The sequence below is a fragment of the Azospirillum cavernae genome, from assembly GCF_003590795.1.
GTDB classification, from domain to species: domain Bacteria; phylum Pseudomonadota; class Alphaproteobacteria; order Azospirillales; family Azospirillaceae; genus Azospirillum; species Azospirillum cavernae.
On the sequence record NZ_QYUL01000005.1, the window covers coordinates 283,015 to 398,357 of the forward strand.

Genomic DNA, 115,343 nt, shown 5'->3' on the forward strand with positions numbered 1-115,343 from the left:
CCAGGGTGCGGCGGATGTTGACCATCGCCTCCGACAAGGCGGGATAGCCGAGTTCGGCGGGGCCATGAACCACGGCCACCTCGTCATCATCCTCCAGCCGTCCGTCGCGGTAGGCCTCAAAAATCGCGCCGACGCCGATCATGCCAAACGAGTGCAGTTCGGCGGCGCGCAAGGCCCCCATGCTGGACGCGCCGAAAACCGGAATCCCCGCCTGGATGGCGAACAGGATTTCCTTGTGCCAGACCGAGGGGACGCATTCAAAAAAACCGTCGATGATGCCAATGGCCTTGGGCTTTTCCGCGCACAGGCGGATCACGTCGCCCTGGGTCACCGGCGGCAGGAAGCGGGCGTTCAGTTCCCGCTCGGCCTCATCGCGGGGCAGGGTCGGGCCAAGAAACACACAGACGTCGTTCATGCGGCCTTCTCCATGGTCTGGACCGACGCGCGTTGTCCGCGTTCACCCAGCAGATAGTCGGGGGATTCATCCAGCCCTTCCAGGCCCGGCGCGATGACGCGGACCACGGGGATGCCAAATTCCGGCTTGGTCAGATCAACGGCCACCACCTCTTTGATCCCAACCGCGCGCAGCCGGTCCAACTGGTGCTGGAGGTCGGCGTCGATGGTCGCCGCGCTGTGGGTTGGGCAATCGGTGAAGGGGCGCTGGCCGACGTCGGACAGGATGCGGGCCTTCCACCGCGCGTGCAGCGTCGGATCAAGATGGCGGTCATATTCAGCGCGCGGCATGTCGTCGCGCGCCCCGGCGATGAAGGTCAGGCGGCTTTGCGCAGCTTCGGTCAGAGCGCGGGACAGGGCGATTTCGCGGGCGGCGTGGCACCCCATGCCGCTGGCGGGACGAATGGAATACTGTGGGCAATCCTCGCGCTCGACGATCCGGCAAAGGAAGGCGGGAAGTCCGATGTCGCTGCTGATGTCCCACACGCCGATCTCGACGCCAGCGGCCTCAAAACGCTCGATCAACGACCGGCACACGGGGTCATCGACGCTGTCCAGATCAAGGCGGGTCGCCTGCTGGGTTGCTGCGTCGCGCTGGCGCCAGAGGGTGGTGGCGTCCCGCTCGATCAATTCGGTGATGGCGTGGCTGGTCGCCTCGGTCAGATGGTTGCCCGACGCCAGACCGTTGGAGCTGGCCAGGAAACAGCCATGCCCCGGCGCGACCGGCATGGTGAAGTTCAAATGGACCGCCTCGAACGGCGCCCATTTGCGTCCACCGTTCAACAGATCGGCGCCTTCGATCCACAGGATCGGGGTGTGCGGGGTGTAAGCGCTGGTGGACAGCCGGGGCAGCCGATCCACATCGACCACGGGGTGGGTCCAGCGCAACTCCTCAAAACTGGCGAATTTCAGGGGAAGGGTGATGCGTTCGGCGTGGTAGCTCTCAATCGACTCCATCACGCCCGACGCCTTGGCGGCGGCCAGCGTGACGCCTTTGCCTTGCGACACGGAGATGGAGCGTGAATTTGGCCGCGTGACCATCACCACGGGAATGCCCACCGTGTCCAGGCCGGTGACGTTCGCGACCCGCGTGATGCCCATCACGGGCAGGAACGGGGCGACACGGGCAAGAGTTTGCTCAGGAGCTACAATGCGATGCGTTCCGACGGTGTGAGCCTTTACGGCATCGGCGACGATTGCGCCAACATCGAGAAAATCAAACGGCATCTGTGAGCACCCTGACGGTGGGGACGGTGTGTGAACGGATCGAACGCTGCGGGCTCGCCAGATCCCGTGGCTACAAGGACAAACGTCCCTGGCGCGCAACAGGATCGGCGAGAATAAGACGTTGCTTACACGCCCGGGGTGATCGTGATCCGGCCAGCTTCGTAGTCGGCGGTGTCAAATCCATCGCGGTTGCCAGAGCGAACGCTGCGGCTGGTGTGGCTGCGGGTTTCCGAGACTTCGGAAACTCCTTGAGAGGCGATGGCATAGAGACGACCGTCAGCGCCACGGACCATGGAAGCGTTGGAAATGTTGTTCATGAGACAAAACTCCGAAATGAGAGGCGAATTTAGGAGGCGCTCCATACGTCAAGCGGCATGGACATTCCGATAGTTCGATATCGAAGAAGTTTTTGCTGTGAAATTTTTCACAGATCGAAACCTCCTGTTGGCGATAGCGTTCGGTCCTGTCCTGTAAATATCGCAAACGCTAATGTGGAGAGTCTTTCGCAATGCAAACCCTAGAAAAGGCGACAGCGGAATCCACAAAGGGCGCCAACATTGCCATGCTGATGTCTTGGCCGATGATGACGGCGCGCACACTGCCTTTGCCGGATCGACGCGCCCGCATTCGCTTGGAAACCGCTGTTTGGGATGGGTTGGACGCGATTTCCGCCATCGAGGGGCGATCCATCCGGGAATTGTGCGGTGATTTGGACGCCTCACGTTCGACAGGCGCCTCGCTTCCCAGCGCGATACGAAATTACGTTTTGGACTATTTTCGCAAGGCTGAACGGATGCAAGGTCTGTGATCGCGACGCGATGGCCCTGGCCTAAGCGGTCCGATTAGGCCTCAGCCGAAAGGCTTCTTTCCATGTGGGCGAGCACATGTTGACAGGTCTGGGCAAGACGGGACATGGACAGGCGATCCGCCAGCGCCTCGGCGCGTCGCGCCATGAGACGGCGTTGCGCTCCCGTGTATGGCGCCAAAGCCAAATGGCCTGCCTTGGCAAGGAACAGACGTGCGTGCGCTTCATACCCCAACTGGCCGGTGCTGAGCGCAACCCCAAGGGCCTCTTGGGCGGTCTGGATTGATTGCGCGGTCGCTCCGGCAGCCCATTGCGCCTTCGCCTGCCAGAGAAGAACCTGGGGCAGAAAAACACGCGGGTAGAATTGATTGCGTTCGCCGTTGCCGTCAACCCGCCCCCCGGCCTGTCGGCGGAACGATGCAAAGCTCTCGTCGAAAAGGGAAAAGCCTTCTGAATGTCTTTTCTTTAAGACATGAGCGTAGCCAAGGCCCGCAAGAATGAGTGGTCGCAGAATTGGCGTGCGGGCAACATCGGACAGGGACAAAGCCCGTTCCAGGGATGGGACGCTCTGGTCGATCTCATCAAGAATAAGGTGCGACCAACCCATATGCGTCATAGCGAAGATCTGCGAAAAGGCATGGCCTGATCGCTCTGCGCGCTCGACAGCGTGAACGCCAGCCGCGATGGCTTCGGCGCTACGCCCCAACTCCGCAAGGGTGCGAGCGGCAATGCTGGGGGGGTGCACAACCGCCAACGTCGAAAGTCCGCAGTTTCCCAAAGGCGGGCCGTCGTTGAGAAGCAGACTTCCGACGCGCAAGGTCTCCATCGACTGTTCAAAATAGCCTTTTTCAGTCAGGAGGCCACTCAGTTTGAACAGCAATTGGACCCGCGTCTCACGGGAATCCGATTGATCCAACGCCGCCAAACCCTGTTGGCACAGCTCCACACCCTCGTCGATCTCCCCATACGCCCATCGAAACGATGCGAGCATGGAACTGGCTTGCGCCAGATGTATCGTGTCACCGGCGATTTCCGACAAATCGCGGGCTTGGTTGAGACAGTCGTGAACGTCGGTTCCTCCACGGGGCAGAAGCGTTCGGGGCAATCCGATCAGCAATTCAATCTGGCGTGGCGTGTTTTCTCGGGATGGGCCAATTGTGCGCAGGGCTTCCAGCGCGTTGCGATAATGGCGGGTGGCGTCTTCCAGCTTTGACCGAACTTCGGCAATTTTTCCGGCTTTTCGTCCGCACACATACGCGGCGGCCCAATTTTCAGCGAGGAAGGCGTGATGAGCCAGAAGATCAATCCGATTGGGCAATTCATAAACGCGTCGGCTTCGCAAGGCGTTGAAAACGCGGGTGTGCAGAGCCTTCCTGTCGGATCTGGTCAGGGTGGCGTAAGCAACCTCCTGAATCAGAGCATGATTGAACGTGAATTCCAGATTCGGAAGCAGGCGCGTGCGAATGATGAATCCCGCACGCTCCAGATAGGCGAGAAGATCGGATAGGGCGGTGGTTGACGCTGTCGTCAGCGCGTGCAGGACTGCGACGTCGAATGTTGTTCCGATCACGGCGGCGTTCAGCAAGACCCGGCGTGGAGCCTGGTCCATCAGGTCCATGCGGGCGGCCAGAAGGCCGTGCAAAGAGCGCGGGAGATTCTGAGCGGCGGCCGGGTCGACCAACCGATACGCTCCCGGCCCTCCCGTAATCGCTCCGGTTGCTTCAAGCGTGCGCAGAATCTCCTCAAGGTAAAGGGGGACACCCTGGCTGCGCTTGGACACTTGGGTTTTTAGGTCGGCCAGCGACCAGTCCGGCCCCAACCAATGATTTAAGAATTGGTCAACCTGCGCCATATCAAGAGTTTTGAGATCGATTCGGCGCGCTGTCGGCGTGCCGGTCCAACCTTCAGGCGATGATTCCAGCCGCAGCGCCGGGGGGCGTCTGGTGGCGATCAACAACAGATGGGCTTGGCTGCCCAGCAGCGCGGTGGTCAACGCATCCAGGAATCGAACCATCACGGGGCTGGCCCAATGGGCGTCCTCCACCAGAACCAGCATCGGCGTCTGGTCGCGTGTGTCGCCAGACGACAACTCAAGAGCGGCGGCGACCAGCCCCTCGATGGACAAGGTCAGGCGTTGCGCCGGATCAAGGCCATGCCAGAGCGGATTGATTGTCTCCTGACCGAACAAATTGCGGACCGCGTCGGCGGCGAGAGAACCGGCTCGTCGGTCAACCATCGCAACAATTTGGTTCGGACCATCGCCTGTGGTTGACCCGATGATCTGAAGGGCGAAGCTGAGAGCGACCGCCTCCAGATCATCGGGATCCCCCAACCGCCGCATAGGCATTTGTGACCATTGCACGATTCTCCAATCACGGATTCGTGAAGCGCGGAGCACCTCTCCCACCAAGCGGGATTTTCCTATTCCGGCATCACCGGACAGCACCAGGATGGCCGACGCGCCAAGCCGCGCTCGATCCGCCAGCGAGAGGATGGTTTTCATCTCGCCGGTTCGCCCGACAAAGGGGGCGTTGGTCGAGCGCAGCATATCGGTGGCGGTGCGGCGAACCGCGCGGGCGCCCTCCAAAGTGAAGGCGGGCATCGGAATGGCGCCTTTGGCCAAAATCAGGCTGCCAACGGGGCGGGCTGCGACGCCAACCGGGATCAGATCCAGCGTGTCTCGGCTCAATTGGGCGCTGTTCGGCTCGGCGCGTTGCTGGAGTTTGGCCGCAAGGTGAACGCATTCCCCAACCGTCCGATAATCGGCCCACACCCCGTTGGCGACAACATGGGCCACCACATCGCCAGAGCTGATGCCGATGCGGACCTGGAAATCGGGAAGATCAGCGGCTTCCACCGTGGCGCGGACGATGTCCTGCGCGGCCAGGCAGGCGCGCAGGGCGTGATCCTCCTGGGCGTTCGGGGCGCCGAACACCGCCATGAAGCCGTCGCCCAAAAGCTGAGACACCATGCCGTCGTAGCGGGGGATCGCCTCGATCAGGCTGTTCAGAATTGACAGCAGAATTTGGTCGGCGTCTTCCGGGTCTCGGCCAGCGACCAGGGCGGAGGAGCTGACGATGTCGACGAACAGCGTGGTGAGGATTTTGCGCTCAGGCGTTTTGCCGCGCGCGGGACGTGCAACGTCGTGGGGAGCGGCGCCTCCCATACCTTCGATGATCCTCTCGGCCACCGCCATGTCCGCCCCCCTGCGGATTTCGCGTAGACATATTAGAGCATGTATTTTGCGTTTTGTGGATATCCCAGCGCGGCGAAGCCGATTCTTTTTCACGCCGCGAGAATTTTGCATACCCTGATATGCAATTGAGGAAAAGAAGAATGCGCCGGAAATACTCCCGACGCATTCTTTCTTGTTTGGTTTCCGTTGGTTGCGCGGCTGACTTCAACGGGGGATGGCGAGACCTTCCACCTGAGACACGTCGCGCACCGCGCCTCGGTCGGCGCTTGTGGTCAGTGCGGCGTAAGCGCGCAGGGCTGGGGAAACCACACGGTCACGCGCAACCGGCTTCCAGCCATTCACACCCTTTGCGTTCATCACGTCGCGGCGGGCCTGCAACGCCTCGTCGCTGATGGCCAGACGGATGGTCCGGTTGGGGATGTCGATTTCAACGCGGTCGCCCTCTTCCACCAGACCAATGGCGCCGCCGCTGGCCGCTTCCGGCGAGGCGTGGCCGATCGACAGGCCCGAAGTGCCGCCCGAGAAACGCCCGTCGGTGACAAGCGCGCAGGCCTTGCCCAGCCCCTTCGACTTCAGATAGCTGGTCGGGTACAGCATTTCCTGCATGCCAGGGCCGCCGCGCGGGCCTTCGTAGCGGATGATGACGACGTCGCCCGCCTTCACCACGTCACCCAAAATACCGGCGACCGCGTCGTCCTGGCTTTCAAACACGCGGGCCGGACCGGCGAAGACGAGGTTGGAGTCGTCAACGCCCGCCGTCTTCACGATGCAGCCCTTTTCCGCAATGTTGCCGTAGAGAACGGCCAAACCGCCGTCCTTGCTGAAGGCGGTCTCGACGTTGCGGATGACGCCGGTTTCACGGTTGAGGTCCAACTCCGGCCAGCGGCGCTCTTGGCTGAAGGGAACCACGGTCGGGATGCCGCCGGGGGCGGCCTTGTAGAGGGTGTGGACCGCCGGATCGTCGGTGCGGATGACGTCCCAACGGTCGATGGCGTCGCCCAGGGTGGGGGCGTGAACCGTCGGCGACTCGCGGTTCAGCAGACCGGCGCGGTCCAATTCGCCCAGAATGCCGAAGATGCCGCCCGCCCGGTGCACGTCCTCGATGTGGACGTCGGAGATGGCGGGGGCCACCTTGCAGACGTTGGGAACGCGACGCGACAGCCGATCAATGTCGGCCATGGTGAAATCAATCTCGCCTTCCTGCGCGGCGGCCAGGATGTGCAGAACGGTGTTGGTCGAGCCGCCCATGGCGATGTCCAGCGTCATCGCGTTTTCAAAGGCCGCCTTGCTGGCGATGCTGCGCGGCAGGGCGGAGGCGTCCTCATCCTGATACCAGCGGCGGCAGAGATCGACGGCGACGCGTCCGGCCTTGAGGAACAGTTCCTTGCGGTCGGCGTGGGTGGCCAGGATGGTGCCGTTGCCGGGCAGCGACAGGCCCAGCGCTTCGGTCAAACAGTTCATCGAGTTGGCGGTGAACATGCCGGAGCAGGAACCGCAGGTCGGGCAGGAGCCGCGCTCCATGTCAGCCGCTTCCTCGTCGGTCACGGTGGGATCGGCGGCGGCGACCATCGCGTCGATCAGATCGACCGACTTCATCTTGCCGCGCCACTTGACCTTGCCGGCCTCCATCGGGCCGCCCGAGACGAAGATCGCCGGGATGTTCAGCCGCATGGCGGCCATCAGCATGCCGGGTGTGATCTTGTCGCAGTTGGAGATGCAGACCAGCGCGTCGGCGCAATGGGCGTTGGCCATGTATTCGACGGCGTCGGCGATCAATTCGCGCGAGGGCAGGCTGTAGAGCATGCCGCCATGGCCCATGGCGATGCCGTCATCGACCGCGATGGTGTTGAATTCCTTGGCGACGCCGCCCGCCCTTTCGATTTCACGGGCGACGAGTTGGCCCAGATCCTTCAGATGGACATGGCCCGGAACGAATTGGGTGAAGGAGTTGGCGATGGCGATGATCGGCTTGCCGAAATCGCCGTCCTTCATGCCGGTCGCCCGCCACAGACCGCGTGCGCCCGCCATGTTGCGGCCATGGGTGGAGGTGCGTGAACGGTAATGCGGCATGGACTTGTCCTCGACTGATCGCGCGCGAGCGGTTTCGCGAAAGGAATGGGAAGAAACAGGTGGGCACCTTAGCAATCTCCTGTCGGCGTTTCCAGAGCCGCGACGGGGGGCGAAGCCCTGCCATGCGTGGGACGGGCGGCGGTGGGGCGCGGAGTCGCTCAGGGCCAATCTTCCAACCGGGGTGGACTCGTGGCACAACCCGCAGCGCCGCTTCCTTCGGAATGATCCTCGCCATGATCCAGACGCTTTCCCGCTCCTCCGCCCTTGACCGCCTGTCGCGGGCGCCCTGGTGGGCGCTGTGCCTGGGTCTTGCGGCTGTGATGGCGCTGTCGGTTCTGCTGGTGGGATTCCGCCTGCCCTATTGGGTTCACGCCGATCAGGATCTGGTGCTGGCCTATCATGGCCTTTTGTTCGCCGACGGCTTGCCGCAGGAGTATTTCGACCATCCCGGTTACGGGTATTTTTTGGTGATCGACGGCTGGTATCGGCTGCTGCACGCGCTGGGGCTGCTGCCGGTCGCCCGCTTGTCGGCGCTGCCGCTGGCCAGCGACGCGGCGGCCAACGCGGCGGCGTGGCAGGGGTTGGTCGAGGCTGGGCGGGCGCTGTCCATCCTTCTCACCGCGCTGTTCGCCGTGACCTACGCGACGCTGGTCCGCGAACTGGTCGGGGATCGCCGGGTGGCGCTGTTGGCGGGTGTGCTGTTGGCGTTTGGCGTCGGTTTGACGGCGCAGGGTCGGCAGATGCGCACGGATTTGCTGTCAGCGGGCTTCGTCGTCACCGCTTTGCTGATGGTTCTGGTCGCGGTGCGGCAGCCGCCGGGACGGACGGGCCGCTCCCTGCTGTTGCTGGGCGGGGCCGGGCTGCTGGTCGCCTTGGCGATGGCGACCAAGGTGCAGGCGGTGTTTTTGGCCTTGGGCATCCCCATTGCCGCCCTGCTGTTTGGTCAGCGTTTCGCTGGGGAGGCAGGGTCTTGGGGACGGACGGTGTTGCTGGCGGCGCTGGCGACGGCAGCGCTGGTTCCGGCGGTCGGCTTGATGGCCGAGGGGATCGCGTCGTGGGGGCAGGCGGTCTATCCCTACACCTCGGTCGGCGGTGGGCTGTCGGGGCGTTACCAGGGCGTGGTCGTCGGATGGGGCGTGTTGGGCGTGTTGGTGTATGGCTGGGTCTGGCGCGCGCCGTTGGTTCACAGTCTAGCGGCACTGGCGGCGGTGGCGTTGGGGGCCGCGCTTGGGCTGCTGGCGCTGGAGATCCGCTACAACGCGCAAAACGTCATCGCCGTGGCAAATTTCATTGAGCACATGTTCGTCTTCACCTCCTGGCGGCACGCCAGCGCCTTGCAGGGGCAAGGGCAGGTGGTGGGCGAGGGACTGTTGACCCTGCTGATGAACGGAATCGGGCGGACTCTGGCGATCCGCACCATCATCCTGCACCCCGACAACATCCCGCAGACCGTCATCGTCGAATGGTTCGCTCTGGGCGGCGCGCTGGTTCTGTGGCGGCGGGGAGAACGGTTGGCGGCGCTTCAGGCGTTGTTCCTGATTCTGGTCGCCTGGGGGCTGGAGTCGCTGTTTTCCCTGCGTGGCTTTCAACGGGCCTACGCCGCTTACACGGATCCCCTGGTGGTTTTGTCGGCGGCTTGGGTGCTTGCGCGGCTGCCGGAGCTGTTGGAGAGCGCCAGGTCCCGCCGTTGGATCGTCGGTGGAGTCGCTCTGGTGGTGGTTGCCGCCCACGCTTGGCCGATCATCGAAACGCGTCGTTTGCCGAATCCGGCCAGCCATTGCGACTGGATCCCGACCTACATGCCGCGCGTGGAACCCTTCCCGTTCTGCCGCTGAGGCGAAGAGGACACGGGTCTGGCGTCAAGCGCGGGCGCGCTCGATGGCCTCCAGCACCCCGGCGCTGTCCATGGCGTCGAATTCCGGGCGGTGATGCACGACCACGCGTGGGCCGGAGCTGTGGATCGGGTTCGACGCGTCGGAGAAAACGGCGACCGTCGGGCAACCGACGGCGGCGATCAGATGGGTGGGGCCGGTGTCGTTGCCAACCGCCGCCCAGGCCCGCCGCGCCAACCCGCCCAATTCCGGCACGCTGGTTTTGGCGGTCAGATCAATGGTTTGCGGGCAGAGTTCGGCGATGGAGCGGGCGATCTCCGCCTCTATCGCGGTGCCGATGACGACGGGCGTCACCCCACGCTGAACCAGCGCCACCGCCACTTCCGCGTAGCGCCGCATCGGCCAACGCTTGTCCGGGCGTCCGGGCGAGGAACCGGGGACCAACAGGGCGAAGGGGGCGGGGATGCCAAAACGGTCGATGTCGGCGTCCAGCCAGCTCAGATCCGGCACGGGATCCGGGGCGATGCCAAAGGGGGCCAGTTGTCGGGTGTAGCGTTGCAGAACCGGAACCTTGCGTCGCCCGTCATAGCGGTCCGGGTGGGACGCGCCCGAGGCCGTGCCTGACCATTCCGGCCAGGGGCCGGGGAAAAACAGGCGGAAATACAGATCGGTGCGGGTTTGCGCCTGCAAATCATAAACGCGGTCAAACCGTCCAGCGCGCAGAATCCGGCGCACGGCGAGATAAGCGGACAGGGAACGCTCACGCGGGTCTTCCAGCACCTCGTCGAACAGGCCGCTCATCCGGGCCAGCGGGGCCAGGGACGGGATGGTCAACAGGCTCAGCCGGTCGCCCGCATGATGGCGGCGGATGGCGGCGAAGCTGGTTTGGGCCAGGAAAAAATCACCGAAGGCGCCCAGCTTGACGATCAAAATCCGCTGTTGGCGGGCCGGATCGCGGAGGTGGTCGAGGCCGCTCATCGGTCATCCGCCGGAACGCGGGCGGCCAACCGCAGCATCAGCCCCGCCGCGAGGAAACCCGCCATCCACCAGGGTTGCCACACCCCATAAGCGGTGCTTATCATCGCCAGCCCCGTGGCGAACAGGGCGAGCGCGAAGGGTTGATCCCGCTGCTCCAGATGCTTGACGCCGTTCAGCAGCAGCAGCGTGGTCGCCAGCGCCAGGACCGCCCCCACCACCCCCAACTCCAGCCATATTTGCAGGAAGGCGTTGTGCGGGTGCAGCGGCAGCAGGCTGTCGGTGATCGGTGAGAATCGCGACACCTCGCCATGCGGGGCCAGCGCCCGCGACGCGTCGATTCCCTGCCCCAGAAGGGGCGTTTCAAGCGCCCGGTCGGCGGCCATGCCCCAAATTTCGACCCGGTGCTGGGCCGAGGTGAACAACCAAGGCGCGCGCGTCAAATCTAGGACACGGTCGAGCAGCAGGACCAGCGGCAGAACGGCGACAAAGGCCACCGACACCACCGCGCCCAGCAGGCGGCGGGCCGCCGCGCGTGACCAGAGTGCCAAAACATAAGCGACAAGACCAATGGCGATGCCCAGCATCGCCGACCGGCTGGTCAAAGGCAGGCAGAGCAGGGCATAGACCACCGGCAGGGCCAAGGCCAGCCCACGCCGCCCGATCCGGTCGATGGCGAGCGCGGCGGGCCACACCAACAGGCACAACAGCGCCGAACTGCGTTTGGGAACGTTGCTGTAGAGGATCTGGTCGATCTCTTCGGCGGGTATGGCGTTCCACCAGCGATGGACCGGGAAGTTCAACAGCGCTTCAACCCCGAACAGGGCGACCCCGGCCAGCAGACCGCCCAGGAACAGACCTGCCAGCCGCCGCGCTTCAACACCGGGCAGTTGCGACACCCAAGCGCCGCCGATCAGGGCGGCAAGAGCGATGTAGCCAATTTCGGCGACGGTGGCGACCGCCCGCCCGGACGGACTCCACAGACAGGACAGCAGGGCCAACAGCAGAAAAAGTCCGACCAAAATCGTGGGAACCAGCGCCCGCATCAACCGCCCCAGCGCCTGGCGGCGCAAAAGCCCGGCGAAAGCGATCAAAATGGTCAAAATCGCCCACAGCGGCAACCCGCGCGGCGCCAACGCCGCCAGAGGGCCGAGCGCGACCGCCGAAAACCCGGCGGCGGCGATCAGCAGACGCTCGGGCAAGCCATCGGAGGAAGCGTGACGCGACGAAAGAAGGGCCATGGATGCACGAACGGCGAGTTGCTGTGGAGTGGTCGCGACTTAACAGAACTCCCGCCGATAAAGCAACCGGCGCCGGGCGGGCGGCGGCGATCCGACGCCCGCCGCCCCGAAGCGAACGCGCGCTTCGATTGACATTAAATAAAATTATAGATAAATTGAAATTATCTCACTCCGTGAGGGTCATGTCATGACCGAAGCGATTCCCGCCGCCGCGTTTGCGGCGACGCACGCCCCGCCTGTGTTGATGGGCGTCCTGACGGCGCAGCCGTTGGCCTGCGCCATCATCGCGTTTTTCCTGCTCTGCGCGCTGCTGACGGCGGCGTTGCGGCTGGCGGATTGGGTCGAGCCGCCGGAACCCCGCAAGCGCCGCGCCCAACTCGACGGCGCGCGCCCGAAGCTCTGGCGCTTTCGTCGCCCGGCGTAGCTCCAGGCGACGTTACGCTTCGGCGCGCCAGCCGCAGTCGGCCAGCGCCTCGACCATGTGGGACGGTGGGGGAGCGACGGCGGACACGGGGGGGTATTGGTGAGCCAGTTGAAAGGCGACGGAGCGGGCGACCAGATGCAAATTTCCCGGCGCGATGCGTTCCGGCCCGTAAAAGGGTTCGCCGATCAATGGGCAGCCGATGGCGGCGCAATGAACGCGAATCTGGTGGGTGCGTCCGGTGCGCGGCGTCAGTTCCAACCAGGATCGCCGCCGTTCCAGGTCAACGCCCATCACCCGGTATTCGGTGATCGCCGGTTGGCCGGTGGGGTCGGGCAGGATGTTCCACGCCCCCGGCTCCGTGATCTTCAGCAGCGGCAGGTCGATCACCCCCTGCGGCGTGTCCGGGATGCCGTCGGCCACCGCCCAATAGGTCTTGGCGACGTGACCGGCGGCGAACATGGCGCCCAGCCGTTTCAGCGACCACAAGCTGCGGCCCAAAATCAGGCAACCAGCGGTGTCGCGGTCCAGACGATGGGCGAGCTTGGGCGGCGCGCCGTCGGCGTCGGCCAAGGCGGGCAGATAGAGTTCGAGATGATCGACGATGCGCCCGGATTTGTGAACGGCCAGCCCGGCGGGCTTGTCGATCACGAACAGCCAGGGATCTTCATGCAGCACGCGGGCGCGCAACGAGTCGGGTGTCAGGGTCGGCGTCATGGCCGCAACATGGACCAGCCCCCGCTGGGCGCGCAAGGGCGAAGCCATGGCGGGGCGGCACGGTGTCGCGGTTCTGCGGAAGGTTTGGAATAATCGCGCCTCAGCAGCGTTCATGATGACAAGGTGACGGCGCGGTTTGGTCTGGAAGGTGTGTTGCGCGGGATGCCAAGGCGTGGCAGAAAGCCGACGGAACGGCGGCCCTTGCACCAAGCTGGTCGGTTTCCGATCTGTGAACGACATGTTTCAACGATAAGAGAACCTCAATGCGAAAACCCGTGCGCAAGGTGGTGTTCCCCGTCGCCGGTCTCGGCACGCGCTTCCTGCCGGCCACCAAGGCGATCCCGAAGGAAATGTTGCCTTTGGTTGATCGCCCGCTGTTGCAGCACGCCGTGGAAGAGGCGCGGGCGGCTGGCATCGAGGATTTCGTGTTCGTCACGGGCCGCTCCAAGCGCGCCATCGAAGACCATTTTGACGCCGACACCGAACTGAACCGCACCCTTGAGGAGCGCGGCAAGTTCGACGCGTTGGAAGAGGTGCGGCACAGCGAGATCGCGCCCGGTCGCTGCTTCTACACCCGCCAGCAGGTTCCGCTTGGTCTGGGCCACGCGGTGTGGTGCGCCCGCGCGGTGATCGGCAACGACCCCTTCGCCATCGTGCTGCCCGACGATTTTGTGCAGGGAAACACGCCCTGCCTGAAGCAGATGGTCGAGGCCTATGACGAGGTGGGCGGCAACATCGTCGCCGTCGTCGATGTGCCGCGCGAACACACCAGCCGCTACGGCATTCTCGACGTCGAAAAGGACGATGGCCGTCTGGCCACCGTGCGCGGTCTGGTCGAAAAGCCCAAGCCGGAGGACGCGCCCTCGACCCTGTCGATCATCGGGCGCTACATCCTTCAGCCGGAAATCTTCGATCATCTGGAATTGCAGCAGCGCGGCGCGGGCAACGAGATCCAGTTGACCGACGCGATGGCCAAGCTGATCGGCAACCAACCCTTCCACGGCCTGCGCTTTGAAGGCACCCGTTTCGACTGCGGCGACAAGGTCGGCTTCATCGAGGCGACCGTCGCCTACGCGCTGAAGCGGCCCGACATGGCCGACAAGGTGCGTGAGATGCTGCGGAAATATTGCTGATCCACAGGAATTGTTGGAAACATACACCCGCCGCCGTTCGTTGACCCGGACGGCGGCGGGCGTCTGTGTTCCAACAGGCTGACCGACGAACGCCGCATGATGGAAGAGACAAGGGGCACACGATGCGCATCGCGATGATCGGCACGGGCTATGTCGGCTTGGTGTCCGGCGCCTGTTTTTCGGAATTTGGCGTTCACGTCACCTGCGTCGACAAGGACGCGGAGAAGATCGAGCGGCTGAAGCGCGGCGAAATTCCAATTTACGAGCCGGGTCTCGACGATCTGGTCGCCCGCAACGTCGCCGCCGGTCGCCTGTCCTTCACCTTGGATCTGAAAGAGGCGATGCAAGGCGTTGACGCCGTGTTCATCGCCGTCGGCACGCCGTCCCGCCGGGGCGACGGTCACGCCGACCTGTCCTATGTTTACGGCGCGGCGGAAGAGATCGCGCAAAATCTCGACCATTACACGGTGGTCGTCACCAAATCGACCGTGCCGGTCGGCACCGGGCGCGAGGTCGAAGCGATCATCCGCAAGGTCGCGCCAAACGCCGAGTTCGACATCGCGTCCAACCCGGAATTCCTGCGCGAAGGCTCGGCCATCAGCGATTTCATGCGGCCCGACCGCGTCGTCATCGGCGCGACGTCCGACCGGGCGGGCGAGGTGATGCGGCGGCTCTACCGTCCGCTCTATCTGATTGAGACGCCGATCGTCATCACCTCGCTGGAAACGGCGGAACTGACGAAATACGCCGCCAACACCTTCCTGGCCGCCAAGATCACCTTCATCAACGAGATCGCCGATCTCTGCGAAAAGGTTGGCGCCAACGTCCATGACGTGGCGCGCGGCATCGGCTTGGACGGGCGCATTGGCAAGAAATTCTTACACCCCGGCCCCGGTTACGGCGGCTCCTGCTTCCCCAAGGACACGCTGGCGCTGGTGCGCACCGCCCAACAGGTCGGCAGCCCGCTGCGCATCATCGAGACGGTCGTCGACATCAACGACAAGCGCAAGAAGCAGATGGCCCAGCGCATCATCGCCGCCTGCGGCGGGGATGTGACCGGCAAGACCGTCGCCGTTCTGGGCGTCGCCTTCAAGCCGAACACCGACGACATGCGCGACAGCCCGTCGCTCGACATCGTTCCGGCCCTTCAGGCGGCGGGGGCGACCGTACGCGCCTATGACCCGGCGGCGATGCATGAGGCGGAAAAGCTGTTGCCCGGCGTGGTCTGGGCCAAGGACGTCTACAGCGCCTTGGATGGGGCCGACTGCGTCACCATTTTGACGGAATGGAACGAGTTCCGGGCGCTGGATCTGCGGCGCGTCAAGGCGCTGCTGAAGGCCCCGGTCATGGTGGATTTGCGCAACATTTACAACCCCGACGACATGGCCCAGGCTGGTTTCGTCTACAGCTCGATTGGTCGGCCCGCCGCGCTGACCAAAAGCCCGACCGCTTGAACGACGGCGTCCACCGGAGGAAAAACAGCATGAGCGAAGCCCATATTTTCCATTCCACCGTGCTGCGTGAGTACGACATTCGCGGCATCGTCGGCACGACGCTGAATCCTGCCGACGCGCTGGCCGTCGGTCGTTCCTTTGGCACCGTGGTCGTGCGCAAGGGCGGCAAGACCGTCTGCGTCGGCTATGACGGCCGTCTCTCCTCGCCCGCGCTGGAAGAGGCGCTGGTCGAAGGGCTGATGTCCACCGGCCTGCATGTCCTGCGCATCGGCCTTGGCCCGACGCCGATGCTGTATTTCGCCACCCGCGACCGCGAGGCGGCGGCCGGCATCATGATCACCGGCTCGCACAACCCACCCGACTACAACGGCATCAAGATGATGCTGGGCAAGGGGCCGGTCTACGGCCAGCAGATCCTGGATCTCGGCACGCTCGCCGCCGCCGCCGATTGGGAACAGGGCGAAGGCTCCTCGGAAAAGATCGACGTTCAGGACGAGTATGTCGCCCGCCTGCTGAAGGATTACGACGGCGTCCGCGATCTGACCGTGGCTTGGGATTCGGGCAACGGCGCGTCGGGCGAGATCCTGCGCCGTCTGACCGCCAAGCTGCCGGGCAAGCACATCCTGCTGTTCGATGAGATCGACGGGACTTTCCCCAACCACCACCCCGATCCGACGGTGGAGAAGAACCTCGTCGATCTGAAGAAGGCGGTGGCCGATCATGGCTGCGACCTTGGCATCGGCTTTGACGGCGACGGCGACCGCATCGGCGCCATCGACCATCTGGGCCGCGTGGTCTGGGGCGACCAACTGGTCGCGATTTACGCCGCCGACGTGCTGAAGAGCCACCCCGGCGCCACGATCATCGCCGACGTCAAGGCCAGCCAGGCCCTGTTCGACGAGATCGCCAAGCATGGCGGCGTGCCGCTGATGTGGAAGACCGGCCATTCGCTGTTGAAGGCGAAGATGGCGGAAACCGGATCGCCGCTGGCCGGTGAAATGTCGGGCCACATCTTCTTCGCCGACAAATGGTATGGCTTTGACGACGCGCTTTATTGCGGCGTTCGTCTGGTCGGTCTGGTCAGCAAGCTGGGCACGACCTTGGCGGCGTTGCGCGACGGCCTGCCCGACATGATAAACACCCCGGAAACTCGCTTCCAGACCAGCGAGGAGCGCAAGTTCGCGGTGGTCAGCGAGGTCAAGGAGCGTTTGACGGCGGCGGGTGCCAACGTCAACGACATCGACGGCGTGCGGGTCAGCACCCCGGATGGCTGGTGGCTGCTGCGCGCGTCCAACACCCAGGACGTGCTGGTCGCCCGCGCCGAATCCTTCACCCATGAAGGGTTGGAGCGTCTGAAAGGCGCGTTGATCGAACAGTTGCTGGCGTCGGGTCTGGAAGCCCCCTCCTTCGAGGGCGGCGGCACGGCTCACTGATCGGCGTTCGCTGATTGTTGGAAAAGCGGCCCGCCTCTTCCAAGGGGCGGGCCGTTTCGTTACAGGCGGCGCAACCGCGCCATCAGTTGCGGGTTGTCCCAGTTGGGTTGGCGGTCTTCGATCACCACCCGATGGGGCAGCGGCGCGTCGCGCTCCACCGTCACCTCGACCCAGCGCGGCACCAGCTCGTTGTTCAGGTCGTCGAGCACGGCCATCGCCAGGGCTTCCGGGCTGGGCGCGTCGCCCGGCGGTTCGGCCAGATAGCGGGCGAATCCGTCACTGTCCAGAATCAGCCGGTCGGGAACGAGGCGGATGGTCAGCCGCGTGCCGGGAATCGGCTCGCCGCGCAGTTCCACCAGAAAATCATGACGGCTGTCGGGGGACGGCGCTGTGGTCAGTTCGTCTCGCCTCACGCCGAAACCCCCAGCCCGGCCCGCCCGGCGCGGGTCAGCTTGACCCAGCTTTTCGCCCCGGATTGGAAGGACAGCCCGCCGCTGTAGCCCACGGCGCGGACGCTGTCGGCGAAGACCTGAATCAGTTGAACGCGCAGATCGGGCGGCAACCCGGCGTGGCTGCGCAGAATCAGGTCGAAATGGTTCGGGCGGACCAGCCCGTCCAACTGCATCGGGCCAAGGCGGCTCATCTCCAGGTCGATCAGGAAACGGCTGCCGGGCTTGGCCTTTTCCTTGCCCTCGCCTCCCTCCTCGTCGCCCTTGAGGGGGTGGACGTAGACATGGATGGGTTTGACGCCGTTGGCGTCCATCATCGGCAGGGTGTAGGGGCGCCAATCGCCGGGCAGCGATTCGGCGGCCTGCTGTTTGACGCTCTCAAAATCCTTTTCAAGCTGGGCCAACAGATCGCGGCGACCGGATTTTTCCAGCGCGCTCGTCGCGTCCTCGCCCAACCAACTCCGCGCGTCGCCGCCCTGGATCGCCGCCATGAAAAAGCTGAGCGCCGCCGTCAGCTTGCGGTTTGGCTGCGGCATGGTCGCTTGCAGCGCGCGCGCCGCCGCCGGATCGCTGTTGACCAGGGCCGCCATCGCCTGCCGCAGCGCGGGCCAATCCCGCTCGCTCATCGGCGCCAAGGGATCGCCACCGGGCGGCGCGGCGGCTTGGGTGGCGCGGGCCAGATCGGTCAGCGCGGCGGTCACGGTGGAGCCTTGCGGCAGGCTGGCCGGGACGTTCAGCGCCAGCATGCCCTGTTTGGTCGCCAGGATCGGTTGGCCTTGCGGCGTGGTTCCGGCCACGGTCCCGCGCAGAATGGGCGTGTCGGGGGCCAGATCGGCGGTGTCGTCGCCGGGGGGGGGAAGCGGTTGACCGTCGCCGCCGCCTTGGCCGCCCTGCGGTTGAGGTTGCCCTTGTCCGGCGTCGCGCGGTTGGTTTTGCGGGTTGGCTGGGGGCAGGGTGACGGTCAGGATCTTCAAGGCGACCGTCGCCCCGCGCGGCAGGTCCGGGGCCTCTGGGCGGGTCTCCGGGTTGGTCGGTTTCAGCGTGGGCGTTTCCGCGCCGGGATGGGCGGCGTCCCCGCCCAACTCAACCGAGGCGTCGGGCATCGGGGCGGACGGCAAGGGCATGGCGGCGGACGGGCTGGCCCCAGCCCCAGTGGGCGGCGCTGGCGCCGCCGCTCCACCACCGGCGGCGGGGGCGCTTCCGCTGGGCGGCGCGGCGACCGTGGTGCCGGGGACAGTTGGCTGGTTGGGCGCGGCGGCGCCGCTGGCGGTTGGCGGTCGGGATGAGGTCGCCGCCGCCAAGACCAGCGCCGGAACCACGGTTCCCACCGTCAGCAGCGGCAGGGTTGGAACCATCGGCGTCGCCGTGGGCGTCGGCAAAATGACGCTGGGCGTCTGGGAACCGCCGATGGTCGGCGACGGCGTTCCGCCCGCCGATCCGGCGGCGGTTGGCGTCGCAAGGCTTTGCAGCAGGACGAGGGCGGTCGGCTTGGCCGTTTGGCCCTGGGCGGATCCGGTTGACCCCGGCGTGATTTGCAGCGTCACCGGCTTGTCCACCGGCAGCGGGGTGGGGCTGTCGAGCAGCACCTCGCCAGCGGCGGTGCGGATTCGGGTCAAACCCTCCGGCGTTTCACCGGCCACCGTGCCGGTCAGCACCACCGGGCGGCTGATGTCCTGGAGCCGGTCAGGCAGTTTGGCCACCGTCGCCTCGCCAACCGGCGCAGCCGGTGCGGCGGCGGGGCCGGTCGTCGCCGTGGGCGCAGCCGGAGCGACCGGCGGAGGGATGGCCCCGCCCATCGCGGCGTTAGATGGGGGCGTTGGCGAGCAGCCGCTGGACGATGGCCTCGACATCGCGGGCGGCGTCGCTGGCGGGCGAGCGGGTCAGCAGCGGCGTTTGGTTTCGGATGGCGTCGCGCACCTTCAGATCGCGGCGGATGATGCCGGCCAGCGACGGCTTGAATTTCAGGAAATTCTGGCAGGCCTTCAGGATGGTGGCGTAGGTCCGTTCGCCGTCCTTCACGCTCTGCGCCATGTTGACGACGATCCGCAGATCCGCCGCCGGGTTGGTGGCGTGGGTCAGCTTGATGAAGGCGTAGGCGTCGGTCAGCGAGGTCGGCTCGTCCGTCGTCACCACCAGCGTGACGCCCGCCGGGCCGGACAGGGTGCGCACCGTGCGGTCCACGCCGGCGCCCATGTCCATGACCACCCGGTCATAATCCTTGGCCAACTCCAACAAATCGTTGCGCAGGCTGGACAGGCGTTGGCTGGGCAACTGCGCCAGCGTGCCCGACCCCGAACGACCGGCGATGATGTCGAATCCGGTGTCGGGGAAGCGTTGGGCGGCCTTGGCGAGCGTGACCTCGCCGTTGATGACGGCGCCCAGATCGTTTTTCGGCGAGAAGCCAAGCTGAATGTCGACGTTGGCGAGGCCCAAATCGCCGTCGAACAGCAGCGTGTTCATTCCCGCTTTGGTCAGGGCGTGGCTGAGCGTGATGGAAAACCAGGTTTTGCCGACGCCGCCCTTTCCGCTGGCCACGGCGATCACGTTGACGCCGCGCAGCGGGCGAACGTTCTTAAGGGCGGCCGGGAACACCGGATCGGTCATGGCAGAGTCCTCGACGCAGGCGAACTGGCGGCTTTTGCCTTGGTTGCGGGCTTGGTGGGTCTTGCGGCGGGCTTGTTGCGGGGGCCGGGGTCGCATCCCGGTTCCGCTCCTCCGCCTCCGCCTTTTCGGCGGGGGGAATAATCATACGAGCGAGCGACATTGGATTCAGCGTGGTCAGCCCTTCGGCGACCTTGGACGACACGCTGGCGTCGCAGAAGGACAGGCGCGCCCGGTTGGCGATGGCCAGCAGGCTGCCCAACCGCCGAGTGATGTCCAGCCGCGTGACCAGCAGGCGGCGCACCCCGACGGCCTTGAAGGCCAGCGCGATGTCCGACGCCTCCAACGCGTCCAGCCCGGCGGGCAGGACCAGCACCGGCTCGACCTCGCCCGCCGACAGCAGGGCGCGCAGATCGTCCATGTCCTCTTCGCTGAAAGGGTTCCGTCCGGCGGTGTCAACCAGGACCAGATCGGTCTTGCGGTGGACCTCATAGGCCCCGGCCAGCGCGTCGGGATCCTCGACGGTCGCCAGCTTCAATTTCATCAGGCGGGTGAAGGCGGCGAGCTGGTCAACGCCGCCCGCGCGCACCGTGTCGGTGGTGATGACGCCGACCGACCGCTTCTTGAACACCGCGCGGGCGGCGAGTTTGGCGACGATCAGGGTCTTGCCGGTGCCCGGCGGGCCGACCAACACCAGCGGTTTGACCGCCGAGCGGCCATCGGGCAGCGGGTTGAAGCTGTACATCGAATCAAGCGCCGACCCCAGCGCCAAGCAAGGATCGTCGGTGTCCAGGCCGGACGCCGCGTCGATCAACTGTTCGGCCAGCGCGGCGGGAACGCCGTGGCGGTGCAGGGCGTCGGCCACCGCCTCGCCCACGTCGATTTCGGGTTCAACCGGCTTGGCCGCCGGTTTGCTGGGTTGACGGTTGCGCTCCTGCGCGACCGGCATGTCGTCTTCTTCGACGGCGGCGGTGACGCGCACGCCGCCGCCTTCCTCCTCACGCGTGGCCACAATGATGGCGTCGTCGCCCAGCGACTGGCGCACCATCCGCATGGCGTCGGACATGGTTTTCGCGTGGAAGGACTTCAGCCGCATCGGCGGAGCCTTCGATCAGTCGGAGGAAGAGCGAATGGCGCCATGTCAGATCTGCCCCAGGGTCTTGATCCGCGCCTTGGGGTGAATCTCGTTCTGCGACATGACCACGGTCGTCGGCCGGAACCGCTCGACGATCGAGCGGACGAAGGGCCGAATCAGCGGGCTGGTCAACAGGACGGGGCTTTCGCCCATCATGGCGTGTCGCTCGAAAGTTTGACGGACGGAAGTGATGAACTGTTGCAGCCGGGACGGGGCCATCGTCAATTGCCGGTCGTCGCCGTCGCCCACCAGCGACTCCGCGAACGCCTGCTCCCACTCGGGGGACAGGGTGACGAGCGGGATGAAGCCCATCTCGTTCGTGTTCGTGTCGCAAATCTGCCGGGCAAGGCGCGACCGCACATGCTCGGTGATCTGGGTGATGCTGCGCGTTTGACTGGCCGCTTCGGATACCCCTTCCAAGATGGTGGGAAGATCCCGGATCGAGACGCGTTCGGCAAGGAGATTCTGCAACACCCGTTGCAATCCGCCCACAGTGATCTGATTCGGCACCACGTCGGCGATCAGCTTCTGGTGGTCCTTGTCGGTTTCGTCCAGCAGCTTTTGCGTTTCGGTGAAGGACAACAGCTCCGGCATGTTGTCCTTGATAAGCTCGGTCAAATGGGTCGTCACCACGGTCGAGGGATCGACGACGGTGTAGCCCTTGAACAGCGCCTCTTCGCGATAGCCGGGTTCGATCCAGATGGCGGGCAGGCCAAAGGTCGGCTCAACCGTGGTTTCACCGGGCAGGCTCATGGCGTCGCCGCGCGGATCCATGACCAGCAGCATGGTCGGGCGGATGTCGCCGCGCCCCGCCTCGATCTCCTTGATGCGGATGATGTAGGTGTTGGGCGGCAGTTGCAGATTGTCCTGGATGCGGACGGCGGGCATGACGAAGCCGACCTCGCCCGCGATCTGCCGCCGCAACCCCTTGATCTGATCGGTCAGCCGGTGGCTGCCCGCCTGCGGCTGGTTGATGAGCGACAGCAGCCCATAGCCCAGCTCCAACCGGATGAGGTCGATGGCCAGCGCCGTGGCGATGGGTTCGTCGGCCATTTGCGCGCCACCCGGCCCCAAACCGCCGGGCGAACTGGCCGCCGCCGCTTCCTCCGCCGCCCTCTCGGCCTCCTGGGCCTCCTGCTTGGCGCGCATCTTCGGCAGGTAATAGGCGGCGCCGCCAACCAGGCCGATGATCGGCAGGAAGGTCAGCATCGGCATGCCGGGCAGCAACGCCAGCACCAGGATCGCGCCCGCCGACAGGGCGAGCGCGGAGCTGTGGCCGGTCAACTGACCAACCACAGCCTTGTCGGTCGACCCGCCGGCGCCAGCCTTCGACACCAGAAAGCCCGAGGAAATCGAAATGACCAGCGCCGGGATCTGCGAGACCAGACCGTCGCCGATGGTCAGCTTGGTGAAGGTGTCCAGCGCCTCCATCACCGGCATGCCGTGGCGGATGACCGCGATGGACACGCCGCCGATGATGTTGATGAACATAATCATCAAACCGGCGACCGCGTCGCCCTTCACGAATTTTGACGCGCCGTCCATGGAGCCGAAGAAGGCGCTTTCGTCCTCCAACTCCTTGCGACGCGCGCGCGCGGTCGATTCGTCGATCATGCCCGCCGACAGATCGGCGTCGATGGCCATCTGCTTGCCGGGCATGGCGTCCAAGGTGAAACGCGCCGCCACTTCGGCGATGCGGCCCGAACCGGCGGTGATGACCTTGAAGTTCACGATGGTCAAAATACCGTAGACGATCACGCCGATGATGAAATCGCCGCCCATCACGAAATTGGCGAACGCCTCGATGACGTGTCCGGCGGCGTTGGTGCCTTCATGACCGGAGGTCAGAATCAGGCGGGTTGAGGCCATGTTCAACGACAGCCGCAACAGCGTCGTGATGAGCAGAATGGTCGGGTAGGAGGACAGATCGAGCGGTTTGGCGATGAACAGCGTCACCATCAGGATGAGGATCGAGACGGTGACGCTGATGCCCAGCATCATGTCGAGCAGAAGCGACGGCAACGGCATGATGAGGCCGATGACGATCATCATGATCCCCATCGCCATGATGACGTCGCCGCGCTTCAGCGACGTCTTGGCGACCTGGAACATCTCGCTGAGCGCGGCCATGTTGCCGCTTCCGCCGCCACCACCGGGGCCGCCGGGGTTGTGTTCGGTCAAGGCCATGCTGTGCCGCTCCAACGCTCAATCACGGGTCAAGCCGTCGCCCGTTCTTCGTTGCCCGGCGCGGCGACGGGGCGACCCTCGTCGCCATACTGCTTCAGCTTGTTGCGCAGCGTGCGGATGGAAATGCCCAGGATGTTCGCGGCGTGGGTGCGGTTGCCCAGGCAATGGGTCAGGGTTTCCAGAATCAGGTCGCGCTCGACGTCGGCGACGGTGCGGCCGATCAACGCCTGGAGCGTCGTGTTGCCGGCGCCGCCATTGCCGTTTCCATAGCCCGGCCCCTTGGCGCCCTTCGGCCCATAGCTGGTCGGCAGGGCGGCGGGCGGGGCCATGACCAGCGGCGGCGTGGACGGTTGCAAGGCCGACGGGATGGCGGCGGGAACCGTTCCCCCCGGCCCGGCGAACGGATTGGCCACCGGCGAATTGGCCGGGATCGAGGCTTGCGCGCTGCCTTCCGGGGCCAGCATCTGGCTGGTCAGCATGATGGCTTCCGGCCCGACCTCTTCCCCGCGCGACAGCAGGACGGCGCGGTGCATGGTGTTTTCCAGCTCGCGCACGTTGCCGCGCCAATGATGGGCCTTCAGCATCAGCAGGGCGTCGTCGGTCAAACGCTTGTCGCCCAGCCCGTTCGCCTCGGCGTATTTCTTCAGGAAATGCTCGGCGATCATCGGAATGTCGGCCGGGCGTTCGCGCAAGGACGGGATGGCGACGGCGAAGACGTTGAGGCGGAAATACAAATCCTCACGGAAATTGCCCGACCGCACTTCCGCTTCCAGATTGCGGTTGGAGGTGGCGAGGATGCGGACGTTGATCTTGACCGGCTGGGCCGAACCGATGCGGTCTATTTCCTTTTCCTGGATCGCGCGCAGCAGCTTGGCCTGAAGACGCGGGTGCATCTCCGACAGCTCATCAAGCAGCAGGGTGCCGTTGTTGGCCTCCTCGAACTTGCCGAGCCGCCGGGCGACCGCGCCGGTGAAGGCGCCCTTCTCGTGGCCGAACAGTTCGGATTCCAGCAGGTTTTCCGGGATGGCGGCGCAGTTCACCGCGACGAACGGCTCGTTGGAGCGGCGGCTCTTACGGTGGATGTAGCGGGCCATCAGCTCCTTGCCGGTGCCGCTTTCGCCGGTGATCATCACCGAGGCGTCGCTGGGCGCCACCTGATCGGCCAGCCGCAGCGTCGCCAGCATCGCCGGATCGGAACAGACGATGGAGTGGCTTTCTTCCGCCACGGCTTCCAACACCGCCGCGATCAATTCGGCGTTGGGGGGCAGCGGCAGATACTCCTTGGCGCCCGCCCGGATGGCGCGCACGGCGGCGGCGGCGTCGGTGCCGATGCCGCAGGCGACGACCGGGATGGTGATCCGTTCGGCCTTCAGGCTGTCGATGAAGACGGCGACGTCGAGTTTGACGTCGATCATCACCAGATCGGCCCCGGCAGCGGCGCGCAAGGCGTTGAGCGCCCCCTCGATGCTGTCGGTGTGCGACACCTTGGCCCCCCGCTTCATGGCGATCTTGCCAGCGGCGGTGATGTAGCCTTCCAACGTTCCAACGATCAGCAGACGCATGGCGTTACGCTCCCACTCTCGGGGCTTCCCGGTCGAAATATTGGATCCGCTTTCCAGGCGGCAGAACGGCGTTCAGGAGCATCTCCAGACGCCGGGGATTTTCTTGGCGCGCGATGGAAACGGCGCCAATCGTGTACAGGGTCTTGACCAGCGCGTCATCCTCCGCCGCCCGCTCGACCTTCGCGGCGAGCGGGGCGAGAACGACGTTGCCGAGGACCGCCCCGTAAAAGGTGGTCAGCAGCGCCAGCGCCATGGCCGGGCCGATGGCCGAGGGATCGTTCAGGCTGCCCAGCATCTGGACCAGACCGACCAGCGTGCCGATCAGGCCCATCGCCGGGGCGACCTCCGAGGCGCGGCGCAGCACGCCCGCGCTTTTGCCGTGGCCGCCCGCCGAGGCTTCGACCTCGCCCGTCAGCATCCGTTCCATCACATCGGGCGGCAAACCCTCTGTGATGAGCGTCACACTGCGGTGAAGAAACGGTTCGGCGCGCAGTTCGGGCAGCACATTCTTCAAGGTTTCCGGACCGGCCCGCCGCGCGGCTTCCGCCAGCAGCAGGACCTGACGGGCCACGCCCTTGGGATCGAGCGTCTGGTGGACCAGCACGGCGGCGGCGTTCTTCCAGGCGACGGCGACGTCCCCCAGCGAGAAGGAGGCCGTCGTCACCGCCAGCGTGCCGCCCAGCACGATCATCAGCGAGGGCGGATCGACGAAGGCGCGCAAAGACCCGCCCGAGGTGATGGCGATCAGGATCACCGCCGCCGCCGCCGACAGGCCGACCAGGGTCGCCACATCGAAACCACCGCGCAACCGCACGCTCCGCGCCGGGGCGGCGGGAGCCGCCGCCTTGGCCGGGGCCGATTCCGCGCGCGAGTCGGCGGACCGGGCCTCGGCGCGGGCGTCCGGCTTCGGCGGCGGTTTGCCGCGCGGGGCGCCCGGCGTTGCGGTTGTGTCGGAGGCGTTGGCCATCAGCCCCGATCCGATTTGATGATTTCCGTCATGGTCACACCCAGACGATCCTCCACCACCACGACCTCGCCACGGGCGACAAGGCGGTTGTTGACGTAGATGTCGATGGCCTCGCCGACCTTGCGGTCCAATTCGACCACGGCGCCGCGCCCCAGCTTCAGCAATTGGGCGACCTGCATGGTCGATTTGCCCAGCACCGCCGAGATTTGAACCGGGATGTCGTAGACGGCTTCCAGATCCTTGGCGACGCCGGATCCGTAATCGTCGCCGTCACCGGCGTTCAGGTCGTTCAGCGAGAAATTGTCGCTTGCCATAACGGTCTCTGACCTCCTCGTTTCCAGCCCCCTTTAGACGGGGACCGGAGCCTCCAGCAAGCGCCCGGCGCAGCGTTCGATCTCCGCCATCAGTTGGGCGGTGTCGCGCTCCACGCCGCCGTCAGCCCATTCGATCCGACAGCCGCCGGGAGCGACCGTGGAATCGCCGACCACCATCAGCTTGGCCCCGAAACCACGCGACCCAACCGTCTGGTCGAGATGGTCGCGAATGAGGTCGATGGTGTCGTCGGCGACGCGGATCACCAGACGCGGTTCGTCGATCAAATCGGTCAGGCAGGCGCGCACCATCGCTTCGACCTCCACCATGCCGCCGCGCCGCGCCCATTCGGGCATCAGCTTGCGGACGATGGCCAGGGCCAGATAGACCGGCTGGTCGGATCGCATGGCGTTGGTCGCCTCGCGTTCGGCCAGCAGATGGGCGACGCCGTTGCTGATCTGGTCCAAAGCGTTGGCGATGCGGGCGTTGACCATCGCCTCGATTTCGGTCTTGCCGCGCTCATAGCCGGTGTTTTGCCCGGCGACCATGCCCTCGCCAAAGCCCTTGCCATAACCGGCGGCGGTGCCGTCCGACTTGCCAGCGGCGAAGCCCTCGGCGTGGCCTTGCGCGCGCGCGGCCTCCAACTCGGCCTCGCTGAAGGTGGGCGGCGGCGGTGGGGGAGGCGGTTCCGGCTCCGGCGGCAGCTCCGGTTCTGGCAAATACTCGTCATCGTCAGCGTGGGACATGCGGGGGACCGCGTCCACGTCGAAGGATTCGTCGAAGAGGAATTTACGGACGCTCATGGCCAGACCGTCCTGTCGTCAAGGAAAACGAACGTCATCGCTCAGCTCTCCTGATACAGCCAGTTGCGCAGGATCGAGACCGCTTCTTCCGGGTGCTTGTCGACGATCTCGCCAACCTTGCGCAGCGAGGAGGCGCGGACGCGGCCCTCGACGCGGTTGATGTCGATCATCTGCTCCAACTCCTCGTCGGCCTGGGCGGCTTCCAACGCCAGATCCTGGGCCAGGGCGCCGGTTGGCGCGGCCAGAGCGGCGGGCATGCCGGCCTGATCGGTCAACAGACGGTCCATGTCATCGTCCTCCTGCATGTCCGCCCGTTCGAAGGCGCGGGAAATCAGCGGACGAATGACCAAAAGGATGATGAGGACGGCGACGATGCCGAGAACCACCATTTCAGCGATGCGGAACACGTCATCCTTGCCCAGACCCATGAACAGGTCCTCAGGCTTCTGCATGTCGTCTTCCGGGGTCCAGAAGCGCATGTTGATGACTTCCAGCGTGTCGCCGCGCACCGGGTCGAGACCGACGGCGGAGCGGACCAGCGCCTTGATGCTCTCCACCTCCTGTTCGGTGCGGGGCTGATAGGCCGGGGGGTTTTCCTTGGACAATTGATAGGTGCCGTCCACCAGAACGGCGACCGACAGGCGGCGGACCTGACCGCTTTCCCGGACATGGGATTTCGAGGTCTTGGTGATCTCGTAATTGATGGTTTCTTCAGCGCGCTTGGACTTGTTCGACGACAGCGGCCCGTTGCTGTTGCCCGACTGGGCGGTGGGCAGATTTTGATCCACCGTCACCGGGGCCAGCGGGTCGCGGTCACTGCTTTCGTTCGATTCGTTGACCGTCTGGGTCGAGCGGACGACCTGGCTTTCCGGGTCGAAGATTTCCGAACTCGTCGTGATGCGGTCGAAATCCAGATCCGCCGACACCTCGGCGCGAACCTTGCCATAGCCCAGCGTGCGGCCCAGCAGATCCTCGACCACGCGGGCCAGACGGGTTTCGTAGGCCTGCTTCTTTTCGTCAGCGTTCGCCATCATGGCGTCGGGCGTGTCGCTGCCGGTGCCGCGCGCCAGCAGCTTGCCCTTGTCGTCGACGATGGAGATACGGCCCGGCTCCAGATTGGGAACCGAGGCGGCGATCAATTGTTGGATCGCCTGGATGTTTTCACGCGACAATTGCGCGCCGGGGCGCAGCTTCAGGAAGACGCTGGCGGTCGCCGGATTTTGTTGGCGGGCGAACAGCTCGCGCTTGGGCAGCACCAGATGGACGCGGGCCTGCTGAACGCCGTTCAACGTCTGCACCGTGCGCGCCATTTCGCCTTCCAGCGCGCGCAGATGGTTGATGTTCTGCATGAAGCTGGTCGCGCCGAAGCCTTCCGACTTGTCGAACAGCTCATAGCCGACCGATCCGCCCGACGGCAGGCCCTGGGCCGCCATTTTCATGCGCACCGGGCCGACTTGGTCGGCGGGAACCGTGATCTTCGTGCCGGTCTTGTCGACCGTGAAAGGGATCTTGGACGCTTCCAGATTTTTGGCGATGGCCGCCGCCTCGCTGGGCTGGAGTTCGGCGTACAGCAACTCCATTTCGGGCGTGGAGAGGCGCGTCGTCAGATAGACGAAAAAGCCGATCAGCAGAAGGCCGACGCCGCCGATCGCCGCAAGGCGGGCGGGGCCGAGATTGCGCAAGGTCTGCAACAGGTTGTTCACGCGCCATCCCCAATCGGAATCCGTCTCGGCATCCTCACCCCATCCACCCGTTTCGCAAGCGCGAACAGGATGTCTGCAAGTTCCGCGCCGATCCCATGCATCACGAGGTCATGCTGGGGCGTCTTGATGAACAGAGGGTTAATGGTCGGCATATTTTGCCCAGTGCCCGGCAAAATATGCCTAGCGAAGGGTGAATGTTGCCGGTTTGACACGCCGTCAACCGCCACCCTTGGTGGTTTTCCACGGAGGCGGAAAAACAATCATAGCGTATATGATGATTGGCTAAGTATTAAGGGAATTATCCTGGCCAGACGGAATAAATGCATCAGCTGAGGTTGACAATTGCCCCTCCCTGTCTTAGCTGAGTTGCAAATCATGCCCGTGTTCCGACGAATCAATCTCCGGTATCAAGCATCTTCATGTTTGATCCAGCGGTTTTGTTTTTTGTTGGATGGGCGCACGCTAAATCACCCGAGGGGACTGCCATGAAAAGACGTGGCCGTGAGAAAAAAGAAGGCCTGAACGATGTCGATGTTTTCGTCGGACAACGTCTGCGAGAGCTGAGGATGTTGGCAGGGTTGAGCCAAAGCGACGTCGCGGCGGCTTTGGGCCTTACTTTCCAGCAGTTGCAAAAATACGAACGCGGGTTCAACCGAGTGTCGTCCAGCCGTCTGTTCAAGCTGGGGCAATTCTTCCGCGTTCCGGTTTCGGTGTTTTTTGACGGGCTGGAAAGCCGCCCGGCCACGGCCGACGCCGAGGCCTGCGTCGTGCGCACCGCCGACTCCGACACCACGCTGGGATCTCGGGAAGCCCTGATGCTGGCTCGATATTTCCAAAGCATTCCCGACCCTCATGTCCGGGCGGCCATCTTGGAACTGGCGGAACGGTGCGCTGACCACACCGCCGTCGGGGTCGCACCAGCGCCCGACGAGTCGGTGCGGGTTGGCGGGGTCGCCTGAGGCCGCGCTCACTCACGGGGCGCTTTTTGGGGCGCTTTGCGCGATCCGGGCCGTCAGGCGTTTCAACTCCGCCAGAAAACGGTCCGTCGCCACGCCTGGGGGCCATGGCTCCCAGGGGGGCGCGCCATAGGCCTTCGCCAGCGGGTCGGCGTCGAGCGGTTTGAAGCGTATCTTCAAGGTCTTGCGCACCTCGTCGGGGGTCCAGCCGACGACGTGCACGGCCTCGGTCGCCGCAGCGACTCGGTCCGCACGTTTGTGCGCGCGCTTCTCCTCGTCGGTCCAAGCGGGCAGGCCATAACGCTGGAACACCGCCTCTTCGAGTCGGGCCGACAGCGCCCGGAACCGCTCGCCCAGGAAGGGTTTCAGCACGCTGATGCAATCGAAACCCAACAGCCCTTCTTCCGCGTCATGCAACAGCTCGCGCAGTTCGCTGAGCGGGTCGAGGCCGGTGGGCGCGGCGGCACGGCGCAGCAGCATCACCGTGATGGAGTGTTGGGCCACCGACAGCGGCAGCGGCCAGATGGAATGGCCGCCCCAGCGGTAGGTGCGGGCCAAGCCAAGGGCAAGATCGCCGTCGTCCCAGTCGAACGGAGTCGGGTGCAAAAGATCCAAACGTCGGCCCGACGGCATGCGGACCCAGGCGCGCGCATCGCTGGACATTGGCGTTTCTCCCAATCGGCAAGACAGCGCCGCCAACTACGGCATTCCGCCGCCTCTGCCAACTGTTCCAATCACGGCGCGCGCCGGTTGGTCTACGGTGAGCCGGTTCCGCTCCTGCGCTGAAACCAGGGCGCGCGGCGAAAATTAATTGTCAATTAACGAGACCCGCCTTACCGTGAAAAGGCGGGAACAGGATGGCGGGCCACTGTCAGGTCCGCTCGCCGAGCGACTTAGGGGAGACGGGATCATGTCGGACGGGGTATCAAGCGTCAGCCAAATGGTCTCGGACCTGAACAAGTCCCTCAAGGCCGCCATCGCCAATGTCCAGTCCCAGCAGCAGGCGCAGACCCCGGCGGCGGAGGTCAAGAGCTATGAAAAGCAGGTCCGCAAATCCTCATCGGACAGCCGCATGTTCGCGACCGACATCGGCGTTTTGTCGAAAAACGTCAGTCGCCTGAACGTGGTCGGCACGCTTGCGCCCAACGATCCGGTCGATTTCTACAAGCTCCGCGTCACCAGCAAGGGCGAGGCGACGATGGGGCAGATCGGCGACCAGGGCGTGCAGGTGCAGCTGATGAGCAAGACCGGCCAAGTCGTGGCTGACAGCAACAAGAACGCGGGCAAGGCTTATGATTCCTTCCGCAGCCTTCAACGGGGGCAATTGTCGCTGGACCAGGGCGATTACACGGTGCGAATCACCCGCGAAAAGGGGGAATCGGCCAAAGACCCCAAGAATTACGCCATTCAGTTCAGCATGGGCAGCTTTACCCAGGATTACGACACCGTCGCCAAGGCTCCACGCAAGGGCGACAGCCCGTTCCAGATGACGCAGGCCCAGCAGCAAATGATGGATGGCCTGAATTCGGCGATCAGTTCGATGAACTCGATTCCGACCGGCCAGACCGGCACGCAAAAGCTGATGGGAAGCTTCAGCCTGTTCGCCTGACGCGGGTGTTGACGGCGACCAATGTTCTGTCATTAAAGCGTTGTTAACAGCCTTCGTTCCAAATCGGAGAGGTTGGTCGCGGGTTCGTGTCGGACACCCCGAGTGATCTGTGGCAGCCAGTCAACAAACCGGGGTCGGGTGGATGTTCTACGAGTTGGCGGCGACCACATGGGGGTCGGAAGAGATCGCGGCGATTGATCGCGTCGTGGCGTCCGGTCGTTTCACCATGGGCGAGCAGGTCGCGGCGTTTGAGCGTGAGTTCGCCGATTATTTCGGCGTGAAGCACGGCATCATGGTCAATTCCGGTTCCTCGGCCAATCTGATCGCCGTCGCCGCCTTGGCGTACAAAAAGGAACGCCCGCTTCAGCGTGGCGACGAGGTGATCGTCCCGGCGATCTCCTGGGCCACCACCTATCACCCGTTGCAGCAATATGGCCTGAAACTGCGCTTCGTCGATGTTGAGTTGGACACGCTGAACATCGACGTCTCGAAGCTGGAACAGGCGTTGACGCCGCGCACGCGGGCGATTGTTCCGGTGTCGATTTTGGGCAACCCGGCGGCGCTGGACGTCATCCGCGCCTTCGCCGACGCCCACGGCCTGTATGTCCTGGAAGACAATTGCGAGTCGATGGACGCCGAACTGAACGGCAAAAAGGCGGGAACCTTCGGCGACCTCAACACCTTCAGCTTCTTTTTCTCGCACCACATCTCGACGATGGAAGGCGGGATGGTGCTGACCGACGATCTGGAGTTGGGGCATCTGTGCCGGTCCATGCGCGCCCATGGCTGGACCCGTGACCTGCCGCATAATACCCCGCTGTACGAGCGCACCGCGTCGGACCATTTCGAGGCCTACCGCTTCATCTTGCCCGGCTACAACGTCCGCCCGTTGGAGATGGAGGGCGCGATTGGTCGCGAGCAGTTGAAGAAGCTGCCGACGCTGACCGCCGCCCGCCGCAAGAATATGGCGCTGTTCCAGGAGTTGTTCGCCGGGGATGACCGCTTCATCATCCAGCGGGAAAACGGCGTGTCATCCTGCTTCAGCTTCACCATCATCCTCAACCCGGCCCACAAGCCGGATCGAGAAAAAGTGTTCGCCGCCTTGAAGGAGGCCGACATCGGCTTTCGCATCATCACCGGCGGCTGTTTCCTGCGGCACGACGTGCTGAAATATTATGATTACGACACGGTCGGCGCGATAGAAAACGCCTTTACGGCGCATGATCTGGGTTTCTTCGTTGGCAACCACCCCTTTGACCTGACCCCGCAGATTGAACGGCTGCGCGCCGTGCTTGATCGCGTGTGTTCCTGAGTCCCGACCGGAAGACGTCCATGGCCGACAGCAAGAGCATCCTCATCACCGGCGGCGCCGGGTATCTCGGCTCCATCATGGTTCCGGCTCTGCTGGACGCCGGACACAGGGTCACGGTGCTGGACAGCTTCCTGTTCCGGCAAGCGCCGCTGGCCCATGTCTGCGCGCATCCGAATTTCGACATTGTTCGTGGCGACGCCCGCAACGAAGAAACCTTGCGCCCCCTGGTCGCCAAGGCTGACGTGGTGATTCCACTGGCGGCGCTGGTCGGCGCGCCGATGTGCGACGCCGACATCTTGGCGGCGACCAGCACCAACCGCGACGCGGTGCTGACCCTGATCCGGCTGCTGTCGAAAGACCAACGCATCATGATGCCGGTGACGAATTCCGGTTATGGCATCGGCGAAAAGGGGAAATTCTGCACCGAAGACACGCCGCTGCGCCCGATCTCGCTTTATGGACGGACCAAGGTGGAGGCGGAAACGGCGGTGTTGGAGCGCGGCAACTCCATTTCCTTCCGTCTGGCGACGGTGTTCGGCATGGCCCCGCGCATGCGGGTCGATCTGCTGGTCAACGACTTCGTCTATCGCGCCATTCATGACCGCGCGGTCGTGCTGTTCGAGCCGCATTTCAAGCGCAATTACATCCACATCCGCGACGTCGCTCGCGCCTTCCTGCACGGGTTGGACAAGTTTGAGACGATGAAGGATCGGCCCTACAACGTCGGCCTGTCGGACGCCAACCTGTCGAAATGGGAATTGTGCGAGGTCATCGTCCGGCATCTGCCGAAATTCGTGTTTCTGGAGGCCCCCATCGGCGAGGATCCGGACAAGCGTGACTACATCGTGTCGAACGAGCGGATTGAGGCGACCGGCTACAAGCCCGCCTTTTCGCTGGACGACGGGATCCAGGAGTTGATGAAGGGATACCGCATGCTGCGCAACAGCCAGCATGGCAATGTCTGACCACCAACGCGCGGCGTCTGCATCGAACAAAGGCCCCTTCCGCCCATGACCAACCCCACCGATGGCCGCATCGACCTCGTGCTTGTTCATCCCGGTGGGCGCAAGCAGGTCTATCAGACCCTGGCCGATGACTTGACGGCGGTCGAGCCGCCGCTCTGGTGCCGGTTGATCGCTGATTATTGCCGGACGCGGGGCCACCGGGTCGCCATCATCGACAGCGAGGCGGACTCGCTCGACCCGGCGGCGGTGGCGCTGCGCATTGCGGAGTTGGATCCCCGGCTCGTGGCTCTGGTCGTCTATGGGCATCAACCGTCGGCGTCCACCCAGTCGCTTCCGGCGGCGGGCGCGGTGGCTCGCGCGGTGAAGGACGCCGCGCCGCATCGTCCGATCATCCTGATCGGCGGGCACGCCGCAGCCTTGCCGGAGCGCACCTTGCGTGAGGAGGCGGTGGATTTCGTCGCGACCGGCGAGGGGCCGGTGACGGTGGACGCCTTGCTGCGCGCCCTGCCGACCGATCTTGTGGACGTCATCGCCGACGTTCCTGGATTGGCGTTCTGGCAGGACACGGAAGGGGGCGAGCGTGTGGTCCGGCGCAGCGCTCCGGCTCCCTTGGTCGAGGATCTGGACGGCGCTTTGTCGGGCGACGCCTGGGACCTGTTGCCGATGGACAAGTATCGGGCGCACAATTGGCAGTGTTTTGGCGATATGGACCGGCGGATGCCCTACGCGTCGATCTACACGACGCTCGGCTGTCCCTACAAATGCAGTTTTTGCTGCATCAACGCGCCTTTCGGCAAGAACGGCTACCGTTTCCGCAGCCCGGCGTCGGTGATCTCCGAGATTGATATCCTGATCGAGCGCTATGGCGTGCGCACCTTCAAGATCGTTGATGAGATGTTCGTGCTGAACGAGCGCCACGTCACCGCGATCTGCGAAGCGTTGATTCCGCGCAACGAGGCGCTGGGCGGCGCGCTGAATTTCTGGGCCTACGCGCGGGTGGACACGGTCAAACCGGCGATGCTGGCGATGCTGCGCCGGGCTGGCGTTCGCTGGTTGGCGCTGGGCATCGAATCGGGCAGCAAGCATGTGCGCGACGGCGCCAAGAAAGCGCTGCGGTCTGAAGACATCGTCGGCATTGTCCGGGCGATCCAAGAGGCTGGCATCAACGTCATCGGCAACTACATCTTTGGGCTGCCCGACGATGATCTGGACTCGATGCGTGAAACTTTGGATCTCGCCAAGGAATTGAACTGCGAGTTCGCCAATTTTTACTCAGCCATGGCTTATCCAGGCTCGCCACTCTACAATCAGGCTCTGGAAAAAGAGTGGGATTTGCCGGAAAGCTGGAGCGGCTATTCGCAGCACAGCTATGATTGCAAACCGCTGGCGACGGAGAAGCTGTCGGCGGCGGATGTTTTGCGGTTCCGCGATGCGGCTTTTACCGAATATTTCACCAATCCGCGCTATCTGAAGATGGTCGATCAACGTTTCGGCGACGCCACCAGCCGTCACATTCGGTCGATGACCCGGCACACGCTTCGTCGTAAGCTGCTGGACGAGGATGATGCTTTGCAGGAAAGGGCGATCGGTTGAGGTCTGAAGACGCTCTTGCCAACATTGACGTGGCGGTGCTGGCCGGTGGGCTGGGCACCCGCATCCGGGGTGTGTTGGGTGACACGCCGAAGGTTCTGGCTCCGGTGGCCGGGCGGGCCTTTCTTGGCCATCTGCTGGATTATTTATCGACCTATGGCGCGCGCCGGGTGGTTTTGTGCCTGGGGCATTTGGCCGACCGGGTGACGGCGTGGCTGGCGCGCGGCGATTCCGCCGGCGCCATGGATGTGGTGTGCCAGATTGAACCGCGTCCCCTCGGCACCGCCGGGGCGCTGGGCTATGTCCGCAAGGAATTGCGGTCGAGCATGGTTCTGGTGGTCAACGGCGACACCTTTCTCGACGCCGATTTGCGTGCCTTCGTCGCCTCTCACCGTTTGTCGGGGGCTGAAGCGTCGGTGTTGTGCGTCAGCGTGGACGACGCCGCCCGTTATGGCCGGGTGGAGATCGGGCCGGACAGCCGCATCCGCCGCTTTGTCGAAAAGGCGCCGGGCAGCGGCACCATCAACGCCGGGGTCTATCTGTTTTCCGCCGCCTTCCTCGACCGGATCATCGCCGAGGGCGCCGTGTCGCTGGAGCGCGACGTGCTGGAAAAGGCCCCGCCGGGCAGCCTGCACGCCCATGTGGCGAAGGCTCGTTTCATCGACATCGGCACGCCGGAAAGTCTGGCGGCGGCGGGCGGCGTGATCGTCGGGAGAGACGCGTGATCATCAGCCGCACCCCGTTTCGCGTCTCGCTGTTCGGGGGCGGCACCGATCTGCCGCAATGGTACAACCGCCATGGCGGCGCGGTGATCGGCGGGGCCATCGACAAATATTGTTACATCAGTTTGCGCGCTCTGCCGCCCTTCTTCGCGCACAAGCACCGCATCGTCTATTCCAACATCGAGCAGGTGCGCGAGATCGAGGAGATCAAGCACCCGTCGGTGCGCGCCTGCCTGTCGGAAATGGGCATCGAAAGCGGGCTGGAGATCCATCATGACGGCGATCTTCCGGCGCGGTCGGGCTTGGGATCCTCCTCCTCCTTCACCGTTGGCCTGCTGAACGCGCTGCACGCCTATCGCGGCCATATGGCCAGCAAGCAGGAGTTGGCCGAGGAGGCCATCCGCATCGAGCAGGAGGTGATCGGCGAGAATGTCGGGTCGCAGGATCAGATTTGGGCGGCTTATGGCGGGCTGAACCGCATTGATTTCCAGCCCGACGGCGCCATCGACGTGACCCCGCTCATCATTGATCGGGACCGACGCGACGCGCTCCAAAGTCATTTCGTCCTCTATTTCACCGGCCTGTCCCGCTTCGCCTCGACCATCGAGGGGGAGAAGATCGCCAACCTTGACAAGCGCGAGGCGCAGTTGCACGCGCTGCGCGGCATGGTGGACGAGGCGGCGGCGATGCTGAACGACCCCCAGCGCGACCTGTGCGACTTGGGTCGGCTGCTGCACGACGGTTGGATGCTCAAGCGTGAGTTGTCGGCCAACGTGTCGAACGGCGCCATCGACGAGCTGTATCAGGCGGCGCTGTCGGCGGGGGCCTTGGGCGGCAAGCTGTTGGGGGCTGGCGGCGGCGGCTTCCTTCTGCTGTTCATCCCGCCCGAACGGCAAGCGGCGGTGCGGGAGCGCCTGAAGGATTTTATCGCCGTAGCCTTCCGTTTCGACAGCGGCGGCAGCAAGATCGTCGTCTATGAACCCACTGATTTCGAGCGCCGCCGCCGCGCCTGACGCTTGCGTTGGAACCGGCGGCGATGCTGTTGAGAGGGAATTCTCCGTGTCCATCGTCCAAGACGCTCAAGACCCCGCTGTGGCCCAAGACCTTGCCGTGATCGAACGCCTTTACCGCGCGCTGCGCCTGACACGATTGGTGGAAGACGAGGTGGCGCGCGTTTACCCGACCGACGTCATCAAAAGCCCGGTGCATCTGTCCATCGGGCAGGAGTTCATTTCGGTCGGCGTCTGCGACGCGCTGGAGCCGCGCGACCATGTGTCGATCACCTACCGGGGCCACGCCGCCTACATCGCCAAGGGCGGCGACCTCAACGCCATGATCGCTGAGATGTACGGCAAGAAGGCGGGCTGCGGCCAGGGGCGCGGCGGGTCGATGCATCTGGTGGACATGAAAGCGGGGGTGATCGGCGCCTCGGCGGTGGTCGGCACCTCGATCCCGGTGGCGACCGGCTTCGCGCTCGCCGCCAAACGCAAGACGACCGGCGGGGTGGTCGCCTGCTTCATTGGCGACGGCGCGACCGAAGAGGGCTGCTTCGCCGAAAGCCTGAATTTCGCGGCGCTGCACAAGCTGCCGATCCTGTTCGTCTGCGAAAACAACGGCTACGCCATTCACGAGCCGCTGGCCAAGCGCTGGGCGACCGAGCGGCTGTGCGAGCGGGTGGCGACCTACGGCATTCCGACGACGAAGATCACCGACGGCGACGTCTTCGCCGTGCGCGACGCGGCGCGGTCGGCGGTGGCGGCGATGCGCGCCGGGCATGGCCCGGTCTTTCTGGAAGTGACCTGCTACCGCTGGCGCGAGCATGTCGGGCCGAACGAGGATTTCAACCAAGGCTACCGCCCGGCGTCGGAGATGACGCCCTGGGCGGAGCGCGACGAGGTGGCGCGGCTCGCCGGTTTGCTGCCGTCGGAGCGCGTCGCCGCCCTGGAGACGGAGATCACAGCCACCGTCGCCGCCGCCTTTGCCTTCGCCGAAACCAGCCCCTTCCCGGTGTCCGAGGATCTCTATGACCACGTCTATGCCTGAAGGGCGCCTGCTGCGCTACGTTGACGCTCTGCGCGAAGCGGTCGCGCAGGAAATGCGGCGCGATGGGGACGTCTTCGTCTTCGGCCTCGACGTGGACGACCACAAGTCGATTCAGGGTTCGACCGCCGGTCTGCTGGAGGAGTTCGGGCCGGAGCGCGTCTTCACCACGCCCTTGTCGGAAGACGCGATGACCGGCGTGGCCATCGGCGCGGCGATGGCCGGGATGCGCCCGATCCATGTCCACATCCGCATGGATTTCCTGCTGCTCTGCATGAACCAACTGGTCAACATCGGCGCGAAGGCGCGCGCCATGTATGGCGGGTCGGTCAAGGTGCCGCTGGTCGTCCGCTCCATGGTCGGCAAATCGTGGGGGCAGGGCGCCCAGCATTCCCAGGGCCTGCATTCGATGTTCATGCATGTGCCGGGGCTGAAGGTGGTGGCGCCCAGCAACGCGCACGACGTCAAGGGCTGCATGATCGCGGCGATCCGCGACGACAACCCGGTGATCTTCATGGAACACCGGCTGCTGTATCCGACCGAGGCCTATGTCCCGGAAACCCCGTATGAGGTTTTGCCGGGCAAGGCGCGGGTGGTGGCGCCGGGCGACGACGTGACGTTGGTCGGCATCTCCAACATGGTTCTGGAATGCCTGCGCGCGCGTGAATTGCTAGCCGAAATCGGCATCGGCGCGGAGGTGATCGACCCGATTTGGCTGACCCCGCTCGACATCGACACCATTGTGGAATCGGCCCGGCGCACCCGGCGTCTGGTGGTGGCTGACAATGGCTGGACCGCCTGCGGAGCCGGGGCGGAGATCGTCGCGGCGGTGTTGGAGCGGGTCGGGCCGGAGGGTGGAATCGCCGTCAAGCGCATCGGCTTCGCCGCCACCGCCTGCCCGCCGTCGCCGGTGCTGGAGGCCGCCTTCTACCCGAATCCCGGCACCGTCGCTTCGACCGTTCATGCGTTGGTTCGTCCCACGGCCCCCGCCTGGACTCCCGACCCGGAACGGACCAAACTCGCTCATCAGGTGCAGTTTCGCGGCCCCTTCTGACAGGGGAGCGGCTGCGCATTCGGACAAACGCCGATGGCCATCATCCTTGCCCGCGCCGACGCATCCCCCGAGATTGGAACGGGGCATGTGATGCGCTGCCTCGCGGTGGCCGAGGCGCTGCGCGACGATGGGCATGAGGTGCTGTTCGCCAGCGCCGAATCCACCCCGGCCATCGACCGGCGACTGACGGCGGAGGGTTTTCGCCGGATCGCCATCGCCGGGCCGGTGGGGGAGGCGGCGGATCTGGCGGCCACCCGCTCGGCCATGCGGCTGGAGCATTGTTCGGCGGTGATGCTGGACGGCTACCGCTTTGGCGAAGCCTACCGCGCCGGGTTGCAGGCGGCGCGGATCCGTGTGATGGCGTGGGATGATCTGGGCGACGGCGGCGCGCTGCACGCCGATCTTGTGGTCAACGCCGCGCCGCAGGCGCATCGGCTGCCCTATGACCGCATGGCGCCGGGGGCGGTTCTGCTGCTCGGCCCCGGCTACGCGCCGTTGCGGCGGGAGTTGCGATTGGCGGCGCGGGAAGCCCATAACGCCATCGCGGATCGTCCGGTGTTGCTGCTGACCTTCGGCGGGTCCGACCCGCTCGGGCTGACCGGGCCGCTGCTGACGGCGTTGGCGGCGCGACGGCCCGACGATTGCCGCTTGGTCGCCGTGGTTGGCGGCAGCAACCCGCGCGCGGCGGAGGTCGCCGCTTTGGCGGATCGTCTCGGGCCGGGCGTCGCCGTCCATGTCGATTGCCCACGCATGGGGGCGGTGATGGCCGAATCCGGGCTGGCGGTGTCGGCGGGCGGCGGAACGATGGGGGAGTTGGCGGCTCTGGCCGTGCCCACGTTGCTGGTGGTGACGGCGGACAATCAGGCCTTGGCCAGCCAGGACGCGGCGACGCTGGGCTGGTGCGACGCGCTGGACGCGCGCGGCGGCGACATGGTGGCGACCATCGCCGACGCCGCGCTGACGCTGTGGGCCGACCGCGCCCGCCGCCAGCGCATGGCGACGGCGGCGGGCGCGTTGCCGCTGGACGGCGAGGGGGCGATTCGCATCGCCCGCGCTCTAACCGCGCCCCGCGCCCGCGCGCAACCGCGCGTTCGCGCCTGACCGCGTTTTTCCGTCAGCTCACAACCCGCCAACTGCCGTCCGGCTGTTGGCAGGCGGTGCCGACGCCCTGCTGGGTCCGTCCGCCGACGACGATGCTGGTTTGATACTCCCGGCAGAGTTCGCCGCTTTGGCTGCGGCCATCGCGCACCGGGGTGTAGGTTCCGTAATTGCCGGTTTGCGGGTTGTTCCAACGGATGGTCTGGCCGGTCGGCGCGCCATAGGCGTTTTGGGCGGCTTGTTCCGCGTAGGTCTGATCGGCGCGGTCGAGCGACGCGCCCGCCGCGTTGCCCAGCGCGGCGCCCAGCAAGGTGCCAATGCCCACGGCGACCAGCTTGCCGCTGCCGCCGCCAAAGCGTGATCCGGCGACGCCGCCGACCACGCCGCCCAGAATGGTCCCGGCGGTCTGTTTGTTGGCGCTGACGCCGCCGAAGCTGTCGCCGCCGTAACCGGGTTGGGCGCAACCGGCCAGCGGCGCGGCCAACAGGCTGGCGGACAGGAGGGCGGCGAGAAGGGAACGGGCGCTCATGGTTGGCTCTTTGGTTGCGTGATGTGGATCGCTGTCACTGGGATGAACATGGCAGACCCGCAAATTGTTCCATCCGCGTGACGCCATCGGTTGCTCGCCCTTATGATCCGCCCAACGACAGGATGACGCAACAGGCGTCGACAAGAAACAGGTGGGGGAAACGCGATGCTGCCGACCGGCGACCGCTATGAAACGGTGCGCGATCACTTCGTGTGGCGCGTGCCAGCGCGTTACAACATTGGCGTCGACGTCTGCGACCGCTGGGCTAACGCCGACCCGCAGCGGTTGGCGCTGATCCACAAGCGCCGCGACGGTGGGGTGGAGGAGTACCGCTTCGCCGACATCCGCGCCCTGTCCAACCGCTTCGCCAACGTGTTGGCCACGCATGGGGTGGAACGGGGCGACCGGGTGGGCGTGCTGCTGCCGCAAGCGCCGGAAACCGCCATTTCCCACATCGCCGTTTACAAGATGGGGGGCGTCGCCGTGCCGCTCTTCGCCCTGTTCGGGGTCGAGGCGTTGGAATACCGGCTGGCCAATTGCGGGGCGCGGGCGGTGGTGACGGACACGGTGGGCGCGGCCAAGATCGCGGAGATCCGCCATCGCCTGCCCGACCTGCGCGCGGTTTTCGTGATCGACGCCGAAGCCGACGCTGACGGCGGCGGAACAGCGGACGGCTGCCTGGATTGGCACGGCCTGACCGACGCGGCGGCGGACGATTTCACCCCGGTGGACACGGCGGCGGACGATCCGGCGATCATCATCTACACCTCCGGCACCACCGGCCAACCCAAGGGGGCGCTGCACGCCCATCGCGTGCTGTTGGGCCATTTGCCGGGGGTGGAGATGTCCCACGATCTGTTTCCGCAGCCGGGCGACCGCATTTGGACGCCCGCCGATTGGGCGTGGATCGGCGGCTTGCTCGACGTGCTGCTGCCCGCTTGGCACCATGGCGTCACCGTGGTGTCCCATCGCTTTGAGAAGTTCGACGGCGAGCAGGCCTTCCGTCTGCTGGCGGAGTTCCAGGTCCGCAACAGTTTCCTGCCGCCGACGGCGTTGAAGATGATGCGGTCGGTCGTCGATCCGGCGTCGCGCCACGCCTACCGCCTGCGCTCGGTCGCCAGCGGCGGCGAGACGCTGGGGTCGGAACTGCTGGATTGGGGCCGCCAGACCTTCAGCGTGACGATCAACGAGTTTTACGGCCAGACCGAATGCAACATGCTGGTCTCTTCCGCCGCGACGCTGATGCCGTCGAAGCCGGGAATCATGGGGCGCCCGGCGCCCGGCCATGATGTGGCGGTGATCAACGAACGGGGCGAGCGGCTGCCGCCCGGCGCGTTGGGGTTGATCGCCGTGCGGCGGCCCGATCCGGTGATGTTTCTGGGCTATTGGAACAACCCGACGGCGACGGCGGCGAAATTCATCGGCGACTGGCTCGTCACCGGCGACCAGGGGGAGTTGGACGCCGACGGCTACATCCGCTTCGTCGGGCGGGACGACGACGTCATCACCTCGGCGGGCTACCGCATCGGCCCCGGTGAGATCGAGGATTGCCTGATTGGTCATCCCGCCGTGCGCATGGCCGCCGTGGTCGGCGTGCCCGACCCCCTGCGCACCGAAATCGTCAAGGCCTTCGTCGTGCTTCAGGACGGGGTGACGGCGGACGACGCCCTCGTCGCCTCGATCAAGGAGCATGTGAAAACCCGGTTGGCGGCGCATGAATACCCGCGCGCCATCGCTTTCCTCGACAGCCTGCCCATGACCACCACCGGCAAGATCATTCGCCGGGAACTGCGCGACCGGACATGATGACCGAACTTTTGCTGTTGACCGCCGCCTTTCTGGCCGGGGCGATGAACGCCGTCGCTGGTGGGGGAAGCTTTCTCACCTTGCCCGCCTTGATCTACGCGGGGGTGCCGCCGGTCGCCGCCAACGCGACCGGCACGGTGGCGTTGCTGCCCGGCTACGCCAGCGGGCTGTATGGCTACCGCCAAGACTTGACGCCGGTGGGCGAGGTTGGCTTGCCGTTGCTGGCTCTGGTCAGTCTGGCGGGCGGGTTGGCCGGGGCGGGGCTGTTGCTGGTGACGCCGGACGCGGTGTTTCGCGGCATCGTGCCGTGGCTGCTGCTGGCCGCCACCGGGCTGTTCGCCTTTGGCGGAGCGTTGGCCGCCCGTCTGCGCGCGGTCGGGTTGCACGGGCGCGGCGCGCTGCTCGGCACGCTGCTCGTCGTGTCGGTTTATGGCGGCTATTTCAACGGTGGGTTGGGGATTTTGCTGCTGGCGCAGTTGAGCCTGTTCGGCATGACCAACCTCAACGCCATGAACGGGCTGAAAAATCTGTTCTCCACCGTGCTGACGGCGATCGCCGTGGTCGCCTACGCGCTGGGCGGGGCGGTGGATTGGCCCAAGGCCGCGTTGATGGTGCTGGCGGCGGTGGCCGGGGGCTATGTCGGCGCGCGGCTGGGCCGCCGGATCCCGCAGCGCGTTCTGCGCGGCGGCATCATCGCCGTTGGCCTGACCATGAGCGCGTTGTTTTTCGCCAAGTGAACAAGGCCCCGCGTGAGGAAAGATGAAAAGTCGCGGCGCGCGGGGTAGAGTGCGCTCCCCTTCGTTTCCGCCGGTGCGCCCGCCATGCTGACCGTTTCCGATCTCGACCTGTTTTACGGCGACGCCCAGGCGCTCGACGGCGTGACGTTGGAGGTGGCGGAGGGATCGACCACGGCGATTGTCGGGGCGAACGGCGCGGGCAAGACGTCGCTCATCCGCACGGTGGCGGGGATTCTGAAACCGGCGCGCGGCAGCATCCAGTTCCGGGGCCGGGACATCGCGGGGCTGCCCAGTCACGTCGTGTGCGATCTCGGCATCGGGCAGGTGGCGGAGGGGCGGCAAATCTTCCCCAGCCTGAGCATCCGCGAGAATCTGGAGATGGGCGCGGTCATCCCGCGCGCCCGCGCCTCGGCCAAGCAGACCATGGAACGGGTTCTGGCCCTGTTCCCCCGCCTGTTGGAGCGGATGGATCAGGCCGCCGGAACTTTGTCGGGCGGCGAACAACAGATGCTGGCGATTGGCCGCTGTTTGATGGGAAAGCCCGACCTCATCATGTTCGACGAGCCGTCGCTGGGCCTGTCCCCCGCGCTGGTGCAGGAGCTGTTTCGCATCATCCGCGCTCTGGCGGCGGACGGCATGACGATCATTCTGGTTGAACAGAACGTCGCGGCCTCGCTCAAAATCGCCCAGCGCGCCTATGTTCTGGAAAATGGACGGGTGGCGCTGTCCGGCGCCGGCGCGGCGCTGCTCGACGACCCGGCGGTGAAACAGGCCTATCTCGGGCTGTAACCCCAACGGATATCCCAGACGGACCAGGGGCGGGAGTTCCGCCCCTGGTCGTCGGTTGTCAGCGGGGTTGTTGCGCCTCCAGCGCGTAGGACAGCAACCGCTCCACCGAGCGCGCGCGGTCGCCGGTTTCGGTGAAACGCGCCTTGGCGGCGGCGGATTGTTGGGCGCGCAGATCGGCGTCTTCAACCAGAGCGACCGCCCGGTCCAGGAACGCCTCGTCGTCAGCGACAATGAAGGCGGGACCGGCGACGCTGGCGACGTCGCCGCCGCCGCGCGTGACCACCGGCAGCCCCTCGGCCAACGCGAAGGCCGCGCTGCCGCCGCCGCCTTGGCGCGTCGGGTTCAGATAGGCCGTGACCACCCGGTAAAAAGCGCGGATATCGTCCACATGACCCAGAACGTCAACGCGGGCGGCGTTGCGCAGCGTGGCGACGCGGGTGGGCAGGCTCTCCACCGCGCCCGCGAAGGCGACCCGCGCGGTGGGAAGCCGATCCAACAGCGCGTCGATGCGGGTTAGGAAGTCCGGCCCGGCCTCTTGATCCAGGCGGTTGCCGACGACGACGAAGACCGGGACGCCCTCGTCCAGGCCAAAATCGCCGCGCGTCAGCGGCGCGCCGCCCTCGGGCAGGGTCCAGCCAAAGGAGAAGGGGCGGAAACGGTCCCGCACATCGTCGGGCCAGCCTTCCGCGCTGTCCTCCGGCCCCCAGCCCAAAATCAGCCGGGCGAGCGACGGCGGCAACCCGGTCGACGTCGGCAGGCAAACGACGGGCCGGGTGCGGGCGAACAGATCGGCGATGGCGTTGGAGCCGCCGAACGACACGATGACGTCGGGATCGAAGCCTTCAACCGCGTCGACGATGGCGTGCAGCTTGCTTTCGTCGAAATGCTTTTGCGGGAAGGACAGCATCCGCACCCGCGCGCCAAAGGCGGTGATGGTCTGGTCGCCGTCATACTCCTCGGTCACGTTGTAGCTGTATTCGGGAACGAAGCCATTTTCACCCGACACCGCCATGGCGTTGGGGTTGATGATGACAACCTCGCAGCCCTGCTCTTGAAGACGGCGGGCGTAGTCGAAGGCGTCCACCGTCGGCTGGTGGCCCTGGCCCAGCATCTGATTGGTGATGAGCGCCACGCGCTTGATCGAGTCGCGCGGTTGGGCGCGGCGCACCCGCACGGCGATGCCGTAACGCCGGGCGGTCTCTTCGACCAACAGACGGTAAAATCGACGGAAGGGGCCGCTGGTGAAAGCGCCGACGTCGCCAATGTGGCCTTCGCCCTGGAACAGCCGCATGGCCATGCCCCAATAGGCGTAATGGAGCGACGCCACGGAAAAGCGCAGGGGTTCGTCCAGCACCGCCTGAACCAGATTCTGGTAATGCGCGATGTCGCCCGTCAGCAGGAACAGCACGGAATGGCGGCGCATCACGTCGCCCATGCCATAGGTCGCGTCAACCTCCGCCGCCGCCGCTTTGCGGGTGTCGTCGTCGTAGCGGCGGATCAGATTGGCCAGCGCCCCGATGTTGGCCCAGCCCTCCCCCTGGTTGTTGAGCAGGGTCAGCGCGCGGGCGAAGCTGAGCGCGGCGTCGCGCGTCCGCCCGCAGGCGTGCAGGGCGTGGCCGAGGTTGGCGTGGAACAGGGCCGATCCGCCATCGCTGACCACGGCCTTGCCGATCAACTCCGCCGCTTCCGCCGCCTGTCCGCTTTGCAGAGCGATCACGCCCAGCAGATGCAGCGCGTCGGGGTGGCCGGGCGATGCGTCCAGCACATCGCGATACAGGCGCTGGGCCTCATCGGTGCGCCCGGCGCGGTGATGCTCGGTCGCGACGGCCAGCGTCTGTTCGATCATGTCCATGGTGACGTTCCTGTTGCCGGGTCGGTGGGACCCTAAGTTCGGCGGCGGTTGTGCAGATCGGCTGTTTGATCCCCTATATTTACCCTGTTTTGCCGACAGGGCGGTCAACTTTCCGCAGGGTCGTGGGTGGGGTTGTGTGGAAAAGACGCCCGCTCTGTGCATCCTTCGGAAACATGCTATTGGCTAGGGCCACACGCGCCAACCGACCAGCAGGCGGCAGGAATGAACCGGAACCAACGCAGGGCCGCCAACACCAACGCCAACGGGGGCAAGACCGCCGCCAAGGCGGGGGGAAATGCCGCCACCGCGCTGTTGGCCCAAGCCGTGCCGCTGCATCAGGCCGGGCGGCTGGCCGAGGCCGAGGCGCTGTACCGGCAGGCTTTGGCCGCTCACCCCCGCCAACCCGACGCGCTGCATTTGTTGGGCATGATCGCCTGCCAGACCGGGCGCTTCGCAGAGGCCGTCGATTTGATCGAGCAGGCGGTGTCCGCAAACCGGACGGTCCCCGATTATCACGCCAATCTGGCTTACGCGTTCCAGGCTCTTGGCCGGGCGGGGGAGGCCGAGGCGGCGGCGCGCGCCGCCCTGCGCCTGCGCGCTCCCTTCCCGGAAGCCGCCAACAGTTTGGGCAACGCCCTGAACGCGCAGGGACGGTTTGATCAAGCCGCCGCCGCTTACCGCGATGCTCTGCGGACCCGACCCGACTACGCCGAGGCGTTGGGCAATTTGGGCGCCGTTCTGCGCACGCTGAACCGCTCGGGCGAGGCGGAAGCGGTGTTGCGGCAGGCCTTGGCGCTCGCCCCCCACCTTGCTGACGCCCGCGCCGCCCTTGGACTCGCTCTGCTCGACCTGGACCGGGCCGACGAGGGGGAGGCCATCTTGCGCGAGGCGCTGCGCCAACGTCCCGATCACGCTGGGGCGCTGCTGGCTCTGGCGGGCGCGTTGCAACGGCGCGGCCAACCCGCCGAGGCGCCCTATCGCCGTCACATGACCGTGCAGCCGTCCGACGCGGAGGCGTGGAACGGTTGGGGGCTGGAACTGCAAAAGCGCGACCGCATCGATGAGGCCGCTGGCGCCTTTGCCAAGGCCCTGCGGCTGGCCCCGCTGATGACGGAGGCGCTGACCAATCTGGGCAGCGTCCGCCGTCTGCAAGGGCGCAGCGCCGAGGCGGCGGTCCTGCAACGTCGGGCGCTGGATCTGCGGCCCGACTACGCCGCCGCCCACTCCAACCTTGGCCAAGCGTTTCAGGATCTGGGCGATGACCGTGCGGCGGAAAACAGCTTCACCCGCGCGCTGGAGTTTGACCCCAGGGAATCGACCGCCCGTTTCAACCGCGCCCTGCTGCGGCTGCGGCACGGGCGTTTGAAAGCCGGATGGGAGGATTACGCCGACCGTTTCACCTCGGGCCGTCTGGGGCGTCCACGCGAATTTCCCATGCCGGAATGGGGGGGCGAGGATTTGACCGGGCGCCGTTTGCTGCTGTGGGCTGAGCAGGGGTTGGGCGACGAGCTTATGTTCGGGTCGATCCTGTCCGATCTGGTTGGTCGGGTCGGCTCCCTCATCATCGAATGTGATCCCCGGCTGGTCCCGTTGTTCCAGCGCTCCTTCCCGTCCGCGCAGGCGCGGGCGCCAACCGCGCGGCCCGACGATGCGGATCGCCATCTGCCTTTCGGCTCGCTGCCGCGCCTGCTGCGCGGGCGGTTGGCTGATTTCCCGGCGCGGTCGGGATGGCTGGTCCCGGACCCGGCGCGAGCGGCGGACTGGCGCGGGCGGTTGGCCGGACTGGGGCCGGGGCTGACCGTCGGCGTCGCTTGGACCAGCCGCCGGATCACCACGGAACGGCGGTCCGCCTACACCACGCTCGACCAATGGGGGCCGCTGTTGCGCCTGCCCCATCTGCGAATCGTCAGCCTTCAGTATGACGGGCGGGAGGAGGAGATCGTCGCCGCCGAACGTCGTTTCGGCGTGACCATCCATCGCTGGAGCGATCTGGACCAAACCGCAGATCTGGAGGGGACCGCCGCCCTGGTCGCCGGGCTGGATCTGGCGGTGACGGTGGCCTCCTCAGCGGGCGAGTTCGCCGGCGCGCTGGGCGTGCCGGTCTGGCGCCTCGGCAGCCCGGACTGGACCCATCTGGGGGCGGCAACCCGCCCCTGGTTCCCCAGCATGCGCAGCCTGCGTCCGCCGGTCGGTGGCGGTCTTGATGGGGCGATCTTTAAGGCGTCTCAAGAGATTGCGCGTTTAAGCGGAGGTGTTTTGTGAGCGTGGACGCGTGGTTTTCCGAAGCGTTGCGTCTGCACCAAACGGGCGCTCTCGACGCGGCGGAAGCCTTGTACCACAAGGTTTTGCGCGCACGCCCCAAGCACGCCGACGCGCTTCACCTGCTTGGCGTCCTCAAGCATCAGATGAACAAAAATGAAGAAGCAATTGAATTTATTGATAAAGCGATCAAGCTTGATCCCAAGCCCGCCGACTTCCACGGCAACCGGGGGCTGGTTCTCCAGGCGCTGGGCCGGGTGACGGAGGCGGTGGCGGCGCAAGAGCGCGCCATCGCCCGCAACCCCAACCACGCCGGGGCAAGGTTCAATTTGGGGCTGGCTCTGGCGGCGCTGGGGCAGCGCGAGCGCGCGGCGCTTCAGTACGCCGAAGCGGCGCGGCTGTCCCCTGATTTGGCGGACGCCCACCTCAATCTCGGCGCGATCCTGCATGATCTGGGGCGGTTTGAGGAGGCGGTCGCCGCGCACCGCCGGGCCGCCGAACGGCTGGTCAACGACCCGCGCCCCTGGAACAACCTCGCCGCCAGCCTGAACGCCTTGGGCCGGGCCGGGGAGGCCGCCGACGCGCTGGGTCAAGCGATGGCGCGCGGCGGCGCGGCGGCCAGCGACGCCGTCGCGCTGGCCGGTCTGGCCGCCAGCCTGCACGCCGCCGGGCGGCTGGAGGAGGCCGCCGGACGTTACATCGACGCGTTGAGGCTTGAGCCGGAAAATCCGTTATTTTTGAATAATTTTGGTCTTCTTCTTCAAGCGATGAATCAGCCGAACGACGCCGCGTCCTGCTTCGACGCGGCGATGGCGATCAACCCGGGCTTTGCCGAACCCTGCGACAATCTCGGCTCGATCCGCGCCGCCCAGGGACGCCCGGCAGACGCGGAAGCTCTGCACCGCGCCGCGCTCGCCCGCAAACCGGATCTGGCGGGGGCCTGGAACAATCTGGGCAACGCCCGCAAGGCGCAGGGGCGGACACAAGCGGCGTTGCCCGCCTGGAGGATCGCCGCCGCGCTGGATCCGGGCCGGGCGGAGGTTCACTCCAACCTCGGCAACGCCCTGCGGGAGGGGGAGCGTTTCGCGGAGTCCGAAACCTGCCACCGCCGCGCGGTTCGCCTCACTCCCGGCGACGCCGTGCCGAACAACAATTACGGCCACGCCCTGCAAGGGCGGCAGGATTTTGCCGGGGCCGCTCCCTGGTATCGCCGCGCCGTCGTCCTGGATCCCGCCTACGCCGAAGCCTGGAGCAATCTTGGTCTGGCCGGGCAACGGCTGGGCGACCCGCAGGCCGAGCGGAGCTATGACCGGGCGTTGCGGCTGCGTCCCGATCTGGCGCTGGCCCATTTCAACAAGGGGCTGTTGCGGCTGGAGCGCGGCGATTTGGCCGCTGGTTGGGCCGGTTACGCGTGGCGCTTCGCCTCCGGGCAGGTGGGGGCCGGGCGGCAACCACGCGCCCAGGCGTGGCGGGGGGAGGATTTGACCGGGCGTCGCCTGCTGATCTGGGGCGAGCAGGGGGTGGGCGACAGCATCCTGTTTTCCGGCCTGTGCGCCGAGGCGGCGGCGCGAACCCGCTCCACCATCATCGAGGTGGACCGCCGTCTGGTTCCGCTCTTCGCCCGCTCCTTCCCCGGCGTCCTGGTGCGGGCCGAGGCCATCGACGGGCAGGGGCGGGAGACGTTGGCCATCGCCGATTACGACCGTCACGTTCCAATGGGGTCGCTGGCGCGCGTGACCCGTCCCGGCCTGTCCGCGTTTCCCGCCCGCCCGTCCTGGTTGGTTCCCGATCCGGCCCTGGTCGCGCGCTGGCGGGATCGGGTGGCTGAATTGGGTGGGGCTTTGACCGTCGGCATCGGTTGGCGCAGCCAGTTTCTGACGGCGGAGCGTCGCGCCGCTTACCTGGATCTCAGTCAATGGGGGCCATTGTTCGCCATTCCCGGCATCGCTTGGGTGGTTCTGCAATATGGCGATTGCGCGGACGAGGTCCGGGAGGCCGAGGCGCGTTTCGGCGTTCGCCTGCACCGCTGGGACGATTTGAACCTGAAGGATGATTTCGACGGGGTGGCCGCGCTGATCGCCAATTTGGATTTGGTGATGTCGCCCGCCATGTCGGTTGGCGAGTTGGCGGGCGCGCTGGGCGCGCCGGTCTGGCGCTTTGGCACGCGCGACTGGACGCAGCTTGGCGCGTCGGTTCGCCCGTGGTTTCCGACGATGCGGCTGTTCCAACCGCGCGCGGGCGAGGCGCTGCCCGACACGCTGGCCCGGATGGCCGCCGACTTGCGCCGTCTCGCGCCGCCGGAGCCGACCAAACCCACGCCATCGCCGCCCACCGACCCAAAGCTTTTGGCGGACCTGCTGAGCGAGGGGCTGCGGCATCACCAAGCCGGGCGGCTGACGGAGGCCGAGTCCTGTTATCGCCGCATCCTGGCCTTGGATGGCGATCACGCGGACGCGCTGCATCTGTCGGGCGTCATCGCCCACCAGCAGGGGCGCAACCCGGAGGCCGTGGCGCTGATCGAACGGGCCATCGCCCGGCGGGGGGACGTCGCCGAGCATCACGGCAATCTTGGATCCGCGCTCCAGGCGTTGGGCCGCTTGCCCGAAGCGGTGGCGCGGTATGAAACCGCGCTACGCCTGCGCCCGATCCACCCGGACGCGCTGAACAATCTGGGCAGCGCGCTTCAGGCGCTTGGTCGTTTGCCGGACGCCGAAGCGCGGTATCGCGCCGCCTTGGCGCAGCGCCAAGATTTTCCCCAGGCGTTGGCCAATCTCGGGACCGTGCTGCACGCCATGGGGCGGCGGACCGAGGCGCTGGCCTGCCTGAGCGACGCCGTGGCCCGCGATCCCCAGGCGCTCGACGCCCGGCTTGGGCTGGGCGCGCTGCTGAACGATCTGGGCCGGGCGGTCGAGGCCGCCGAGCAGTATCGAGCCGCTTTGGCGCTGGCCGAGGACGACGCCGACGCCCACGCCGGTTTGGGCGTCGCCCTGTTCCATCTGGGCCGCCGCGCCGAAGCGGCGGACAGCCTGCATCGGGCGGTGAATCTGGGCGGCGACCGGGCGGCGACGCTGGATCTGTTGGGCGCGATCCTGCGCGGGCTGGGCGACCCGGTGGCGGCGGAGGCTTGGCACCGGCGGGCGGTCGCGCGGGAGCCGGATCGGGCGGCGACCCACGCCAATCTTGGCCTTGCGCTGGCCGGGCAGGGGCGGATTGAGGCCGCCATCGAACAGCACCGCCGCGCCCTGGCCCTGTTCCCGGCCTTCGTCGAAGCGTTGAACAATCTGGGCGTCGCCCTGCAAGGGCGGAACGAGACCATCGACAACGCCATCGCCTGCCATCGCCGCGCCGTGCGCCTGCGCCCGCAATCGGCGGAAAGCTGGGGCAATCTGGGGGCGTCCTTCCTGACCGGCAAGCGCCACAACGAGGCTGTGGCCGCTTGCCGGAACGCGCTGGCTCTGGCCCCGGCGCTGGCGGGGGCCTGGACCACGGGCGGGGCGGCGCTGAAAGGGCTGGGCCGCTTCGTCGAGGCGGCGGCGCGGCACCGGCGGGCCTTACGGGTGAACGTCGGTCACGCGAAAGCCTGGTCCAATCTTGGAACCGCTCTGGCCGGGCAAGCGCTGTGGGATGGCGCGTTGGCGGCGCAGCGGCGGGCGTTGGCGCTCAACCCCGCCTTGGCCGAGGCCCATCTCAACATCGGGCACGCCGCGCAGGTTCTCGGGGCGACGCTGGAGGCGCGGCGGGGGGCCGAGCGGTCGCTGATCCTGGTCCCGGATCGGGCCGACGCGCGGATGAACCGGGGGCTGCTGCGTTTGGCGGCGGGGGATCTCACGGGGGGCTGGTCGGATTACCAACAGCGCTTCGCCAGCGGGGAGGCGCAGGTCCGTCCGCTGGCCCTGCCCGCATGGCGGGGGGAGGATCTGGCCGGTCGGACGATTTTGGTTTGGGGCGAGCAGGGGTTGGGCGACGAGATCCTGTTCGGCACGGTTCTGCCCGATCTGCTGGCGCGGGCCGGGCGGGTGATCGTCGAATGCGATCCGCGTCTGGTCCGGCTCTTCGCCCGCGCGCTGCCCGGCGCGCAGGTCCGCCCGCCGACGGTCGATCCGCGCGACGCCGATTGCCACGCGCCGATGGGCGACGTCGCCGCGCGCTTGCGCCCTAGCCTTGGCGCCTTTCCCGCGCGCGTTCCCTTTCTGACGCCGTCGCCGGAGGACGCCCGACGCTGGCGCGACCGTCTGACGGCGTTGGGGCCGGGGCTGGCGGTGGGGGTTTGCTGGCGCAGCAGCCGGATCACGGCGGAACGGGCCGGGGCCTACAGCCGCCTGGGACAATGGGGGCCGTTGCTGACCTTGCCCGGTCTGCGGCTGGTCAATCTGCAATATGACGAGTGCGCCGAGGAGTTGGCCGAGGCGCGGCGTCGCTTCGGCGTCGCCCCCCATGTTTGGCCCGATCTGGATCTGCGCGACGATCTGGACGGCGTGGCCGCGCTGATGGCTGGGTTGGATCTGGTGGTGACGGCCCCGACGGCGGTCGGGGAACTGGCGGCGGCGCTGGGAGCCCCGGTTTGGCGGTTGAGCGGGGCGGGGGACTGGTCCACGCTGGGAAGCGCGGTTCGCCCCTGGTTTCCCAGCATGGGTTTGCGCCACCCTGTGGACGGCCATGACGCCGCGCTTGCCGAGGTGGCGCGGCGCTTGCGCCGGTTGGCCGATCCGGCTTGATCCGCCAACCGTCGGCGCGCGCGGTTACAGATCGCGAAAGCCCCGGCCCTCTTGAGCCAGACGGCGCAGCAGCGGCGACAGCTCCCAATGGCTGCCGCCGAACCGGGCGTGGTAGCCGTCGATGGCCTTGGCGATCACCGGCAAGCCGACCTGATCGGCCCAGAACAGCAGCCCGCCGCGATGGGCGGGAAAGCCATAGCCATGCAGCCAAATCGCGTCCACGTCCACCGGGCGGGCGGCGATTCCCTCATCCAGGATCTTGGCGGCCTCGTTGACCATGGCGTAGAGGCAGCGGTCGCGGATCTCGTCGTCCGACACGTCGCGCGGGACAAGCCCCCGTTTGGCGCGGTCGGCGGAAATCAAGGCGTCCACCGCCGGATCGGGGATGGCGACCCGGCTGCCCGGCTCGTATCGGTAGATCCCGGCGCTCGTTTTTTGGCCATATCGCCCCTGTTCGGCCAAGGCGTCGAGCCAATTGACCGCCTGGGCGTCGGGATCGCCGGACTTGCGCCGTTCCTCGCGGATGCGCCACCCGACGTCGATGCCCGCCAGATCGGTCATGGCGAAATGGCCGAGCGGGAAGCCGAACTCCGTCAGCACCCGGTCGGCCTGCTGGGGCGAGGCTCCCTCCTCCACCAGGGCCATGGATTCCCGCCCGCGCTGGTGCAGGATGCGGTTGCCGACGAAGCCATAGCAGACCCCGACCAGCACGCCGACCTTGCCGATCCGCCGCGCCAGATCCATCACGGTGGCCAGCACATCGTCCGCCGTTTGCGCGCCACGGACATTCTCCAACAGGCGCATGACGTTGGCCGGGCTGAAGAAATGCATCCCCACCACGTCTTGCGGACGGCAGGTCGCGGCGGCGATGGCGTTGACGTCCAAGGTCGAGGTGTTGGTGGCCAGAATCGCCCCCGGCTTGCACACCCGATCCAACTCCGCGAAGATCCGCCGCTTGATCTCCATGTTTTCAAAGGCCGCTTCGATCACCAGATCGGCGTCGGCGAGATCGTCGTAGGACAGGGTGGGGCGGATCAACGCCATGCGGCTTTCCACCTGCGCGTCGGTCAGCTTGCCCTTTTTCGCGCTGGCTTCGTAATTGCGGCGGATCGCCTGGACGCCCCGTTCAAGGGCCTCGGCGGCGGTGTCAAGCAATTGCACCGGAAAGCCCGCGTTGGCGAAGCACATGGCGATGCCGCCGCCCATGGTGCCGGCCCCGATCACGGCCACCGAGCGCACGTCGCGCTTGGGCGTGTCGGCGGGCAGGCCGGGGATCTTGGCGACCTCACGCTCGGCGAAGAAAGAATGGATCAATCCGGCGCGCTGGGGCGACTCCATGCAGGCGAAAAACAGCTCCCGCTCGCGCGCCACGCCGTCGGCGAAGGGCAGGGCGACGGCGGCCTCGACCGCGTCGACGCAACGGTGCGGAGAAAACAGATGACGCGCGCGTTTGGCCAGGGTGGCGCGATAGCCCGCGAACAGGTCCGGGTCGATGTTGGTGATTTTGTCGGTTCGCGCGCTGGTCGGGCGGGGCGCCCAGCCCTCCGCCAGGGCGCGTTCAGCCAGACGCAGGCCCGCGTCCAAGGCGGAATCGCCGTCATCGACTGTGTCGATCAAGCCAAGCTCCAGTGCCGTCGCCGCCGTCACCGGATCGCCCGACAGGATCATGTCCAGCGCCTTGGCCGGGCCAATCAGGCGCGGCAAGCGTTGGGTGCCGCCAGCCCCCGGCAGCAGCCCGAGCTTCACCTCCGGCAAACCCAGCTTGGCCGACCGCAAGGCCACGCGGAAGTGACAGGCCAAGGCGACCTCCAGCCCGCCGCCCAGCGCCGTTCCGTGGATCGCCGCGACGATGGGCTTGGCGCTGGCGTCGAAGGCGGCGATCACCTCGGGCAGGATCGGCGGCTGGGACGGCTTGCCGAACTCCTTGATGTCGGCCCCGGCCATGAAGGTCCGCCCGGCGGCGGTCAGCAGCAGGATGTCGGCCCCCGCGTCGGCCAACCCGGCGTCCAGCGCGCTCCGCAGGCCGTTGCGGACGCCGACGCCCACCGCGTTGACCGGCGGGTAATCAACGGTGATGACGCCGACGCGACCGACGCGCCGATAGGACACAACGCTGCTCACCATGATCGTCTGAACTCCCAAAGGGCGGATTCGGTTGGAGGATTGGTGATGGGACGGGGCAGGCCCGGATGGTCAGTGTAGCAACGAAAGCGGGATGCAATTTTCGGAATTTAATTCCGTTAAACGAATATTTGGGCGAATCTCATTTTAGCCTAATAATATAGTTAATGGAAATAATAGGCTGTTTTGGGAAAAATGCGCGTTGCGCGCAGGACACGCTCAACTAGCCGTTATAACTATCGAAAGCAACCTGGAGCGACACGGACACGGGCGTGGAGCCTTGGGCAGAATGAGGCGGTTTCCGACGCAGGCGCTGATGGCAGAGCCGCCGCGAGACAGCAATAGCCGTTTCGATTCTCACCGCCCGTCAATCTGCGCCGCAGCATCGCCTTGGCCCAACGGTCTCGGCAACGCCAGGTACGCGGAAGAGATCGTGCGGATGCAGTTTCTTCAGATCTGGAACGCGGACCGTTGGCTGCGCGATGAGCAGCAACTTTCACGACGTGGCTGTACCCATCGTGTCAATCGATCGATCGACTATCGGCGACGGCGACCTTTGCGCCGCTGACGCGCGACGAATCGCCGCCCGCCTGGAGCGCGGAAACCCTGTGGATTGGCCGAAGATTGGGCGGAGGTGGACGCGGGATCGCCGCCTGCCGAACGGCAACGCGCGCGCGTCAGTCTTGCTACATGGAGGAGATGACCTGCGCGGAAGCGTCGGAGTTCCTCGCAAGTGTCGGTGTCCGCCATGGAAAGTCTTCTCGTGCGGGCGCGTCCGCGTGTGCGCGCCGTTTCAACCCCTGATCCGTCAGAAGGACGGCGCAGGCCATGACACTCAAAGAGTTACCCGTTATGCCTCGCCCACGGCGCTGATCTTGATCGCTGGCCGGTCAAAATCACCCTCGCCGCCCGGATTTGCTTGATCGCAGCAAAGAGGCGCGCGACGTGTTTGGGCCGACGCGGCGCTGACCGACGAACTGCTGGATCAGGCGGCGTTCCATGTGTCGGTAGATACGCGACAGCGTCTTTGACCGCTCGCGGCGAAATCGCGAATCAGACCGTGCCCGGAATTCGGTCCCTGTTGTCGGAATGGTCGCCAATCCGGATCGCGCCGCGGTGCTTTCTCGCGATGATGGATTTCTTTGCTTCCCTTGTCCTACACTCAGGGGCTCTGCCTGTGTCCCAGCTCGACAATCGTCCCATGACTGTCGGCGTGATGATCGTCAAGCTATTTGGGAGAGATGCGATTGCCGCGCCCTTCGGCGCCGTTGGCCCTGGTTCCTTCTGATCGGCTCCTTGCGGTCAACAGTTGGCGGGGGCTTTTGTGGTCCGCCACGCGTGCGTCCGCCCCCCCGCCGCCGGGGCCGGAGCACGCGGCTGGTGCATTTCATCGAACGGGCCTGCGGAACGCCTGTCGCCGAAGACGCGGCGATTCTGCGTCGTGCGCTGGAGACGCCCGCCCCCTCTTCGTGGGATGCAGCCGGGCGTGGCGATTTTGGGCGCGCGGATGCGCACGAAGATCGCGACGCCCTTTGGACCCGGAGCGGTGCCGGGCGCTGTTCGACGCAACCGGGCCGCCGACGATGCCGTTCGCGCGAAATCGAGGCCGTGTGGTTCGAAACGATGAACGCTGTCGCCGCAAGGCCGGTCTGGGTTTTGGCGGAAAGCCGGATGCCGCCTGATTCGGTCGCGCTGTGTTTTGATGACAGGGCCGGAAGCTGTGGTTCCGGCCATTTTTGGTTTTGGTCGCTACGCGCCCGCGCGCTGCGCTCCAACAGAGCCAGCAACCCGCCAGCAACTCGGTTGGCGGGGCAGCGGGGATGCGCAGATCAACGGGAATCACCGTCTCAACCGGGCCAAGGCAGGCGTAGGAACCGGCGAACACCCCGCCGTCAATCGCGCAGGCCCCGCAGGCCACCACCCATTTGGGATCGGGCGTCGCCTCCCAGGTGCGGCGCAGGGCGTCGGCCATGTTTTTGGTGACTGGCCCCGTCACCAGCAGCACGTCGGCGTGGCGCGGCGAGGCGACGAAGCGCAGGCCGAAACGCTCCAGATCATAGAGCGGGTTGTTCATGGCGTGGAGTTCCAACTCGCAGCCGTTGCAGGATCCGGCGTCCACCGCGCGAATCGACAGGCTGCGGCCCAGCCGCGCCTTGGCGGCGCGATCCACCAGACCCGCCAATTCGGCCAAACCATCGGGCGATGGGGCGGGAGCAGCTTCCGTCACCGGGCCGCCGGTCAGCGACCGCAGGATGTGCTTGAACATGGTCCGCCTCCCCTACAGGTCGTGGCCGGAATAGGTACAGTTGAAGGATTTGTTGCACAGCGGGAAGTCGGCGACGATGTTGCCCTCGATGGCGGCCTCCAGCAGCGGCCATTGGAACCAAGAGGGATCGCGCGGGTGGCAGCGCTCCACCGTGCCGTCGGCGGCGATCCGCACCCAGGTCAGAATCTCGCCCCGGAAGGATTCGACCAGCGCCATCCCCTCGCCTCCCCCGCCCGCCTTGGCGTGGTCCAGAATGTGATCCATGGGGAGCAGCGGCGGCGGGGTGATGCCGTCGGGGCCGCGCGGCACGCCGGGCATGCGGCGGACGATCTGCTCGACCAACGACAGGGATTGTTCGACCTCGCGGATGCGGATCCAGACGCGCGCGTTCACGTCGCCTTCGGTCAGGACCGGAACCTCGAACTCAAGATCGTTGTAAGGAGCGTAGCCGGGCGATTTGCGGGCGTCCAGCCCCCGGCCCGACGCCCGCCCGACATGCCCCCCGGCGCCAAAGCGATTGACCAGCCCGGTGTTGACGATCCCGGTGGACACCGTGCGGTCCTGCAAGGACGCCTTGTTGTCGTAAATGGCGACCAGCGGGGCGAAGCGACGGCGAAGCTCGATGGTCAGGTCAAGCAGCCGTTTCGGTCCGGTTTCGGCGATGTCGGGGAAAACGCCGCCGGGAATCACGCAATCCATCATCAGCCGGTGGCCGAAACAGGCGTCGGCGGCGCGCAACACCGCCTCGCGCAATTGGCTGAGTTCGGCCAGCATGAAGGCGAACGCGGCGTCGTTGCAGATCGCGCCGATGTCGCCAAAATGGTTGGCGAGACGCTCCAACTCCGCCATCAGGGCGCGCAGCCAGACCGCGCGCGGCGGAATCGTGAGGGCGAGCGCGGATTCGACCGCGCGGGCGAAGGCGATGGAATGGGCGACCGTGCTGTCGCCCGACAGCCGGGCGATGATCCGCGCCGCCTCCAGCACCGGCTTGCCGCGCGTCAGCCCCTCGATCCCCTTGTGGACATAGCCAAGCCGCTCCTCCAGCCGCGCCACGGTTTCGCCGTTGGCGGTGAAGCGGAAATGGCCGGGTTCGATGATGCCCGCATGGACCGGGCCGACCGGAATCTGATGCAGGCCGTGGCCTTCGCTTTTCAAAAAGGGATAGGGCGCGGTGGGCGGCGTGGAGAATGTCGGCGTCTGGGCCAGCGGATGGCGCAGGCCCCATTGCCCATGATCGAGCCAGGGGCGCGGGTCGGTGATCCCCTCGGCGGTCAGGCCGAACAGGTCGCAGGCGGCGCGTTCCAACCGGATGGCGGCGGGGCGGACGGCGGACAGGCTGGGGAATCGCCCGTCCGGGCATGGCAGGCTGACCAGCCCGACGTCGCCGGACAGATCCTCGCGCAGGGCGGCATGGACCGACAGGCCGTCAGCGGCGCGGTCGCCCCACAAGCCGAGCAGCGACCAGTTGTTTTGCCCCAGATGGTCGATCAACAACCGCCAACCGGCGCGGTCGGTGACGTGGCGCGGCCAAGGCCGATGGTTTGGCGCCGGGCGACCAAGGCGGTTGAGCAGACCGAACAGGGGTTCTTCGCCGTACATGCGCCCTCCCCTAACCCAACATCGCGGCGACGGTCTGGAACCAGGCGACCAGCGGCCCCGGCAACCACAGCCCGGCCAGCAGCACCAGCGCCAGATGCGCGTAAAGCGGCGCCAGCGTGCCGTGAATCGGGTGGCTTTCCCCTGTCGGCGCGCCAAAGCAGATTTGCTGCACCCGCAGGACCAGCGCCCCGAAGGCCAGCAGGATGCCCAAAACCAGGACCAGCGCCAACAGAGGCTGCCGGGCGAAGGTGTTGGTGATGAGCAGGAACTCGCTCATGAACACGCCAAAGGGCGGCAGCCCGGCGATCGCCAGCACCCCGGCCAGCAGCCCCCAGCCCAAGGCCGGATGACTGACCGTCAGGCCCCGGATGCCGTCGATCTTCTGGGTTCCCTTGGCCTGCACCGCGTGGCCGACGGCGTAGAAAATCGCCGATTTGGTCAGACTGTGCATCGCCATGTGCAGCAGCCCGGCGAAATTCGCCAGCGGCCCGCCAATGCCAAAGGCAAAGGCGATGATGCCCATATGCTCGATGGAGCTGTAGGCGAAGAAGCGTTTGATGTCGCGCCGCCGGTACAGCATCAAACCGGCCAGGAACAGCGACGACAGCCCCATCACCATCATCAGCGGCCCCGGCGCCATCGTCGCCCCGTTCGCCGCCAGCAGCATCTTGAACCGCAGCACGGCGTAGAGCGCCACATTCAGCAGCAGCCCCGACAGCACGGCGGAAATCGGCGTCGGCCCTTCGGCGTGGGCGTCGGGCAACCACGCGTGCAGCGGGGCCAAACCAACCTTGGTGCCATAGCCGATCAGCAGGAAGACGAAGGCGAGGTTGAGGATGTTCGGCTCGATCTTCGCGCTGTCGGCCAGCAGCCGGGTCCAGGTCATCGCCGCCAGCCCCGGCCCCATCACCGGCTGCGCCGCCAGATAGATCAGGATGGTGCCGAACAGGGCCAGCGCGATGCCGACGCCGCACAGGATGAAGTATTTCCACGCCGCTTCGATGCTGGCCGCCGTGCGGTACAGGCTGACCATCAACACGGTGGTCAGCGTCGCCCCTTCCACCGCCACCCACAGCACGCCCAGATTGTTGGCCGACAAGGCCAGCAGCATGGTGAACAGGAAGGCTTGGTACATGGCGTGGTAAAAGCGCAGCCGCAGCGGGTTCAGCTTGCCGCTCGCCACCTCATGCCCGATGTAGCTGGCCGAGAAGACCGAGGTGGTCAGCCCGACAAAGGCGGTCAGCGCGATCAAGGTGACGTTGAAGGCGTCGAGCACCAGCATGGCCGTGGCCGCCGGTTTGGCGGTGAACAGGGTCAGCGCCGCCGCCAGCGTCACCGCGCAGGCCCCGACGTTCAGCCAGGAGGCCACGCGCCAGTTGGGCACGAGAACCAGAAGAAGCGCGGCGACCAGCGGCGCGATCAGGACAAAGGGCAGCGCCGGGGTCAATCGCTTTCCCCCCGGAAGCTTTCGATCTTGCGCATGTCCAACGTCTCGAACCGTTCGCGGATTTGGAACAGGAAGATGCCGAAGATGATGAAGGCGACCATGACGGAAAAGGCGATGGACATTTCCACCACCAGCGGCATCCCCGCCACGCCGACCGCCGCCAGGATCAAGCCATTCTCGATGGACATGAAGCCGACCACTTGGCTGACCGCGTTGCGCCGGGAAATCATCATCAGCAGCCCCAGCAGCACCACCGACAGGGACAGCGCCAGATCCTCGCGGGTCAGCGCCGTGGCGTTCTCCGTCACCGGCAGAACCAGCAGGATCGACAGCGTGACCAGCGACACCCCGGCCACCATGGTCAAACCAATGCCCAGCGCCGGTTCGACCGTCCGTTCGATGTGCAGGCGCTGGATGATCCGGTGCAGCGCCACCGGAATGGCGATGGCCTTCAAGCCCAGGGTCAGGATCGCGGTGATGTAAAGATGCGGCTCGTCATGGGCGTAGGCCTGCCACGCCGCCGCCCCGCTCAGCGCCAGCGCCTGCACGGTGAAGACGTTCAGCAGCGAGAACAGCCGCCGTTGGTAGAGCAGCGCGAAGCTGGTCAGCAGAACCAGCGCGCCGAGCAGGTGGGCCGCGTCGTAACCGATGTCGATCACTCACACCCCCCGCGACACGTAAAGGAAGATAGCCCCCAGCAGGCTGAGCAGCAGCGCGCCGCCGAGAAACTCGCCAACGCGGAAGACGCGCATCTTGGCGATGCTGGTCTCAAACACCGCCAGCGCGGTTCCCGCCGCCGCCAGCTTGGCCAGAAAGCTCAGCAAACCAATCAGCGGGTTGCCATGGGTCGGCGTCGCCATGCCCCAGGGCAGGAAGACGCAGGCGATCAGCGCGGCGTAGAGCAGCAGCTTGAGCATCGCCGCGCCCTCGATCAGCGCCAGATGGCGGCCGGAATATTCCAGCACCATCGCCTCATGCACCATGGTCAGTTCCAGATGCGTCGCCGGATTGTCGATGGGGATGCGGGCGTTTTCGGCGATCGCCACCATCACCAGCGCGATCAGCGCCAGCGCCAGCGACACCCGCAGCCCAACCGTTCCGCCCATCATGTAGGTGGCGATTTCCGCCAGCGAGGTGGTGCGGACCAGCACGGCGACGGAAAACACCACCATCAGCATCGCCGGCTCGGCCAACGCCGCGATCATCATCTCGCGCGAGGAGCCGATGCCGCCAAAGCTGGTTCCCGTGTCCATCCCGGCCAGCGCCAGAAAGAAGCGCGCGGTTCCCAGCAGGGCGATCAACGCGATCAAATCGGCGGTGGGGGCCAGCGCCAGATCGGTGGTGAAGACCGGCACCAGCCCGGCGGCCAGCCAAATGGCGGTGAACATCACATAAGGAACGGAGCGGAACAGCCAGGAGGCGTTGTTGGCCAACACCACCTCTTTGCGCAGCAGCCGGGCGAGGTCGCGGTAGGGCTGAAGCAAGGACGGTCCCCGCCGCCCCAGCAGCCGCGCCTTGACCAGCCGCACCCAGCCGGTGAGCAGCGGAGCCAGGATCAGCACCAGCGCCATTTGCACGATCTGGTGGATCACCGACGCGATCATGACCGCACCACCGCGACCAGCGCCAGAACCACCACCAGCGCGGTGAACATCAAGGTCAGATAGCTGCGGATGGTCAGGAATTGCAGGACGTCGGCCCGGTCAGCCAGCCAATTCACAGCGCTGCGGATTGGCGTGAACAGATAGGCCCAAGCCGGATCGGTCCAGCGCACGGTCAGGCGGGCGGGCCGGGTGTCGCCCGGTTCCGGCATCTCGACCCGATCCTGGGCGTTGAACACCGTGCCGCCAAAGGCGCGGCGGATCGGTTGGGCGAAGCTGGACGCGCTGTATTGTGACAGGGCCGTCGGGTCCGGCTCCACATGGCCGCAGCCCCAGGCGATGGACCAGCGCACCTTGTCCGAGGCCCAACGGTGAATGACCAGCACCAGCGGGATCGACAGCGCGGCGATGGCGGCCAGCATAATCAACCCGTTGTAGGAGTTGCCAATCGCCGAGGTCGGGGCCAGCCAGATCCAGGGCTGATAGCTGCGGTCGTCGAACGGCCCGGCCTCCACCATCGCGCGGACGGCGGGTTCAAACAGACGGATCACGAAGGTCGGCAACACGCCCAACACGACGCAGAGAACCGCTGGAATCATCATCCCCGCTTGCATGGCGACGCCAACCTCCCCCGCCCCTGCCGCCTCTGGCGAACGCGGGCGTCCGAGAAAGGCGATGCCGTAGAGCCGGACGAAGCAGGCCGCCGCCAAGGCCGCCGCCAGCGCCACCGCCGCGCCAACCACGGCGATGCCGATCTTCAGCGACCATTCCGGCAAGGCCGGGGCGTTCAAAATCGCCTGGAACAGCAGCCATTCCCCGACAAAACCGTTCAGCGGCGGCAAGGCCGAAATCGCCGCCGCGCCGATCAACGCCAGAACCGCCGTCACCGGCATCCGATGGATCAACCCGCCCAGCCGGTTCAGATCGCGCGATCCGGTCGCCGTCAGAATGGCCCCGGCGACAAAGAACAGCAGGCTCTTGAACAGCGAATGGTTGACGACGTGCAGCAGCGCGGCGCTCAGCGCCAGGGCCGCGATCACCGGGGTGTGACTGGCCTTGAAGACCAGCGCCAGCCCCAGCGCGATGACGATCACCCCGATGTTTTCGATGGTGGAGCAGGCGAGCAGCCGTTTCACGTCGTCTTGCATCAGGGCGTAGAGCACGCCCATCACCGCCGTGACCGCGCCGACGATCATCAACGCCCCGCCCCACCACCAGACCGGCTCGCCCAGCAGATCGAACAGCACGCGGACCATGGCGTAAATCGCCACCTTGGTCATCACGCCCGACATCAGGGCCGACACATGGCTGGGCGCGGCGGGATGGGCCAGCGGCAGCCAGACATGCAGCGGAACCAGCCCGGCCTTCGACCCCGCCCCCAGCAAAATCAACAGAACGACCATTGCCGCCGCGCCTGCGGTCGGCGCGTGCTGGCGGATGGCGTCGAACTGGTAATCGCCCGCCCCGCTGGCCAGCAACCCGAAGGCCAACAGCAGGCAGGCCGTTCCGGCGCTCGCCATAATCAGATAAAGCCGCGCGGCCTCCGACGTGTCCGGCTCGCGGTGGGTGGACAGCACCAAAAGCCAGGAGGTCAGCGACATGAATTCCCACGACACCAGAAAGGTGAAGGCGTCGTCGGCCAGCAGCACCAGACTCATGCCCGCCAGAAACAGCGGAAAGAAGGGCAGAACCGGGCCGGAATCGCCGTGCCCATGCCCGCTTCCATGCCCGCCCGCCTGCGCCCGTTCATAGCCCCAACCGAACAGGCTGGCGGTCACGCCGCCGAAATTCACCACCAGCAGAAAAAAAGCGCTCAAGCCATCGGCCCGCAGATGCGCGCCGATCCAGGGCAGGCCCATCGGCAGAGTGATGGTCTCGGCCCCGCTTCGTCCCGCCAACGCAAACCCGGCCCACAGCGCGACGACCGCGCAGACCGTCGCCGTTCCACCATAAACAACCGAGCCGACCCACGGCGCGCGCCGCGCGGCCACCCCGACAACCGCCAGAGCGAACAGAGCAAGAAGGGCGACCAGCGGAACCGTCACGGCAACAAACCCACGGAATGCATGTGGTGATATTGTAAGGATATTGCCCATAGGCTTGGCAAGCGAAAAAGACACCGAAAATTTTGTCCAATGGTCGCGTTTGCCGGAATGATTCTGTGGCACAGCCGAAAGGCGGACGCCGTCCGCCCATTCAGGAGACTGGTCGGATCCGCCCAATCGCGCTATAGGAGCCGCCTTTGCTCCCCCTCTCCAGCCAGCGCGGATTCCCCTGCTTATGCTGTCCATCAGCCAGCGCATCGCCGACGAACTGTCGGTTCGCGAAGCCCAAGTCGCCGCCGCCGTCGCCCTGATCGACGAAGGATCGACCGTTCCCTTCATCGCCCGCTACCGCAAGGAAGCCACCGGCGGGCTGGACGACACGCAACTCCGCAACCTGGAAGAGCGGTTGGGCTATCTGCGCGAGTTGGAAGACCGCCGCGCCACCATCCTGTCCACCATCCAGGACCAGGGCAAGCTGACGCCAGAGCTGGAGCGCCAGATCAAGCTGGCCGACACCAAGACCCGGTTGGAAGACCTCTATCTCCCCTACAAGCAAAAGCGCCGGACCAAGGCGCAGATCGCGCGCGAAGCCGGGCTGGAGCCGCTGGCCGATCGGTTGCTGAGCGATCCGACCAAGAACCCGGAGGCCGAGGCCGCCGCCTTCGTCGACGCCGAAAAGGCGGTCGCCGACGTCAAGGCGGCGCTGGACGGCGCCCGTCACATCCTGGTTGAACGCTTTGGCGAGGACGCCGAACTGGTCGGGTGGCTGCGCGCCACCATGGCCGAAAAGGGCGTCGTCACGTCCAAATTGGTCGAGGAGAAGAAGGCCGAGGGGGCCAAATTCTCCGACTATTTTGATTTCTCGGAAAATTGGGCGAAGATCCCCTCGCACCGGGCGCTGGCGCTGTTCCGGGGCCGCGCCCAGGGCGTGCTGACCATCGGCCTGGATCTGGTGGTCGAGGACGGACAACCCCACCCGGCGGAACGGACCATCGCCGCCCACACCGGCATCCGCGACCAGGGCCGCCCCGCCGACAAATGGCTTTCGGACGTCGTGCGCTGGACCTGGAAGCTGAAGATCGGCCCGCATGTCGAAACCGACCTGATGGGCGGTTTGCGCGAACGGGCGGAGGATGAGGCGATTCGCGTCTTCGCCCGCAACCTGCACGACCTGTTGCTCGCCGCCCCCGCTGGGCAGCGCGCCACCATCGGGCTGGACCCCGGCATCCGCACCGGGGTGAAGGTCGCCGTCGTCGATTCGACCGGCAAGCTGGTGGAAACCACCACGATCTACCCGCACCCGCCGCGCAACGATTGGGACGGTTCGCTGGCCGTGCTGGCGGCGCTGGCCCACCGGCACAAGGTCGAATTGATCTCCATCGGCAACGGCACCGCCTCCCGCGAGACGGACAAGCTGGCCGCCGATCTGATGAAGCGCCACCCCGAATTGTCGCTGACCAAGCTGGTGGTCAGCGAGGCCGGGGCGTCGGTCTATTCGGCCTCGGAAACCGCCGCGCTGGAATTCCCCGGCCTGGACGTGTCTCTGCGCGGCGCGGTCTCCATCGCGCGGCGTCTTCAGGATCCCTTGGCCGAGCTGGTGAAGATCGAGCCGAAATCCATCGGCGTTGGTCAGTATCAGCATGATGTCGCGGGCGGCAAGCTGGCCCGCTCGCTTGACGCCGTGGTCGAGGATTGCGTGAACGCGGTCGGCGTCGATCTCAACACCGCCTCCATTCCGCTGCTGACCCGCGTGTCGGGCCTGAACGAGACCATCGCCCGCAACATCGTCGAACACCGCGACCGCAACGGCGCCTTCCGCTCGCGCAAGCAGTTGTTGGAGGTCGCCCGGCTGGGTCCGAAGACCTTCGAGCAGGCGGCGGGCTTCCTGCGCATCCGGGCGGGCGACAACCCGCTCGACGGCTCGGCGGTTCACCCGGAAGCCTACCCGCTGGTTCAACGCATCCTGAAGACCACCGGCAAGGATCTGGGCAGCGTCATAGGCGACGCGCGTTTCCTGCGCGCCCTGAACGCCGAGGATTTCACCGACGAGCGGTTCGGCCTGCCGACCATCGAAGACATCATCAAGGAGTTGGAAAAGCCGGGCCGCGACCCCCGCCCGGAATTCAAGACCGCCACCTTCCAGGAAGGCGTCGAACAGTTGAAGGATCTCCAGGTCGGCATGATCCTGGAAGGGGTGGCGACCAACATCACCGCGTTTGGCGCCTTCGTCGACATCGGCGTCCATCAGGACGGTCTGGTCCACATCTCCCAGCTCTCCACCAGCTTCGTGAAGGATCCGCACAGCGTGGTGAAGGCGGGCGACGTGGTGAAGGTGAAGGTTCTGGAGGTGGACATCCCGCGCAAGCGCATCGCCCTGACCATGCGCCTGACCGACGCCCCGCCCCGCCCGGCCCCCGGCGAGCGGACCTCTTCCGGCGGCCCGCGCCCGCAAGGCGGCGACCACGCCCGCCCGCAAGGCAACCGCCCGCCGGACCGCGACCGCCGCCCGGCCCCCGCCGCCGCGCCGAAAGCTCCGCCCAAACCGGCGAAAGCCCCGGAGCCGATCAACAGCGCCTTCGCCGAAGCCTTCGCGCGGGCGCAGACGAAGAAAAGCTGAGGGCGTCTTGCCCCCTCCCCGACCCTCCCCCGCTTTCGCGGGAGAGGGGGGCAGGCGCCTTGTCAGCGTTCGGCGGCAGTCCCCTCCCTTGCGAAGCGGGGGAGGGTTAGGGAGGGGGCAAGCCGCGCCCGTCCAAAACCCTCACCCTTGCGGCGCGGCGTCGGCGACCAAGCGGAGGCCCAAGCCGCCCATCGCGGCGGCGGCGACTCGGTCCACCCAGCATTTCGACCGCAGATAGGCCGCGCGCGGCTGCTCCGCTGAAAAGGCGACGGCCACAATCGCGTACCATCCGGCCTCCACCACGAAGACCGAGGGCGGCAGGGCCAGCAGCAGCCAGGTGGACGGCTCGGCGGGCAGCAACGCGGCGAAGATGCTGCCGTAAACCACCGCCGTTTTCGGGTTGCTGATCTGGGTGACGAAGCCCAGGGTGAAGGCCCGCCACAGCCCGGTTGGCGCGGTCGGGCCGTCCGCCGTGACGGTCAACGGAACCGACGCGCCGCGCCACAGGCGGTAGGCCATCCACAGCAAATACAGGCCGCCGACGATCTTCAATCCGGCGTAGAGCCACGCAAATTGGGTCAGCAGGCTGTGCAGGCCGAACAGAGCCAGCCCGGCGAACAGCACGCCGCCCAGCCCCATGCCGACCGAGGCCGCCAACCCGGCTTGGCGCGACACCGACACCGAACTGCGGGCGATCATCAGAAAGCTCGGCCCCGGACTGACCACGCCGACCGCCAAACCGCCCAAAATGCCCAGCAGGGCCACCACCGGATCCATGACCTGCGCCTTTCCATCCGCGTTCGGGCCGTCGCCCATCATTGGCTAGCATAATGGCAGGCGAGCTTCACCGTCACCAACCCCTTTGCCCGTTTTCGGCGGCTGTCGCTTCGGTCAACCCGGCCCGGTTCCCAAATTGCGTTCAGTCCGGTTCAATGATCTTGAACGGCCTGGTTCCGATTTCCGCGCCGGTTTCACGGTCGATCAACATTGCTCGGATATCCTGTCCCGTCTCAGCGTCCACATAGCGCGCGATCCGACCACCACCGCGATGCTTCTGCCCCCAGGCGCCAATCATGACCAGAACGGGCAGGAAATCCCGCCCTGCGTCGGTCAGAACATACTCATCGCGCGGCGGTCGCTCTGAATAGCGACGTTTTTCAAGCAGGCCATCTTCCGTCAAGACGGCAAGCCGCTTGGTCAGCATGGTCGGCGCGATTCCAAGGTTCTTTCGGAACTCGTCGAATCGCGTGATGCCCATGGCGGCGTCGCGAAGGACCAAAATGCTCCAGGCGTCGCCGACACAAGCGACGCCTCTGGCTATCGGGCAGGTGGGTTGAGAGGAATCGTCTCTGTTCATATCGTTTCGATAGTGACTTGGTATCGAAACGATAGTATCATTGTTTCCGAACAGGCCATACCCTCGATCCAAAGGAAATCAGAATGAGCAGTGCCAATCGCGGCGTCGCCCTTGTGACCGGCGCATCCACCGGCATCGGGTATGCGACAGCCATCACGCTGGCCAAAGCTGGATTCCGGGTCTTCGGCACCAGCCGGAAACCGACATCCGATGGCCCCGTCGGCGTGACGATGCGCGTCTGCGACGTGAGCGACGACGCATCGGTGTCAAAATTGGTTTCCGACATCGTTGCGGAGACTGGGCGCATTGATCTGTTGGTCAACAACGCTGGCGTCGGTCTTGTGGGGGGAGCGGAGGAATCCTCGATTTCTCAGGCTCAGCAGCTTTTCAACATCAATTTCTTTGGAATTTTTCGCGCAACAAACGCTGTGCTGCCGATCATGCGGCGTCAAAAGAGCGGCAGGATCATCAATATGAGTTCTGTCCTGGGTCTGATACCTGCGCCGTTCCTCGCGCTTTACGCAGCGAGCAAGCACGCCGTCGAGGGCTATTCGGAATCACTGGATCATGAGGTGCGCGCACAGGGCGTCCGAGTCATTTTGGTTGAGCCTGCCTACACCCGAACATCCTTTGAGGAAAATCGCACGGAGGTGGATCGGACGCTCGAAATCTACAACCAGGATCGCGACAGGATGGGGGCGGTGATTCGCAAAGCCATGGAAACGGGTGACATGCCGCAAGTCGTTGCCGAGGCTGTCCTGAAAGCGGCAACCGCTCACACGCCGAAGCACCGCTACACGGCGGGAAAAATGGCGCGGCAAGTCAGCGTCTTGCGCCGCTTCGTTCCTGAATCGTTGTTCGACAAGAGCCTGCGAAAGCAAAACGGTCTCCCCGTTTAATCAATCGGCGTAAGATGGGCGTCGCCATCTCATAGGCTCATTCCACCATCGGAAAGGACCGAACCATCATGATTATCACCAGCACCGATTCGGTCGAAGGGCGTCCGATCACGCAGTATCTCGGCATGGTCGCGGGCGAGGCGATCATGGGGGTGAACGTCTTCCGCGACCTGTTTTCGTCGGTGCGCGACATCGTCGGCGGGCGCGCCGGGGGCTATCAGGACGCGCTGCGCGAGGCGCGCGAGGCCGCCTACGCCGATCTGACCGACGCGGCCCGCGCCTTGGGGGCCGACGCCATCGTCGGCGTCGATCTGGATTACGAGGTTCTGGGCAAGGAAAACGGCATGTTGATGGTGTCGATCAACGGCACAGCGGTTCGGTTGGCGTAACGCATCCGTCACGGAACGTCGCTGGACAGACGCATCGCCATCCGTAAACTCCCGATTTATAAAATGGAATCGGGAGGGCGGACCTATGCGGGATGGAGCTTGCGGTTCATTGAGTCGTTGGGCGGGACGGATTGGCGCGGCGGCGCTGGCCCTTGGGCTTCTCGCAGCGTCCCCGGCCCTGGCGCTGGACGGGATTGTCGAGAAAAAGCTGTTTGAAATGCCGTCCTACACCACCACCGGCGGCGGCACGATCAAGAATGTCCGCATCGGTTGGGAAAGCTACGGCAAGCTGAACGACGCGAAGGACAACGTCATTCTTCTGGCCCATTTCTTCAGCGGCAGCAGCCACGCCGCCGGGAAATACAAGGCGGAAGACGCGGCGCCCGGCTATTGGGACAGCATCGTCGGGCCGGGCAAGCCGCTGGACACCGACAAATACTTCATCATCAGCTCCGACACTTTGGTCAATCTGTCGCCCAAGGATCCGACCGTCATCACCACCGGCCCGGCCAGCGTCAACCCGGACACCGGCAAGCCCTATGGCTTGACCTTCCCCGTCGTCACCATCCGCGATTTCGTCAATGTTCAGAAAAGCTTGCTGGACAGCCTGGGCGTCACCGGGGTGCAGGCGGTGATGGGCGGGTCGATGGGGTCGCTCCAGGCGCTGGAATGGGGCGTGGCCTATCCCGAGATGGTCAAGCGCGTCATCGCCGTCATCGGCGGGGCGGAGGCCGACCCCTTCCTGATCGGCTGGCTCAATCTGTGGGCGGCGCCGATCAAGCTCGATCCCAATTGGAACAACGGCGATTATTACGGCAAGACCGAGCCAAAAGCCGGACTGACCGAGGCGCTGAAGCTGGTCACGCTGCACGCCCGCCATTGGAAATGGGCCGACGCGGCGTTTGGCCGCAAGTGGGCGGATGAGGGCAAGGATCCGCGCGCCGCGCTGGGCAACCAGTACGCCATCGAAGCGTGGCTGGACAAGGCCGCCGCCGGGCGCGCCGCCGTCAGCGACGCCAACCACTTCCTCTATCTGGTCAAGGCCAGCCAGACCTTTGTGATCGGCAACGGCGCGTCGCTGGAAGAGGGGTTGGCCAAGCTGAAGGCCCCGACCTTGCTGATTCCGTCCGCCGACGATCTGGTCTTCGCGCCCGACCGCAACATGCGCCCCCTGAAGGAGCGCCTGGAAAAGCAAGGCAACGCGGTGGAGTACACAGAGGCGATCACCTCCACGCTCGGCCATCTGGATGGCGTGGTGAACATCGCCAAGGCGGGCGACAGCATCGCCAAATTCCTGGCCAAGTAATGCGCTACGGGATGGGGGCGGCGACGCCCCCGATTCCGGCCGATCAAGCGTTGCTCAACTGTTGAAGCTCAACAGGCTGGGCGCCTTGTCGATGATCTCTTCCAAGATCATGGACGCGGTTTCCAGATCGCGCTCCATCTCCGGTCCCAGCTTTCCGACGTAACCCGGACGCTGGAGCTTTTCGCTGGCGTCGTGCAGGCTGCGCAACTCCGCCACGAAAATCTCCCGCGCGCCCATCGGCAAAACCGAGTTGGCCGACAGCACAAAGAAAAAGCGCATGCTGGCGCGCACCAGCAAGGCCAGCATCACCATGTCCAACCGCTCGAACTGGTCGCGCAAGTCGTCGGATCGGTTGTCGACAAGATTGCGCAGCCGCTGTTCGATCAGAATGACCAAAGCCTGGAATTCGCCGACCTTGTCGCGGAACTCGCGGTAGGCGCCAAAGCTGTGCTTGCTGGCTTCCTTCTCGGCCAAGGCGGCGAGTTTGGAGGCGTCGCGGCACTGACGCTCCAGAGCGCCCAACAGCTCTTTGACTTCGGCGCGTGTGTATTGACGCTTGCTCATAGGGACCGGATGCGGACTGACCACTGACGAATGGGTTATAGCACAACCCGAGGGCTACAGCCTATCCCGCTGTCAAGCCCGAACCGTCAGTGATCGGCGGCCACCGGCGCGCCGGGACGGCGGACCAACGGCATGAACAGCAGGGCGGCGAAGAACACGCCGGACATCAGCAGCAGGCAGTCGTTGAAGGTCAGGATCAAGGCCTCGCGCTGCATCATGCCGACCAGCTTGGACATGGCGGCGACGTTGGCGTCGGCGACCAGACCGTCGAAGCTGGCGGCCAAGCCATCCAGAGTCTGCTGAACCTCGGCGCGGGACAGGTTGAGATTGTCGCCCAAGCGGTTGGTGTGCAAGGCAAGCCGGTCGATCATCACGGTGTTGATCGCCGCCAAGCCGATGGCCCCGCCCAGATTGCGCATCAGATTGTAAAGGCCAGAGGCGTTCTTCAGCTTGTCCGGCGACAGGGTGCCGAGCGCGATGCTGTTGATCGGGATGAAGCACAGCATCAGCGACATGCCGCGCACCGCCTGCGGGAGAAACAGCTCCCAAAAGCCAGCCTGGTTGGTCAGATGGCTGTTCAGCCAAACGCCGGCGCCAAACAGAACCAAGCCAAGCCCCAACATCACCCGCAAATCGAGCTTCTTCGACAGCGCCCCAGCGATGGGCGCCGACATGAATTGGAAAATTCCGGTCACGAACATGATGGTGCCGATTTGCAGGCTGTTGAAGCCGCGCACCCGCGCCAGAAACAAAGGCTGGAGATAGACCGAGCCGTACAGCCCGATGCCAAGGAGGAAGCTGTAGAGCGAGCCGATGGCGAAATTCCGGTCGGCGAAGGCGCGCAACTCGACAATCGGATTGCGGTAACTCAGGACCCGCCAGAAAAAGCCAACCCCGCCGACGACGGCGACCACAGCCAGCCCCGCCACGATTTCATCGGCGAACCAATCGTTGCGTGGCCCCTCTTCCACCACATACTCAAGACTGCCGAGGAAGGCGGCCATCAGGCCAAGGCCCAGAAAGTCAAAGCCCTTGCGCAGTTCCGGGTTCGGGCGGTCCACATCGACCAGGAACCAGACCAGCGAGGTGACGATGATTCCCGGCACGACGTTGGCGAGAAACAGCCAATGCCAGGACAGGCTTTGCGTCAGCCAGCCGCCCAGCGTCGGGCCGATGGTCGGGGCCATGGTGGCGACCAGACCGATCATCACCGACACGCCCGCCCGCTTTTCCGGCGGGAAAATGGCGAAGCTGGTGGCGAAGACGGTCGGGATCATCGCTCCGCCGATGAAGCCCTGCAAGGCCCGCCAGAAAATCATCGATTCGATGCCGCTGGAAAAGGCGCAGGTGACGCTGGTCAGGGTGAAACCGGCGGCGGCGATGGTGAACAGGATGCGGGTGGACAGGATGCGCGAGAGGATCCCGGACAGTGGGATCATCACCACCTCGGCGATCAGATAGGCGGTCTGCACCCACGAGATTTCATCGGCGCTGGCCGCCAAGCCCGCCTGGATTTCCGACAGGGAGCTGGAGACGATCTGAATGTCCAGGATGGCCATGAACATGCCGACCACCATGGCGAAAAAGCCGATGCGGTCGCGTGCGGTCAAGGTCCGCATGCCCTGCGCCGAAAGCGCCGCCGAGTTGGTCGTCATGCTGAAAGCCCTCTTCCCGAACGCCGACCGCTCACTTGGCGGCGACGGCCTGTTTGCTGGTCAAGGCGCCGAAGACTCCACCGGCCACGGCGTGCGCCGCGTGGTCGCCGCCGCGCGTGTCAACCTCCGCCGTCACCGACAGGCCGGGGCGCAGCAAGCCGGACAGGGCGTTGTCGCGCGGCAGGGCGATGCGCACCGGCACGCGCTGGACGATCTTGGTGAAATTGCCGGTCGCGTTTTCCGGAGGCAGCAGGGAGAATTTGGAGCCGGACGCCGGGGCGAAGCTCTCCACCGTGCCTTCCAGAGTCTGGCCGGGGAAGGCGTCGACCGACACCGAAACCGTTTGGCCCAAACGCATGTGAGCGAGCTGGGTTTCCTTGAAATTCGCCACGACATAAACGTCGGGCAGCGGCACCAGAACCAGCAACTGCACGCCGGGCCGGGCGTATTGGCCGACCTGGACGCCGCGATTGCCGACAACGCCATCGACCGCAGCGCGGATGACGGTGTTGGTCAGATCGCTGCGGGCGGAGTCCAACGCGGCGTCGGCCTGGGCCAACCGGGCTTCGGTTTCGACGCGGGTGGCGCGCAGCACGGCGACCTGATCGTTTTCAGCGGCCAGCGCGGCGCGGGATTTGGCGACCTGGGCGATGGCCTTGCGCAGATCGGCGTCCGAGGTTTCCAGCTTTTGCCGACTGGTCCAACTGTCGTTGGCCAGCGAGCGGTTGCGGTCATAATCCTGCTGGGCGCGGCGCTGTTCGGCCTCGGCGCTCGCCAACGTGGCGGCGGCTTGGTCGATGATGGCGCGTTGCAGATCCAGCTTGCTGTCGAGCGTGCCCAGCCCGGCCTTTTGCGCGGCCATCGCAGCCTCAGATTCCAGCACCTTGGAGCGGAAATCACGGTCGTCGAGCACGGCCAGCACGTCGCCCGCCCGCACCAATTGGTTTTCCGCCGCGCGCACCTCGCGCACATAGGCCGACACCTTGGGGCTGACGATGGTGATGTCGCTCTGCACATAGGCGTTGTCGGTCGATTCCATGAATCGGCCCGTCGTCCACCAGCCATAGCCGCCATAACCGACGCCGGTCAAAGCCGCGACCGCGACAGCCGACAGGATGATTTTCCGCAAGCCCGATGCCATTGCCTGTATCCCTTGAACCCGTTCCGGTTCGCGCTGCCGCGCGGCGTTCCGCCGCACCTTCAAACTGAACCGTTCAGTTTAGTCTTGTCGGACGATGAGCGATCACCTATGTCTTGTCAAGATCGAACTGAACGGTTTAGTTTTTAGAAGAGGGGTTGTCGTCCGATGCGGAACGCGGTAGGGGCGAAGCGGATTGTGACAGACGAGGCATGCATGACCAAACTGGTGGCTCCCACTCCCGAAGCGGGATCCAAACCGGCCCAGATTCTGGCGGCGGCTGGCGCCCTGTTTCTGGAAAACGGCTATGGCGCGGTCAGCATGGACGCGGTGTCCAAAAAAGCCAACGTCTCCAAGGCGACGCTCTACGCCCATTTCGGCAGCAAGGACGAGTTGTTCCGCGCCATGGTCGCTTGCGAATGCGCCAGTTCCGCGCTGAACGGCGTGTGGGATAAGGCGACGGCGCTGCCCGCCGCCGAAGGGCTGCGCATGATCGGCCTGGAGTTCGTCACCTTCGTGCTGTCGGCCAAGGCGCTGGCGGCTCACCGCGTGGTGTTGGGTGAGGCGCATCGCTTTCCTGAACTGGCCCGCGCCTTTTACGAGGCCGGTCCGGCTTTGACCTTCGGGCGAGTCAACGCCTATCTCGAAGACGTGAACCGCCGAGGTGAATTGGCCATTCCCGACATCGATATGGCGACGCATCAATATTTCGGCCTCATCAAGGCCAATTTGCACATGAAACTTTTGCTGTGCCTGACCGAACGGCCCAGCGACCTCACGATCCAACGCTTTGTTGACGCCGCCGTCGATCTGTTCGTCAAGGGCTACGCCCCGCCCGCGCCTTGATCGGATCACTCACGCGCCGCGCAATGGGCTAAGGTCGTCTTGTAATGGGGGGTTGCATCGGATAGCGTTCCGATCATACGGGCGTAATCGGCTTGGCTGGAAGGGCGCATGAACATCGATATGATTGTCATTGCGCAGGTGATTGCGGTGCTCGGCCTTGCCATTGGCGGGTCCGTTCTCTTGGCCTCGCTGAACTATCCGCGCCACATCCGGCATGCCCTTCAGTCCTACGCCTATGCAAAGCTGCTGCTGGCGGCCGCCTTTCTCATCGCGGCCTTTCGCGACGGCATGGCCACTGAATTTTTGGTGCCCCTGGCGAACGGCTTGGCCTCTGCGGCGATGTCCCTGAACTATGTGGCCGTTCTTCGTATGCAAAACAAACGGACGCCGCCCCGCCTTGCGGAGAGCGCGGGCGTCCTGGTGGCCGTCGCCTGCTTTCTGGCCTTGCGGATAAGCCCGGATGATCTGAACCTTGTCCGCGCCATCTCCAGTCTGGTCGGCGCCGCTTTCCTGCTGGTGATCGCGGTTGAGCTTCTGCTGTTGTATCAAGGACGAGGTGTTGCCCATTACATGTCTGGTGGGTTGATTGTCGTAAATCTTCTAGCGCTTGTGGTGCGCATTTGGGCGAACGCCGCCCAGATCGGCCCATCGGACAACCTCGCCATCAGCGATGCGGTGGAACGTGGGGTGTATGCCGTCATTTTTCTCAGCAACATCATTGGCGCCATCATTTTCCTGCTGATGGCCAGTGACGAGTTCAACAAAGAGCTGCAAGTCCTGGCCAACACCGATGGTCTGACCGGGGTTCTGACCCGCCGTCGCTTTCTGGAACTGGCCGAGATCGAGTTCCGACGGGCCAAACGCTATGGCCGTCCGTTAAGTTTGCTCATCATCGACATCGACCGTTTCAAGGCGATCAATGATCGGGCTGGGCATCCCTTTGGCGATCGGGTGATTAAGGCGGTGGCCGATTGCTGCGCCACCAATCTCCGGCCCGAGGATTCCATCGGGCGTTTGGGTGGCGAAGAGTTCGCCATTCTGCTGCCCGAAAGCGACCTGGAGGCGGGTGAGCGGATTGCGGAGCGGATACGGGCCAACATTGAACGCAGCGTTGGCGTGTTGGGCGCGGAAAAAGCCTTGGCGGTGACGTGCAGCGTTGGCGGCGTCACGCTTTCCCCCGATCATGACAGCTTCGCCAGCTTGATCGAGCAATCCGACGCCGCGCTGTATGAGGCCAAGGACCGGGGCCGCAACCGGGTGCATTTCGCCAAGGCCGCCGCCTAAGCGAGTTTTCTTGCCGGATCTCCACCATCGGATCCCGTGACCCTGTGAGAAACGCGGGACGGCGCACAGCCCGGCTTTACGCCCGCAGCGGCTTGCCGCATTATCCGCCGCGCCTGCCCGGACGGCGTCGCCGGGTTTTTTGACGAACAGAGCAGATGGTCGCGGTCCTTTCCCCTCTCGGGTCCGGCGGGTTGGAGCCTCAACGCTCCCAACTCACCCTCGGAACCAAAGTCCGGCTTATCAATTGGGGGCTGGTGCTGCTGGTCGCCATCATCACGGCGGTCGGCGTCGCCCTGTTGTTTTCCGCCGCCGGTGGGCATTGGAAGCCGTGGGCGCAGCCGCAATTGGTGCGCGCCATTCCTGGCTTCGTGCTGATGCTGACCATCGCCCTGATCGACGTCCGCCACCTGATGAAGTCGGCCTACATCATCTTCTTTCTGGTGCTGTGTCTGTTGATCGCGGTGGAACTGATGGGCCGCATCGGCATGGGGGCGCAGCGCTGGATCGATCTGGGTTTTTTCCAGCTTCAGCCGTCGGAATTGATGAAACCGGCGCTGACCCTGGCGCTGGCGCGGTATTTTCACGGCATCACGCTGGACCAGATCGGGCGGCCTTTGCTGTTGATTCCGCCGCTTTTGCTGGTGTTCACGCCGGTGGCCTTCGTGCTGATGCAGCCCAATTTGGGCACGTCCCTGCTGCTCATCATGGGCAGCGGCGCGATGTTCTTCGCCGCCGGTGTGCGCATCTGGAAATTCCTGCTGGTCATCGGCGGCGGCCTGGGCGCGATTCCGGTGGCCTGGGAGTTCCTGCATGATTACCAGAAACAGCGGATCTACACCTTCCTCGATCCCGAAACCGATCCGCTGGGGGCCGGGTACAACATCCTGCAATCGAAAATCGCGCTGGGATCGGGCGGGCTGTTCGGCAAGGGATTCATGTCCGGCTCGCAAAGCCAACTGATGTTCCTGCCGGAAAAACACACCGACTTCATCTTCGTCGTGTTGGCGGAAGAGTTCGGCATGGCCGGGGCGGTGGCGCTGCTGGCGCTGTATCTCATCCTGTTGATTTACGGCTGGGTGATCGCGTTGAGCTGCCGCAGCCAATTCGCCCGGCTGGTGGCGGTTGGCATGACGACGCAGTTCTTCCTGTACGTCATCGTCAACGTGTCGATGGTGATGGGGCTGATTCCGGTCGTCGGCATTCCCCTGCCGCTGGTGTCCTATGGCGGGTCGGCGATGATGACGCTGATGATCGGCGTCGGCCTGCTGTTGAGCATGTCGGTCCACCGCGAGGTGCGGATCCCGAAGAGCGGCGTCACCGATTTGTAACGCCGCCGCCCGCTCACGCCTCTTCGGCGCCGAGGTAGGATTCGATGACGCGGGGGTCGGCGACGATGTCCGCCGGGGAGCCGTCGGCGATCTTTTCGCCATGGTCGAGCACCACCACCCGGTCGGACAGCGCCATCACGGCGCGCATCACATGCTCGATCATCAGGATGGTCAGACCTTCGCGCCGGTTCAGGTCGCGCAGAACCTCGACCATGCGGTCCACCTCGGTCGGTCGCAGCCCCGCCAGCACCTCGTCCAGCAACAGCAGGGTCGGACGGGTGGCGAGCGCGCGCGCCACCTCCAGCCGCTTGCGGTCGGGCAAGGTCAGGCTGCGGGCCGGGCGCTGGGCCTGATCGGCCAGCTCCAACCGCTCCAACAGGGCGCGGGCCTGCCGCCGGGCCGTCTCGACCGAGCGTTCGCGGGCCAGCGCGCCGACCACCACATTCTCCTCGACCGTCAAGTGACCGAAGGGTTTGACGATCTGAAAGGTCCGACCAATCCCGGCGGCGCAAACCCGGTTGGGCTTCAGCCCGGTCAAGCGTTGGCCCTTCAGGGTGACGGTCCCTTCGTCGGGCGGGAACACCCCGGCGATCAGGTTGAAGCTGGTGGTCTTGCCCGCGCCGTTCGGGCCGATCAGGGCCAGAATGCGCCCTTCCGGCACGGTGAAGGTGACGTTCGACACCGCCTTCAGGCCGCGAAAACGCTTGGACAGATTGTCGACGGTCAGCAGCGCGTCGCTCATCGCTCGTCCCCCTCCCCGCTCGCGCGGACCAGCCCCAAACGGCTGGCCAGCCAGGGCCAGACGCCGTCCGGGCGGAACACGACGATGACCACCAGCGCGACGCCGTAGAACAGTTGCTTCAGCCCCGGCAACTCCAACCCGCTCACCTCCAGAAGGAAGGTCAGCCCCTCGCCCAGCGGCGTCAGGATGAAGGCGCCGAGGATCGGGCCGATCAAGGTGCCGATGCCGCCGACGATGGCGGGCAGGATGATTTCGATGGAGCGGCCCATCGAAAACACCTGTTCGGGGAACAGATTGTTGAAATAGAAGGCCTGGAACACCCCGCCCAGCGCGGTCAAAGCCGAGGACGCGGCGACGGCGGTCATGCGGGCGTGGAACAGATCGACGCCGACGGCCTCCGCCGCCTCCGCGTCCTCGCGCACCGCCAGCCATTGATAGCCCAGGCGGCTGTGCAGCAGCAGGCGCGAGATCGCCAACGCCGCCAGAACCAGGGCGAGGATGACGTAATAGAACAGGGTTGGCGAGCCGCGCAGATTCAGCGGGTCGCTCACCCCGGCCTCGACCGGCAGAAAGAAGCCGCCCGATCCGCCCAGCCATTGGAGGTGGTCGAAACCGACCCGCGCCACCTCGGCGAAGGCGATGGTCAGCAGGGCGAAATGCACGCCCTTGACGCCGAAGCGGAATCCGAGAAAGCCGATGCCGCAGCCCGCCGCGACGGCGACCAGCATGGCGAGAAGCGCGCCCGCCCAGGGGCCGATGCCGAAATGGATGAACAGCGCGGCGCTGGCGTAGGCCCCCAACCCGACATAGAGCGCGTGGCCAAGCGACAGCAGGCCGGAAAAGCCCATCATCACGTTCCACGCCTGCCCGACATAGGCGAACCACAGCACCGTGGTCAGCACCGACACCAGATAGCGGTCGGCGACCAGCGGGGCCAGCAGCAGCGCCAGCCCGCTGAGCGCCAGCAGCGCCGCCCCGCGCCCGGTCACGCCCCAGGTGTTGCGCAATCCCAGGATCGTCATGACCGTTTCCCCAGCAGCCCTTGCGGGCGCAGCAGCAACACCAAAATCAGCACCGCGTAGCTGAACAGGGATTTCAGCGACGGCGTCAGCAGGAAGCCCGCCAGCGTTTCCGACAATCCGATCAGCACCCCGCCCAACAGCGCGCCGGGCAGGCTGCCCAGTCCGCCGACGATGACGATGATGAAGCTCAGCAGCGTGTATTCCGGGGCCAGTTGCGGGCGGGCGTCCACCAGCAAGGTCATCAACGCCCCCGCCGCCCCGACCACCGCCGCGCCGATGCCGAAGGTCAGCGCGTACAGCCCGTCGATGTTCAAACCGACGACGCGCGCGCCCAACGGGCTGTCGGCGCAGGCGCGGATGGCCTTGCCGGTGCGGGTGAAGCGGAAAAAGGCGAACAGCCCCGCCGCGATCACAATCGCCGCCGCCCCGGCGCGCACCCGCACCTCGTCCAGCAGCAGCGGGCCAAGCTCCAGCGTGTCAAAGCCATAGGGCACGGCGACGTTGCGGGAATCCGGCCCGAACAGCATCAGCATGGCGTTGACCAGAATGGTGGCGACGCCCAACAGCAGGATGAACTGCATGTGTTCGGGCCGCTCGACGAAGCGGTTGACCACGCCGCGTTGCAGGAGCCAACCGCAAACGAACAGAACGGCGGCGACGATGGGGGCCGACAGCAGCGGGTCCAACCCGGCGTAGCCCGCCAGCAGCACCGCGCCATACATGCCCGCCACCATCATTTCACCATGGGCGAAATTGACGACGCGGACCACGCCGAAGATCACCGAAAGCCCCAGCGCCGCCAACCCATAGAGAAGGCCGGTCAGCAGACCCGAGGCGGCGATGTTGAGGTAATAGTCGATGGGCATGCGGAACCGCGCGGACGTCGATGAAGCCGTTGCGGCGTACCAGCCCTGTCGGCGCCAAGCAAGAGAAGATCGCGGCGGCGGCGTGGGGGCCGCGCGAATGGAACCTATGAAACACGGTGCAACAGGTTTCCGGCCCCTTGGACCGCCCCCTGGAATGCCCCCCAATTTTGAGACTCTGCTAAAGTGTTCCGGCTCTCTTTGGGAGAGGACGGATGGGAGAGAAGCGAAGTGTTGAGTTCAAGGTTTCTCTGGTTCGTCGGCTTGAGGCTGGCGAGCGGGTGACGGACCTCGAACGAGAAAGTGGTGTGTTCCGTTCGCAAATTTACCGCTGGCGGGCGTCTTTTGCTCGCGATGGGGAGGCTGGGTTGGAGCGCGCTCCCGGTCGTCAGCGTGGCTATCGGCGGTCAGGGGCGGTTGAGGGAACGGCGCCGGAGGTTCCTGCTCCCGGCGCGCCGTCGGAAGCTGCTTTGGCTCAGCTTGGGCCGGAGGCGCGCGCCTGGGTGTCGGCGCTTGAGCGGACGGTCGCGCGTCAACAACTGGAATTGGATTTTTTCAGCGAAGCCTTGCAGCGGGTCGAGGAGTCGCGCCGGTCGATGAACGCGGCTGGCGAGAGGGCGTCTACGCCGCCATCCAGGCGATGACGCAGCGGCAAGGCAGGCTTTCGGTGGAGCGGATGTGCGGCTTGGCCCAGGTGAGCCGGGCCGGTTTCTACCGGCATTGGCGGGAGCGCGCTCCGAGGGCGGAGGAGACGGACCTGCGCGACGCGATCCAGCGCTTGGCGTTGGCGCATCGGCATTACGGTTATCGGCGGATCACGGCGCTGCTGCGCCGTGAGGGGCGGCTGGCGAACCACAAGCGGGTGCTGAGGCTGATGCGGGAGGACAATCTGCTGAGCCTGCGGCGGGCGGCGTTCGCGCCGACGACGACGGACAGCCGTCATGACTTTCCGGTTTGGCCCAACCTGGCGCGCCGCCTGGCGTTGAGCGGGCCGAACCAGCTGTGGGTGGCCGACATCACCTATGTCCGGCTGGGCGGGGAGTTCGCCTATCTGGCGGTGGTGCTGGACGCTTGGTCCCGCCGGGTGATCGGTTGGGCGTTGGCCGACCATCTGCGCGCGGAACTGGCGCTGGAGGCGCTGGACGGCGCCTTGGCCGCGCGGGGAACGGGACCGATGGTTCACCACTCCGATCGTGGCGTCCAGTACGCCTGCCGGGCCTACATCGAGCGTCTGGAGGCCCACGGCGTCCAGCCAAGCATGAGCCGCGTGGGCTGCCCTTACGACAACGCCATGGCTGAAAGCTTCATGAAGACGCTCAAGACCGAAGAAGTCGATGGCCGCAGCTACGCCGACATCGCCCAAGCGCGCGCTTGCATCGACCGTTTCATCGACGAGGCGTACAATCGACAACGTCTCCACTCGGCCCTCGCTTACAGCCCGCCGGTCGAGTTCGAGGAAAAATCGCCGCCACCAGGGCCGGGCGGCCGCCCGGCCCTGGTGGCATGACCATGCCGGAACATTTTATCGACGTCTCAAAGATGGGGGGCGGTCCACCCCTGTTCACCTGTTCCATCGGCGCCCCTGTCCGAGACGCGAGCGAGAGGACGGGCGGGCTGGTGGGGGGACGGCATGGCGACCTCGCGACTATCAGGCAAGAAATCCTATCACGAGTGCGTGGATTGGGCCATGGGACGGTGCAACCCAACACGTTACCGGCGAATACCACCATTCCCAAGTCCTCGCGGGCGGCCCCGCCGCTGGGCGGGTTGGGGAACTTTCGGATACCTATAAAATGTTGTTTCCGATTTTCACAATCATTCAACTCGCCCTCAGGCGGCTCGCCGACATGCAGGCTTATGAGGCAGGTTATGAGTATCCCATGTCCGGTTCTTGTCCAACACGGATATTCTACTGTCCGAGACGCAGTGCCGTTGTCGGTTCAAAAAAGTCTTTCAATAATTTGAAATACGGACGGAAGACATTATGTTAAAGTCAAATTTTAACTACCAAATCCCGGAGATTATTTTAAAAAACCATTTGGCGACACTTGGATATCTTGATGCGCAGCGCCAGTAAGAATTGCGCAATGCCCGTAAAATGCGCATGCGCGTTGCCAGTAAACGATAATCAAAATCTGTGAAGAACAACACCTTGGCAGCACGTGAAGCTAAGCGCCTCTCAACAGAGAAATCATTTTTTAAAAGCGCGTCAGCAAGCTCAATACCATCCCAAATAGCCAAGTTGAGTCCCTGCCCCCCAACTGGAGATTGGACATGCGCCGCATCTCCGATTAGCCAAATTTTTCCGATACGAGGGCTTAGTACGCGTCTAAGCGATACTCTGAAATCGCGTTTATACAGCAATTTCGCATCCGGGAATTTTTCCTGTAATTTTCCAGCTACGTCTGGAGCATTGAAAATACCCTGAATGACACCATGAGAGGGTTCCGACAAGAAAAGCCCAACACCGTTATGATTTAGAAAAAGTTGAGCTTGCACCTGTGATGGCCATTGTGATGTCGTAATTTCTGCAACTGACCATTCTTCAGGGTAATCGCGACCTACAAAAGGAATTTTTAATATACGCCTCACATCACTGTGCGCACCATCAGCGCCTATTAGCCATTGGGCTTCGCATTTTTCCACCTCAGAGCCTTCGTTCTTGGTCAATGAAGCGCATACACAATTATCGTATTGAACGATATCGGTAAGGGTTGTGCCATACTCGACGACAACGCCATAATCTCGAAGCGATTTCTCTAAATGTTGCTCTAGTTTTCCTTGGGGGTACATGCTGGCTGGTTGTTTTTTATTGATGGCTGGAACAGAAATATTTGCCACCAAATTTTCGTCGTCGAAGAAAACAAAATTACGCATCGGTATCGCGCCATCAATGACCGATTCATTGATGTTAAAACGCTCAAGCTTTTGCCATACTCCTTGCGCTACCCCAGTAGCCTTTCCAATCAATGCCCTCTGAGATCTCTTCTCAATGATACGCACTTTGATGCCACTTGCTGCGCATGTGAGCGCGAAGACGAGACCGCTTGCACCAGCACCAACAACGAGAAAATTAGTCGCAGATGCATATGACTTTTGAACGCTTATCAGAGGAAAATGTGTCACGAAACGCAATCCTCATTTGAAGGACCCAGCGGGTTCGCCCTTAAAATCTCACTCAGTTATTGTGCATATGGTGTTTTTTGGCAAGTAAACCGATCTTAAATATCCCTATCCAGCCAACGGCTGGATTTCTCATGTGCACATTTTGCGGCTTACACCCGTTTCCCATGCCGGAGCCTATCTGGGAGCCGTACGGCTGTCACGGCGATACACTGCCCCAATCGGACTTTCTGTTCCATTGCTGATATCGCTGACGAAGTCCCAGCGCGCATGTCCCCTCACCCAACCCTCTCCCCGAGGGGAGAGAGCTTTTTGAGGGGACAGCCCTTCCCGTCTTTTACGCCTCTTCGGCGACCGGCGGGCGGGGAGCCGCGTTGACCGGGGTGGAGAGTTGGGCGTCCACCACGGCCACGGCGGTCATGTTGACCAGACCGCGCGTCGTCACCGACGGGGTGACGATGTGGACCGGGCGTTCGACGCCCAGCAGGATCGGGCCGACATTCTGCGCCTCGCCCAGGATTTTCATCATGTTGAAGGCGATGTTGGCGGCGTCCAGCGTCGGCATGACCAGCAGGTTGGCTTCGCCCTTCAGACGGCTGTCGGGCAGAACCTCCTTGCGGATCGCTTCGGCCAGGGCGGCGTCGGCGTGCATTTCGCCGTCGATCTGCAAATCGGGCATGGCGTCCGACGCCAGCTCGAACGCCTTGCGCATCTTGCGGGCCGACGGCGTGTCGGCGCTGCCGAAGTTGGAGTGGGAGAGCAGCGCGACCTTCGGCTCGATGCCGAAACGACGAACCTCGTCCGCCGCCAGACGGGCGATTTCGGCGACCTCCTCGGCGGTCGGGTCGGCGTTGACGTAGGTGTCGGTGATGAAGTGAACGCCCTTCTGCGAAATCAGCGCGTTCATCGTCGCGGCGACCTTCACGCCCTTGCGCAGCCCGATCAGCCCGGCGATGTGGCCGAAATGCTCGTTGAAGCGGCCCGAGGTGCCGCAGACCATGGCGTCGGCCTCGCCCCGGCGGACCATCAGCGCGCCGAAGACGGTCGGCTGGGTGCGCACGACGTTGGCGGCGTGGGCGGGGGCGACGCCGCGACGGCCCATCAGCTTGCGGTAGGCTTCGGCGTAGCTGTGATAGCGCAGGTCGCGGATGATCTCGATCACCTCGACGTCGCGACCGATTTTCAGGCGCAGGCCCATTTCGCCGATGATGCGCTCCACCACCTCGCGGCGGCCGATCAGGATCGGCTGGGCGATGCCGTCATCGACCACCACCTGGGCGCAGCGCACGACGCGCGGATCCTCGCCCTCGGCGTAGACGACGCGCTTGGGCGCGCTCTTGGCCTTGGTGATGACCGGCTTCATGAACAGGCCGGAGCGGATGACGTACTGGTTCAACTGCTCGCGGTAGGCGCGGAAATCGGCGATCGGGCGGGTGGCGACGCCGGATTCCATCGCCGCCTTGGCGACCGCCGACGACACTTCCACGATCAGGCGCGGGTCGAAGGGCTTGGGCAGGATGTATTCCGGGCCAAAGCGCAGCGTCTCGCCGACATAGGCCGCCGCCACCACGTCCGACGGTTCGGCGCGGGCGAGGCTGGCGACCGCGTGGGTCGCGGCGATCTTCATTTCCTCGTTCACCGTCGTCGCGCCGACGTCGAGCGCGCCCCGGAAGATGAAGGGGAAGCAGAGGACGTTGTTGACCTGGTTGGGGAAATCCGACCGCCCGGTGGCGATGATCGCGTCGGCGCGGGCCTCGCGCGCCAGATCGGGCATGATTTCCGGGGTCGGGTTGGCCAGCGCCAGAATCAGCGGCTTGTCGGCCATGCGGCCCAACAATTCCGGCTTCAGCACGTTCGGGCCGGACAGGCCGAGGAAGATGTCGGCCCCGTCGATGACGTCGGACAGGACGCGCGCGTCGGTGTCTTGCGCGTAGGCGTCCTTATACTCGTTCATCTCCTCGTTCCGGCCCTTGTGGACCAGACCGACGCGGTCCACCAGCCAGACATTCTCGCGCTTGACGCCCAGGCTGACCATCAGATCCAGGCAGGCGATGCCCGCCGCCCCGCCGCCGGTGGAGACCACCTTGACCGACCCGATGTCCTTGCCGACCAGCGCCAGACCGTTCAGCACGGCGGCGCCGACGACGATGGCGGTGCCGTGTTGGTCGTCGTGGAACACCGGGATCTTCATCCGCTCGCGGCAGCGGCGTTCGACCTCGAAGCAGGCCGGGGCGGCGATGTCTTCCAGATTGATCGCGCCGAAGGTCGGCTCCAGCCGAACGATGGTGTCGACCAGCCCGTCAACGTCCAACTCGTTCAGTTCCAGGTCGAAGCAATCGATGCCGGCGAATTTCTTGAAGAGGACGGCTTTGCCCTCCATCACCGGCTTGGCGGCCAGCGGGCCGATGTTGCCCAACCCCAGAACGGCGGTGCCGTTGGTGACGACGGCGACCAGATTGGCGCGCGCCGTCAGTTCGGCGGCCTGGGCCGGATCCTTGGCGATGGCCATGCTGGCGACCGCCACGCCCGGCGAATAGGCAAGCGCAAGATCGCGCTGGTTGGCCATGGGCTTGGTCGCGACCACCGCCAGCTTTCCGGGGCGGGGGTTGCGGTGATACTCAAGCGCCATTGCGTCAAAATCGCCGGACATGGGGTCTCTTCCTCCGATTAACGTGATTTCGGTTAATTTCTTGAGGCTGCGTTATCCTGTTCGCCGGTTATAGCGCAGGAGAACGTCCCGTTCAAAAGAGAAAGGGACGATTCGAACCCTGCCGAACCGTCCCTGCCACTTTACATGACCCTGACGGCGTCAGCGCGGGTCATCTTTGGAATTTTCAGATCCGGGCGAGCGCCGGTTCCTTGAAGTGATGCTGATACTCGGCGACCGCCTTGCTCTCGTCGAACTCGCCTTCCATCTTGGCGATGACGACGGTGGCGACGCCGTTGCCGATCAGGTTGGTCAGGGCGCGGGCCTCCGACATGAAGCGGTCGACGCCCAGCAGCAGGGCCAGCCCCTCGATCGGCAGCACGCCGGTGGCCGACAGGGTGGCGGCCAGCGTCACAAAACCGCCGCCCGTCACCGCCGCCGCGCCCTTGGAGGTCAGCATCAGGATGACGAGGATGTAGAGCTGTTGCCAGATCGTCAGATCGACGTTGAAGGCCTGGGCGATGAAGATGGCGGCCATCGACAGATAGATGGACGTGCCGTCGAGGTTGAAGGAATAGCCCGTCGGGATGACCAGACCAACCACATGCTTGGAGCAGCCGAACTTCTGCATCTTCTCCATCATGCGCGGCAGGACGGATTCCGACGAGGAGGTGCCCAGAACGATCAGCAGTTCCTGGCGGATGTAGCGGACGAAGCTCCAGATGCTGAAGCCGTACATCTTGGCGATGCCGCCCAGCACGACGAAGATGAAGATCGCCATGGTGATGTAGACCGACGCCATCAACTGGCCGAGCGAGGTCAGCGAGGAGACGCCGTATTTGCCGATGGTGAAGGACATGGCGCCAAAGGCGCCGACCGGGGCGACGCGCATCAGGATGCCGATGACGCCGAACAGGGCATGACCGACCTTGTCGAAGATGTCCTCGACCAGCTTGCCCTTCTGGCCCATGGCGGCCAGCGCCACACCGAAGACCACGGCGAAGAACAGGATTTGCAGCATGTCGCCCTGGACGAAGGCGCCGACGATGTTGTCGGGAACGATGCCGACGATGAAGTCCATGAAGCCGTGCTCTTTCGCCGTGCTGGCGTATTTCTGCACGGAATCGGCCTTCAACTGGCCGGGCACGATGTTCATCCCGCCGCCCGGACGGACGAGGTTGACAACCAGAAGGCCGATGCCGAGCGCGAAGGTGGTCACGACCTCGAAATACAGCAGGGCCTTGCCGCCGACCTTGCCGACCTTCTTCAGATTGCCGATGGAGGAGATGCCGGTGACGACGGTCAGGAACACGATGGGGCCGATCACCATCTTGACCATCTTGATGAACAGATCGCCCAGCGGCTTCATCTCCACCGCGATGGACGGGTAGAAATGGCCCAGCAGGATGCCGAAGGTGATCGCGGTCAGAACCTGAAAGGTCAGGTTGGTGTAGAAGGGCTTCTTCACCGGCCCGTGGGCGGCGGTCGCGTCTGCGCTCATGGTCATCTCCTCGTGGCGTTCCTTGGTGGGGCGTCCGCTCTCTGGCGGGCTGCACCGGACTTGGTTGCCTATGAAAGCAAGCGCTGGGCCAATTGCTGAATCCAGCAACATCAAGGATTTGAAGAAAAGGCTTGGGCGAAAATCCACACGACAAGCCCCATCGCGATGTGCGAAAATCCGCACATTCGCGGCTCTTGGGATGGATTGTTGCGGTGCAGCATGCGCTTTGACGGCGTTCGGTCCAATGTTTGACCGAATTGGGACATATTCGGTCAGCGGCCTGATCGCGGGCGCGTTGGCGCAGCCCCGGCGGCTGTTGCTGGCGTTGCTGCTGCTGGGCGTTCCGCTGGCCGCCGCCTTGGCGGCAAGCTGGTCGGCGGGGCTGGCCGAGGCCGATTTGCGGGAGCGGGTCCAGGCGCAATTGGCCCTCTACGACGCCAATTTGCGGGCGGAGCTGGAGCGTCACGCCGCCGTTCCCCTGGCTTTGGCGCAGGACGCCGAGGTGACGGCCCTGCTGGCCGACCCGACTCCCGCCCGCGTCGCGCGGATGAACGCCAAGCTGGAGGGCATCGCCGAGGCGTTGGGCGCGTCGGCGCTGTACATCATGGACGGGTCCGGCTTGACGCTGACCGCCAGCAATTGGAACGGCGCCAGCAGCTTCGTCGGGCAGAATTTCGCCTATCGGCCCTATTTCCGTTTGGCGATAGAGCGGGGGGAGGGCCACCATTTCGCCCTTGGCACCACGTCTTTCATCCCCGGCTATTACACCGCGCGTCGGGTGGTGGCGGAAAACCGCACAGTGGGCGTGGTGGTGCTGAAGGTCGGTTTCGAGCGGCTGGAACGGGCCTGGGCGCCGGGGCAGGAAAAGCTGCTGGTGACGGACCGCGAGGGCATGGTGTTCATCACCAACGTCCCCGATTGGCGTTACCACGCCCTGCCCCGCCAATTGCCGATCAGCCTGCCGATCACACCCAGCGGCAGCAGCGAGGGGTTGGACGTGCTGCCCTGGGCCTTCGGCGGCGCGTCGGACCGCATCGCCTTGTCTGAGGCGGGGAGCGAGCGCCGCTATCTTCTGGCCTCCGCCGCCATGCCCGGCGGCGATTGGACTCTGCACAGCCTGACCAGCCTGGAGCCGGTGACGACCCGTGGGCAGGTCGCCGGGCTGCTGGCCGCCGCGTTGAGCGCGTTAGCGGCGGTGGCGGTTTACGCGCAGGCTCTGCGCCGCGCCGCGCTGACCGAACGCTTGACGCTTCAAGAGGCGGCGCGGGTGGAGTTGGAGCGCCGGGTTGCCGAAGCGACCGCCGAATTGCGGGCGACGGAGAATGAATTGACCCAGGCGGCCAAGCTGGCGGCGCTGGGCCAGATGTCGGCGGGCATCGCCCACGAGATCAACCAACCGCTGGCCGCCATGCGCAGCTTCGCCGACAACGCGGTGGTGCTGCTGGAGCGTGGGCGGACGGAGTCGGTGCGGGCCAATTTGGCTGAAATCGCCGACCTGACCGACCGCATGGCGGCGATCACCCGTCAGTTGAAGGGCTTCGCCCGGCGGGCGTCGGGCACGCTGGGGCCGGTGTCGGTCCAGGGCGCGGTCGCCCAAGCGCTGGCGCTGTTCGAGGCGCGGTTGCGGCGCGAGGACGTGACGGTCGATCTGGATCTTCCCGACGCGCCGGTGTGGGTGGTGGGCGAGGATGTCCGCCTTCAGCAAGTGCTGGTGAATCTGATCGGCAACGCCGCCGACGCCATGCGCGACTCCCCCCGCCGCCATCTGCGGATCACGGCGCGCGCGCTGGAGGATGGGTTGCTGTTGAGCGTCGCCGACAGCGGCGTCGGCATCGCCGAGGCGGATTTGCCCCGTTTGTTCGTCCCCTTCTTCACCACCAAAGAGGCCGGCGACGGGCTGGGGCTTGGCCTGTCGATCAGCCACGGCATCGTCGAGGATTTGGGCGGCAGCCTGACCGCCGCCAACCACGCGGATGGCGGGGCCGTTTTCACCCTGCGTCTCAAAACAATGGACAATCCGTCATGACCATGCCCGACGCTGGAAGCGGCTGCGTTCTGTTTGTCGATGACGAACGGGCGGTTCGGCTGGCCGGGCAGCAAGCGCTGGAACTGGCCGATTTCTCCGTCACCGCGTGTGATGGGGCGGAGCGCGCCTTGCGCCACATCGGGCGCGATTGGCCGGGCTGCCTCGTCACCGATCTGCGGATGCCGCAGATGGATGGTTTGACGCTGATGGCGCGGGTTCAGGCCATCGACCCGGAATTGCCGGTCATCCTCATCACTGGCCATGGCGACGTGCCGATGGCGGTGGAGGCGATGCGCAAGGGCGCCTATGATTTTCTGGAAAAGCCCTTCCCGTCGGATCGGCTGACGGAAACCGCGCGGCGGGCGGTGGAAAAGCGCCGTCTGGTTTTGGAAAACCGCCGCTTGCGCGCCGCCCTGTCCGGCGGGGGGGAGGCGACCCACAGCATCGTTGGGCGCACGCCGGGGGTCGAGCGGCTGCGCGCCACCATCGCGGCGGTGGCCGACACCGACGCCGACGTTCTGGTGTTGGGTGAAACCGGCACGGGCAAGGAAATGGTCGCCCGTTCGCTCCACGCCGCCAGCGTCCGCCGCAAACGCCCCTTTGTCGCGCTGAATTGCGGGGCGATGCCCGAAGCCATTTTTGAAAGCGAATTGTTCGGGCATGAGGCCGGGGCCTTCACCGGGGCGAGCAAACGGCGGATCGGGCGGATCGAACATTCCAGCGGCGGCACCCTGTTCCTGGACGAAATCGAAAGCATGCCGCTGTCGCTTCAGGTCAAGCTGCTGCGGGTCATTCAGGAGCGGGTGGTCGAGCCGCTGGGATCGAACGAGCTGATTCCGGTCGATCTGCGCGTGGTCGCCGCGACCAAGGTTGATTTGAAGCAGGCCGCCGCCGCCGGGAAGTTCCGCGAGGATCTCTATTACCGCCTGAACGTCGTCGTCGTCGCCATCCCCCCCCTGCGCGAACGGCGCGACGACATCCCGGTGCTGTTCCAGCATTTCGTGCTTCAGGCCGCCAACCGCTACAACCGCGAACCGCGCGCCCTGTCGCCCGCCCAGACGCAACGGCTGGTCAGCCAGGATTGGCCCGGCAACGTCCGCGAACTGCGCAACGCCGCCGACCGTTTCGTGTTGGGCCTGGACGAAGCGACGGCGGAGCCTGCCCCGCCCGCCCGCTCCTCGGCCCTGTCGCTGGCCGAGCAGGTGGATCTGTTCGAAAAGGGGCTGATCCAAAGCGAGCTGGCCCGCCAGAAGGGCAGCGTGAAGGCCGCCATCGAGGCACTGACCATTCCGCGCAAAACTTTTTACGACAAGCTGAAGAAGTATGGTTTGAGTCGGGATGATTTCATCGACTGATGGGTCGGGGCATTTTCTTGTTTCGCCTTTGTGAATCCTGCGGGCGTGTGAGTCGGGCAGAAATTATTTGATGAGAGTGTATTGAATTAACGCATTTTGTTGGTGTTTTCCCTGATTGGCTGGAGGTCATAGATCCCTTTAAAAATATGTGTTTTCTGGGCTTCCTAAAGATCAGTTTCTGCGAGGGGCAATGTTTTTAAAAAGAGACTCTGCGCAAACGCATTCTCTTCGCTTCTTTCGGAATGGTTGTTCAGGGGAAAAGGCATGTCCAGCCGTGAATCCTTGCTGAAATCGGCGTCCGTTCTGGTGGTTGAAGACAATGAGTTCACCAGCCGCTTGATCGCCACGATTCTGCGGAAAATCGGCGTCGGCACGGTGTATGAGGCCGCGTCGGCTTGGAACGCCTTCAACATTCTGAACATCTCGCCGGTCAGTGTGATCCTCTGTGATCTTGAGATGGAGCCGATGGGCGGGTTGGCCTTCCTCACGCTGCTCCGGTCAGGCCGCCTGCCCGAAGGGATGACGCCGAACGCGCCGCTCGACACCGAAATTCCCGTCGCCGTTCTGACCGCCCACACCGCGCCGGAGATCGTCAAACGCGCGCGGGACGCCGGGGCCACGGCCTTCCTGACCAAGCCGATCAACCCCACCCTGTTGCAGCAACGGCTTGAAGCGCTTCTTCGCGAAAGGGCGAGCAACCCAGTCCATGGCAATGGGTTGCTGCGCGTGGTCTTTCGCAGCGAGGTCGCGCCCGGCGTCACGAAAGAGCACATCAAATCCATCATGGCCGCGTCCCAGTCCAAAAACCCGGCGCGGGGCATCAACAGCATGCTGTGTTTCGACACCACCCATTTTCTGGAAATTCTGGAAGGTCCGCATCGGGTGGTGGACACGCTGTACGGCAAGATTCAAGCCGACACCCGCCACCGCAACGTCAAGACGGCGATCAAGGACAGGATTGACCAGCGTCTTCTTGAGAGCTGGGCCATGCTCTACATGGGACGCGAACCACCCATGGTGGATCTGTATCGCCGCCACTGCGGCTGTGACCACTTCGCCCCCGACCGCATGGAGCCGCCGCAAATCATGGAGTTCCTCACCGAGGTCATCGGACGTTATCGGAAGACCTGACCGACGCGCGCCATCACCGTTTCAGCAGATCGGCCAGATTCAGCACGGCTTCGGCGACGTCCGCCAGCCGCTTGTTCTGGTCCATCGCCATTTTGCGCAGGGTTTTGTACGCGTCATCCTCGCTCAAATCGCGGTGGGCCATCAGCAGCCCCTTGGCCCGTTCGATCAATTTGCGGTCGTTCAACGTGGCGCGGGATTTCTCCAGAGCCTCGCTCACCGCGCGGTGGCGGTCGAAATGGCCAACCACGTTGTCAACGATGGAGCGGATGAGCGTGGCGCTCAACCCATCCACGGCGTAGGGGCTGACGCCCGCGCGGATGGCGCGCGTCATCAGTGGGCGATCCTCCACGCCGATCAGCAGGGCGACCGGGCGCGGGGTCTCCTGGTTGATCGCCATCAGCTCGTCCAGACAGGCGGGGTCGGGCGCGGCCAGATCGACGATGAGAAGGTCCGGGCAATGGGTCTGGATGGCGGCGCGCAAATCGGCGTCAACGCCGATCACGGCGGCGATGACCACGCCGGTTTCGCGCAGGCTGTTTTCCACCAAAGCGGCCCGCTCGCTGTTGTCATCGACCACCAGAATCCGCACCGTCGCCGCCTCCCCATCCACACTTGTTCCGTTTTTTCAGCACGGCGCAGGCCTTAGGACTCAGGCGACCCGAACCGTTTCGATGAAGCCCGTCAGATCGCCGCGCAGGGTTCGCGTCAACCCGTCCAGATCGCGGGCGGCGTTCAGCACATGCCCGGCCATGGCCCCGGTGTCGTCGGCGGCCCCGGCGACGCCCTCCACGGCGCCGGACATGGTTTGCGCGCCGTCGGCGACGTCCTGAATGGTGGCGGCGATCCGGTCGGTCGCGGCCTCTTGCTGGGCCAAAGCGGCGGCGACGCGGGTGATGACGCCGTCCATGCTGGCGACGGTGTCGCGGATCGAGGCGATGGTGTCCACGGTCGCCAGCGCGGCGTTCTGAATCGCCTGAACCTGCCGGGCGATGTCGTCGGTCGCCCGCGCCGTCTGGGTCGCCAGACTCTTGACCTCCCCGGCGACCACGGCGAAGCCCTTTCCGGCCTCTCCGGCGCGGGCGGCTTCGATGGTGGCGTTCAGCGCCAGCAGGTTGGTTTGCCCGGCGATCTCGTGGATCAAGCCGACCACCTTGCCGATCTGGTTGGCGACGTCGTGCAGGCCGCCAACCGTGCCGTTGGTCCGTTCGACCTCCGACACGGCGGTGGCGGTGATGCGCAGGGTTTCTTCGGTTTGGCGGTTGATGTCGTGGATGGCCGCGCTCAACTCCTCCGCCGCCTTGGCGACGGTGCGCACGCCGTCGAGCGACTGGCGCGACGCCGACGCCATGCTGAGCGAGCGTTCGCTGTTCTGCCCGGCCACCTCCGCCATGCGTTGGGCGTTGTCGCGCATCCGTCCGGCCATGTCGGCCATGGTGGACAGCACGGAGTCGCTGGAATTGCCGAAATCATGCACGGCGTCCTCCAGAATTTGCTGACGCTCCTCGCTGCGGTTGCGTTCTTGCTGCTGCTGGGCGGCGAGGCTGGCGGTGTTGCCCAAGCCGTCGCGGAACAGGCGTTGGGCGTCGCGCGCCCAGTCGGGAGCGTTTGACGGCAGGGCGGTTGATGGCAGTGCGGTCGCCCGCATGGCCTGGGCAAGACTTTCGGACCAACGGGCCTGCGCGGTCAGGCGGCGGCGGGTCCACCAGCCGATCAGGCGCAGCCATGGCGTGGCGTTGGCGAGCGGCGCCGAGAAATCTTGGCGGGCCTTGGCCAGCGCGGTGGCGCAGGCGTCGCGCAAATCGGCGATCAGGCGGTCTTCCACCCGTTTGATCGCGTCGATCCGTCGGGTGGCGGCGGCGAACCAGGCTGGTCCCTCAATGTCCTCAAGCGCGCCGCTCAGGCCGCCGTCGCGGGCGACGCGGCGCATCCGCTCAAACTCGGCTTGATCCGACAGGGCGGCGCGCAGGGCTTCGGCCTGTTCGGGAGCGACATTGTCGGCGACGATGGCGAAGGAGCGGTTTTGCCCGGTGATGAGGGCGGCGAAGCGCCGATGCAGCCCGGCGTCGAACCGTCCGGCGGAAAAGCCAGCGGCGCCCGTCGCCCGCTCCTGCCCGGCTTGTTCCTTGCCCTGCATGAGGTTGAAGGCGGCGATCAAGGCGCGCGACACGACCGGGTCGGACGTCACGTCGGTCGCCGTCGACACGGCGCTCAGCAGCGCGCCGATCAAGCCGCAGAAAAAGGCGAAGCTGTCTTTGGGGGCCAAGGCCAACCGCCCCGCCCGCTCCCGCAGATCGGGCAGCGCGTCAAGATCGGCAAGGGCGCGGCGGATGTCGCCGAACAGCGCCGCGCCATGGACCATGCGGTCCAGGTCATTGAAACGGGCGCGCAGCTCCTGCTCGTATTTTTGGCAAAGCGCCGTCTGCGGGGCGATTTGCTCAGAAAATTGGCGTCCGCCGCTGCCCAGATGGATGTTCCAGACGCCGCGTTCCTTTTGCAGTTCATGGACCAGGGCGGCGATGGCGGACACGACGGCGCAGACCGCAGAAAGCTGCTCCAAATCGCGCAAGGTCCGGAACTTCGCCGCCAGAACGAAGCGCGCGGCGGCGTGCAGATCGCTGTGCAGGATGGGGTGTTTCATGCGGGTCATCCTTTGCGGTCGGTCTTCCATCAAAAGAGCTAGGCCCTTTGGACGTATGCTGATCGCGTGTTGCGACGCAAAAACCGGGCCGGTCCGGCTGGCATTGGCAAAAAGACCTAAAACTGACAGCGTGTGATGATTCTTTAGGCTTGCTGCCGCAACGCTGAGCAAGGCGGAGCTGGCTTGCGCAAGGACGGCTTGATCGGGGCCGTGGCGGCGATGCTAGAGTGCCGATGATGGGGGCTGAACGGATGATGGGGCGCACGGCATGATTCTGGAAACGCTGAGCGGCTTTCTCGACATCGACGGGGTTGCCCTGGAATACCGCCGCGTTCGGGCGGCGCGCGCGGGTTTGCCGACTCTGGTCTTCCTGCATGAGGGGCTGGGCTGCGTCGCCATCTGGAAGGATTTTCCCGACCGTCTGGCGGCGGCGACCGGCTGCGGCGCGCTGATTTATTCCCGGCGCGGTTATGGCCGCTCCTCGCCGGTGGTTCTGCCCCGCTCCACCGGCTATTTGCATGAGGAGGCGGACGGGGTGCTGCCCCGGCTGCTCGACCAGTTGGGCTTGACCGACGTCGTGCTGGTCGGCCACAGCGACGGGGCGTCCATCGCCCTGCTCGCCGCCTCCGGCCCAGCCGCGCCGCGCGTCCGCGCCGCCATCGCCGAGGCGCCCCACGTCTTTGTCGAGGATGTGACCATCGCGGGCATCCAGGCGGCGCGCGCGGTCTATGAGGACGGCTTGCGCGAGCGGTTGAAGCGGTTGCATGGCGACAATGTGGACGGCGCCTTTTGGGGGTGGAACGACACTTGGTTGACCGAGGAGTTCCGGCTCTGGAACATCGAAGACCGCCTGCCCGCCATCCGCGCGCCGTTTCTGGTGATCCAGGGGGTGGACGACGAATACGCCACCGCCGCGCAATATGACGCCATCGCGGCGCAAAGCGGCGGGCCGGTGTCGCTTCTCGTGCTCGACTCCTGCGGGCACACCCCGCACCGTGACCAGGGCGACGTGGTCTTGCAGGCGATGGTTGATTTCCTGCGCAAGGTCGCCGGTTTGGCGGGATGAACTGGCCTAAGGGCTGATTGACCAAGGGCTTTTGATCCTTCCATAGTGTGCGTTGCCGGTCCCCGGCGCCGCCATCGGGGATGGCGATACGGATTTTCGCCCCTGGCCGCATGACCCCGAAGCCCCACCTTTTGTCGCCCCTACGCGCCGTTCAGCGCCTGTTCACCCGCCTGTTCACCCGTGGGCGTCTGGCCCGCCGCTTCGCCTTCGTGTCGCTGATGCTGGGGGTGGTGCTGGCCGTGCTGATCGGGGCCAGCCTGTATCTGGTGTCCAGCCGCCATCTGGCCCGGCAGCATTATGGCAACGTTCAGGCCAACGCCGCGCTGGTCGCCCGGCAAACCGAAGGGCTGCTGACCACGCTGGTCAACACCATGCGGGATCTGGCGGACAACCGCGAACTGGCGCGCGCGCTGGCCGAACCCGGCGGCAAGGACACCCCCCTACTGCCCTTCCTGCGCAGCGTCGGCCAGATCGCCAGCGTGCCGGTGGTCCTGGTCTTCACCAACGCCGAGGGAAAGCCGCTGGCCGACAATGGGCAGCGGGCGGATTTGCGGATGACCCCCGCCGATCTGGCGTGGCTGGAGCGCGCCGTCGCCGCCCGGCAGTCGGCCGTGGCGGTGGTGAAGGACGGCGCCCGGCTGTTCCTGCTCGCCGCCGACCTTCCGGCGGCGGAGGGCGGCGCGCCGCTGGGTGGCGCTCCGCCCAGTGGCGCGCTGCTCTACAAAGCCCCCTTGAGCGCGCTGGTTCTCCATCCCGAAGCCACGCTGATCCAGGCCGGGGCCGCCGTGCCGCCGGTTCCCGCCGGGCGGATGGCGGTGGAGACGCCCTTGCGGGTGTCCGACCGGCTGGCCCCGCTGGGGCTGGTCCTGCGGCTGGAGGCGTCGTCCGTGCCGACCGCCGCCTTCCTGTCCTGGGTTCTGCCCGCCTATGGGCTGGTCGCGCTGGCCTCTCTGGTCGGGATTTATTTCGGCAGCCGGGCGGTGGGCAGCCACATGACCCGCTCCCTGCGCGAGTTGGAGCGGTTGGCCGGAACCATCGTCAGCCATGGCTTCATCGGCCAGCGCGCCCGCGTGCGCGGCGATGATGAGGTCGCCGGTCTGGCGACCACCTTCAACGCCATGCTCGACCACATCGCCGCCATCCAGCGCGAACGCGACCTGCGCGCGGCGGAGGAGATCACCATCCAGCGCACCTTCGCCGAGCGGGCCGGACAGGCGCGGGCGGAGGCGGAAGACGCCAAGACGGAGGCCGAACGCGCGCGCCAGGAAGCGATCATGGCCCTGATGGTCGCCGAACGCGCCAACGCGGCGAAAACCCATTTTCTGGCCGCCGCCAGCCATGATTTGCGCCAGCCCGTGCAATCGCTGGTGCTGTTGACCGCCGCGCTGGCGGTGCGGCTGGGCGACCATCCGGCCTCCTCCCTGGTCGGCAAGATCGAGGCGTCGATCAACGCGCTCTGCCGCCTGCTCGACGCCATTCTCGACATGTCGAAGCTGGACGCGGGCGTGGTGTCGCCCAGCGTGCAAACCGTGTCGCTGGGGGCGATTTTTCAACGGTTGGAGGATGAATACCGGCTGCGCGCGGCGGAAAAGGGCATCCGCTTCCGCGCCGCGCCGACCAGCGTCACCCTGTCCGCCGACCCGGCCCTGTTGGAGCGGATCATCCGCAATCTGGTGGAAAACGCCCTGCGCTACACCGACCAGGGGCGGATCGTCCTGGGCTGCCGCCGCAGCGCCGAGGGGGTGCGCGTCCAGGTTCTCGACACCGGCATCGGCATTCCGGCGGAGCATCTGGAGCGGATCTTCCATGAATTCTACCAGATCGCCAACCCGGCGCGGGATCGCGGCAAGGGGCTGGGCCTGGGGCTGGCCATCGTTGACCGTCTGGCCCGCCTGCTGAAATACCGGGTGGAGGTCGCCTCGACGCCCGGAAAAGGCTCCTGCTTCACCGTGCGGATCGACGGGCCGACGCTGGATCGGGTCGCCGTTTTGCCGTTGCCGGGATCGGGCGGATTGACTGGGGTCGATAGGACCGTCGGTCTGGCCCTGGTGATCGACGACGATCCGTTGGTCCGCGAAGGGCTGACGCTGCTGATCGAGCAATGCGGGTGGCGGGTTCTGGCCTGCGACGGCGCGTCGGCGGCGGTGCGGGCGCTGACCATCGCCCGGCGGTCGCCCGATCTGGTGATCGCCGATTTGCGGCTGGCGGCCGGGGAAAGCGGGTTGGACGCCATCGGCGCGGTGGAGCGGACGATCCGAACGGTTCTGAAAAACCCGCGCCTGCCCCTGTGCGTCGTGCTGACCGGCGACACCGCGCCGGAGCGCATCACGGACGCCAAGGCCAGCGGCCACCGGATTTTGCACAAGCCGATAGCCGCCAAGGAGATCGCCGCTCTGTTGAGTGAGGCGCTTCCCACCCTGCCCATCGCCGCGCGGTCCTGACGAGGCGATACCCGATAGCGTCCATCGGATGATCGGGCGGCCGTCGCAGGCGGTTCCCGGATCCGCGCGTTTGCGTTTTTTGCGGCGCATCATTCGATAAAAATGAATGAATTTTGTGTCGCGTCAGCGGAATTCCCACATCATCTTCAGGGATTCTCGCGCGCAAAACCGCCATTCTTTCCAAGGAAACGCCGTTGGAAAAGCCGGAATTCCAACGCTGCGGCGCAGGGCGACAAAATGACACATCAATCCACTTTACAGTCTGAGTTTTGTATCATATTTTCCCCTCATAGACAGTTTGCTGGACGCGCAAGCAATCGCGGGGACGCCGATGTACACGCAGGGTTTGGACAGCAAGACCGAGCAGGGCGCTCAGCCGTCACCCCGTCTGGTGACGCAGGACGATATCCGGTTTCAGGAACGCATCGACGCCGAAGACAAGATCGAGCCGCGCGACTGGATGCCCGACGGCTACCGCCGCACCCTGGTCCGCCAGATCGCCCAGCACGCCCATTCCGAAATCGTCGGCATGCTGCCGGAAGGCAATTGGATCACCCGCGCGCCCAGCCTGCGCCGCAAGGTGGCCCTGCTGGCCAAGGTGCAGGATGAGGGCGGGCACGGGCTTTACCTCTACAGCGCGGCGGAAACGCTGGGCGTGTCGCGCGACGAGCTGGTCGAACAGCTTTTGGCGGGCAAGGCCAAATATTCCAGCATCTTCAATTACCCGACCCTGACCTGGGCCGACATCGGGGCCATTGGCTGGCTGGTGGACGGCGCGGCGATCATGAATCAGGTGCCGCTCTGCCGCTGCTCCTACGGTCCCTACGCCCGCGCCATGGTGCGGGTGTGCCGGGAGGAGAGCTTCCACCAGCGCCAGGGCTATGAGCTGATGCTGGCGTTGGCCAACGGCACGGCGGAGCAAAAGCGGATGGCGCAGGACTCGCTGAACCGCTGGTGGTGGCCGTCGCTGATGATGTTCGGCCCGTCCGACGACCAGTCGGCCCATTCGGCGCAGAACATGGCCTGGAAGATCAAGCGCTTCTCCAACGACGATCTGCGCCAGCGCTTTGTCGACGCCACCGTGCCGCAGGCGGAGTTTTTGGGCCTGACCATCCCCGATCCCGACCTGCGCCTGAACGCCGAAACCGGCCATTATGATTTCGGCGCCATCGACTGGACCGAGTTCAACGAGATCCTGAAGGGCAACGGCCCCTGCAACCGCGAACGCCTGGAAGCCCGCCGCAAGGCCTGGGACGAGGGCGCGTGGGTGCGCGAGGCCGCCACCGCCCACGCCGCCAAACGCGCCCAGCGCGAGATGAAAAAAGTCGGCTGAAACAGCCGGGAGGGGGTAGAGCCATGGACCGCAAAGATTGGCCGTTGTTCGAGATTTTCATCCGTCCGAAGAACGGCTTGAGCCACAAGCATGTCGGCAGCCTGCACGCCGCCGATGGCCGGATGGCGCTGGACAACGCCCGCGACGTCTACACCCGCCGGGGTGAAGGGGTGAGCATTTGGGCGGTTCCCGCCGCCAGCATCGCCGCCTCCGACCCGTCGGACAAGGCCAGCCTGTTCGATCCGGCGGACGACAAGATTTACCGTCATCCGACCTTTTACGAGATCCCCGCCGACGTGAAGAACATCTGAAGCGTCGGCCCCCTCCCCAGCCCTCCCCCGCTCACGCGGGAGAGGGGGCCTTTCGGATAAGCCACCGTCATTCCCTCTCCCGCGCAAGCGGGGGAGGGTTAGGGAGGGGGCAAGACGGCGCCGACAAAAGACCAAACCCGCGATGGGTCGGAAGGACATCGGATGAGCAACGACACCCAACAGGCCCTGTTCGGTTACGCGCTGCGGCTGGGCGACACCAGTCTGGTGCTGGGCCATCGCCTTTCGGAATGGTGCGGCCACGCGCCGGAGCTGGAAGAAGACATCGCGCTGACCAACGTCGCCCTGGATCTGGTCGGCCACGCCCGCCTGTGGCTGGCCTACGCCGGAGAGGTCGAGGGCAAGGGCCGCGACGAAGACCGTCTGGCCTACCGGCGCGACGTGTTCGATTACCGCAACCATCTGCTGGTCGAACAGCCCAACCGCGATTTCGGCCACACCATCGTCCGCCAGTTCCTGCACGATTCCTGGGCGGTGGAGCTGTACGACCGGCTGACCGCGTCCACCGACGCGACGCTGGCCGGGATCGCCGCCAAGGCGGTGAAGGAGGTGCGCTATCACGTCCGTCACAGCGCTGACTGGTTGATCCGGCTGGGCGACGGCACCGCCGTCAGCCACGCCAAGGTGCAGGACGCGCTGGATCGGCTGTGGCCCTACACCGGCGAAATGTTCGAGAGCGACGCGGCGTCCGCGACCCTGGCCGCCGCCGGAATCGCCCCCGATCCGCTGGAGCTGCGCGCCGCCTGGAACGCCCGGATCGCCGAAATTCTGGCGGAGGCCACCCTGTCCCGCCCGGCCGACGGCTGGATGCAAAAGGGCGGGCTGCGCGGCGAGCACAGCGAGCATTTGGGCTTTCTGCTGGCCGAAATGCAGTTCCTGCCGCGCGCCTATCCCGACGCGACCTGGTGAGAGGGGGCATGGCCATGCCGGACGCGGGCTGTTGGGGACCGGAGCCAGGGGCCGACACGCTGCTGTTGACCGCCTGGAACGCCTTGGCCGAGGTGATGGACCCGGAGATTCCGGTGTTGAGCGTCGTCGATCTCGGCGTCGTCCGGTCGGTGGATCGCCAGACGGATGGGCGGATCGCCGTGACGGTGACGCCGACCTATTCCGGCTGCCCGGCCACCGGCGTCATCGTGCTGGATGTGGAAACCGCGCTGGCGCGGGCCGGTCTGGACGCCGTGGTTCGCGTGGTCATCGCCCCGCCCTGGACCACCGATTGGATCAGCGAGACGGGCCGCGCCAAGCTGGCCGAGGTCGGCATCGTGCCGCCGCCCGCGTCGGGCAAACGGTCGCTGACCGCGCCAGAGGAATCCATCGCCTGCCCGCTCTGCGGATCGACCGACACGGCGCAAATCAGCCGCTTCGGCTCCACCGCCTGCAAGGCCCTGCACCGCTGCAACGCCTGCCTCGAACCGTTCGACGTGTTCAAATGCCATTGAGCGGCTGCGCCCTTTGCCCCCTCCCTAACCCTCCCCCGCGCGAGCGCGGGAGAGGGAACTCCGCCTTGCGCCGACAAGGTTCCAGGCTCCCTCTCCCGCATCGCGGGGGAGGGCTGGGGAGGGGGAAAGACGCGCGCCCGACAAGGAATCCCGCCCCATGAGCGCCCCCAGCTTTAACGCCCCCAGCTTTCATCCCCTGACCATCCGGGATTGCCGCCGGGAAACCGCCGACACCGTGTCGCTGCTGTTCGACGTGCCGCCGGAATTGGCCGAGCGTTACCGCTTCGTCCAGGGCCAGCATCTGACCTTGAAGACCATCATCAACGGGGAAGAGGCGCGGCGGTCCTACTCCATCTGCTCCGGCGTGGACGAGGGGGAGTTGCGCGTCGCCGTCAAGCGGGTGGAGGGCGGCCTGTTCTCCAACCACGCCAACGACGCGCTGGCCCCCGGCATGGTCATCGACGTGATGACGCCGATGGGCCGCTTCACCACCCCGCTGGATCCGACGGCGGCGCGGCGCTACGTCGCCTTCGCGGCGGGCAGCGGCATCACGCCGATCCTGTCGATCATCAAAACCGTGCTGGCGCGCGAGCCGCACAGCCAATTTTTGCTGATTTACGGCAACCGCGCCGTCTCGTCGATCATCTTCCGCGAAGAGCTGGAGGATCTGAAGAACCGCCATATGGGGCGGTTGGCGATCCATCATCTGTTGAGCCGCGAGCCGGAAGAGGCGGGCTTGCTGTCGGGCCGCATCGGCGCCGATCTGGTGCGTGACCTGTGCGCCGGGCAACTCGACGCCGCCAGCGTGGACGCCGCGTTCCTCTGCGGCCCGCAAGCGATGGTGGAGGAGGTGCGCGACGCGCTGGCCGCAGCCGGAACCCCGGCGGAGCGCATCCATCTGGAACTGTTCGGCACGTCCGCTGATCGCCGACCGCCCGCCCCGGCGAAGGCCGCGACCGACGGCGTGGCGGACGGCCCGGCGGACGGGGCGACCATCGCCATTCTTCAGGACGGCAAGCGGCGCGAATTCACCCTGGCCTATGACGGCGACACCATCCTGGACGCCGCCCACCGCCACGGCGCCGACCTGCCCTATTCCTGCAAATCCGGCGTCTGCTGCACCTGCCGGGCCAAAATCCGCGAAGGCAAGGTGTCGATGGCCGAGAACTATTCCCTGGAACCGTGGGAGGTCGAGGCCGGTTACGTCCTGACCTGCCAATCGCGCCCGCTGACCGAGCGGGTGGTGATCGACTTCGACGCCCCTTGAGGGACGCAAGCGCCAACCGCCAGACCGCCAACCGCCCGCTCAAACAACCAAGCAAAATGGGAAACGCCCGCATGACCACGACCCCGCAGAGCCTGTTCGCCACCCACGAAGCCACGCTGCGCAAGGCGGTGGACGCCTGCCGCAGCCGCGCCTATTGGTCGGCCTACCCGGAAATGCCCAGCCCGCGCGCCTATGGCGAAACGGCGGCGGCGGATGGCGAGGCGGCGTTGGCGGCCTACCGCGACCAGCCCTTTCCGCTGGATCAGCCGGGCGTGACCGGAACGGCGGGGGGCGAGCGGTCGCCCTTCGGCTTTGCGTTGGGCGTCACCTACCCGGTGTCGGACATCGACGCGCTGCTGGCGGCGGCGAAGGCGGCGATGCCGGGCTGGCGCAAGGCCGGTCCCGATGGCCGGGCGGGGGTCTGTCTGGAAATCCTGAAGCGGTTGAACGCGCGCAGCTTTGAAATCGCCAACGCGGTCATGCACACCACGGGTCAGGCCTTCATGATGGCCTTCCAGGCGGGCGGCCCGCACGCGCAAGATCGCGGGCTTGAGGCCGTCGCCTATGGCTGGAAGGCGATGACCGATCAGGCCCCGACCGCGCGTTGGGAAAAGCCGCAGGGCAAGAACCCGCCGCTGGTGATGGACAAGCGGTTCGAGGTGGTCGGGCGCGGCGTCGGGCTGGTGATCGGCTGCGCCACCTTCCCGACCTGGAACGGCTATCCCGGCCTGTTCGCCAGCCTCGTCACCGGCAACGCCGTCATCGTGAAGCCGGGGCCGACGGCGATCCTGCCGCTGGCCATCACCGTCAAGATCGCCCGCGAGGTGCTGGCCGAGGCCGGGCTTGACCCGAATCTCGTGACTCTGGCCATCGGCGACAGCATCGCCAAGGATCTGGCCCTGCGGCCCGAGGTGGCGGTGATCGACTACACCGGCTCGACCGGCTTCGGCGATTGGCTGGAGCAGAACGCCCGTCAGGCCCAGGTCTACACCGAAAAGGCGGGCGTCAACACCGTCACCATCGACAGCACGGACGATCCCAAGGGCATGGTCCGCAACCTCGCCTTCACGCTCAGCCTTTATTCCGGCCAGATGTGCACGACGACGCAGGTCTTCTTCGTGCCCAAGGACGGCATTGCGACCGGGGCGGAGCGGATGAGCTTCGATCAGGTGGCCGCCGCGCTGGCTGGCGGCGTGGACAAGTTCCTGTCCGATCCCGAACGCGCGGTGGAGGTGCTGGGCGCCATCCAATCGCCCGCCACGCTGGCCCGCATCGACAGCGCGGCGAAACTCGGCACGGTGGTGTTGCCGTCCCGCGCCATCGCCCACCCGAAATTCCCTGACGCGCAGGTCCGCACCCCGTTGATCCTGACCATGGACGCCAGCGAGGAGGAGAAATATGGCGAGGAGCTGTTCGGCCCCATCGCCATCATCGTCAAAACCGACTCCACGGCGGACAGCCTGGAGCGCGCCGCCCGCCTGACCCGGACCAAGGGCGCGTTGACCGCCGGTCTCTATTCCAGCGATCCGGCGGTGATCGAGCAAGCGACCGAGGCGTTCGTCGAGGCGGGCGTCGCCCTGTCGGTCAATCTGACCGGCGGCGTCTTCGTCAACCAATCGGCGGCCTTCAGCGATTTCCACGGCACCGGGGCCAACCCGGCGGCCAACGCCGCGCTGTGCGATCTGGCCTTTGTCGCCAACCGCTTCCGCGTCGTGCAGAGCCGCGTTCCGGCGCCCGTCGTTTCGGAGGCCGCCCAATGAGCGACGTCGCCATGACCAGCGAAAAAACCATCCTCCTGACCATCGCCGACGGCGTGGCCACCATCACGCTGAACCGGCCCGACCGGCTGAACAGCTTCACCGCCGCCATGCACGCCGAATTGCGCGAGGCGCTGGCCGAGGTGCAGGACGACAAGACGGTGCGCTGCGTCCTGCTGACCGGGGCCGGGCGCGGTTTCTGCGCCGGGCAGGATCTGTCCGACCGGGCGGTGGCGCCGGGAACGCAGGGGCCGGATTTGGGCGTGTCCATCGAGACCAATTACAACCCGCTGGTCCGCAGCCTGCGCGCCTTGCCGATGCCGGTGATCTGCGCCGTGAACGGCGTGGCGGCGGGGGCCGGGGCCAATCTGGCGCTGGCCTGCGACATCGTGTTGGCGGCGCGTTCGGCCAGCTTCATTCAGGCCTTCTGCAAGATCGGGCTGCTGCCCGATTCCGGCGGCACCTGGACCCTGCCGCGTCTGGTCGGCCACGCCCGCGCCATGGGTCTGGCGATGCTGGGCGACAAGCTGTCGGCGGAGCAGGCCGAAGCCTGGGGCATGATCTGGAAGGCGGTGGACGACGACAAATTGGCCGGGGAGGCGCTGGCGCTGGCCCGTCATCTGGCGACGCAGCCGACCAAGGGGTTGGGCTTCATCAAGCAGGCGCTCAACGCCTCCTCCACCAACGATCTGGACGCGCAGCTTGATCTGGAGCGCGATCTCCAGCGCGAGGCTGGACACACGGAGGATTACCGCGAGGGCGTCGCCGCCTTCGTCGGCAAACGCGCGCCGCAGTTCCAGGGACGGTGACGATGCGGCCCCTTCCCCCCTCCACCATCGTTGGCGTGGTCGGCAGCGGCGCCATGGGCCAGGGCATCGCCCAGGTCGCCGCGCAGGCCGGTCATCCGGTGCGGCTGGTCGACGCCCGCCCCGGCGCGGCGGCGTCCGCCGTCGCCGCCATCGCCAAGACGCTGAACGGGCTGGTCGACAAGGGCAAACGGACGGCGGCGGAGCGCGACGCGACGCTCAATCGGCTGACCGCCGTGGACGGCCTGCCCGATCTGGCCCCCGCCGGGTTGGTGATCGAGGCGATTGTCGAGGATCTCGACGTCAAGCGCCGCTTGTTCGCCGAGCTTGAAAGCGTCGTCGGTCCCGACGCCATTCTGGCGACCAACACCTCCTCCCTCTCCGTCACCGCCATCGCGGCGGGGGTGGCGCGGCCCGAACGGTTGGCCGGGTTGCATTTCTTCAACCCTGCGCCGCTGATGGCGCTGGTGGAGATCGTCAGCGGTCTGGCGACCGATCCAACCATCGCCGCCACCCTGTTCGACACCGCGCGGGCCTGGGGCAAAAGCCCGGTGCGCTGCCGCTCGACCCCCGGCTTCATCGTCAACCGGGTGGCCCGCCCCTTCTACGCCGAAGGGCTGCGGCTGTTGCAGGAGCAGGTGGGCGATCCCGCCAGCATCGACGCCATCCTGCGCGAGTCCGGCGGCTTCCGCATGGGGCCGTTCGAGCTGATGGATCTGATCGGCCATGACGTGAATTTCGCCGTCACCCGCTCCGTCCACGCCGCTTACTTCGGCGACCCGCGTTTTCAGCCCTCGCTGATCCAGCAAGAGTTGGTGGACGCCGGGCGCTTGGGCCGCAAGAGCGGGCGCGGCTTTTACGATCACAGCCCCGGCGCCGACCGCCCGGCCATAGCCAGCCTACCCGCCGAGCCGCGTCCGTCGCGGGTGGTGGTTCAGGGCGACCTTGGCCCGGCGTCGGCTCTGCCCGGCCTGCTGCGCGCCGCCGGGGTGAGCGTGGAGGAGGAGCCGGGCGGCGGTCTGCTGATCGTCGATGGCGTGACCTTGGCGTTGACCGATGGGCGCAGCGCCGGACAGCGCGCGGCGGAAGACGGCCTGAAGCCGCTGGTCATGTTCGATCTGGCGCTGGATTACGCGACGGCGACCCGCGTGGCCATCGCCAGAACCAACGCCACATCCGATGACGCGCTTGCCGTCGCCGCCGGGCTGTTCGCCGCGCTGGGCAAGGCCGTGACCGTGCTGGACGATTTGCCCGGCATGGCGGTTTTGCGCACCGTCGCCATGCTGGCGAACGAGGCGGCGGATGCGGTTGCGCAGGGCGTCGCCAGCGCCGCCGACATCGACACCGCCATGACCAAGGGCGTGAATTACCCGCTGGGGCCGCTGGCCTGGGCCGAACGGATCGGGTTGAGCCGCGTTCTGGGCGCGCTCGACGCGCTGGCCCGGACCTATGGCGAGGACCGTTACCGCGCCTCGGCCCTGTTGCGCCGCAAAATCTGGGAAGGAACCCGCTTCCATGACTGAGACCCCGCCCAGCATGACGCCGCAAGACACCGCCGACGCGGTCGGGCGCGGCATGTACGAACGCGATTATTGCGCCCAGTCCCACGGCATCGAACTGGCCGCCATCGCGCCGGGCTTTTCCCGGATGACCATGACCGTGCGCAAGGACATGGTGAACGGTCACGACATCGGCCATGGCGGCATGACCTTCACGCTGGCCGACACCGCCTTCGCCTACGCCTGCAACGCCGACAACCATGTGACGGTGGCGTCGGGCTGCTCCATCAGCTTCCCCGCCCCGGCCCGTCTGGGCGACGTGCTCACGGCGGAATGCCGGGTGGTGCATCAGGGCGGTCGGTCGGGCGTGTACGACACCGTCGTCACCAACCAGGACGGCGTGATCGTCGGCCTGTTCCGTGGCCAATCCGCCCGTTTGAAGGGGCAACGGGTCGTGGACGTCGGTTGACCGACGCCGCCCGCCCCCCAGCTTGATTTTCAGGAGCCGCGTGTCATGACCGAAGCCTTTCTTTGCGACGCCGTCCGCACCCCCTTTGGCCGTTACGGCGGCGGACTGGCGACGGTGCGCCCCGACGATCTGGCCGCCGTGCCGTTGAAGGCGCTGATGGCGCGCAACCCCGGCGTCGATTGGGCGGCGGTGGACGACGTGATCCTCGGCTGCGCCAACCAGGCGGGGGAAGACAACCGCAACGTCGCCCGCATGGCCGTTCTGTTGGCCGGTCTGCCGGACGTCGTGCCGGGAACCACCGTCAACCGGCTGTGCGGGTCGGGGATGGACAGCATCGGCATGGCCGCCCGCGCCATCAAGGCCGGTGAGGCCGAGCTGATGATCGCGGGCGGCGTGGAAAGCATGACCCGCGCGCCCTTCGTCATGGGCAAGGCCGACAGCGCCTTTTCCCGCGCCGCCGACATCTTCGACACCACCATCGGCTGGCGCTTCGTCAACCCGGCTATGAAGGCGCAGTTCGGCATCGACAGCATGCCGGAGACCGCCGAGAACGTCGCCGCCGAGTATCGGATCAGCCGCGCCGACCAGGACGCTTTCGCCCTGCGCAGCCAACAGCGCGCCGCCCGCGCCCAAGCCGCCGGACGCTTCGCCCGCGAGATCGTTCCGGTGTCGATCCCCCGCCGCAAGGGCGAGCCGGTGATCGTGTCCGAAGACGAGCATCTGCGCCCCGACACGACGCTGGAGGCGCTGGCCAAGCTCGGCACGCCCTTCCGCAAGGAGGGCGGCAGCGTCACGGCGGGCAACGCGTCGGGCGTCAACGACGGCGCGGCGGCGGTGATCGTCGCCTCCGCCGACGCGGTGCGCCGCTATGGCCTGACGCCCCGCGCCCGCATCGTCGGCATGGGCGTGGCGGGGGTGCCGCCGCGCGTCATGGGCATCGGCCCGGCCCCGGCCTCGCAAAAGCTGCTGGCCCGGCTTGGTCTGACCATCGCCGACATGGACGTGATCGAACTGAACGAGGCGTTCGCGGCGCAAGGTCTGGCGGTGCTGCGCGAACTGGGGCTGCCCGACGATTCCGACCATGTGAACCCGAACGGCGGCGCCATCGCGCTGGGCCACCCGTTGGGGGCCAGCGGCGCCCGTCTGGTCGCCACCGCCGTGATGGAGTTGGAAGACCGCAAGGCCGCCCGCGCGCTCTGCACCATGTGCATCGGCGTCGGCCAGGGCATCGCCATGATCCTTGAGCGGGTCTAAGCCCGCCCACGCCACCGTCCCAACCGGCCAAAAAAGCGCCGGACTCCAGGAAAAACGGGAGAAACGCACCATGAGCACCACGACTGCCAGCGCCACCGCCGCCCTCGACCAGTACGAGACCGCCAGCCGCGACGCGATCGCGGCGATGCAGACCGAACGGCTGGCCTGGTCGCTGCGCCACAGCTACGACAACGTCGCCGCCTTTCGCGCCAAATGCGAGGCGAAGGGCGTGCATCCCGACGATTTCAAGGAACTGAGGGATCTGGCGCTGTTCCCCTTCACGGTGAAGGATGATCTGCGCCAGAACTACCCGTTCGGCATGTTCGCCGTGCCGATGGAGGACATTGTCCGCGTCCACGCCTCCAGCGGCACCACCGGGCGGCCGACCGTCGTCGGCTACACCAAGCACGACATCGACGTTTGGGCGGAGGTGGTCGCCCGCTCCATCCGGGCGGCGGGCGGCAAGCGCGGCGACCGCGTGCACATCGCCTATGGCTACGGCCTGTTCACCGGCGGGCTTGGCGCCCATTACGGGGCGGAGCGGCTGGGCTGCACCGTCATTCCCATGTCGGGCGGGCAGACGGAAAAGCAGGTCCAACTGATTATGGACTTCAAACCGTCCATCATCATGGTGACGCCGTCCTACATCCTGAACATCGCCGAGGAGATGGTCCGCCAGGGAATCAGCCCGCGCGAAACCAGCCTGCGCGTCGGCATCTTCGGCGCCGAACCCTGGACCGGGGCGATGCGCGGCGAGATCGAAAAGACCTTCAACATCCACGCCGTGGACATTTACGGCCTGTCCGAAGTGATGGGGCCGGGCGTGGCCTCGGAATGCGTCGAGACCAAAGACGGGCCGGTCATCTGGGAGGATCATTTCTACCCCGAGATCATCGACCCCGACAGCGGCGAGGTTCTGCCCGACGGCGCCTATGGCGAGCTGGTCTTCACCACCTTGACCAAGCAGGGCATGCCGGTCATCCGCTACCGCACCCGTGACCTAACCCGCCTGCTGCCGCCCACCGCGCGGGGGATGCGGCGGATGGACAAGATCACCGGCCGGTCGGACGACATGCTCATCATTCGCGGCGTGAATGTCTTCCCGACCCAGATCGAGGAGTTGATTTGCAAGGACGCCGCGCTCGCCCCGCATTACGAACTGGTGGTCAGCCGCGACGGCCATCTCGACAGCCTCGCCATCCGGGTGGAGGCCAACCCCGACACCCACCCGTCGGAATGGGACCGCCACGCCAAGATGCTGCAACACTCGATCAAGTCGCGGGTCGGCATCAGCACGGCGGTGGAACTGGTCGAACAGGGCGGCGTCGCCCGCTCCATCGGCAAGGCCAAGCGCGTGCGGGATTTGCGTCCGAAGGCGTGAGGTTGAGGAGGTTTTGGTCGGATTGACAGACAGCCTCATTCGGTATCAATCTTTGATGCCGAATGAGGGAGGCGCGGGGTGAGCGGTCGGAATTTCAGCCTGACAGACCGATTGAGTCTGTTCATTGACCAGCAGGTCGAAGATGGGCGCCACCAGAACGCCAGCGAGGTCGTTCGGGAGGCGTTGCGCCGTTATCAGGACGATCTGGACGCGGAACGCGCAAGCCTCGCGGCGATTGAGGCTGTCGCCGACCGTGGAATCGCCGCGATGGAACGCGGGGAATTCCGGTTGGTGACTGGCGCGGAGGACCGGGGCGCTCTGTTGGGCGATCTCAACCGCCGGGCTGCGGAACGCGCGGCGGTCGCAGCATAGAGATCCTCATCCTGAAGATGCCGTGAGAGAGTGAGCGGCAAAGCGGAGTCGCTCTTTTTGCGGCAAGGCTTTGCCCCCTCCCTAACCCTCCCCCGCTATGCGGGAGAGGGGACTGCCGCCGCATGTCGACAAAGCTCCAAGCTCCCTCTCCCGCATAAGCGGGGGAGGGTTGGGGAGGGGGCAAGCGGCGCGCTTCTTCGCAATCATTTGACAGCTCCCCCTATTTTCGCCCCGCCAGCATCGGCCCCAGCGCGTCGGTGACGCCGTTCAGCAGGATTTGCACGCCGACGCAGAACAGCAAAAAGGCGAACAGCCGGGTCAGCACCCGCGCCCGCGTGTGGCCCAGCATCGCCACCAGACGGTCGGCGGAGCGGTAGGACAGCCAGATCAGCCCGGAAATCGCCAGCGCCGCCGCCGACACGCCCAGAAAGAACGACCCAAGCGCCGCGCTGTCCGCCGGGCGGGTGGACCCCAGCGCGATGGCCACGGAGATGGTCCCCGGCCCGGTCGTGAACGGAATGGTCAGTGGGAAGAAGGCCGATTCCTCGGCGGTTTCCGCCGGGGCGGCCTGCTCCTGCTTTTTCGCCTCATGCGCTTCGGGGGCGGACAGCAAGGCCCAGGCCCGTTCGGCGACGACGAAGCCGCCGGCGATCCGCAGCGCCGCCAGAGAAATGCCGAAGAAATTCAACACATAGGCGCCCGCCCACAAGGCGGTCAGCATGACCAGCGCCGAATACAGGCTGACCAGACCGGCCAACCGGGCGCGTTCGCGCGGGCTACGCCCCACGGTGACTTGGCTGAAAATCAACGCCATGGCGATCGGGTTGACGATCGAAAACAGGGCGGTGAAGGCAAGAAGAAAACTGTCGAACATGGGCGTCGCGATCCAATCGTTGGCGGCCTGCACTATAGATCATTCGAATGATTCACAACACTTTGCTGCTGTGCGGAATCGCGCTGTCGCATTTTGCGACTACTTATGCGATTGTATGTTACCTGGACTTTTGTGGAGGCGGTTGTGCTTTTTGCGAAAACTTTAACCGTTCAGTCTCGTAACAATATGAAATCCGTCAGCGTCACCCGCCTGCTGGGCGGAATCGCCGTCGCCGCCCTCCTGACGCTCAGCGTCGGGGCGCGGGCGCACGAAACCGGGCATGACGACGATCATCACGACGGCCATCAAGGCGCGCAGGTGGCGCAAGGTGGGCTGACCGCCACCTCGACCCTGTTGCTGGAAACCTCCGTGCACGGCGACGGCGTGCCGATCACCTACCCCAAGGGAACGCCGTTCGTCACCGTGCGCATCACCGAGGTGCCGCCCGGCGTCATCATTCCCAAGCATCGCCATCAAATTCCGCTGATCGTCTACATGCTGGAAGGCGATTTGACCCTGCACATCGACAACGGAACCGTCCGCGTCGCCAAGCAGGGGGAAGCCTTCATAGAGGCGTGGAACTGGCATTACGGCCAGAACGCGACCGACAAAACCGTGCGCCTGTTGGCGGTGTATCCGGGCGAGGTCGGCACGCCGCTGTCGATCCGCCCGCCCGCCGAACCCACCCCGGTCTCCCAGACCCCGGCCCAGCAGCAAACCCCGGCGCAAACGCCCGCCCCGCAAACGCCCGCCCAATGATGGTTTGGGTCAGGGCCGGCGGACGCGCAACGTTGTGAGGGTGTGTGGAGCGTTGGCCGCAACCCGTGCACAACGCTCCACATCCTGTTCACATTCGCGGGCTAACTTGTTCAACGGATCAACCGAATGTCTCCCTCGAACGGTTCGGCGGTCGGATCGTTCGCGTCGTCCTCCGACCAGCCTCCGGGCCGGTCGGGCGGGGCGGGTTTCAGGCAAGGAGACATCCGGTGATCAGCAAACTCCAGGCGGCGGCTCTCGCGGCTGTTGTGACTCTTCCCCTCGCGCTGTCCGGCCCTGCGCAGGCGGGCGCCACCTTCGACGGCGTGAAGGCGAAGGGCTACGTCCAGTGCGGCGTCAACCTTGGTCTGTACGGCTTCTCCGCGCCGGATGACAAGGGCAAGTGGACCGGCCTGGACGTGGATGTTTGCCGCGCCGTCGCCGCCGCCATGTTCGGCGACGCTGAAAAGGTCAAATACACCCCGCTGTCGGCGCAGCAGCGTCTGCCCGCCCTGCAATCGGGTGAAATCGATCTGCTGGCGCGCAACACCACCCGCACCCTGTCGCGCGACACCGCGAACGGCCTGAACTTCGCTCCGACCAACTATTACGACGGCCAGGGCTTCATGGTCTCGGCCAAGCTGGGGCTGAAGAGCGCCAAGCAATTGAACGGCGCGACCGTCTGCGTTCTGCCCGGCACGACGACCGAACAGAACGTCGCCGACTTCTTCCGCGCCAACAAGATGAGCTTCAAGCCGGTCGTCATTGAAAAGAACGAAGAGCTGCACAAGGCCTTCTTCTCCGGCCGCTGCGACGCCCTGACCTCCGACGCCTCGCAGTTGGCGGCGATCCGCGCCGCCGAGACGCAGAACCCCAACGATTTCTTGATCCTGCCCGAGTTGATCTCGAAAGAGCCGCTGTCCCCGGCCCTGCGCCAGGGCGACGAGGAATGGAGCAACCTTGTGACCTGGGCCTTCTACGCCATGGTCCAGGCCGAGGAAAAGGGCATCACCTCGGAGAATGTCGACGCGTCGATGACCTCCCCCGATCCCGACGTCAAGCGTCTGCTCGGCGTCACCGCTGGCAACGGCAAGGCGCTGAACGTCGAAGAGAATTGGGCCTACGCCATCGTCAAGCAGGTCGGCAATTACGGCCAGAGCTATGAGCGCAACGTCGGCGCCGGTTCCAAGCTGAAGATGCCGCGCGGCCAGAACGCGCTCCACACCGAGGGCGGCCTGATGTACGCCCCGCCGTTGAAGTAACGGGCGCATTCCCCCTCCCCGACCCTCCCCCGCTTCGCGGGAGAGGGAGGACGCGCCAAGGTCGGCGCCGATCCCCTCTCCCGCGAAGCGGGGGAGGGTTAGGGAGGGGGCGTCACGGCGCGGCGTGGGCACTCTGAAACAGACCGCTCCCGCCGTTTCCTCTCCCCCGTACGGAGCGTGAGATGTCAAAACTTGTTCAAGCGCTGAACTCCGCGCGCGTGCGGGGCTGGCTGTATCAGGCGCTGTTTGTGTCTGGAACGCTGGCGGTCGGCTGGTATCTGGTTTCCAACACCCTGACGAACCTGTCCAAGCGCGGCGTCGCCACCGGCTTTGGCTTTTTGAACCGCGAAGCCGGGTTTGAAATCGGCGAAAGCCTGCTGACCTACGCCGCGTCCGACACCTATCTGAAGGCGATGATCGTCGGCCTGCTGAACACGCTGACCGTGTCGGCGGTCGCCGTGATTTTCGCCTCGATCCTCGGCGTCGCCATCGGCGTGGCGCGGCTGTCGTCGAACTGGATGGTCGGGCGTTTCGCCGCCGTCTTCGTCGAGACCGTGCGCAACGTGCCGCTGCTGCTGCAATTGGTGGTCTGGTACACCATCATGAACCGGCTGCCCAGCCCGCGCGAGGCGCTGGAGGTCGTGCCGCACGTCTTCCTGAGCAATCGCGGCCTGAAATACCCGACCTTCGTCGAGCATGCCGGGCATGGTTGGGCCTTTCTGGCGCTGATCCTCGGAATCATTGGCGCGATCCTGATCGTTCGCTATGGCCGCAAGCATCGGGAAACCACGGGCAAGCCCTTCCCCACCCTGCCCGCCGCGTTGGCGTCGGTGATTCTGCCGCCGGTGGCCGTGTTCGTCGCCAGCGGCGCGCCCTTCGCCTTCGACCTGCCGGTTCTGACCGGGTTCAATTTCGAGGGCGGGGCGTCGGTCTCGCCGGAATTCACCGCGCTGTTGATCGGCCTGTCGGTCTACACCGCCGGATTCATCGCCGAGATCGTCCGCTCCGGCATCCTCGCCGTGCCGCATGGCCAGACCGAAGCCGGGTTGGCGCTGGGGCTTAGCCCGGCCCACATCCTGCGTCTGGTCATCCTGCCGCAAGCGTTGCGGGTGATCGTGCCGCCGCTGACCAGCCAATATCTCAACCTGACCAAAAACAGCTCGCTGGCCGTCGCCATCGGCTATCCCGATCTGGTCAGCGTCACCAACACCTCGGCCAACCAGACGGGTCAGGTGGTGGAAGCGGTCGCGATGATGATGGTCGTCTATCTGGTCATCAGCCTGTGCATCGCCGGCTTCATGAACTGGTACAACCGCAAAGTGGCACTGGTGACGCGATGAGCAAGGACAGCATCCCGCAAAGCACCGCCGCCCTGGCCGCTTCTTTTGAAGAAGAACCGTCCCAGGCCTCGGTCGCCACGCTTCCCGGCGGCATGACGGCGCTGAAGCCGTTCGGCTGGGCCAAGAACAACCTGTTCAACACCCGCGCCAACACCGTTCTGACGCTGGTTTGTTTCGCCATCCTGTGGTTCGCCGTGCCGCCGGTGGTCAATTGGGTGCTGCTGAACGCCGTTTGGCTGGGCACGTCCGACGAATGCCGAGCCGCCGCCGGGGCCTGCTGGTCGATCATCGCGGTCAAGCACCGCCTGATCTTCTTCGGCACCTACCCGTATGAGGAGCAGTGGCGGCCCTTCCTGGCCTGCGCCCTGTTCGTGGCGATGCTGGGCGTCAGCGGCGTCCGCGCCTTCTGGCGGCCCTGGCTGGTCGGGGCCTGGGCGCTGGTTCTGGTGGCCATGGGCGTTCTGATGTGGGGCGGCGTTCTGGGGCTGACCCATGTCGCCAACGACAAATGGGGCGGGTTGCCGATCACGCTGATGCTGTCGGTCTTCTCGATCACCCTGGCCTTTCCGCTGTCGATCCTGCTGGCGCTGGGCCGTCAATCCTCCCTGCCCGCCATCCGGTCGCTCTGCGTTGGTTTCATCGAGTTGATGCGCGGCGTGCCGCTGGTCAGCGTTTTGTTCATGGCCTCGGTCATGTTCCCGCTGTTCCTGCCGGAAGGCGTCACCATCGACAAGCTGCTGCGGGCGCTGGCCGGTCTGACCCTGTTCACCGCCGCCTATCTGGCCGAAGCCGTGCGCGGCGGCCTGCAAGCGATCCCCAAGGGCCAGTCTGAGGCCGCCGACGCGCTGGGCTTGGGCTATTGGCAAAAGACGATGCTCATCATCCTGCCGCAGGCCCTGCGCATGGTGATCCCGCCCATCGTCAACCAGTTCATCTCCTGCTTCAAGGACACCTCGCTCGTCACCATCGTCGGCCTGTACGATCTGTTGACCGCCGCGACGGTGGCGACGACGGACCCGGAATGGCGCCCCTTCTTCGCCGAGGTCTATGTCTTCGCCGGGCTGATGTTCTGGATCTTCTGCTTCAGCATGTCCCGCTACAGCCAATGGCTGGAGCGCATGGCCAACCGTTACAACCGCCGCTGACCCGCCGTCTTTGTGGAGACCCGTCACATGTCCGAGAACGCCGTCATCGAACTCCGCAAGGTCGGCAAATGGTACAACAGCTACCACGCCTTGCGCGACGTCAGCCTGACCATCAAAAAGGGCGAGAAGGTCGTCGTCTGCGGCCCGTCCGGGTCGGGAAAATCGACCATGATCCGCTGCATCAACCGGCTTGAGGCGCACCAGACCGGCCACATCATCGTCAACGGCACCGAGTTGACCGACGATGTGAAGTCGGTCGAAAAGGTCCGCAAGCAGGTCGGCATGGTGTTCCAGAACTTCAACCTGTTCCCGCATCTGACCGTGTTGCAGA

94 protein-coding genes (2 of these 94 only partly in view) are annotated in these 115,343 nt (G+C 65.6%); 52 read left to right on the top strand and 42 right to left on the bottom strand.

The window, feature by feature from the left end:
• The 3 genes from D3877_RS26665 to D3877_RS26675 all read right to left on the bottom strand — a co-directional run.
• On the bottom strand, positions 1-415 hold the 5' portion of the coding sequence (locus D3877_RS26665; RefSeq protein ID WP_119833829.1) for a TfuA-like protein. 329 nt of this gene lie to the left of the window's left edge; only the first 415 of its 744 coding nucleotides appear in the window; its start codon is at positions 413-415; its stop codon lies beyond the left edge, outside the window.
• Complete coding sequence (locus D3877_RS26670; RefSeq protein WP_238475138.1) at positions 412-1,554, bottom strand: YcaO-like family protein; 1,143 nt, start codon at positions 1,552-1,554, stop codon at positions 412-414. The genes D3877_RS26665 and D3877_RS26670 overlap by 4 nt, the downstream gene beginning before the upstream one ends.
• A gap of 251 nt (positions 1,555-1,805) precedes the next feature.
• Positions 1,806-1,997: a hypothetical protein gene (locus tag D3877_RS26675; protein ID WP_238475110.1), complete on the bottom strand. Its 192-nt coding sequence runs from the start codon at positions 1,995-1,997 to the stop codon at positions 1,806-1,808.
• A gap of 191 nt (positions 1,998-2,188) precedes the next feature.
• Between D3877_RS26675 and D3877_RS26680 the strand changes: the two genes are divergently transcribed.
• Positions 2,189-2,488, top strand: coding sequence for a ribbon-helix-helix domain-containing protein (locus D3877_RS26680; protein ID WP_119833832.1), 300 nt, complete (start codon positions 2,189-2,191; stop codon positions 2,486-2,488).
• 34 nt (positions 2,489-2,522) lie between these two features.
• Here the strand turns inward: D3877_RS26680 and D3877_RS26685 are convergent, their stop codons facing one another.
• Both D3877_RS26685 and ilvD read right to left on the bottom strand, forming a co-directional pair.
• Positions 2,523-5,681 carry an ATP-binding protein gene (locus tag D3877_RS26685; RefSeq protein ID WP_119833833.1) on the bottom strand — a complete coding sequence of 1,053 codons (3,159 nt, stop codon included), beginning with the start codon at positions 5,679-5,681 and terminating at the stop codon, positions 2,523-2,525.
• Between the two features lie 204 nt (positions 5,682-5,885).
• A complete protein-coding gene (gene ilvD / locus D3877_RS26690; RefSeq protein WP_119833834.1) occupies positions 5,886-7,751 on the bottom strand; it encodes a dihydroxy-acid dehydratase in 1,866 nt (621 codons plus the stop codon).
• A 233-nt stretch (positions 7,752-7,984) separates the two neighbouring features.
• Here ilvD and D3877_RS26695 point away from each other — a divergent pair, with 233 nt between their 5' ends.
• On the top strand, positions 7,985-9,586 hold the full coding sequence (locus D3877_RS26695; RefSeq protein ID WP_238475111.1) for a phospholipid carrier-dependent glycosyltransferase: 1,602 nt from the start codon (positions 7,985-7,987) through the stop codon (positions 9,584-9,586).
• A gap of 24 nt (positions 9,587-9,610) precedes the next feature.
• Here the strand turns inward: D3877_RS26695 and D3877_RS26700 are convergent, their stop codons facing one another.
• Both D3877_RS26700 and D3877_RS26705 read right to left on the bottom strand, forming a co-directional pair.
• Positions 9,611-10,561, bottom strand: a complete 951-nt coding sequence (locus D3877_RS26700; protein ID WP_119833836.1) for a glycosyltransferase family 9 protein — start codon at positions 10,559-10,561, stop codon at positions 9,611-9,613.
• Positions 10,558-11,799 (bottom strand): O-antigen ligase family protein, encoded by a 1,242-nt coding sequence (locus tag D3877_RS26705; protein ID WP_119833837.1) that lies wholly within the window; start codon positions 11,797-11,799, stop codon positions 10,558-10,560. The genes D3877_RS26700 and D3877_RS26705 overlap by 4 nt, the downstream gene beginning before the upstream one ends.
• 187 nt (positions 11,800-11,986) lie before the next feature.
• Here D3877_RS26705 and D3877_RS26710 point away from each other — a divergent pair, with 187 nt between their 5' ends.
• Positions 11,987-12,223, top strand: coding sequence for a hypothetical protein (locus D3877_RS26710; protein WP_119833838.1), 237 nt, complete (start codon positions 11,987-11,989; stop codon positions 12,221-12,223).
• Between the two features lie 12 nt (positions 12,224-12,235).
• Here D3877_RS26710 and D3877_RS26715 read toward each other — a convergent pair whose 3' ends face one another.
• The gene (locus tag D3877_RS26715; protein ID WP_238475112.1) at positions 12,236-12,985 is read right to left on the bottom strand and encodes an RluA family pseudouridine synthase; all 750 of its coding nucleotides are present in this window, start codon (positions 12,983-12,985) and stop codon (positions 12,236-12,238) included.
• Between the two features lie 215 nt (positions 12,986-13,200).
• Here D3877_RS26715 and galU point away from each other — a divergent pair, with 215 nt between their 5' ends.
• The 3 genes from galU (at position 13,201) to pgmG (ending at position 16,957) form a co-directional block, all read left to right on the top strand.
• Positions 13,201-14,070 (top strand): UTP--glucose-1-phosphate uridylyltransferase GalU, encoded by an 870-nt coding sequence (gene galU, locus D3877_RS26720; protein WP_119833839.1) that lies wholly within the window; start codon positions 13,201-13,203, stop codon positions 14,068-14,070.
• Positions 14,071-14,192: 122 nt separating this feature from the next.
• Positions 14,193-15,524: a UDP-glucose dehydrogenase family protein gene (locus D3877_RS26725; protein ID WP_119833840.1), complete on the top strand. Its 1,332-nt coding sequence runs from the start codon at positions 14,193-14,195 to the stop codon at positions 15,522-15,524.
• A 29-nt stretch (positions 15,525-15,553) separates the two neighbouring features.
• On the top strand, positions 15,554-16,957 hold the full coding sequence (pgmG, locus tag D3877_RS26730) for a phosphoglucomutase/phosphomannomutase PgmG (protein ID WP_119833841.1): 1,404 nt from the start codon (positions 15,554-15,556) through the stop codon (positions 16,955-16,957).
• Between the two features lie 59 nt (positions 16,958-17,016).
• On the opposite strand, the gene D3877_RS26735 is transcribed toward pgmG, so the two are convergent.
• The 10 genes from D3877_RS26735 to fliF are packed head-to-tail and all read right to left on the bottom strand — an operon-like array spanning position 17,017 to position 28,676.
• The gene (locus D3877_RS26735) at positions 17,017-17,370 is read right to left on the bottom strand and encodes a hypothetical protein (protein ID WP_119833842.1); all 354 of its coding nucleotides are present in this window, start codon (positions 17,368-17,370) and stop codon (positions 17,017-17,019) included.
• Positions 17,367-19,202, bottom strand: coding sequence for a hypothetical protein (locus D3877_RS26740; protein WP_119833843.1), 1,836 nt, complete (start codon positions 19,200-19,202; stop codon positions 17,367-17,369). The genes D3877_RS26735 and D3877_RS26740 overlap by 4 nt, the downstream gene beginning before the upstream one ends.
• Before the next feature lie 7 nt (positions 19,203-19,209).
• Positions 19,210-20,010 (bottom strand): MinD/ParA family protein, encoded by an 801-nt coding sequence (locus D3877_RS26745; RefSeq protein WP_119833844.1) that lies wholly within the window; start codon positions 20,008-20,010, stop codon positions 19,210-19,212.
• A complete protein-coding gene (locus D3877_RS26750; protein ID WP_119833845.1) occupies positions 19,979-21,103 on the bottom strand; it encodes a flagellar biosynthesis protein FlhF in 1,125 nt (374 codons plus the stop codon). The genes D3877_RS26745 and D3877_RS26750 overlap by 32 nt, the downstream gene beginning before the upstream one ends.
• Positions 21,104-21,148: 45 nt before the next feature.
• The gene (flhA, locus tag D3877_RS26755) at positions 21,149-23,329 is read right to left on the bottom strand and encodes a flagellar biosynthesis protein FlhA (RefSeq protein WP_119834054.1); all 2,181 of its coding nucleotides are present in this window, start codon (positions 23,327-23,329) and stop codon (positions 21,149-21,151) included.
• A gap of 29 nt (positions 23,330-23,358) precedes the next feature.
• Positions 23,359-24,891, bottom strand: a complete 1,533-nt coding sequence (locus D3877_RS26760; protein WP_119833846.1) for a sigma-54 interaction domain-containing protein — start codon at positions 24,889-24,891, stop codon at positions 23,359-23,361.
• A gap of 4 nt (positions 24,892-24,895) precedes the next feature.
• The gene (locus D3877_RS26765; RefSeq protein ID WP_238475113.1) at positions 24,896-25,858 is read right to left on the bottom strand and encodes a motility protein A; all 963 of its coding nucleotides are present in this window, start codon (positions 25,856-25,858) and stop codon (positions 24,896-24,898) included.
• Positions 25,858-26,172, bottom strand: coding sequence for a flagellar motor switch protein FliN (fliN, locus tag D3877_RS26770; protein WP_119833847.1), 315 nt, complete (start codon positions 26,170-26,172; stop codon positions 25,858-25,860). Before fliN ends, D3877_RS26765 begins: the two co-directional genes overlap by 1 nt.
• Positions 26,173-26,205: 33 nt before the next feature.
• Positions 26,206-26,973 (bottom strand): FliH/SctL family protein, encoded by a 768-nt coding sequence (locus D3877_RS26775; RefSeq protein ID WP_119833848.1) that lies wholly within the window; start codon positions 26,971-26,973, stop codon positions 26,206-26,208.
• Between the two features lie 41 nt (positions 26,974-27,014).
• Positions 27,015-28,676: a flagellar basal-body MS-ring/collar protein FliF gene (gene fliF / locus D3877_RS26780; RefSeq protein WP_119833849.1), complete on the bottom strand. Its 1,662-nt coding sequence runs from the start codon at positions 28,674-28,676 to the stop codon at positions 27,015-27,017.
• Between the two features lie 578 nt (positions 28,677-29,254).
• Here fliF and D3877_RS26785 point away from each other — a divergent pair.
• On the top strand, positions 29,255-29,635 hold the full coding sequence (locus D3877_RS26785) for a helix-turn-helix domain-containing protein (RefSeq protein WP_238475114.1): 381 nt from the start codon (positions 29,255-29,257) through the stop codon (positions 29,633-29,635).
• Between the two features lie 12 nt (positions 29,636-29,647).
• Here the strand turns inward: D3877_RS26785 and D3877_RS26790 are convergent, their stop codons facing one another.
• Positions 29,648-30,295: an HD family hydrolase gene (locus D3877_RS26790; RefSeq protein ID WP_199721006.1), complete on the bottom strand. Its 648-nt coding sequence runs from the start codon at positions 30,293-30,295 to the stop codon at positions 29,648-29,650.
• A gap of 247 nt (positions 30,296-30,542) precedes the next feature.
• Between D3877_RS26790 and D3877_RS26795 the strand changes: the two genes are divergently transcribed.
• The 9 genes from D3877_RS26795 (at position 30,543) to pseG (ending at position 40,025) form a co-directional block, all read left to right on the top strand.
• Positions 30,543-31,241 (top strand): hypothetical protein, encoded by a 699-nt coding sequence (locus D3877_RS26795; RefSeq protein ID WP_119833851.1) that lies wholly within the window; start codon positions 30,543-30,545, stop codon positions 31,239-31,241.
• 142 nt (positions 31,242-31,383) lie between these two features.
• Positions 31,384-32,553, top strand: a complete 1,170-nt coding sequence (locus tag D3877_RS26800) for a DegT/DnrJ/EryC1/StrS family aminotransferase (protein WP_119833852.1) — start codon at positions 31,384-31,386, stop codon at positions 32,551-32,553.
• 20 nt (positions 32,554-32,573) lie between these two features.
• Complete coding sequence (locus D3877_RS26805; RefSeq protein ID WP_119833853.1) at positions 32,574-33,518, top strand: NAD-dependent epimerase/dehydratase family protein; 945 nt, start codon at positions 32,574-32,576, stop codon at positions 33,516-33,518.
• A gap of 45 nt (positions 33,519-33,563) precedes the next feature.
• The gene (locus tag D3877_RS26810; protein WP_119833854.1) at positions 33,564-35,111 is read left to right on the top strand and encodes a B12-binding domain-containing radical SAM protein; all 1,548 of its coding nucleotides are present in this window, start codon (positions 33,564-33,566) and stop codon (positions 35,109-35,111) included.
• Positions 35,108-35,833 carry a nucleotidyltransferase family protein gene (locus D3877_RS26815; protein ID WP_119833855.1) on the top strand — a complete coding sequence of 242 codons (726 nt, stop codon included), beginning with the start codon at positions 35,108-35,110 and terminating at the stop codon, positions 35,831-35,833. Before D3877_RS26810 ends, D3877_RS26815 begins: the two co-directional genes overlap by 4 nt.
• Positions 35,830-36,843: a GHMP family kinase ATP-binding protein gene (locus D3877_RS26820; RefSeq protein ID WP_119833856.1), complete on the top strand. Its 1,014-nt coding sequence runs from the start codon at positions 35,830-35,832 to the stop codon at positions 36,841-36,843. The genes D3877_RS26815 and D3877_RS26820 overlap by 4 nt, the downstream gene beginning before the upstream one ends.
• A gap of 46 nt (positions 36,844-36,889) precedes the next feature.
• Complete coding sequence (locus D3877_RS26825) at positions 36,890-37,873, top strand: thiamine pyrophosphate-dependent dehydrogenase E1 component subunit alpha (protein ID WP_238475115.1); 984 nt, start codon at positions 36,890-36,892, stop codon at positions 37,871-37,873.
• Positions 37,854-38,924: an alpha-ketoacid dehydrogenase subunit beta gene (locus tag D3877_RS26830; RefSeq protein ID WP_119833858.1), complete on the top strand. Its 1,071-nt coding sequence runs from the start codon at positions 37,854-37,856 to the stop codon at positions 38,922-38,924. The genes D3877_RS26825 and D3877_RS26830 overlap by 20 nt, the downstream gene beginning before the upstream one ends.
• 33 nt (positions 38,925-38,957) lie before the next feature.
• The gene (gene pseG, locus D3877_RS26835; protein WP_119833859.1) at positions 38,958-40,025 is read left to right on the top strand and encodes a UDP-2,4-diacetamido-2,4,6-trideoxy-beta-L-altropyranose hydrolase; all 1,068 of its coding nucleotides are present in this window, start codon (positions 38,958-38,960) and stop codon (positions 40,023-40,025) included.
• Positions 40,026-40,038: 13 nt separating this feature from the next.
• Here the strand turns inward: pseG and D3877_RS26840 are convergent, their stop codons facing one another.
• Entirely contained in the window at positions 40,039-40,551 is a 513-nt protein-coding gene (locus tag D3877_RS26840; protein ID WP_119833860.1) for an RT0821/Lpp0805 family surface protein, read from the bottom strand.
• A 165-nt stretch (positions 40,552-40,716) separates the two neighbouring features.
• Between D3877_RS26840 and D3877_RS26845 the strand changes: the two genes are divergently transcribed.
• From D3877_RS26845 to D3877_RS26855, 3 genes are all read left to right on the top strand, one after another.
• Positions 40,717-42,357 carry an acyl-CoA synthetase gene (locus tag D3877_RS26845; protein WP_119833861.1) on the top strand — a complete coding sequence of 547 codons (1,641 nt, stop codon included), beginning with the start codon at positions 40,717-40,719 and terminating at the stop codon, positions 42,355-42,357.
• Positions 42,357-43,094 (top strand): sulfite exporter TauE/SafE family protein, encoded by a 738-nt coding sequence (locus tag D3877_RS26850; RefSeq protein WP_119834057.1) that lies wholly within the window; start codon positions 42,357-42,359, stop codon positions 43,092-43,094. The genes D3877_RS26845 and D3877_RS26850 overlap by 1 nt, the downstream gene beginning before the upstream one ends.
• Positions 43,095-43,178: 84 nt before the next feature.
• Complete coding sequence (locus tag D3877_RS26855) at positions 43,179-43,883, top strand: ABC transporter ATP-binding protein (RefSeq protein WP_119833862.1); 705 nt, start codon at positions 43,179-43,181, stop codon at positions 43,881-43,883.
• A 58-nt stretch (positions 43,884-43,941) separates the two neighbouring features.
• On the opposite strand, the gene D3877_RS26860 is transcribed toward D3877_RS26855, so the two are convergent.
• On the bottom strand, positions 43,942-45,735 hold the full coding sequence (locus D3877_RS26860; protein ID WP_119833863.1) for a glycosyltransferase: 1,794 nt from the start codon (positions 45,733-45,735) through the stop codon (positions 43,942-43,944).
• 222 nt (positions 45,736-45,957) lie between these two features.
• Between D3877_RS26860 and D3877_RS26865 the strand changes: the two genes are divergently transcribed.
• Together D3877_RS26865 and D3877_RS26870 are read left to right on the top strand one after the other, a co-directional pair.
• On the top strand, positions 45,958-47,997 hold the full coding sequence (locus tag D3877_RS26865) for a tetratricopeptide repeat protein (RefSeq protein ID WP_119833864.1): 2,040 nt from the start codon (positions 45,958-45,960) through the stop codon (positions 47,995-47,997).
• Positions 47,994-52,709 (top strand): tetratricopeptide repeat protein, encoded by a 4,716-nt coding sequence (locus D3877_RS26870; RefSeq protein WP_119833865.1) that lies wholly within the window; start codon positions 47,994-47,996, stop codon positions 52,707-52,709. The genes D3877_RS26865 and D3877_RS26870 overlap by 4 nt, the downstream gene beginning before the upstream one ends.
• A 24-nt stretch (positions 52,710-52,733) precedes the next feature.
• Here D3877_RS26870 and D3877_RS26875 read toward each other — a convergent pair whose 3' ends face one another.
• The 7 genes from D3877_RS26875 to hyfB form a co-directional block, all read right to left on the bottom strand.
• On the bottom strand, positions 52,734-54,833 hold the full coding sequence (locus D3877_RS26875) for a 3-hydroxyacyl-CoA dehydrogenase NAD-binding domain-containing protein (protein ID WP_199721008.1): 2,100 nt from the start codon (positions 54,831-54,833) through the stop codon (positions 52,734-52,736).
• Positions 54,834-56,217: 1,384 nt separating this feature from the next.
• Complete coding sequence (locus tag D3877_RS26880; protein WP_119833866.1) at positions 56,218-57,096, bottom strand: NADH-quinone oxidoreductase subunit B family protein; 879 nt, start codon at positions 57,094-57,096, stop codon at positions 56,218-56,220.
• Positions 57,097-57,108: 12 nt separating this feature from the next.
• On the bottom strand, positions 57,109-58,695 hold the full coding sequence (locus D3877_RS26885; RefSeq protein WP_119833867.1) for a hydrogenase large subunit: 1,587 nt from the start codon (positions 58,693-58,695) through the stop codon (positions 57,109-57,111).
• A 10-nt stretch (positions 58,696-58,705) separates the two neighbouring features.
• Positions 58,706-60,142, bottom strand: a complete 1,437-nt coding sequence (locus D3877_RS26890) for a hydrogenase 4 subunit F (protein ID WP_119833868.1) — start codon at positions 60,140-60,142, stop codon at positions 58,706-58,708.
• Positions 60,139-60,801 (bottom strand): hydrogenase-4 component E, encoded by a 663-nt coding sequence (locus D3877_RS26895; protein WP_119833869.1) that lies wholly within the window; start codon positions 60,799-60,801, stop codon positions 60,139-60,141. Before D3877_RS26895 ends, D3877_RS26890 begins: the two co-directional genes overlap by 4 nt.
• Positions 60,802-61,746: a respiratory chain complex I subunit 1 family protein gene (locus D3877_RS26900; RefSeq protein WP_420796916.1), complete on the bottom strand. Its 945-nt coding sequence runs from the start codon at positions 61,744-61,746 to the stop codon at positions 60,802-60,804.
• Positions 61,743-63,788, bottom strand: coding sequence for a hydrogenase 4 subunit B (gene hyfB, locus D3877_RS26905; RefSeq protein WP_238475116.1), 2,046 nt, complete (start codon positions 63,786-63,788; stop codon positions 61,743-61,745). The genes D3877_RS26900 and hyfB overlap by 4 nt, the downstream gene beginning before the upstream one ends.
• 235 nt (positions 63,789-64,023) lie before the next feature.
• Between hyfB and D3877_RS26910 the strand changes: the two genes are divergently transcribed.
• Positions 64,024-66,405, top strand: a complete 2,382-nt coding sequence (locus D3877_RS26910; RefSeq protein ID WP_119833871.1) for a Tex family protein — start codon at positions 64,024-64,026, stop codon at positions 66,403-66,405.
• A gap of 141 nt (positions 66,406-66,546) precedes the next feature.
• Here the strand turns inward: D3877_RS26910 and D3877_RS26915 are convergent, their stop codons facing one another.
• Positions 66,547-67,182, bottom strand: coding sequence for a LysE family translocator (locus tag D3877_RS26915; RefSeq protein ID WP_119834060.1), 636 nt, complete (start codon positions 67,180-67,182; stop codon positions 66,547-66,549).
• Between the two features lie 142 nt (positions 67,183-67,324).
• A complete protein-coding gene (locus tag D3877_RS26920) occupies positions 67,325-67,762 on the bottom strand; it encodes a winged helix-turn-helix transcriptional regulator (protein ID WP_119833872.1) in 438 nt (145 codons plus the stop codon).
• Positions 67,763-67,845: 83 nt separating this feature from the next.
• On the opposite strand from D3877_RS26920, the gene D3877_RS26925 reads away from it, so the two are divergent.
• The 3 genes from D3877_RS26925 (at position 67,846) to D3877_RS26935 (ending at position 70,356) form a co-directional block, all read left to right on the top strand.
• A complete protein-coding gene (locus tag D3877_RS26925; protein WP_119833873.1) occupies positions 67,846-68,661 on the top strand; it encodes an oxidoreductase in 816 nt (271 codons plus the stop codon).
• 68 nt (positions 68,662-68,729) lie between these two features.
• Positions 68,730-69,050 (top strand): heavy metal-binding domain-containing protein, encoded by a 321-nt coding sequence (locus D3877_RS26930; RefSeq protein WP_119833874.1) that lies wholly within the window; start codon positions 68,730-68,732, stop codon positions 69,048-69,050.
• Between the two features lie 109 nt (positions 69,051-69,159).
• Positions 69,160-70,356 (top strand): E22 family MetX-like putative esterase, encoded by a 1,197-nt coding sequence (locus D3877_RS26935; protein ID WP_238475117.1) that lies wholly within the window; start codon positions 69,160-69,162, stop codon positions 70,354-70,356.
• Between the two features lie 54 nt (positions 70,357-70,410).
• On the opposite strand, the gene D3877_RS26940 is transcribed toward D3877_RS26935, so the two are convergent.
• From D3877_RS26940 to D3877_RS26950, 3 genes are all read right to left on the bottom strand, one after another.
• Positions 70,411-70,920 carry a hypothetical protein gene (locus D3877_RS26940; RefSeq protein WP_119833876.1) on the bottom strand — a complete coding sequence of 170 codons (510 nt, stop codon included), beginning with the start codon at positions 70,918-70,920 and terminating at the stop codon, positions 70,411-70,413.
• Positions 70,921-71,006: 86 nt separating this feature from the next.
• Positions 71,007-72,575, bottom strand: coding sequence for a DHA2 family efflux MFS transporter permease subunit (locus D3877_RS26945; protein ID WP_119833877.1), 1,569 nt, complete (start codon positions 72,573-72,575; stop codon positions 71,007-71,009).
• A 31-nt stretch (positions 72,576-72,606) separates the two neighbouring features.
• Positions 72,607-73,716 carry an HlyD family secretion protein gene (locus D3877_RS26950; protein WP_119833878.1) on the bottom strand — a complete coding sequence of 370 codons (1,110 nt, stop codon included), beginning with the start codon at positions 73,714-73,716 and terminating at the stop codon, positions 72,607-72,609.
• 213 nt (positions 73,717-73,929) lie between these two features.
• Here D3877_RS26950 and D3877_RS26955 point away from each other — a divergent pair, with 213 nt between their 5' ends.
• From D3877_RS26955 to rodA, 3 genes are all read left to right on the top strand, one after another.
• Complete coding sequence (locus tag D3877_RS26955; RefSeq protein ID WP_238475118.1) at positions 73,930-74,559, top strand: TetR/AcrR family transcriptional regulator; 630 nt, start codon at positions 73,930-73,932, stop codon at positions 74,557-74,559.
• A 108-nt stretch (positions 74,560-74,667) separates the two neighbouring features.
• The gene (locus D3877_RS26960) at positions 74,668-75,843 is read left to right on the top strand and encodes a GGDEF domain-containing protein (RefSeq protein ID WP_119833880.1); all 1,176 of its coding nucleotides are present in this window, start codon (positions 74,668-74,670) and stop codon (positions 75,841-75,843) included.
• Between the two features lie 155 nt (positions 75,844-75,998).
• Positions 75,999-77,171, top strand: coding sequence for a rod shape-determining protein RodA (rodA, locus tag D3877_RS26965; RefSeq protein ID WP_119833881.1), 1,173 nt, complete (start codon positions 75,999-76,001; stop codon positions 77,169-77,171).
• 13 nt (positions 77,172-77,184) lie between these two features.
• On the opposite strand, the gene D3877_RS26970 is transcribed toward rodA, so the two are convergent.
• Genes D3877_RS26970 through D3877_RS26980 form a run of 3 tightly spaced genes read right to left on the bottom strand, consistent with a single transcriptional unit; the run spans position 77,185 to position 79,801 of the window.
• Positions 77,185-77,913 (bottom strand): ABC transporter ATP-binding protein, encoded by a 729-nt coding sequence (locus D3877_RS26970; RefSeq protein ID WP_119833882.1) that lies wholly within the window; start codon positions 77,911-77,913, stop codon positions 77,185-77,187.
• Positions 77,910-78,935 (bottom strand): branched-chain amino acid ABC transporter permease, encoded by a 1,026-nt coding sequence (locus tag D3877_RS26975; RefSeq protein WP_119833883.1) that lies wholly within the window; start codon positions 78,933-78,935, stop codon positions 77,910-77,912. The genes D3877_RS26970 and D3877_RS26975 overlap by 4 nt, the downstream gene beginning before the upstream one ends.
• Complete coding sequence (locus D3877_RS26980; RefSeq protein ID WP_119833884.1) at positions 78,932-79,801, bottom strand: branched-chain amino acid ABC transporter permease; 870 nt, start codon at positions 79,799-79,801, stop codon at positions 78,932-78,934. Before D3877_RS26980 ends, D3877_RS26975 begins: the two co-directional genes overlap by 4 nt.
• Positions 79,802-80,013: 212 nt before the next feature.
• Between D3877_RS26980 and D3877_RS26985 the strand changes: the two genes are divergently transcribed.
• Complete coding sequence (locus D3877_RS26985) at positions 80,014-80,442, top strand: helix-turn-helix domain-containing protein (RefSeq protein WP_119828928.1); 429 nt, start codon at positions 80,014-80,016, stop codon at positions 80,440-80,442.
• Positions 80,439-81,305: an IS3 family transposase gene (locus D3877_RS26990; RefSeq protein ID WP_119829861.1), complete on the top strand. Its 867-nt coding sequence runs from the start codon at positions 80,439-80,441 to the stop codon at positions 81,303-81,305. Before D3877_RS26985 ends, D3877_RS26990 begins: the two co-directional genes overlap by 4 nt.
• Positions 81,306-81,802: 497 nt before the next feature.
• Here the strand turns inward: D3877_RS26990 and D3877_RS26995 are convergent, their stop codons facing one another.
• From D3877_RS26995 to D3877_RS27005, 3 genes are all read right to left on the bottom strand, one after another.
• On the bottom strand, positions 81,803-82,924 hold the full coding sequence (locus D3877_RS26995; RefSeq protein WP_199721010.1) for an FAD-dependent oxidoreductase: 1,122 nt from the start codon (positions 82,922-82,924) through the stop codon (positions 81,803-81,805).
• A gap of 334 nt (positions 82,925-83,258) precedes the next feature.
• The gene (locus D3877_RS27000; protein WP_119833886.1) at positions 83,259-85,571 is read right to left on the bottom strand and encodes an NADP-dependent malic enzyme; all 2,313 of its coding nucleotides are present in this window, start codon (positions 85,569-85,571) and stop codon (positions 83,259-83,261) included.
• 184 nt (positions 85,572-85,755) lie between these two features.
• Positions 85,756-87,069 carry a dicarboxylate/amino acid:cation symporter gene (locus D3877_RS27005; RefSeq protein ID WP_119834061.1) on the bottom strand — a complete coding sequence of 438 codons (1,314 nt, stop codon included), beginning with the start codon at positions 87,067-87,069 and terminating at the stop codon, positions 85,756-85,758.
• Between the two features lie 244 nt (positions 87,070-87,313).
• On the opposite strand from D3877_RS27005, the gene D3877_RS27010 reads away from it, so the two are divergent.
• The 3 genes from D3877_RS27010 to D3877_RS27020 all read left to right on the top strand — a co-directional run bounded on the left by D3877_RS27010 (position 87,314) and on the right by D3877_RS27020 (position 91,581).
• Positions 87,314-89,095, top strand: coding sequence for a sensor histidine kinase (locus tag D3877_RS27010; protein WP_238475119.1), 1,782 nt, complete (start codon positions 87,314-87,316; stop codon positions 89,093-89,095).
• Positions 89,096-89,097: 2 nt separating this feature from the next.
• Positions 89,098-90,450 (top strand): sigma-54-dependent transcriptional regulator, encoded by a 1,353-nt coding sequence (locus D3877_RS27015; RefSeq protein WP_119834063.1) that lies wholly within the window; start codon positions 89,098-89,100, stop codon positions 90,448-90,450.
• Positions 90,451-90,714: 264 nt separating this feature from the next.
• Entirely contained in the window at positions 90,715-91,581 is an 867-nt protein-coding gene (locus D3877_RS27020) for a BLUF domain-containing protein (RefSeq protein WP_119833887.1), read from the top strand.
• Between the two features lie 13 nt (positions 91,582-91,594).
• Here D3877_RS27020 and D3877_RS27025 read toward each other — a convergent pair whose 3' ends face one another.
• Entirely contained in the window at positions 91,595-92,191 is a 597-nt protein-coding gene (locus D3877_RS27025; protein ID WP_119833888.1) for an ANTAR domain-containing response regulator, read from the bottom strand.
• A gap of 39 nt (positions 92,192-92,230) precedes the next feature.
• Positions 92,231-94,219 (bottom strand): methyl-accepting chemotaxis protein, encoded by a 1,989-nt coding sequence (locus D3877_RS27030; RefSeq protein ID WP_158600016.1) that lies wholly within the window; start codon positions 94,217-94,219, stop codon positions 92,231-92,233.
• A gap of 268 nt (positions 94,220-94,487) precedes the next feature.
• Here D3877_RS27030 and D3877_RS27035 point away from each other — a divergent pair, with 268 nt between their 5' ends.
• From D3877_RS27035 to D3877_RS27100, 14 genes are all read left to right on the top strand, one after another.
• Complete coding sequence (locus tag D3877_RS27035) at positions 94,488-95,285, top strand: alpha/beta fold hydrolase (protein ID WP_119833890.1); 798 nt, start codon at positions 94,488-94,490, stop codon at positions 95,283-95,285.
• A 110-nt stretch (positions 95,286-95,395) separates the two neighbouring features.
• Positions 95,396-97,726 carry an ATP-binding response regulator gene (locus D3877_RS27040; protein WP_119833891.1) on the top strand — a complete coding sequence of 777 codons (2,331 nt, stop codon included), beginning with the start codon at positions 95,396-95,398 and terminating at the stop codon, positions 97,724-97,726.
• A 331-nt stretch (positions 97,727-98,057) separates the two neighbouring features.
• Positions 98,058-99,059: a 1,2-phenylacetyl-CoA epoxidase subunit PaaA gene (gene paaA, locus D3877_RS27045; RefSeq protein ID WP_119833892.1), complete on the top strand. Its 1,002-nt coding sequence runs from the start codon at positions 98,058-98,060 to the stop codon at positions 99,057-99,059.
• Positions 99,060-99,082: 23 nt separating this feature from the next.
• A complete protein-coding gene (gene paaB / locus D3877_RS27050) occupies positions 99,083-99,370 on the top strand; it encodes a 1,2-phenylacetyl-CoA epoxidase subunit PaaB (RefSeq protein ID WP_119833893.1) in 288 nt (95 codons plus the stop codon).
• 162 nt (positions 99,371-99,532) lie between these two features.
• Positions 99,533-100,297, top strand: a complete 765-nt coding sequence (gene paaC / locus D3877_RS27055; RefSeq protein WP_119833894.1) for a 1,2-phenylacetyl-CoA epoxidase subunit PaaC — start codon at positions 99,533-99,535, stop codon at positions 100,295-100,297.
• Between the two features lie 8 nt (positions 100,298-100,305).
• Entirely contained in the window at positions 100,306-100,830 is a 525-nt protein-coding gene (paaD, locus tag D3877_RS27060) for a 1,2-phenylacetyl-CoA epoxidase subunit PaaD (protein ID WP_338014633.1), read from the top strand.
• A gap of 157 nt (positions 100,831-100,987) precedes the next feature.
• Positions 100,988-102,097 carry a 1,2-phenylacetyl-CoA epoxidase subunit PaaE gene (gene paaE, locus D3877_RS27065; RefSeq protein ID WP_119833895.1) on the top strand — a complete coding sequence of 370 codons (1,110 nt, stop codon included), beginning with the start codon at positions 100,988-100,990 and terminating at the stop codon, positions 102,095-102,097.
• Positions 102,098-102,168: 71 nt separating this feature from the next.
• On the top strand, positions 102,169-103,857 hold the full coding sequence (gene paaN, locus D3877_RS27070) for a phenylacetic acid degradation protein PaaN (protein WP_119834065.1): 1,689 nt from the start codon (positions 102,169-102,171) through the stop codon (positions 103,855-103,857).
• 11 nt (positions 103,858-103,868) lie between these two features.
• A complete protein-coding gene (gene paaG / locus D3877_RS27075) occupies positions 103,869-104,663 on the top strand; it encodes a 2-(1,2-epoxy-1,2-dihydrophenyl)acetyl-CoA isomerase PaaG (RefSeq protein WP_119834066.1) in 795 nt (264 codons plus the stop codon).
• A 2-nt stretch (positions 104,664-104,665) separates the two neighbouring features.
• A complete protein-coding gene (paaH, locus tag D3877_RS27080) occupies positions 104,666-106,183 on the top strand; it encodes a 3-hydroxyacyl-CoA dehydrogenase PaaH (RefSeq protein ID WP_119833896.1) in 1,518 nt (505 codons plus the stop codon).
• Entirely contained in the window at positions 106,176-106,628 is a 453-nt protein-coding gene (gene paaI, locus D3877_RS27085) for a hydroxyphenylacetyl-CoA thioesterase PaaI (RefSeq protein ID WP_119833897.1), read from the top strand. Before paaH ends, paaI begins: the two co-directional genes overlap by 8 nt.
• 45 nt (positions 106,629-106,673) lie before the next feature.
• On the top strand, positions 106,674-107,882 hold the full coding sequence (gene pcaF / locus D3877_RS27090) for a 3-oxoadipyl-CoA thiolase (RefSeq protein WP_119833898.1): 1,209 nt from the start codon (positions 106,674-106,676) through the stop codon (positions 107,880-107,882).
• A gap of 70 nt (positions 107,883-107,952) precedes the next feature.
• Entirely contained in the window at positions 107,953-109,263 is a 1,311-nt protein-coding gene (paaK, locus tag D3877_RS27095; protein WP_119833899.1) for a phenylacetate--CoA ligase PaaK, read from the top strand.
• 78 nt (positions 109,264-109,341) lie between these two features.
• On the top strand, positions 109,342-109,635 hold the full coding sequence (locus D3877_RS27100) for a type II toxin-antitoxin system ParD family antitoxin (RefSeq protein WP_119833900.1): 294 nt from the start codon (positions 109,342-109,344) through the stop codon (positions 109,633-109,635).
• Positions 109,636-109,855: 220 nt separating this feature from the next.
• Here the strand turns inward: D3877_RS27100 and D3877_RS27110 are convergent, their stop codons facing one another.
• Positions 109,856-110,509 carry a MarC family protein gene (locus D3877_RS27110; RefSeq protein ID WP_119834067.1) on the bottom strand — a complete coding sequence of 218 codons (654 nt, stop codon included), beginning with the start codon at positions 110,507-110,509 and terminating at the stop codon, positions 109,856-109,858.
• A 186-nt stretch (positions 110,510-110,695) separates the two neighbouring features.
• On the opposite strand from D3877_RS27110, the gene D3877_RS27115 reads away from it, so the two are divergent.
• From D3877_RS27115 to D3877_RS27135, 5 genes are all read left to right on the top strand, one after another.
• Complete coding sequence (locus D3877_RS27115; RefSeq protein ID WP_158600017.1) at positions 110,696-111,268, top strand: cupin domain-containing protein; 573 nt, start codon at positions 110,696-110,698, stop codon at positions 111,266-111,268.
• Between the two features lie 227 nt (positions 111,269-111,495).
• Positions 111,496-112,527: an amino acid ABC transporter substrate-binding protein gene (locus D3877_RS27120; protein ID WP_119833903.1), complete on the top strand. Its 1,032-nt coding sequence runs from the start codon at positions 111,496-111,498 to the stop codon at positions 112,525-112,527.
• 182 nt (positions 112,528-112,709) lie between these two features.
• Entirely contained in the window at positions 112,710-113,867 is a 1,158-nt protein-coding gene (locus D3877_RS27125; protein ID WP_119833904.1) for an amino acid ABC transporter permease, read from the top strand.
• A complete protein-coding gene (locus tag D3877_RS27130; RefSeq protein WP_119833905.1) occupies positions 113,864-115,012 on the top strand; it encodes an amino acid ABC transporter permease in 1,149 nt (382 codons plus the stop codon). The genes D3877_RS27125 and D3877_RS27130 overlap by 4 nt, the downstream gene beginning before the upstream one ends.
• A gap of 27 nt (positions 115,013-115,039) precedes the next feature.
• Positions 115,040-115,343 carry the start of an amino acid ABC transporter ATP-binding protein gene (locus D3877_RS27135; protein ID WP_119833906.1) on the top strand. 440 nt of this gene lie beyond the right edge of the window, so 304 of the gene's 744 nt are visible here — the first part of the coding sequence; the start codon lies at positions 115,040-115,042; its stop codon lies off the right edge, out of view.

Coding starts and splice junctions, on each gene's coding strand:
- D3877_RS26670 (WP_238475138.1), bottom strand. CDS start 1,554: ATGGGCATCACGCGGGTCGCGAACGTCACCGGCCTGGACACGGTGGGC.
- D3877_RS26675 (WP_238475110.1), bottom strand. CDS start 1,997: ATGAACAACATTTCCAACGCTTCCATGGTCCGTGGCGCTGACGGTCGT.
- D3877_RS26680 (WP_119833832.1), top strand. CDS start 2,189: ATGCAAACCCTAGAAAAGGCGACAGCGGAATCCACAAAGGGCGCCAAC.
- D3877_RS26685 (WP_119833833.1), bottom strand. CDS start 5,681: ATGGCGGTGGCCGAGAGGATCATCGAAGGTATGGGAGGCGCCGCTCCC.
- ilvD (WP_119833834.1), bottom strand. CDS start 7,751: ATGCCGCATTACCGTTCACGCACCTCCACCCATGGCCGCAACATGGCG.
- D3877_RS26695 (WP_238475111.1), top strand. CDS start 7,985: ATGATCCAGACGCTTTCCCGCTCCTCCGCCCTTGACCGCCTGTCGCGG.
- D3877_RS26700 (WP_119833836.1), bottom strand. CDS start 10,561: ATGAGCGGCCTCGACCACCTCCGCGATCCGGCCCGCCAACAGCGGATT.
- D3877_RS26705 (WP_119833837.1), bottom strand. CDS start 11,799: ATGGCCCTTCTTTCGTCGCGTCACGCTTCCTCCGATGGCTTGCCCGAG.
- D3877_RS26710 (WP_119833838.1), top strand. CDS start 11,987: ATGACCGAAGCGATTCCCGCCGCCGCGTTTGCGGCGACGCACGCCCCG.
- D3877_RS26715 (WP_238475112.1), bottom strand. CDS start 12,985: ATGGCTTCGCCCTTGCGCGCCCAGCGGGGGCTGGTCCATGTTGCGGCC.
- galU (WP_119833839.1), top strand. CDS start 13,201: ATGCGAAAACCCGTGCGCAAGGTGGTGTTCCCCGTCGCCGGTCTCGGC.
- D3877_RS26725 (WP_119833840.1), top strand. CDS start 14,193: ATGCGCATCGCGATGATCGGCACGGGCTATGTCGGCTTGGTGTCCGGC.
- pgmG (WP_119833841.1), top strand. CDS start 15,554: ATGAGCGAAGCCCATATTTTCCATTCCACCGTGCTGCGTGAGTACGAC.
- D3877_RS26740 (WP_119833843.1), bottom strand. CDS start 19,202: ATGGGCGGGGCCATCCCTCCGCCGGTCGCTCCGGCTGCGCCCACGGCG.
- D3877_RS26745 (WP_119833844.1), bottom strand. CDS start 20,010: ATGACCGATCCGGTGTTCCCGGCCGCCCTTAAGAACGTTCGCCCGCTG.
- D3877_RS26750 (WP_119833845.1), bottom strand. CDS start 21,103: ATGCGGCTGAAGTCCTTCCACGCGAAAACCATGTCCGACGCCATGCGG.
- flhA (WP_119834054.1), bottom strand. CDS start 23,329: ATGGCCTTGACCGAACACAACCCCGGCGGCCCCGGTGGTGGCGGCGGA.
- D3877_RS26760 (WP_119833846.1), bottom strand. CDS start 24,891: ATGCGTCTGCTGATCGTTGGAACGTTGGAAGGCTACATCACCGCCGCT.
- D3877_RS26765 (WP_238475113.1), bottom strand. CDS start 25,858: ATGGCCAACGCCTCCGACACAACCGCAACGCCGGGCGCCCCGCGCGGC.
- fliN (WP_119833847.1), bottom strand. CDS start 26,172: ATGGCAAGCGACAATTTCTCGCTGAACGACCTGAACGCCGGTGACGGC.
- D3877_RS26775 (WP_119833848.1), bottom strand. CDS start 26,973: ATGAGCGTCCGTAAATTCCTCTTCGACGAATCCTTCGACGTGGACGCG.
- D3877_RS26790 (WP_199721006.1), bottom strand. CDS start 30,295: ATGTCCAGCGATGCGCGCGCCTGGGTCCGCATGCCGTCGGGCCGACGT.
- D3877_RS26795 (WP_119833851.1), top strand. CDS start 30,543: ATGTCGGACGGGGTATCAAGCGTCAGCCAAATGGTCTCGGACCTGAAC.
- D3877_RS26800 (WP_119833852.1), top strand. CDS start 31,384: ATGTTCTACGAGTTGGCGGCGACCACATGGGGGTCGGAAGAGATCGCG.
- D3877_RS26805 (WP_119833853.1), top strand. CDS start 32,574: ATGGCCGACAGCAAGAGCATCCTCATCACCGGCGGCGCCGGGTATCTC.
- D3877_RS26810 (WP_119833854.1), top strand. CDS start 33,564: ATGACCAACCCCACCGATGGCCGCATCGACCTCGTGCTTGTTCATCCC.
- D3877_RS26830 (WP_119833858.1), top strand. CDS start 37,854: ATGACCACGTCTATGCCTGAAGGGCGCCTGCTGCGCTACGTTGACGCT.
- pseG (WP_119833859.1), top strand. CDS start 38,958: ATGGCCATCATCCTTGCCCGCGCCGACGCATCCCCCGAGATTGGAACG.
- D3877_RS26840 (WP_119833860.1), bottom strand. CDS start 40,551: ATGAGCGCCCGTTCCCTTCTCGCCGCCCTCCTGTCCGCCAGCCTGTTG.
- D3877_RS26845 (WP_119833861.1), top strand. CDS start 40,717: ATGCTGCCGACCGGCGACCGCTATGAAACGGTGCGCGATCACTTCGTG.
- D3877_RS26850 (WP_119834057.1), top strand. CDS start 42,357: ATGACCGAACTTTTGCTGTTGACCGCCGCCTTTCTGGCCGGGGCGATG.
- D3877_RS26855 (WP_119833862.1), top strand. CDS start 43,179: ATGCTGACCGTTTCCGATCTCGACCTGTTTTACGGCGACGCCCAGGCG.
- D3877_RS26860 (WP_119833863.1), bottom strand. CDS start 45,735: ATGGACATGATCGAACAGACGCTGGCCGTCGCGACCGAGCATCACCGC.
- D3877_RS26865 (WP_119833864.1), top strand. CDS start 45,958: ATGAACCGGAACCAACGCAGGGCCGCCAACACCAACGCCAACGGGGGC.
- D3877_RS26875 (WP_199721008.1), bottom strand. CDS start 54,833: ATGGTGAGCAGCGTTGTGTCCTATCGGCGCGTCGGTCGCGTCGGCGTC.
- D3877_RS26880 (WP_119833866.1), bottom strand. CDS start 57,096: ATGTTCAAGCACATCCTGCGGTCGCTGACCGGCGGCCCGGTGACGGAA.
- D3877_RS26885 (WP_119833867.1), bottom strand. CDS start 58,695: ATGTACGGCGAAGAACCCCTGTTCGGTCTGCTCAACCGCCTTGGTCGC.
- D3877_RS26900 (WP_420796916.1), bottom strand. CDS start 61,746: ATGATCGCGTCGGTGATCCACCAGATCGTGCAAATGGCGCTGGTGCTG.
- D3877_RS26910 (WP_119833871.1), top strand. CDS start 64,024: ATGCTGTCCATCAGCCAGCGCATCGCCGACGAACTGTCGGTTCGCGAA.
- D3877_RS26915 (WP_119834060.1), bottom strand. CDS start 67,182: ATGGATCCGGTGGTGGCCCTGCTGGGCATTTTGGGCGGTTTGGCGGTC.
- D3877_RS26920 (WP_119833872.1), bottom strand. CDS start 67,762: ATGAACAGAGACGATTCCTCTCAACCCACCTGCCCGATAGCCAGAGGC.
- D3877_RS26925 (WP_119833873.1), top strand. CDS start 67,846: ATGAGCAGTGCCAATCGCGGCGTCGCCCTTGTGACCGGCGCATCCACC.
- D3877_RS26930 (WP_119833874.1), top strand. CDS start 68,730: ATGATTATCACCAGCACCGATTCGGTCGAAGGGCGTCCGATCACGCAG.
- D3877_RS26940 (WP_119833876.1), bottom strand. CDS start 70,920: ATGAGCAAGCGTCAATACACACGCGCCGAAGTCAAAGAGCTGTTGGGC.
- D3877_RS26945 (WP_119833877.1), bottom strand. CDS start 72,575: ATGACGACCAACTCGGCGGCGCTTTCGGCGCAGGGCATGCGGACCTTG.
- D3877_RS26950 (WP_119833878.1), bottom strand. CDS start 73,716: ATGGCATCGGGCTTGCGGAAAATCATCCTGTCGGCTGTCGCGGTCGCG.
- D3877_RS26955 (WP_238475118.1), top strand. CDS start 73,930: ATGACCAAACTGGTGGCTCCCACTCCCGAAGCGGGATCCAAACCGGCC.
- D3877_RS26960 (WP_119833880.1), top strand. CDS start 74,668: ATGAACATCGATATGATTGTCATTGCGCAGGTGATTGCGGTGCTCGGC.
- rodA (WP_119833881.1), top strand. CDS start 75,999: ATGGTCGCGGTCCTTTCCCCTCTCGGGTCCGGCGGGTTGGAGCCTCAA.
- D3877_RS26970 (WP_119833882.1), bottom strand. CDS start 77,913: ATGAGCGACGCGCTGCTGACCGTCGACAATCTGTCCAAGCGTTTTCGC.
- D3877_RS26975 (WP_119833883.1), bottom strand. CDS start 78,935: ATGACGATCCTGGGATTGCGCAACACCTGGGGCGTGACCGGGCGCGGG.
- D3877_RS26980 (WP_119833884.1), bottom strand. CDS start 79,801: ATGCCCATCGACTATTACCTCAACATCGCCGCCTCGGGTCTGCTGACC.
- D3877_RS26985 (WP_119828928.1), top strand. CDS start 80,014: ATGGGAGAGAAGCGAAGTGTTGAGTTCAAGGTTTCTCTGGTTCGTCGG.
- D3877_RS26990 (WP_119829861.1), top strand. CDS start 80,439: ATGACGCAGCGGCAAGGCAGGCTTTCGGTGGAGCGGATGTGCGGCTTG.
- D3877_RS27000 (WP_119833886.1), bottom strand. CDS start 85,571: ATGTCCGGCGATTTTGACGCAATGGCGCTTGAGTATCACCGCAACCCC.
- D3877_RS27005 (WP_119834061.1), bottom strand. CDS start 87,069: ATGAGCGCAGACGCGACCGCCGCCCACGGGCCGGTGAAGAAGCCCTTC.
- D3877_RS27010 (WP_238475119.1), top strand. CDS start 87,314: ATGTTTGACCGAATTGGGACATATTCGGTCAGCGGCCTGATCGCGGGC.
- D3877_RS27015 (WP_119834063.1), top strand. CDS start 89,098: ATGCCCGACGCTGGAAGCGGCTGCGTTCTGTTTGTCGATGACGAACGG.
- D3877_RS27020 (WP_119833887.1), top strand. CDS start 90,715: ATGTCCAGCCGTGAATCCTTGCTGAAATCGGCGTCCGTTCTGGTGGTT.
- D3877_RS27030 (WP_158600016.1), bottom strand. CDS start 94,219: ATGAAACACCCCATCCTGCACAGCGATCTGCACGCCGCCGCGCGCTTC.
- D3877_RS27035 (WP_119833890.1), top strand. CDS start 94,488: ATGATTCTGGAAACGCTGAGCGGCTTTCTCGACATCGACGGGGTTGCC.
- D3877_RS27040 (WP_119833891.1), top strand. CDS start 95,396: ATGACCCCGAAGCCCCACCTTTTGTCGCCCCTACGCGCCGTTCAGCGC.
- paaA (WP_119833892.1), top strand. CDS start 98,058: ATGTACACGCAGGGTTTGGACAGCAAGACCGAGCAGGGCGCTCAGCCG.
- paaB (WP_119833893.1), top strand. CDS start 99,083: ATGGACCGCAAAGATTGGCCGTTGTTCGAGATTTTCATCCGTCCGAAG.
- paaC (WP_119833894.1), top strand. CDS start 99,533: ATGAGCAACGACACCCAACAGGCCCTGTTCGGTTACGCGCTGCGGCTG.
- paaD (WP_338014633.1), top strand. CDS start 100,306: ATGGCCATGCCGGACGCGGGCTGTTGGGGACCGGAGCCAGGGGCCGAC.
- paaE (WP_119833895.1), top strand. CDS start 100,988: ATGAGCGCCCCCAGCTTTAACGCCCCCAGCTTTCATCCCCTGACCATC.
- paaN (WP_119834065.1), top strand. CDS start 102,169: ATGACCACGACCCCGCAGAGCCTGTTCGCCACCCACGAAGCCACGCTG.
- paaG (WP_119834066.1), top strand. CDS start 103,869: ATGACCAGCGAAAAAACCATCCTCCTGACCATCGCCGACGGCGTGGCC.
- paaH (WP_119833896.1), top strand. CDS start 104,666: ATGCGGCCCCTTCCCCCCTCCACCATCGTTGGCGTGGTCGGCAGCGGC.
- paaI (WP_119833897.1), top strand. CDS start 106,176: ATGACTGAGACCCCGCCCAGCATGACGCCGCAAGACACCGCCGACGCG.
- pcaF (WP_119833898.1), top strand. CDS start 106,674: ATGACCGAAGCCTTTCTTTGCGACGCCGTCCGCACCCCCTTTGGCCGT.
- paaK (WP_119833899.1), top strand. CDS start 107,953: ATGAGCACCACGACTGCCAGCGCCACCGCCGCCCTCGACCAGTACGAG.
- D3877_RS27110 (WP_119834067.1), bottom strand. CDS start 110,509: ATGTTCGACAGTTTTCTTCTTGCCTTCACCGCCCTGTTTTCGATCGTC.
- D3877_RS27115 (WP_158600017.1), top strand. CDS start 110,696: ATGAAATCCGTCAGCGTCACCCGCCTGCTGGGCGGAATCGCCGTCGCC.
- D3877_RS27125 (WP_119833904.1), top strand. CDS start 112,710: ATGTCAAAACTTGTTCAAGCGCTGAACTCCGCGCGCGTGCGGGGCTGG.
- D3877_RS27130 (WP_119833905.1), top strand. CDS start 113,864: ATGAGCAAGGACAGCATCCCGCAAAGCACCGCCGCCCTGGCCGCTTCT.